Source organism: Corynebacterium lemuris (assembly GCF_024919295.1).
Lineage (GTDB): Bacteria > Actinomycetota > Actinomycetes > Mycobacteriales > Mycobacteriaceae > Corynebacterium > Corynebacterium lemuris.
On the sequence record NZ_JANWTC010000006.1, the window covers coordinates 1 to 109,797 of the forward strand.

Consider the following 109,797-nt stretch of genomic DNA (forward strand, 5'->3'; position numbering starts at 1 on the left):
ATGACGGTTGCATCGTGGTCACCCCCTGTCGAACATCCGTCGCTTCCTTGTTCGATTCTGACGCTAGACCACGACCCTGACATGAGGGTGGGGGATGGGGGTGAACTTTCGATGAAAAGGCAGGTCAGGAAAGTGCTGGAACCCGTGGAACCTGCCGTAGGGCGAGTGCCCAGGCGATGAGCACGGCGATGCCCAGCCACACGAAATCGGAGACGAGGAATTTGTCCACGGCGTTGAAATAGTGGATCTCCACGGAGTCGCCGAACCACCACTTCGGGGGCTGGGTGAGCACGAGGACGGACCACAGGAGAACAAGGGCGGACAGTGTCACGGGGGCGCGGAGCACCGTCAGGCAACGCCAGGCGAGGACCGGCAGCAGCAGAGTCAGCCAGACCCAGTGGTGGGACCAGGAGACGGGGGAGATCAGCAGCATGATGACGGCGTTGACGAGGGCGGCGTCGATAAGCATGTCGCGGCGGAAGAGCGCGATCATCAGCCACCCGCCGAGCACGATCGTCAACAGGGCGAATACCAGCCAGATGATGTTGGTCAGGGTTGAGTTTGCGTCGAGGGCGGCGTCGCTGGTCCACCAGCGCATGAGCATGCCCTTGAGGGAGCTGTTGGACTGGTAGACGGCGCTGACGCCGAACTCGCTGTCGGTGCCCATGCCCAGCAGGACGGTGGAGAAGTAGTCGACGGTCGCGTCCCAGCGGACCAGCGCGGCCAGCCCCGTGACCACGAGGGCGGAGACGCCGGCGGTGATGATGGCGCGGAAATCGCGACGCAGGAGGAAATACAGCAGCATCGCCAGAGGGGTGATCTTGATGGCCGCCGCGATGCCGATGAGACTGCCCTGCGGCAGGAAACGTCGCCTGGGCACGAGATCGAGTACGACCAGCGCCATGATCACCACGTTGACCTGCGCGAAGCCCGCGTTCAGCCAGACGGGTTCGATGAGCAGCACCGCCGGCCAGGTCACAGCGGTCAGCGCCGCCAGGCCGCGCTTATCGACACTCCCGCGCGTCACCGCCCGCAGCACGAACCACAGGCAGATCAGGATCAGGGCAGAGGAGACCATGATGATGATGTCGCCGGCGAGGTCGTGGTGGATGGCGTCGAAGACCGTGAGGGGCACGAGAATGAGGGCACCGAACGGGGGATAGATGAACGGCAGCGCCAGGTCACCGGCGTACATGGGGACCGAGTACATCTCACGGCCCTCGAGGAAGGCTCGCACACCCTCGCGGTAGATGATCATGTCGACGGGGAAGTCGGTGATCATCAGCTGGCGCCCGGTGACGCCGAAGCCCGCGACCAGTCCCAGGGCGGTCACCATCTTGAGGATGGTGTCCAGGGAAAGATTCGCGGGCTTCAGGGATGTATCGGGGGAACTCACCCGGCCGATGTTAGTCGACCTGGCGGACAGCACCCTTATCGGCCGAGGTGGCCATCGCGGCGTACGCACGCAGCGCCTTGGTGACGACACGCTCACGGTCGGGGGTCCAGGGCTTCTCGCTGGCCTCCATCTCCGCGCGGCGGGTCTCGATCTCCTCGTCCGGCAGATCCAGCGACAGACGGCGGGTCTGGACATCGATGGTGATCGGGTCACCGTTGCGCACCAGGCCGATGAGACCACCGTGGGCGGCCTCGGGGGAGATGTGGCCGATGGACAGTCCGGAGGTTCCGCCGGAGAAGCGGCCGTCGGTGATCAACGCGCAGGCCTCACCCAGGCCGGCACCCTTGAGGAAGGAGGTCGGGTGGAGCATCTCCTGCATGCCGGGACCGCCGGCGGGACCCTCGTAGCGGATGACCACGACCTCACCGGGCTGGACCTCGCGCTTGAGGATCGTGGAGACGGCCGCCTCCTGGGAGTCGACGACGCGGGCCGGGCCGGTGAAGCTCCAGAGCTCCTCCTTGACGCCGGCGGTCTTGAGGACGGACCCGTCCGGGGCCAGGTTGCCGCGCAGGACCACCAGGCCACCATCGGCGGAGTGGGCGTGCCCGACGCTGTGGATGCAGCCGCTCTCCGCGTCGGTGTCCAGGGAGCTCCAGCGGTTGTCGGTGGAGAAGGGCTCGGTGGTGCGCACGCCACCCGGGGCGGCGTGGAAGAGGTCGAGGGCCTCGTCGGTGGCCTTGCCGCCACGGATGTCCCAGTCATCGAGCCACTCGCCGAGTGAGTTGTAACTGATGGTGTGCACGTCTTCGCTGAGCAGGTCAGCACGGCGCAACTCACCCAGGATGGCGGGGATACCGCCGGCACGGTGGACATCCTCCACGTGGTAGTCCCCGTTGGGGGCGACCTTGGACAGGCAGGGGACCTGGTGGGAGATCTCCTCGATGTCGCTGAGGTCGAAGTCGATCTCACCCTCCTGCGCGGCGGCCAGGGTGTGCAGGATCGTGTTGGTGGAGCCACCCATGGCCATGTCCAGCGCCATGGCGTTGCGGAAGGCCTCCTTGGTGGCGACATTACGCGGCAGGACGGACTCGTCCTCCTCGCCGTAGTAGCGGCGGCACAGGTCGACGATGGTCTCGCCGGCCTGCTCGAAGAGGCGGCGGCGGGCTGAATGGGTGGCCAGCGTGGTGCCGTTGCCCGGCAGGGACAGGCCCAGTGCCTCGGTGAGGCAGTTCATCGAGTTGGCGGTGAACATGCCGGAGCAGGAACCACAGGTCGGGCAGGCGGACTCCTCGATGGTCGCCAGGTCGGCATCCGAGATGGCCTCGTTCGCGGAGGCGGCGATCGCGGTGATCAGGTCCGTGGGGGCCTGGGCGACACCGTCGACGACGACGGCCTTGCCGGCCTCCATCGGGCCGCCGGAGACGAAGACGGCGGGGATGTTCAGGCGCAGCGCGGCGTTGAGCATGCCCGGGGTGATCTTGTCACAGTTGGAGATGCAGACCATGGCGTCGGCGGTGTGCGCGTTGACCATGTACTCGACGGAGTCGGCGATGATCTCACGGGAAGGCAGCGAATAGAGCATGCCGCCGTGGCCCATGGCGATGCCGTCATCCACGGCGATGGTGTGGAACTCCTTCGGCACGCCGCCCGCGGCGCGGACGGCATCGGCGACGATGTCCCCGACGTTCTTCAGGTGGACGTGACCCGGCACGAACTGGGTGTAGGAGTTGACGATCGCGACGATCGGCTTGCCGAACTCGTGCTCCTGGGTGCCGGTGGCACGCCACAGGGCGCGGGCTCCGGCGGCGTTACGGCCGACGGTGGTGACTCGGGATCGAAGCGGGATCACTTAGTTGCTCCTTGAATTGTTGATGGTGTCGGGGTTGTCGGGGTTCTTCCCGGCAGATTCCTGCCGGGCAGCGTACTCCTCCTTCGAGATGAGGATCTGCTCCCCATCCCGTCGGATGATGGTCACCTTGTCCTCGGCGGCCTCCTCGGCGGAACCCACCACGTCCGGGATCCGGCCGCGGGAGGCCTCCGCGAGCCTCGGCAGGGAGTTGAAGGTCACGGCGGGCAGAGGGTGGGATTTCCCGTCCTTCGTGGTCAGCAGCGCACGCGAACCCTTGAAGGCGATGCCGGCCATGTTCTCCCACTTGATGAAGCGGGAGCCGCGGAAGGCGTACCGGATGTCCACACCCTTCTCGCCCACCGTCGTGCGGGCCCGCAGAACCCAGACGATGAAGAGGACGGGGACGATGAGTACCCAGAAAAGGTACTGCGGGGCGGAACCGATGACCAGCAGCGCGATGGCGCTCATCAGTACGGCAGCGAGGATGTGGGTGCGTTCCGGCCTGAACTGCACGGACTCTGCGTGCACAGCGTCTGAACTCATGGGATCAATGCTAGTTCAGGGTGGTCGGGGCGCCGGTCTCCGGGGTGACCTGCGGCTGGGTGGCGGTCGGCTGCTGGGTGGCGGTGGGAGTGGCCGCCGGCTCCTGCTCCGGTTCCTCCTCGACGCCGAAGGGGGCGGGGGTCGGTTCCGGGGTGGCGGTGGGGGCGGTGGGGGTGGTGGGGAGGAAGGTCCCGGTGGGCGGGGTCTGTTCCGGCACGAAGGTCTGCTGCGGTTCCGGTTCCGGCGTCGGGGTGGGCTCGGTGGTGACGGGGGCGGGATTCACCGGACGCGGGGCGAGGATGCCGGAGGGGCCGCCTTCGCCGGCCTCGACGGTCAGGCTCTTGAGAATGAGCAGGGTGAACAGCACCCCGAAGAGGTAGGTGGTGGAGGGGCGGACCCGTCCGCCGACAGAGGCGAACCGTTTCCACCCTGAGACGGGCTCATCGTTGCGGAACACGCCCCCGGCGGGGGTCTCCTCCTCGACGGTGTCCTCCGGTTCGTCGCCCTGGACACCGCGGTCGACGACGGCCGGGTCCCGGCCCTCCTCGTCGGCGAAACCCTCCGGGACGGTGGCCTCCTCGTCGTTGGCGGAGTCCCTGGTGCCGGGCATCGGGGCGTCGATGAGCGGGGAGCGGGTCATGGCCGCGGTGGTGACCGTGTCCACGCGGTCCTTGACCTCACCGGTGACGGTGGTGGCGGAGCCGTACTCGTTCCAGAACTCGTCGAGGATCTCGGTGCGGATGGCACGTTCGACGAGCCACTGGGAGCCGGCCTGGACCTGGATCATGAAACGCATGTCCACGGTCCAGGGCATGCCGACGGTTGCGGGCGGGTTGACGTCAACAGCCGGGTGGACGTCGAGCTCGCCGATGAGCTCGGCGGCGACATCGGGGCGTCTTAAAGCGCGGCGGGTGGCCGCCTCGGAGCGGTTGATGGCGTCCTCCGCGTCATCGGAACCCAGCAGTGGTACCGGCATGACCACGACGGCTCGGGACCAGTAGTTGGAGGAGTTGATGGCCACCCGGGCGGTGGAGTTGGGGATGATCACCGTCTCCTGTTTGAGGGTGCGGATGCGGGTGGCGCGCATGGTGACCTGGATGACAGTGCCCTCGACGACGATGCCGTTACCCTCGAAACGGACCCAGTCGCCGACACCGAACTGCTTCTCCGTGAGGATGAACAGCCCGGCGAGGAAGTCGGCGATGATCGACTGGGCGCCGAAACCGATGGCCGCCGAGACGACGGTCGCGGGGATGGCGGCGCCGGCCAGTGAGAAACCGACGGCCTGCAACAGGAATATGAGCAGCAGGAAGAAGGCAATGATCTGGGCGATGTAGATGGCGACGCCGGTGAGGGCCAGACGGGTCTTGGATTCGTCGACGTCGGTGGATTCCTCGATGCCGCGGGACAGCCAACGTTGCGCGAAGCGGCCGATCCGGGGGACGAGGAGTGCCATGACGAGCAGGATCGCCAGGGTCAGACCCACGTCGGCGATCCAGTGCCAGGCACGGTTCAGTAGATAGGTGACGAACTCAAGCATGGCGCCCACGATACGACTATCCGCAAATCGGTGTGTATGATCGTCGTCATGATCAGTATTCGACTTCGGGTAGTAGCTGCGCGGCGCCTGCCGTAACGACTTCCCGCCCGGTCGTATCGACAAGCGCCCTCGACAGCACCCACCATCAGTGTCTGTTCGGGGGCTTTGTCATTAGTGTTCATCAATGGTCACAGACAACTTTTGTCGCCGCCTGCGATCCGGTGCACCCACTCCACACCACAGGGGTGGTTGCCGGGTAGCGTATCCAACTGCATTGTCCTTGTGAATTAGGAGCTAGATAACGTGGCAGCTTCGCAATCGCCCACCCCGGCCACGGTCGCCAAGAAGGCGCCCGGTGCCGCTGACGCCCCGGAGCGGATGACCGGCGCCCAGGCGATCGTCCGTTCCCTGGAGGAGCTCGGCACCGACATCGTCTTCGGCCTGCCCGGTGGAGCCATCCTCCCGCTGTATGACCCGCTGTTCTCGTCCACCAAGCTGCGCCACGTGCTGGTGCGTCATGAGCAGGGCTCCGGCCACGCAGCCACCGGTTACGCACAGGTCACCGGCAAGGTCGGCGTGTGCATCGCCACCTCCGGTCCGGGTGCCACCAACCTGGTCACCCCGCTGGCCGACGCCAACCTTGATTCGGTCCCGATGGTCGCCATCACCGGCCAGGTCGGCCGCAGCCTGCTGGGCACCGACGCCTTCCAGGAGGCGGACATCCGTGGGGTCACCATGCCGATCACGAAGCACAACTTCATGGTCACCGACCCCCACGACATCGCCCGCACCCTGGCCGAGGCATTCCACCTCGCGCTGACGGGCCGTCCGGGACCGGTCCTGGTGGACATCCCGAAGGACATCCAGAACGCGGAGTTCGACTTCGTCTGGCCGCCCAAGATCGACCTGCCGGGCTACAAGCCGGTGACCACGCCGCACTCGCGCCAGATCACCCAGGCCGTCCAGCTCATCGCAGAGTCCGAGCGGCCCTGCCTCTACATCGGCGGCGGCGTCATCAAGGCCGACGCGCACAAGGAGCTGCTGGACTTCGCCGAGTACACCGGCATCCCGGTCGTGACCACTCTCATGGCCCTCGGTGCGTTCCCGGAGTCCCACCCGCAGAACATGGGCATGCCCGGCATGCACGGTGCCGTCCCGGCCGTCGGCGCCATGCAGCGCGCTGACCTGCTCATCGCCATCGGCGCGCGTTTCGACGACCGCGTCACCGGCAACCTCGACGATTTCGCCCCCGACGCCCAGGTCATCCACGCTGACATCGACCCGGCCGAGATCGGCAAGATCCGCGAGGTCACCGTCCCGATCGTCGGCGACGCCCGCGAGGTCCTCTCCGCCCTGGCACGCACCTACAAGTCCGCCAAGAACATCAACCCGCCGGCCATCGGCCCGTGGGTCGGGTACCTCAACGGGCTCAAGGAGCGTTTCCCGCGCGGCTACGAGAAGCAGTCCGACGGGATGCTCTCCCCGCAGTTCGTCATCGAGACCCTGTCGAAGGAGGTCGGACCGGAGGCCATCTACGTCGCCGGTGTCGGCCAGCACCAGATGTGGGCCGCGCAGTTCATCGACTTCGAGAACCCGCGCACCTGGCTCAACTCCGGTGGCCTGGGCACCATGGGTTACGCCGTGCCCGCCGCCATGGGGGCGAAGGCCGGTCAGCCCGAGAAGGAGGTCTGGGCGATCGACGGTGACGGTTGTTTCCAGATGACCAACCAGGAGCTGACCACCGCTGCCGTCGAGGGGTTCCCGATCAAGGTCGCCCTGATCAACAACGGCAACCTGGGCATGGTCCGCCAGTGGCAGACCCTGTTCTATGACGGCCGTTACTCCAACACCAAGCTGGGCTTCGGTGACACCTACATCCCGGACTTCGTCCAGCTCTCCGAGGCGCTGGGCTGCGCCGCGATCCGGGTGACGAAGGAGGAGGAGGTCATCCCGGCCATCCAGAAGGCGCGCGAGATCAATGACCGTCCCGTTGTCGTCGAGTTCATCGTCGGTGAGGACGCCCAGGTCTGGCCGATGGTCTCGGCCGGTTCCTCCAACTCCGACATCGAGTACGCGCGCGGTCTGCGCCCGTTCTTCGAAGGTGACGAGTCCGCCGCGGAGACCCCCGCCGCCATCGATGAGGTCATCGACGAGGCTGCAGAGCAGAAGGAGAACTAGGAAGATGGCTCCCACTGATATCGTCCGCAACACCCTCAGCGTCCTGGTCCAGGACGTCGACGGCATCATCTCGCGGGTGGCCGGCATGTTCACCCGCCGCGGCTACAACCTCGTGTCGCTGGTCTCCGCGAACACGGAGACCGAAGGCATCAACCGCATCACCATCGTGGTTGACGCCAACGAGCTGATCATCGAGCAGGTGACCAAGCAGCTGAACAAGATCATCCCCGTGCTCAAGGTCGTCCGCCTCGAGGAGGAGTCCACCATCGCCCGCGGCATCATGCTGGTGAAGGTCAATGCGGACAACACCAACCGTCCGCAGGTTGTCGACGCCGCGAACATCTTCCGCGCGCGCGTCGTCGACGTCGCCCAGGAGTCCGTGGTCATCGAGGCCACCGGCACCCCGGGTAAGCTGCGCGCCCTGCTGGAGGTCCTTGAGCCCTTCGGCGTGCGCGAGCTCGTCCAGTCCGGTCAGATCGCGCTCAACCGCGGTCCGAAGACAATGGCACCCTCGAAATAACACCCCGAAATCCCATCTGGTGAGACAGTCTGTATATTAGGCCCGCCAGAATGGGTAACTCTGTCTCATGATGTGGTACAAACGACATCAGCATCTGCATAAGACGAAAGGCGAGAAACTCTCCCATGGCTATTGAACTGTTCTACGACGCCGACGCCGACCTCTCCCTGATCCAGGGCCGCAAGGTCGCCGTGGTCGGCTACGGCTCCCAGGGCCACGCCCATGCCCAGAACCTGCGTGACTCCGGTGTCGATGTCGTCATCGGCCTGCGCGAGGGCTCCAAGTCCGCGGAGAAGGCCAAGGAGGCCGGCTTCGAGGTCAAGAGCAACGCCGATGCCGCCGCCTGGGCTGACGTCATCATGCTGCTCGTCCCGGACACCTCCCAGAAGGCCGTCTACGAGAACGACATCGAGCCGCACCTCAACGACGGTGACGCCCTGCTGTTCGGCCACGGCCTGAACATCCACTTCGACCTGATCAAGCCGGCCGACAACGTCGTCGTCGGCATGGTCGCCCCGAAGGGTCCGGGCCACCTCGTCCGCCGCCAGTTCGTCGACGGCAAGGGTGTTCCCTGCCTCATCGCCATCGACCAGGACCCGAAGGGCAACGGCCAGGCCCTCGCCCTGTCCTACGCCTCCGCCATCGGCGGTGGCCGCGCGGGCGTCATCCCGACCACCTTCGAGGCCGAGACCGTCACCGACCTCTTCGGTGAGCAGGCTGTCCTCTGCGGTGGCACCGAGGAGCTCGTCAAGGTCGGCTTCGAGGTCCTGACCGAGGCCGGCTACGAGCCGGAGATGGCCTACTTCGAGGTCCTGCACGAGCTCAAGCTCATCGTTGACCTGATGTTCGAGGGCGGCATCGCCAACATGAACTACTCGGTCTCCGACACCGCCGAGTTCGGTGGCTACGTCTCCGGCCCGCGCGTCATCGACGCCGACACCAAGTCCCGCATGAAGGACATCCTGACCGACATCCAGGACGGCACCTTCACCAAGCGCCTGATCGCCAACGTCGAGAACGGCAACAAGGAGCTCGAGGGCCTGCGCGCCGAGTACGCCGCACACCCGATCGAGGAGACCGGCGCAAAGCTGCGTGACCTCATGAGCTGGGTCAAGAACCCGCTCACCGCAACCGCCTAGTCTGACCAGCGCGGGAGTGGATTAGGGCACCGCCTTCAGGTGCCTGGATCCCGCAGAAATCCCGCAGCCGATGGCGCTGGCGATTGCATCCCGCATTCCAGCGCCATCCCGGTCGAGGATGTGGGTGTAGACATCGAGCGTCATCGACGCCGACGAATGCCCCATGACGGCGCTGACTTCATGGATCGGCCTGCCGGCCGTGATCAACGCGGACGCGAAGAAATGCCGCAGGGAGTGGAAGTGAACTCTCTCCACTCCCGCATGCTTCGCCGCCCGGGCCACGTACACCGACACCCGGGATGACCGCAGCGCCTGGCCCTGAGCCCCACAGAACACCCAGTCTGTGGGGCTCTTGCCTTTCCTCTGCCGCCGGAGAATATCGGCCAGCTGCGGGGCGATCGGGATGTCGCGGCGTGCGGCCCTCGTCTTGAGTGGCCCCCGCTTGCGGGTCCGCACGTCCAGCTGGCGGGTCACCCGGATGACGCCGGCCTTGAGGTCGATGTCGTCGAGGATCAGGCCACACAGTTCGTTGATGCGCATCCCGGTGAGCATGGCCGTGGTCATCATGTCGGCAATCACCGGGTTCGGCTGCGTCTTGTACGTCCGGGGCTGCTGGCCTTTCTGTTTAACCTCGGTGTACTCGGCGCCGCCTTCACGGACGAGGTTGATGACCGTGATGACTTCCTCGATGGTGGGGATGTCTTCACGGCGCACGGATTCATCGTCGTCGAGTTTCGGGATGACGACGGGGGAGCGGATAACGATGCCCTGGTCGATGGCCCACCGGTAGGCCGACCGTAGGCGCCGCAGCTGATCGCGGGCGGTGCCGGGGGCCAGGCCGGTGTCCTCCTTCGAGATCCACTCCCGACAGGTGGTCAGCTGCACGTACCAGTTGGACACGTCTTTCGTTGTCAGTTTCACCGCGGGGTGGTCAGCGATCGGGGGGAGCTGGAGGCGCAGGGTGTTGTCGTAGAGGTCCATCGTGGCTTGCCGGCGTGGGGTGTCGTGCATCCACCCCTCGAAAACCTCACCGACGGTGACCTTCTCATTCGCGGGATCCTGCCACGTTCCCCTGGCGAGCGCCTGGGCTTGCTCGGCGTCGTACTTCTTCGCGGCCTTCTCGGTGGCGAAACTCCGGGAGCGCTCCTTACCGGCAGGATCCCGGTAGCGGACCACCCACGTAGGTTTCTGCCCCTTGTCCTGCGGTGAGCCCTTCTTCGGACGTCGTTGAACGGCCATAGATACACTTGTCCTTGTCTGATCGCGCCGGGCGGCGTGGATTGGATGTCTGGCCCCCTTCACCCCTTGCCCGGGTGGAGGGGGCCTTTTTTCGTGTCTAGATGTAGACGGTGTAGACCTGCATAGCGTTGCCGCCATTCTTGATGGCCACGCCGGCTGCCTCGCGGCTGAATCGACGGTGATCCAGGTTCATGTCTGCGGTTCTCTCGACTGCATCACGGGTGGGGTAGATGTCCATCATGACCACCCCGCCGGCCTGGTTGATGTCATGGCCGAGCTGGGCCCGGTCTGCCCCGCCGGCCGCCGCGTACTCCTCGGCGAGCTTGTCCGCCTCGCGAGTGAGCTGGTAACCCTGCAGGGCGAGCACTCCCGAGTAGTTGCTTTTGACCTGCTCTTCGATGGTGAACGCAGGGGAGGGGGCGCTGGAGCCGGCCGGCATAGAGCTGGCCGCGGTCGCTGCGGGGGTCGCCGCGAGGGTGAGGGCCAGGGCACCGGTGGTGAGGATGGAAATGGTCTTCTTCATGGGGTGAGGGTGCTTTCAGTGAGGAGGATTAGAGGCCGAGGGCCTTGGCCTTCGCGGCCGTGAATTCGTCATCGGTGAGGACGCCGGCGGCGTGCAGCTCGGCGAGCTTCGCCAGCTGGTCCAGGCCGCTCGGCTCGGTGTCTGCTGCCGGGGCTGCCTCGGCGGTGGGGTTGTCGAGCGCATGTCGCACAGCTGACACGAACGCATCGACCTCGTCACCAACGACCTTCTCGACCTTGATCTCCTCGTTCGACGTGGTGATCTCGATCGCTCCGAACACCATCCCCTTCGAAGCGGTGATCGATGAGATCTTGTCGAGAGCGATAGTTCGGCTGCCAGAGCTGAACCCGAAGGTGCCCTTCTCGAGAAGCATGATGCGCTTCTGGGTGGCGACGACGATGCATGTTTTCTTCAGCTCAAGGCCCTGCGTTGCGGCCACGACCCGCTCGTCGGCGTGGAGGACAGTGAGGACTTGGTCTCTGATGCTCCGGTTTTTCACGCTTGTGGTGTTGAGCTTCTCGATGGCTGCGCTCCACCCCTGGTCGTCGAGGAGATGGTCGATCTCGTTGATGATCTTGACGGCGCGGCCATCGGCCTCGGCGTTGTTGCCCATTGCCTCGAGGACGGTGCCCTTCACAGTGAAGGTGGTCGTTTGCGTCTGCCAGAGGACTTTCGTTTCAACGGTCACGGTAGAACCGGAACGGGTCACGGTGGCTTTACGGAATTTCGCTTTCGCGGCCCCTTCGACCGCTGTGAGGATGTCGTCGACAGGCGCGTCAGCGCGCCGGGTGAAGGTGGTCATGGGGATTGTGTCCTTTCGTGGAGGTCTTGCCACACCTCGACGAGATGGGGAGTGACTTCTAGCTCGTGGGCGATGGCTCCTACAGAGTGATGCAGGGCTTCTGCTGCCGCGTAGTCCTCAGGGGTGATGAGGATGCGCGCAGCGAATTCGTCTGCGCGGCGCTCGATCCGGGGGTCTCCCGGTATTTGGTCGCCGTGGTAAGCATGCCCCAGCTCGTGCGCGAGGGCACACCGTCGGGTGTAGGGGTCGAGGTCGTAGCGCAACAGAATGATCCGCCTGTGGTGCAGGTAGACGGCGTTGACGTCGGGCCGCAGTCTCGGGGTGTCCATGATGGTCACCCCGAGGGTTGCGGCGAGGTTTTCGAGGGCAAGCACCCCTCCTCCTAGGGGGCGTCGGGTTCCGTGAGTTCGTCGGTGCGCTCCTGGGCTACGGCTAGGCCGTCATTGGCTTCTTGAAGGGCTGCTTCGACATCGTCGTCGGAAGGGACGGCGTGCAGGGTGGGGTTTGCCGAGCGATCGACGACGTCGTCGAAGGTTCCTTCCCAGTGGGCTGGTTCATTGTCGATGCGGTGCGCGAGCTCCCGGACGAGTTCCTGGTCAGAGGCAAAGCGGAGTGCATCGCCGAGAGAGGTTCCGTCGACCTCGGCCATGGTGATGAATCCGGTGGAGACGAGCGCAGTGACGGGGGAGTGGTGGTAGGCGCGGGCGATGGCGATGACGAACTCGGCGGTGAGTTCGCCTTTGGACAGCTGTCGGTTGAGGGTGGCCGGGGGGATGTCTGCGAGTTCGGCGGCTGCGCGTCCGGAGGAGTTCCCGGTGGTTTCGATGAACCATTGTTTGTGGTTGCTCATGTGAACCATTATGCGCCATACGTGCTCGTGGCGCAAATTGGTTCAGCCGCCATGAGCTGCGAAAAGGTGGGTGGTGTTCAGTAAAGGTTGACAACTTTTGTTCAGTGGCGCATACTGAGTTGGCAGCCAACAATGAGCCACTAAGTGAAAGCGAGGTGCAACATGAGTGGTCACTACGGACTCCGCCCCGAAGTTATTGACCGGGCCCGCGAGCGTCTGGGTGTCACTTCCGACGAGAAGCTGGCCGCAAAGCTCAAGGTCACGGCAGGAACGATCTCCCGGATCCGCCGCGGAGAAAGCCCGAGCTTCGCCACCGCAATCCGACTCCTCGAAGCGGCAGGCGCGCCGGTCAGCGGGATCATCCACTACGAGCAGCCAGCCGCCTAAACCCTTCACCCCCTCACCTCACACGAAGGATTTCCCTCATGAAGATCGCCGACATTCGTTTCGTTGAAACGAAGAATTACCTCGACAGCGACATGGACGTCTACGAGGTCGTGCATAACCGACGGAGCTACCGGGTGAACCACCACCGCAGCCACTCCGGCGAGCAGTGGATGGAGAAGCTGAACCACCCGTCTGGCCGGCCAGTCCGACGCGGCTCCCAGGTCTCCCAGGCGCTGATCGCCAAGGTGAAAAAGTTCAGGGAAACCCGTGATTGACCTAGATCGGCGACACCTTCCCACCCATCCATCCCCTCGAGGCCATCACGCCTCAACCCTCCCCGGTGTTCGATCAGCTGGGGTGTCACACGCACAAGGAGTTTTTGTCGTGCAGATCCATGAGATCTATTCGGCCATTTCCGCCTGGTGTTCAGAGCACGGTGTACCGCTGTCTCTGAAGAAGCGGAAGATCATGGCATCGACCATCCAGTCTCGCGTTGAGGCTGAGCATCGTCGCCTTCATGAAGTGTGGGCCGCCACCCCGGACTCGTACACGGTGCTCACGCACTCTGATCCGACTGGTGAGCAGGCTGTACGCAACGTTCTGTCGGATCTCGTGACCGTGTGGCACCCCAGCTGATGGACGTCTTCAATCCTGAAAGGAAAACCATGGCCATGCACTTCGACGGCACCACGTGTCCGTACCCCAGCATCCATGAAGCATGCGACAGCCCAGCGTGCTGCACCTTGCTCGACACCATCCCCGATTACGAGGACTGACCCTCAGCGGCGCCCCGCTCCATGCGGACACTCGACGTCAAGGTCGAGACGGGGCACTGCGCACCGATCCGAGTGCGCTCATCCCAACCTGAAAGGTTCATCCACCATGCTGGATTCCATCCACGACTTCGTCACCGCTACTTCCTCCAACACCGAGATCTTCGGCGACGGCGTCTGGGCCTTCATCAAGAACATCCTCGGCGCCTTCGGTGACCTGGTCCTGGGTTCCTCCGCCCCGGATGTCACCCCGGAGCCCGAGCCGACCACCACCATCCCGGCGACCCCGCTGGAGCCGGCCACCCCGATCGTCCCGGAGCCGGAGGTTGACCCGGAGGTCTAGCAAGACGGCCCGAGCAGGTGCGTCCCCGCCGCCAGTCGGGGATCGAGGTTCGACACCTCGTCGGGCACTCAGGGGTGTGTGGTTCACACCGAGGTCATGAGAGTCGGTGAAGCTCTCCCCACGACCGGCACCCTTCGCCGATGAGGGTTGTAGCGCGTCGCATCGACGTCGCACGCTGCCCCACACCCCTACCAAACCACCCGAACAGAAACAGCCCCGACGCGAGTACCAGTCGCGCCGGGGCTTAGTCATGGAAGGAGTCCATTTGACCACGCCATCAATCGTAGGTAACCACCCCTACGCAGACGAGTTCCCGATGGCCTCGGAAGAGGAACTCGCCGAACTCACCGAGTCCATCGGCACCGTCGGCCTGATTCACCCGATCGTTCTCACCCCGGACGGCCTGGTCCTCGACGGTCGGAACCGCCTCGAGGCATGCCGCCGCGCCGGGGTCGACCCGATCTTCGAGACCCGCGAGGGTGACGATGACGATTTCAAGGAGTTCGTCATCGGGGTGAACACGACAGGTCGCCGTGAGTCGATGACGGTGCAGATCGCGGCAGCGTCGGTCGCGTTAATTCTCGGGTATGAGAAGCGCATCAATGGACAATGGAAACGGAATTCTGTGCCAGTTAATACGGAATCCCGTACTAACACTTGGAAGGACGCAATTAGGCAAGCCGGAACAGTCCTTGATGCTTTGGGCCCGCCTCACCTCCGAGCCGTCCGCGATGGGGAAACCACTCTCAACGCTGTCTACGAGGAAGCGCGCCGGGAGAAGGAGCGTATCGAGAACGCGGAGCGTCTCAAGGTGGAGCAGGCCCGGCAGGAGGAAGATCGCGAGCAGTACGCGACCGAGTACTTCGATCAGCATGCAGCTGCTGCTGAGTGGCTGTCCTCGAAGCCAGACGGGGTGTTCGAGACGAGGCGCGCCGCGTTCGCTGCTTACCAGGAATACAACCGTGAAGCGCGTGCGGCGGAGGAAGTCCGCCGGCAGGAAGAGGAACGCCGCCAGCAGGAACACCGCGACGCCATCCAGCGCGACGCGAACCGCCTCAAGGGTTTCCTCGTCGGTTACGGCCAGGCCTGGGGCATGCGCGACCACCCCCACCGGGGCGAGGTCCTGGACCTTCTCGACCCCGCCGAGCGGAAACGATTCATCACCATCGAAGGAGAAATCACGTGGCCCGAAATAAAGAACTGATGACCAACGACTTCCTTGAGCACGTCGACGATCAACTTGACCGGCACCGAGCCAAGATCCAGCGCTACTCACCCGGCGCCCCGTGGCTGAATGATGTAGTCGACGACATCGACTCCAGTCACATCTCGGACGACGAACTGCGCCGCTTGTACGTCTCCGAAATCGTCCGCCGACGTGAGGGCGAGGCCACCCGCGGTGTCACGAACATGGCCCGGAAAATGGCCAAGACAGGACAGATGCCGATCGACTGGTTCGAGTACGCCGACCGCCCCATCGCCTACACCGTCGAAGTCCCCGACGAGGAAGGCAAGATGCGGAAGCAGGAAATCCGCGTCACCCTCCGCGCAGCCACCGGCGAGGACTTCCTCGCCTGGGCCCGATGGCGAGAGAAGAAGGCCAACGAAACCCGCGACGTCGAGATGCAAACTGTCAACGTCTTCCGCGGATGGGCCCACGAGATGGAACTCGGAGGCTTCCGGTACTTCCCCGACTACGCCACGGCCATCACCCAGGCCGACGAGGACCACCCGGCCGTCGTCCACGTGCACTGAGCGCGCCGGGCTTTGGCCCATCAACAAAGAATTTAGGCCCGTACCTGCTGGAACAGGTACGGGCCTTCGTCATCCCCGAAAGGAATCAACAATGACGACCCTACCCGAACCCAAGACGTACTCAGTACCCGAAGTGGCCGCCCTACTCGGCTACTCAAAATCCACCTTGTACCAGCACATCCGCGAGGGAAAAGCCAGCGACCTACGGCCAATCCGCACCGGCAACGTCACGAAATTCTCCAAAGCCCACATCGACCGACTGCTTGAAGAAGGTGCAGCATGACTGAGCTTGAGCTCATCGCCCGGGCCGTCGACGTACTGACCAACCCGGAATCTCCGGAAGGCGTGGGCACCACGATCCACTACCTGCTCGGTGCGCTGCTCGGCCTGACCATGCCCCTCACCGAGATCTTCGCCCTCCTACGTGAAGGGGGCTGGCTGTGACCCACGGACACCCCGCCCAGTACGACGCCGACATCACCCGGCTGGGCTATCCCTACACCCGCTCAGCCACGGCACTGCCGAAGGACACCCGGAAGATCGCCGTCATCACCCTCGAGAAGGAAATGCTCGAGTGGCGGGCGAAATACGGCGATCACTTCCCCGACATCCAAGAAACCCTCCTCAAACTCGAGGACCAGATCAACCAAGAAAGAGACCTGCTGTGACAGACCAAGAACGCCACGTCCACGCCCAGGTGACGCATGCCGGCACTCACTCCCGCGACGCCATGCTCCGGGTTGCCGCGGGCAAGAAGGTGAACAAGCAGACCATCGCGTCGCTGGAGAACCGCGGGTGGATCACCCACGACGACTACACGTCGATCCAACTGACAGAAGACGGTGTAGTTGCCCTCCGGATCATCCAGGAGGAGTACCGATGACCGCGGCCGTGGTTCCGGATGCCCAGTGGGTGAGTGTCGCCGACGCTGCGGTGTCCGCCGGATTGAGCGAGACGACGATCCACCGCATGTGTGAAGACGACGAACTGCGCTGGCGCTGGGGTTCGCTCAACAATCAGCGGGCCCGGCTGGTGGACCTCGCGACGTTGAAGGCCAGGCCCCAGGTGTCGCCGGCCAGTGACGTCGAGTGGATCACCGCCGCCGAGGCCGCCGCCCGCCTGGGGGTGACCGCGATGACGATCCACCGGCACGCCATGCGCCACGAAATGCGCTGGGCGTGGGGTGTGATCAACGGCCGCCGAGCGCGGCTTATCGACGCCTCCACCCTGGGCGGGGACTACCGGCCCCGGCATCTTGCCGCGGTCGTCGAGGAGTACGACTTCTTCCGTTCATACGGCAAGTCACACCAGGCGTGCATCGTCCGGCTCGCCGAGTCATTTAAAGTCCAGCCGCGCACGATTGAGCGCTGGCTGGTGGAAAGGAAAACTGCATGACCCCAGATCAGAACAAGTTCCACGACCCCCGGCGCAGGAAATGGCTCGGGGGTCTTCTCATTGCTGTCCTCGGTCTCGGTACCGCCCTGTGGGTCATTCTCCTCGCTGGCCTCGGCGCCCTGGCGTGGAAGACGGTGATCGGATGAGCCTCGACATCATCATCGGCGTCGTCTGGGTCCCGATGATCCTCCTCGCTCTCTACGGGGTGTGGCACGTGGTCGTCGAGAACCGGGAACTGGCCGCCCGGCTCGATGGGCTCGACGAATCATTCGGGAAGATGCTGGACATCATCGACGAGATGAATCACGTCCTCAGCTGCGCCCATAGCCGTTCCCACGTCGCCGTCGACGCTCTGCAGGCTCACCTCAACGGTGAGGACGTCGAGATCCAGGTGCACAAGATGCCGCTGCGCACCACCGACCGTGAGGAGTGATGAGGGTGAGCAGTGAATCCGACTCATTCTTCAACGGGAAGGTCATCCTCGGCGATGTGCCGCTGACCCCGGAAGAGATCGAGAAACGCATCCGGGAGGTTGTCGAACGGCTTGAGAAAGCCCCGCTGATCATCAAGAGGCGTCACGAGGCAGCGCGGGAAGCTGAGCGGAATTTGCGCAGCGAGTACGCCCGCGCCTTCTTCGAGCACCGCAGTAAGGGTATGAGCTTGAAGGAGTGCGAATTGCAGGCAAGGTTGGACACTGATCCAGCCCGGGAGGAGCGGGACATCGCGGAGGTCTCGCTGACCTATGCCCGCGACATCGCCCGCCAGCTTGAGCAGCATCTGCGGGCCCTGCAGACTCAGTCCGCGTCACTGCGGGCCGCGTTCCCGATGGCCGGCAGGGGGTTTTCGTGAAGCGGACACCCCTGCAGCGGAAGACGCCGATGAAACGCACCCCGATGAAACGCACCCCCACGAAGAAGGGGAAGCGGTCGGTCAGCAAGAAGATCCCGAAGGAGTCCTACAACGAAGTCTTCCGCCGGGCAGGCCAACAATGCGAAGTCATGGCCGACCCCCTGTGCACCACCAGGGCAGAGGAGTGGCACCACCGGAAACTCAGATCTCAGGGTGGGGAACACACCGTGGAAAACGGTCTCGCTGTCTGCGCTGCCTGCCACCGACATATCCACATGAACCCAGCCGACTCCTACACAGCCGGCTGGCTCGTGAAATCAACCCATGACCCCGTCGACGTCCCCGTGACGCGCCGGGGTCTTGTCGTCCTGCTCACCAGGCAGGGCAACTTCATAGGAAAGGAGGGCCCATGAGCACCCGCGATGTCATCGACCGCAGTAGCCGGTTCTTCATCCAGGTGCCGAATGACCTTGTCCGGGAGATCAAGAATGCGAACGCTTTCCTGGTCTACTCGATCTTGAAGACCTACACCAACGGCTCATCGAACACTGTGTTCCCCGGTCGGGAGACGATTGCCGCGACGATGGGGGCGAAGACGACGAAGCCGGTCGACACCGCTCTGAAAGAGTTGCGGCGTCTCGGCCTGGTCGCCACGTTCCCTCGGTGGCTGGGTGATGATGGATCGATTTCCCGGGTGAAGGATGAGGCCCATTCTCGGCAGACATCGAATGGATACATCCTCTACGACACGATCAATCTGAGTCCGCCGGAGGGGTGGGACGACCCCAACACCCAACCGCCAAAAAGGGGTGGGGTGGGTAGCCAAAAGGGAACCCCCCCGGGTGGCCAAACGGACACCCCCCGGGTAGCCGAAAAGGTACACGAAGTATATCCACCTGAAGTACATCCATCTGAAGTAGAAAAACCCCCTGTAGTCCCCCAAGGGGGACCCGCCGGAAAGTCGGAGGAGAGCGGGTCATCGAAGACTTCGACCCGGGGCACCCGGATCCCGGAGAACTTCTTTCCCTCAGAACAAGCCATCCGGACCGTCCGACGGACGTTCCCCGGTATGCAGCCGGCGTTCATGGACTACGAGCATCAGAAGTTCGTCGACCACTTCACTGCCGCCTCCGGTCCCCGCGGGGTGAAGAAGGACTGGGACGCGACATGGCGGAACTGGATGCGCACCGCCGTGGACCGCCTGCCGACTTCCCAGAAGTCCGCGATGTTCGGCCAGGGCCCCACACCGCAGCCGACCGTCCAGCATCCGTCGAAGGCTGACCAATACCGCGATCTCGGAGCTGAGATCGCCCACGAATTCGCCTCAGGAGGTGACCAGTGAACCACCCCATCCCCGCCTACGGGGCACACCCCCCGGTGCAGCAGCAGCCCCCGCAGGTCGATCCGAACAACCCGGCCAGCGTCGCCGCTGACATCCTCGCCCGGGTCTCGGCCCATGACTCCACCGCCCCACGACCGGACCGGGATCTTCTCCGCCGCTGGGCCGAGGTCATCCGAGCCTCAAAAGTCGATTACGAGTGGCTCTGCGAGGGCGTCACCCGCCTGTACTCGACCGCGTCTGAACCGCCGAAGATGAAACTCGCCGCCGTCATCGACGCCGCCAAGACGGCGCGCCGGGAGGCGAGGAAGGGTGAGGAGATCAGGGAGCTGACGCCGGCGCCGTCGTTCGACGAGGACTCGCCGGGTGATACCGGCTACGCGATCACTGCCGCCCACAGGCAGTGGGGTGCGATTGATCTTCCGTGTGCGGACGTGGCCACGGAGACCGGCATGAACAGGGGCTGTGGGGCGATCGTCGGTGACCCGTGCACGAGGGGCAACCAGTTGAAGCGGATCCCGTGCAACGCCCGTCTCGTCACGGCTGGTCGGTTGAACAACCCGAAGCACCGCGAGATGTACGCCGCCCGGCAGGCCCACCTGGCAGAACACCGCAGGACGTTCAAACCGTCCTGGAGAAATGATTGATGAAAGGAAATTTCATGGTGAAGAAGTTATTTGGCCGCATTCGAGGGATGTGGCTGGAAGCCCTGGTCCTCGCCCAACAGATGACCGTTGCCTACACGGAGGTCCGGTGGCCATATCCAGTTCATGATCGTGTGGTGCAGCGTGTGAAAGATCGGGAATCTGCGAAGCTTTGTCGGCTCCGGTCAGAACTTTCTCAGGCGGAGGAGGGGGCGACATGGCGATAGGCGACACCTCGATCACCGTGGTCGGCAATGTCGTGGCTGATCCGGAGCTCAGGTTCACACCGCAGGGCTTGGCCGTCGCGAACTTCCGTGTGGCGAGCACCCCGCGGGTGCGGGACAAGAATTCAAACGGCTGGGTTGATGGTGAGGCGCTTTTCCTGACGTGCAGGATCTGGCGCGACGCTGCTGAGAACGTCGCCGAGAGCTTGTCGAAAGGCATGAGGGTCATCGTCAACGGCTATCTCAAGCAGCGGTCCTATCAGACGAAGGACGGCGAACAGCGCACCGTTTACGAGGTCGAGGTCGAGGAGGTGGGCCCGTCGTTGAAGTTTGCGCAGGCTCACGTGACGAGGAATGTTCGCCAGAACGGCCCAGGAGGGGGCCAGGCCGCCCCGCAGAACCATTCTGGTGGTTTCGGTCAAGCACAGCCTTCAACGCCGCGGAACGACCCGTGGAACTCCGCACCACCCGCCCAAGGGCCCGCCGATGACGAACAACCTCCGTTCTGACCGGTGCGGGGTGTGCGGTGGGCCGCCGGCCGACTGCCCATGCCCTGAGTACTGGGCGTCGGTGGAGGTGTGGTGGCTGGGGAAGTTCGTGGGCCGGAAGATCTGGACCAGACCGAACCGTGGCCCCAGCAACACCATCCCCCGCTGGGTGACCCTCCTCGACATCTGGCAGGAGAAGGATTCCTACGGCTACGCATGGATCGTCGCCCACATTGACTGGCGCGGCCAGACCGAGCGCGCCGTGTTCCTCAACACCAACGTGGTGATCCTCGAGCTCACCGCCGAAGAGTCCCCACACATCCAGGTCCACGACCTCGGCCAGGGCTATCGCTCCACCAGCTACGACCCGTGGGACGGCACACCAGCCCCAATTCTCGAGCAGCGCGACCCACCACCCCGCGACACGCCGACGATCCCGGCGCCTGAGGACCCGACGACCGTCGAAACCACCGTGGACCCCCAGTTCGCCCTCTTCGACCTCTAACCCACCCCACCAGCCCGGCCCCACCACATCAGGCGCGCCGGGTTGATCGATCTTCATGAAAGGAATGCCCCCGATGACTGAGTGCAAGAAGTGCGGTTCCGCCTTCAAATGGGCGCTGACCGTCCAGAGCCGAACGGACCGTTGGGTACCCGTTGAGCCGGAGCCCTCCGAGGAGGGCAGCTACCTCTATGTCGCCAGCCGGTCGGTGAAACGACTGTCCGGCGTTGAGTTGGAAACCGCCCGAGTGAAGAAGTGGCGCCTGTACCGCCCGCATGTCGAGCTGTGCTCGTCGGCTGGTGGGGCATGACCACCCGGCCAGGTGAGAAGAAACTGCGGCTGAGGTGCGTCCACGGCAAGTGCGACCGTCCCGGGCATCGACATCACTGGGGCCACGGCTTCACGTTCTGCGACCACCATATGGATCTCCTCGAGGAGATGGTCCGCAATCGCCCGTCAATAAACCCCACAAGCAGGAAGGGAACATCACCGTGGAAATCATTCTGACCATCGCCCTGATCGGCATGGCTTTCGCTCTCCACTACTCGCATCAGGAAAACCGGCGCCTCGAGGGGCTGCTGATCAAGTCCTCGAAAAGTCGGCACCCCGCTTACCGAAAACGCATGGAGGAAACCCTGTGATTGTCCTGTACCCGCAAACTGAGCCACGTGTCGAGATTGAAGACCCAGACGTGGAGGCCATCAAGAAGGCGAAAGCGAAGGAGCCCACCGCGAATGATCTGATCCGCCGGATGCCTAACGGGGTCCGCCGATTCATGGTGACCGGACGCCCGCCGGCCGAGGCTCCGGCCGCGATCATCGCGTACATGGCTGAGCGGGGCATGACGAAGGTCGATGGCCGTCTCGGTCGTGTCGGCCCCCTGGTCTACACGACGCTGGGCAAGCAGGTCATCACCCAGCTGCAGCGACGCATGAAAGGACACGACTGATGAGCAACAGCAACGACGAGACCATCACGAAGAATCAACTGCGCGAGTTCATCAAGGACTGGCGTGAAGGCCTCGCCAAGTTCCCCGGTGAGAACTACGCCGGCGAGATCCTGGACGACCTCGAACATGACTTCCTTACCCCCACGATGGCTGACATCGAGTGGATCGATGCTCAGCACGCTGGGCTCTGCGCGCATGCCAGCGGGAGTGATGAAGTGGTCCGCATGATCTACCTCGCTGAGGATGCCGAAGACTCGGGGATGATCCTGTGTATGGCTGGTGACGGGGTGCTTTTCTGGACGCCTCGTGCAAATCTCACGCCGCTGACCGGAACTCAGCTCGATCTGCGTCCTGCCTATGGTCCCAAAGAAAAGGACGAGTCGACGCGGCAGCAGATGTCCTCCTGGTGCACGATCGCCCGACACCCGTTTTTCGCAGGGTGCTACGAGCAGAGTGGCTCACTGCTCGATGCCATGATCGCCAAGCTCGATGATCTGATGTCCACCAGCGAGGGGGAGTCGTGAGTCTTTTCCCGCATGCGATTTTCATGCCGACATGCTCGAAGGACGGCGATCTGCTCACTTTCGTGAGGGAGCACCGTGTCTGGTTCTGCTCGGCGTGCAAAGCCGAGTGGAACACCCATCTCCCGGCCGACGGTGCCGAGGCTGACCGCAGGAGGTACATCCCATGACCAATGAGAAGAACCACGTCAAGGTCGCGCAGCGCCGGCTGATGAACTACCGCATCAAGCTGACCGACGGCACGATGGTGGATTTCCCCACGGAAGAGGATCTCGAAGGGGCCTTCCTGCATGCGAAACGCACCGGTGGGAACCTGTCCATCGGCATGTCCGACGGTGGGGAGTTCATCATGAACCCCGACCACATCGTGAGTATCCACGCACAGAAGCCAGTGGTGAAGGCCACGAAGGAGGAGGGTGAGACGCAGTGAAGAGCGCACGAGAGTGGGAGGAACTGCTGTGCAGAATCCCGAACGAGGACGCCCCACCGTGGTTCGAGATCGGACCCCAGGAGCACGGGCAGAGTGACGTAGGGACCCTGAACAGTCGGTTCGGACCGTTGGATCGGGAGACCGCCGAGTTCATCGCCTCCGCGCCGCATGCTGTCGCCGACCTGATCCGCCTGATGCGGGGTGTCTCCGGCGTCATCGAGTTGATCAACGACCGAGAGGAGTTGCTGCGTCTGGCTGGCCACGGGACGGCCGCCGAACTGGTTGCTGACCTTGGAGTGCATCTGCAGCTCATCCTCACTGGAAAGGATCCTCGATGAGGCCTGATATCACGATCATCTGCACCGGCAACGGCAGTCACCCCGAGCGAAAACTCGGGGCTTTCTCGTATCTGGGGGACAGGTGGAAGCTGCGCGCCAGTGTGTGGTCGGCCCGCCGGGAACCGCACCAGCATGCCCGGCAGTCGAAGTACCGGTTCACGTGCGAGTGCGGCCGCCGGTACGCACACAACGCCGGCAGGTTCACCACCCAGCTCGACCAGGTCGCACGGACACCCTTGAGGGCCCTCGACCTGTCGAGAACTCCTCAGGAATACCCGAACCCTCATCGGAAGGACACCCCATGACCCCCGCTCTGCTCGGTTTCGACTGTGAGACCACCGGTCTTGACCCCCACGGCGCCCCGCCGGCTGGCCTTCTCGAGGTGGGCATGGTGGCATTCACGGAGGACCTGACCCCGATCTGTCAGTGGTCGAGCCTGGTGATGTCGCCCGCGGCCCTGGGCCACCTCGCCGCCGGACCAATTGACCAGGTTGTCGAGAAGATGCACGCCGAGAACGGCCTATTCGACGAAATCTTCGAACTGATCCCATACGCGCCAGCTGAACTGTTCGCGCCGGGTGCGGTGGCCCAGAAGGCTCTGGCGTGGATGGCTGAGAACGACATTCCCCGGGGTCTTCCCATGTTGGGGTCGTCGGTGACGTTGGATCGGACGTTCCTGGCGAAGGAGATGCCGGCGCTTCTTGATGCTTTCCACTACCGGTCGGTTGACGCGTCGTCGGTGCGGCTGGCAGCGGAGCTCGCCGCCGGCGTGACGGTGGACGTTCCGGAGGGCCTGCCGGCGCATCGGGTCATCGCGGACATCCACGCGTCTGCTCGACTGGTTCGGTCCAGCTTGGACGCAATCCGGGGTGCGGCATGAGCGTGATGTCGAATCAGATCCGGTTCCTGATTGCGATGGTGATCGCCCTGTCTGCGATGGAGCACGGCGCGTTCACCACGGTTTTGCTGGCCGTCGTCATCGTGATCACCCTCCTGGTGCTCGATCTGATCGGGGATTACCTGTCGGGCAGGCGTCGACGGTGAGCTTAAACGTCGCGGCAGGCGCGTGGCTGGTGTGGGATCACCTGCTGTAGATCAGTGCCGGGGCACTCGTCCTGGCCTCGCGCATCGACTACCGGGTGGGCTGCAGCCGGAGTGTGTGGACGGACGCCCTCGTATGGGTGTCGTTGGTGGCGATCGTGTTCGCCGCCGGGGCAACAACCTGAATTAGTCATTGAAGAAAGGAATTCCATGAGCAGGACTACGAGCAGGGGAACCACCTTCACGGTGGAGGAACGTCGCGGTGATCGGGTGGTGATGATGTCGAATCCGGCCCGGCCTGGCGAGGTGGAGGCCGGTCGGATTGTGGATGTCGACGGGGTGAAGGGTTTCAGGCCATCGGCGATCATGCCGGGTGCGCTGTCTGCGGACGGACTGCGGGTCATCGCGGACCTGGTCGAGGAGGGTGCGTGAGTGACGTCAAGGCCATCTGGAAGTTCACGATTCCCGTCACCGACGTCGTGGAGGTGGAGATGCCGCGGAATGCTCGGGTCCTGCCGTTCGTCCAACCCGCTAGGCCGGAGTCGCTCGTGATGCGGTCGATGCACTTGTGGGCCGAGGTCTACCCGGACGCCCCGAAGATCATCCGCCGGTTCCTCGTCGTCGGGACGGGCAACCCGATCCCGGATGCCTACCCGAGTCACTGGCTGGCGTCAGTCGTGGATCCGCCGTTCGTGTGGCATGTCTACGAGGCCAGCGACCCGATCACCGGAGTTGGGGGCGAGGTCCATGGCTGAGCTGACCGAAGTCGTCGGCTACGTCGGCGAACGCAGGATGACGGAGATCCACGAGAAGGAGTTCCCGACGCTCCCGGGATTGACGGCGAACATTGTCGGTCAGGCCCGGGATCACCGCGGGGATCTGGTCATCGCGGTGCAGTGCTCCGCCTGTCTGGTGGTGGTCACGGATCGGATGATCCTGGCGCTGGATCAGGTGAATCATGCCCTGGGCGACAACGTCTGGGGACCAGCTGGAACGAAAAAATACAAGCGGTGTCGCGAGTGTCGTGTCAACGGCCGACACCCGGAAGGAGAAGACGATGAGTGAAAACATGAGCGGGCCGGAGAAGTGCATCAAGCTGTCCCCGGTGGAGGCGATCCGCTGGGACGGGAACAACCTCGATGAGGTGGCTGCCTTCGCGCCGGGATCTTGGGCGCCTTATGGGGATGTGCTGGTGCTGTCCTCCTCGGCATCGTTGACTCCGGGCAACTGGGTTGTCAAGGGTGCGGATGGCCGGGTGTGGCCGGTGTCAGCGGCCGATTTCGCCCGTGACTACCGGCCTCAAGCTCAAGGGGTGGTGGTGAACGTTTCCGTCGCGGAGGAGAGCTACACCGCGGACGAATTGCAGGCCATTGTCCAGAAGCTCAACTTGGAGAACAGGGTCCGGATGCGCCCTCGGCTGGGCAACTTCGCTGGGATGCTCCCCACGATGGGCGATAAGGAGAAGATCGGCGAACTCCGAGCCTCTAACGATCAGCGCGGTGAGCAGCTGGACAATCTCGAAGATCAGATAGCCCGCCTGGTCGAAGGTCTGCGCACCGTCGAGAAGTGGACCGGAAATGATCTGCTGATCGCTGGCCTGGTCCATGACGGGATCATTCGGCAGGAGGACCTGGAGTGACTGTGCAGATGAGGGTGATCACACCGACCGGCGACACCTTGGTCCTGCGGCTGGAAAAGCAGCAGGCACAGCGGGCTACCCGTCCGGGGTTCCACCCGCCCGAAACTCGGTGGGTATCCGACTGGAAGCTGGAAGGAGAGCCTCACCATGATCGATATTGACCCACCTGAGATTTATCGTCTGCGTCTGAGACGTGAGCGGGCGAAACGCAACGTGATCCTCGCCGTCACCGCCATCATCACGATGGTGGGGGCGGCGATTGTCATTCCGATGATTGTTCTGGGGCTCGTTGGACCCGGCCCCGCAGGTCCCGTAGCGGGCATCCTTGCGGCTCTAGCCGTCGTCGGCACGATCGTTGCCGTCTTCGTGATTTTCGACCAGTCTAGCGACTTCCAGCGCTACGACATCGACCTCAAGTACGAACTCCACAAGACCGCGTGGAAGGAACATCAGGCGCTCCGGTCTGAGCTGGATCAGATCATTCGGGAGGAGCTGCAGAGCGAAGGCCGCGGCCTTTTTGATGAAGTGCTGGATCGGGAGCGGAATGTGATCAAGGAGTGGCAGGAAGCCGTGAAGCGTCTCGGAAGGGGTGGGCCGCTGTGACTGTCCCTCGTAAGCGGTCTCGCAGGTCGGCAAAACAGGCCGGCACCTCATTCGAACGGTCCATAGCCAACCACATGCAGGCCGAGCTCGGAAACCCGGCGATCGACCGCATGCCGAAACACGGGGCTCTCGACCGGGGCGATATCGCCAACGTGAGGGACTCCCATGGCCGCCTGCTCGCCGTGGAGTGCAAAAACACCTCGAAGATCGCCCTGTCCGGCTGGATGCGTGAAGCCCACACCGCGGCCGCCAACTACGGCGCCCACACCGGCGTCATCGTCCACAAGCGTCACGGGACCGCCGCGCCGGGCTCTCAGTGGGTCACCCTCACCGTCGATGATCTGATCCACCTCCTGAAAGGAACCCCTTGAGCCCGTCCCTGAACACCATCACCCTGCACCTTGATGATGCCGGCGACCTCGCCAGAATCGACACCCTCGCCAGCGACCCGGTGGTCATGTCCGCCGCAGTATCCGTCATCGCCCTCATCCTCGGATCTGCCGCGGGCAACAACCCCACCGGGGCCGAGGATGCCCGGGATTACGTCATCAGAGAAATCGACCGCCGGCGGGTCATCATCACCCAGTCACTGAAGGAGAAGAAGGACGAGTGACCGACCGGAACCACCCGATCTTCACCGACAAGCAACTCACCACCCTGCAGGAAGCCCTCCAGGAATTCGGGCGCGTCGTCCGCGAGTGGGCCGACACCTACCGGGAAGCCATCACCGCCTTCCACGACCAACTCCACGACACCCGCCAGCGTGCCGGGAACCGGCAACGGTCGATGAAGTATCAACCACCGCCGCGCACCTTGACCCACAACATCAATCCCACGGGCCACCCAGTACATCGGGTGGCCCGTTCGTATTTCCCTAGGAGGCATACCGGTGGCAGATGAACAGGAGCTCCGCGAACTCGCAGATACTCTCCATGGCCTCTATGAGGCTCTCGATGCTGCGAAGTTCGCGCAGGCGCCGCAGACGGAACGGGTCATGCGTCCCCGACCCGGGCCGCGCACCCCGGGGAACTGGCTCATGATCTCGCTGGACGCCCACCACACCGGCATGCTCTTTGAGATGTGTCGCGATGCGGCGAACTACGTCGCCCCGCAGACCATCCTCCACCACCAGGGCCGGAAGCTGTGTGAGTGGATCAAGTGGCACTCCCACTACATCGCCACTGACTTCCCCGCCGCGGATGACCTCGCGGACCTCATGCGCGATCAGGTTCGCACCCTCGACCGTCGGCTGGCACCAAAGGACGCCGGCCAGGTCGCCAACGAAGACCCCTACCTCACCGCGGACTCCATCCAGCGGAACCTCACGGCGAAGGGGTTGGAGTGTCCGGAGGCCACGATCCGGTCATGGGCGGCCCGGGGTCATGTGTCAACGAAGACTCGTCGGGATGGTCATCGGGCTTATCGGCTGGGGGACATTATTCGTCGACTCGTGGGGGAGGACCCCTACGACCAGGACAAGGAGAACCCTGATGACTGACCATATTGACCCTGACAAGCTGCGCCAGTTCACCACCGCTGAGCTTGAAGCCATGCTCGCCGAGTGGGAGGGCGTCGCCCTCACTCCCGGCGTGGAGACTTCCCCCGCCTTTGACGATGACCCTGACCAGCGTGACGTGTCCTTCCCCGTGATCCGTGTGGAAGGCGTCGAAGGGTGGTCATCCGTCAACGTCCCGGCGCGGCTGGTCGGCCTGTCGGTGGCGCCTGCCCTGGCCGCCGAACTCCTGCGCATTCAACGAGAACTTGAAGTGCTGCGCGACCACAACACCTACGAGGCCGACCTGCACGACGATGACGACCAGTTCCCGGAAGTCGTCACGCTGGGGAAGCACAACGGCTCCCAGCTCGCCCGCATCTTGAACGGAGAACCCGATGGCAATTCATGAAGTGACCTACTACCAGGCCAAGTGCGACGGCTGTGGACGTATCGAAGATGACTACGGGGAATACACCGCCTTCGGAACTCCCGGATGCGTAGTCGACATGATGTGGGATAGCGACTGGTCCGTAACCGACGACAAGATGTTTTGCGAGGACTGCCGGCCGCCGGTCGACGAAGAGGACGACTACGACGTGCACGGTGATGTCGATGAGTAGCGAAATGAGCAGGGAAGAGGCCCGCGTCATCGTCGAGCAGGCATGGGCGAAGGCAGAAGCGAGAGTCATGTCCTGGTGGCCCTGGCGCACGAAGTTCATGCGCCGTCTGCTTGAGAAGGAGGTGGGAAACGATGAGTGACTAGGAATGTGACGTGATCGTCCCCCTCGATTCCCTGTAATCCTGCGTAGTACGAAGATCTGATAGTGGTCGGGAATCGAGCCGGGGGCGTCACCTGAATGCCTGCTGTCGCATACTAAGTAGATGGACTTCGTTTATGAGGATTACCCACTAGAACCCTTCGGGCATCTCTGCATCGAACTCGCCAATAGCGTAAACGAACTAGCTCGCACCCCGCGGTCCCTTCCTGACGCTACCCAAGCAGCTATCAATGAGCAGCTAGGGGCAACAGAACCGAACACAGCTCGGCACGAAATTGCCAAACTCCCCGATGACCTAACTACCCTGACTGCTCAATCAGCTGGTGGCGCCCTACATGCCATCGGCCAGATACTGACAGCGGGGGTGATGGCACCTTTATCCCCAGCAATTCTAGCTAGAACCGTAGTGGAAACCTCCGCGGTAGTAGCCTATCTATGCGAGCCGGAAGACCCTCTCGGGCGTGTAACCCGCGCCGTTAACCTGATGGAAAAATCCTTGCGAGATGACAAGGCAGCAAAACCTGAACACCCTCAAGCCCCCCTCCTTCAAGAGATGATCAAACTCAAACAAGTCCTTGGCCAAAAGGGATACACAAAAGAACACAAGATCCCGGGAAGTTATGAAAACCTAGCCGCCACCTACCTTGACCCAGTTGACGGCGGATCTTTCTATTCACAGCTCAATGACTACGTTCACTCGAACCTGATGACTCAGATGCAAATAGCAGTCCTAGCGGATCATCGGCCCTGGGAAAACCATCTGCGGACCTATGAATTTTCCCTAGCAGCTACCGTCATCGTCATCTACGCCGCCGCCTCGCTTGAGCCCCATCGCGCCGGGGACCCCAGACGTTTCCGCAATGCTGCACAACGAGTGGTCGACTGTCACTACGCTTTTACTTCCGATCCCCGACTGAAATTCGGGTCGTCTCAGAGCTAAGGGCTGGAGAATGTGAAACAGGGTTCTCGAGCTTCCGACACCCACCCCTGGCACTACTCAGTCTCAGGAATTTCGTTACCCTCCGCTTCGGCCTGGTTCCGCTCCTCACGGATCTGCATCTCGATCTCCACGATTGCGAAAATGAACATCACAATCGAAAGGGTGACCTGCGAAGCAATGGAAACAGGGTGCCCCGCCGTGAAACTCGTGACCGCCGTCTGTGCCAACATATTCACGGCTTCCTTATACAAGGTTAACCGCTGAGTCTTCGACAGCTCGCTAACCTTCACCTGGCCTTTACCAGTCACGCGGATGGCCAGTTCATCAACGTTCTCGGCGTTTTCCTCAACGAAAGACTCGGCAACTTCCCGGACCTTGGGGGATGTCATCGCCAGTTGCAGGGCCATGGGGTAGTCGTGCGGCTGGAATAGACCCCACCGCCGTTTGAATGTCTCCATCACCGGGTCAGGAATAGTGAGGTTCTGCTGGATGATCTTATTGAGTTCGTCGATCTTCCAGCTAGCGGCGATCTGCTGGTGGCTGGGGGCCACGACGTCCATAATCGCGGCCCGGAGGGGTGTTTGAGCCGCGATGTCCGCGAACATATTGCTGGGCAACGTCGCGGCGATGGACGGCCACATGTCGGCGAGGTGCCGGGACATGCTGGTTCCACCCATGTCTTTGAGTTGGTCGATGAGGGGGGACATGGGATTTTTCCATCGTTGGAGGTCGCTGGGGTTCAGGCCGCCTTCCCATGATCGATAGTTCTGGGTGAGGGTGGCCGCGAGGTCGGCGAACATGGGGGATTTGTAGAGGTCGCGGTTGGGCCTCAGGATGTCGTCCCAGTTGAAGGCGTCCACCAGGGGCTCACGCTTCCAGATCGGGTTGTCATCATCGTCGTCGTGGGGGAAGGCGAGTGGCACGGGGGGATCCTATCGGGGTGTCTGAGGGGCCGTTGTTGTTAGCGCCCCCTGCACGTCTCTTAGAGTTATCTCTCCCGGAGGGCGAGGACGCCAGCATCAACATTAATGACGCCGAGGGGAGCAGATAGGCTCCCACACGCCTGAGACCTGTGCTAGCCGTTTCCATCGAAGACTAACTTGAGCACTCGCTCGGTCCTCGTGCCTCTTTGGTCTCGGGGCCTTTGAGTAACTGGTATCTTCCCAGCCACCCGCCGAAATGGTCAGGTATTAGTGTCTCAAGGTCCTGCCGTCCGCGATCTTCTCGACCCATTCGCCGAGGATCTTGGGGTTGTCGTTGCGCCACCCGTGGGCTGCTGCCCATTCGATAGCTGCCCCGGGCTCCGGAAGCGCGCCCTGGTCTCGCAGTCGCATGAGAGCTTCTACTGTCACTTTCTTCTCGTAGCGGGAAGACAGGTGATTGTTCGTGTTGTTCCGACTTGTCACTCGCTCGAGCTCCTCCCGAGCGGCATCACTGATCGGGGCCACCGAGCTGGGAAACTCAGAGTTCTGCTTGCGGAAAAGAACCTCAGCTCCGAGCTCTTCACCCCACACGTTCAGTGTGTGCATTGAGGTGACCACGCTCAGAGCTGTCATGCCCTGCACGTTGTTGAACCTGCTCAGGTCCTCACGGTGGACGTAGAAGGCAAGCACTGGCCCGGAAGCTCGAAGTGAATTCCCGCCTCGTCCTGTGGTCACGCTCACGATCGACTGCGATTCAAGATAAGACAAGATGCGGTTGTTGTTGATGGTGCTCTTCAACGGAACCCACATGGTCAGCCGGTCTCCCTGCTTCGCTCGATCCAAAGCCCAGGCCGCCGCGAGAGCTTCGCCCTCCTGCTTCGAGCTTCCAAGCTCATCAGCGATCGCCACCGGGCAGTCGATCTTAGATTCGAACATCAAACAAACACTCCTGACATGTGAAAACAGCTCTGATACCGACAAAATTGACCCTATCCCTGCGCCCAAAAACACACCCCCGGCATTTACACCCATGCCAGCTCATCCCGAGAGGCAACGGCCCGCCTCATAGACTCAATCCCCATGAATCCAAACGAAGCAGACTGGGCCTCCGTCGTCTCCCAGGGGCTTCCCGCCCTAGCAGCCATCCTTGCTTCCGCTATAGCCGGCCTGATTCAACTCTGGAGCAAGGCTGGTGACCGGAGGCATGAGCGGATTCTCAAGGCTGAAGAAAGCCACCGGGAAGACGTACGCCTCGACGAGCAGCGAGCGCGAGAGCACATTGAGGGCCAGAGGGCAGCCGTCAAGAATTTTCTCCACGCTGTGCGAGAACAACAAAGTATTGCCCTCCAAAATCAGGCACCATTCCTTGAGGATCTCAGAGATGCAAAAGAAAAAAATATCGATGCCTTCGAAGACCGATCCTGGGAGCTCGAAGACCACCTTTGGGAGCGCACCGGAAACTTGGCTCAAGTTGGACGCCGGAAGATGCTCGAAGCCTGGGAAGTCATGGACTCAAGCGTTGTAGACGAAGGTCTTCGTTCGGTGAGCAATGAAATCAGGCAAGCGCTCCAGGACGCCACCACTTACGGCGACAAACACCTCTTCCCAGGATTACGCGGCCTCTTTTCCAGCGAGAGCCAGGACTTGGAGCCCCTCCTGCACCGACTGAGAGAGGCATCCGCAGACCTCCTCAACCAACACCCAGGACATCCCCAACCCGCGAACAGAAGCCAGGGAAAGTAACTACCGCCTGAACACCACCAACCCCACCTGACCGAACACCAGCGCGCCGGGTGTTCCGAGGAGGTGACCGGCGCGAATGGGCGACTGCAACAAAGTTGGGTATACTCGACGACGACGGCACACCCCTCCTCATCACATGATGGGTCGAGGGGTTTCGTCATCTCTGTGCGTCGTGCCCTTCCACTTCATGGGGATCCGGGGCCAAGCGGGCAGGAGTCGGGCTGTGAGGGCCTGACGATAGTTACTCGACGCTGCGCACAACCCCCTTGCCGGCCCGCCACGTGCTGGGCCGTACTCCACGCGCCTTGATCTGTGAGGGATCGGGGCGCGTTGTCGTCTGCTGCTGGAATGACGTGAAACTTCCGGCCATTGGTCATTAGCTCAATCGGCAGAGCACCCAGCTGTTAACCGGGATGGTGGAGGTTCGAGGCCTCCATGACCAGCGAAGGCGTAGGGGGATCGGCAGACTGCCCCCGCAAGCAACCCACCTGATGGGCTGTGACTCCTGACCACGGCCCGGCGCGCTGCGCCTCACACACTCTTGCCGCCCGCCCGCGAGGTGGGCGTCGACAACTGAATAGCAGGGAAGGGGAGTGGGTCATGGAAGATCGCACGTACCGTATCGGGATCCTTGAGGATGACATCGTCCTCCCGGCCAGCCTCCTCGTCGGCTTCCATGCTGACCCGCTCGCCGCGATGCGCGCCGACGGGCATGAGTGCCCCGATGATGCGTATGCCGGCAGCTTCACCTACGACCAGGACGCTGAGGACGACGGGGCGATCTACTTCCCCCACGACCCCAGCCTGACCGTCATCGTCCACGAAGCAGCGCACGCCATCATCGGTATCTTCCATCGCCGTGGTCTGCCGGTGCCCACCCGGGACAGTGACGCCGATGACGAAGAGGTGTTCGTCCACACCCTCGGCCTGCTGGTCCAGGAGATCGTCAACGCCCTACACGATGAGGAGGCCGCCGATGAGTGAGGTCATGATCCTCGCCCCCAACGTGTACGAGGGGGAAGCCTATGCCCGGGAGCACGGGCTCGACTGGCGTGATGTGGTCACTCCGCGGCACCCTTACCGGACTCGCGGCCGACGGTACAACGACTTCGTGATCGTCGGCGATGTGCGCCTGGACGAGGGGCAATGGGCAGCGCTCGCGCTCACACTGTTGGGGGCGGGGGAGAAGGTGCTTGAACGCTTCTTCTACGCGGCGCAGGGGAAGCTACCGCCGCCGATTGAGCTGGACACGGAGAACGTGCCGAGGTTCTAACGGGGAGGTGAGGATGTGGCACTGCACATCGTCACGGGCCCGCCCGCGGGCGGGAAGACCTCCTTCGTTGCTGAGCATGCCCGCCCTGGTGACATCCGGGTGGACCTGGATCACCTGGCGAACCTCCTGGCCGGCCAACCTGTCGGCAACCATGAGCACGCCGGTCATGTCCTCGGCGTGGCGCGTACCGCCCGCAACGCCGCAATCGACGCGGCCCTGAAGCATTCAGCTGAGCATGACGTGTGGATCATCGACTCGAAACCCACGGAGAAGAACCTACAGCGCTACCAGCAGCACGGCGCTCGCATTCACGTCATCGACCCGGGCAAGTCGGTGGTCATGGCCCGCTGCAAAGCCGAACGTCCCGCCGACCTCCTCAAGGTCGCTGCCCTCTGGTACGAGACACCCACCCTGAAGGTCAGGTCCTTCGCCTGGGGCAAGACACGGACCCGAGGCCTGGTCCTCGACGCCCGCCACCTGCCCAACCCCTACGACGTCCCGGCCCTTCGGGTGCCGGATGGCACGTCCCGGCGCGTGCGTGAGTGGTTCGGCAAGCAGCCGGCCATGGGGGAGTTCATCGCGGAGGCGGTCGAGCGCATCGAGCGCGAGCGACCATCGTCGGTGTGGGTCGGCTGCAGCGCGGGGAAGCACCGGTCGGTGTACGTCGCCGACGAGATCGCCGCCCACTTCGGCGTGGCCGCCGAGCACACCGGACTGAAGGCGAAGGGCGCCCGGAGGCCGACGACGACTGAGCGTGGCTACGGGTGGGACTACCAGCAGCGCCGTGAGCAGTTGATCCGACGCAACCGGGACGGCGCCCCGTGCTGGTGGTGCGGCCTCCCGATGTACCGAGATCCGCGGAAGAATTGGGACGGCAACCGACTATCTGCCGACCATGATCCGCCGATCCGCGACGCCGGCACGAAGATCCTCCCCAACCGACTTGTTCACGAATCGTGCAATAAGCAGCGCGGAGCAGGGGACAACGACCACCGACGCCCAGCCATCACCGGCGCGCACCCATCGGAGCCGCTATCCGCCGAGCCCACGACACCCGGCGCGTCAACCGCTGCCGGCTCGACGTCATCCGGCGTGGGATTCGACTTCTCCGACCTCGATCTCGACTGAGCGGCGCTCGCTGTCCGCTGCCCGGCGCGCACCGCCGACTGATAGGCCCCGCCGATAATCCTGGCCGGGTTGGGGCCCTGTCTGCTACACGGTCTCCCAACTCAGGCCCTCTCTCTCCCCGACCTCAGACGTCTCTCTGCCCGCACAGGAAAGCCGCCACGCGCCGGGCAGGCGCCGGGGCAAGGCTGATGTCGTTCAGGGCGTTCTCGTCGCCTTATTCGGGCGCTGATCCAGTAGCAGGAAGCGGCTTCTGAGCTGCAGGAACCGGGAAGGAGGCGAGGGCATGCCCAACACCGGCGCCGACCACACTGGCCTCACCGCCGCGCTCCTGGCCCTGGCCCCGAACTACGGCTTCACCTTCACCGACGCGCAGAAGAAGCATCTCGCCGACCTCTTCGCCGGCATCGCGACCATCAAGCCGGCCGCCGTCCTGCCGCGGAAGGGAAAATCGCAGGCCAGATTCTCCCGGGCCGGCATCGCTGCCCAGTCCATCGCCGGTCTCGACCAGGACACCTACGTCTCGGGCCTGACCTATGGCCAGTTCTCCCTCCTCGACCTCATCCAAGCCGCCCTCGATGTCACCGGGCCCGCCGACGTCACCGTCGCGACCTGGTCATCGGGCAACTACGACATCGAGGCGTTGAAGAACTTCCGCGACGCCGGCCTCATCCGCCGCATCCGGTTCATCATGGACTCCGGACGGCAGATGAAAGGCCAGGCCGCGGCCGATGACATCGCCAAGATCTTCGGCCGCGACGCGATCATCACGGTCCGCACCCACACCAAGTTCGTCCTCATCTGCAACGACGACTGGGACCTGGTCATCACCTCCTCGATGAACCTGAACAAGAACATCCGCCTCGAGCACTTCGAGATGACCAGCGACCCCGCGAAGGTCGCCATGTTCACCGACGTCGTCGGCGCCTTGTTCTCCGAGGCCCCCGCCTCCGGTTCCTACGGCCGGATCATGCCCACCCTGCGCACGATCGACCCCGACCACGAGGTCATCGCCATGCCCGCCGTCCACCGCAACCGGAACATGATCACCATGGGCAAGCTCAACCGCCCTGAAGGGAGGTGATGGATGTGCACTTCGATGACCAATCCACCCGTCTCGAGAAGGAAATCCACCGCCTGGCCGACGGTCGGCAGCTCAACCCCTTCGACCTCGAGGCCATGGCCATCGTCGCCGGCCTGACCCTCCGCGCCAAAGATGCCCGCGAACAGATCGAACGCGAAGGCCTGATCATCGACGACGGCAAAGGCATGCCCGTCGAGCATCCCGCCCTCCTCATCGAGAAACGCGCCTCCGCGGAACTCCGTGGCTGGGTCAAAGACCGCCCCGACCTGTTCGGCGCGAAAAAAGCCGACGCGAAACCACGACGTGAGAAGTTCGGGGGCTTCAAAGCAGTGACCTGACCAGAACGGGAGGTGATCAGCGATGACGCTCCTCGGAGTGCAGGAGCCACGCCTGTCCCTCATCCCTGACGGCGACCGGGCTCGCGGCGACAAGGCCGTCGAATTCGCCCGATGGTGCGGACTGACCCTCTACCCCTGGCAGGAAGAGGCCCTGCGCTGCCTGTGCATCACCGACGAGAAAAACCTGTGGGCCGCCCGCGAAGCACTCTTCGTCGTCGCCCGACAGAACGGCAAGGGTGAAGTCCTCGTCGCCCGCGAACTCGCCGGCATCTACCTATTCGGCGAAAAGGAAATCTTCCACTCCGCCCACTTCATGGACACCGCCGTCGACGCCCAGAAACGACTCTGGGAAGTCATCGAGGACAACGACGACCTCATGTACTGGTGGGAAGACGACGAGAAAACCCCCGGTGTGCCCCACATGGGCAAGACCAACGGCAAGGAGAACATCACCTTCCCGAACGGGGCGATCGTCTACTTCCGCACCCGGACGAAGAAGACCGGCCGAGGCCTGTCCGTCGAGCTGCTCATCCTCGACGAGTGCTTCGACCTTCCGAAGGAAACCTACGCCTCCCTGTCCAAGCTCACCCGAGCCCAGGAAAACGCCCAGACCATCTACATCTCCTCCCCGGTCAACATGGAAGAACACGCCCACGGTGCCGTGTTCTCCGCGAAACGGTGGGCCGCCATCGACAAAGCCCCCCGCATGCTGTTCATGGAGTGGTCACCCGACGAGGACGATGACCCCTTCGCCCAATCCACCTGGGCAAAGTGCAACCCCTCCATGGTGTCCTCCGGCCCAGGAGCCCAGCTTGTCGACATCGAAGCCGACGCCCGAGCCGCCCAGAACTCCGAAGCCCTCCTCGAAGCCTTCCTCGTCGAAACCCTCGCCCAGGGCAACTGGTACCCCCGCGACGGCGCCGAGGAAGAGTTCATCCGCGTCCTCGACGTCGACCAGGTCGAGACCATGGTCATCGACAAGATGCGCATCCGCGACCTCGTCGGCCTGACCGTCGTCATCGACGCCGACCCCGGCCGCGCCATGTGCTCCGTTTCCCTGGCCGGCCGCAACAAGAACACCGGCGACACCGAAGGCATGGTCGGCTACCACGGCGCCCTGGTCACCGCCGACGTCGTCGGAGCCATCCTGCAGTTGTGCGACAAAGTCGACCCCGAGCAGATCATCGTTGACCCCCGCAACCCCGCGAAAGCCATCGGCGATGCCCTCGACCGCCAAGGAATCGTCATCACCTGGATGTCCTTCGGCGACGTCAAGGCCGCCACCGGTGAATTCCTCCAAGGCGAGAAGGACGGAACCGTCAAATTCGTCGACACCGACGGCCTCATCGACGAAGCCTTCGAACACGCCGAACTCAAGGCCGACGCGGAAGGAGGTGTCCGGTGGGTCAAACAGCACGGCATCATCTGCCAGCTCACCTCCCTCACCTACGCCCTGTGGGGCGCTCGCGGCGTCGAAGAAACCATCGCCACCCCCCACCGTCCGCCACCCACCGCGCCCGTCTCGATCCCGAATCCCCGGGCCGCTGTCCGGCAGATGCAGTTCTAGGAGGTGTCCATGGCTCGTGAAAAGGGCTACGCCCGCCCAGCCGGTGAACGGGTCTATTCCCCGGCCCGGGAAGACAACTGGGACTTGCGCTGGCCGCAGTCCATCCGCATCTACTCCAAGATGGCCCGCGAGGACTCCCAGACCAAGTCGGTTCTCCTGGCTGTCACCCAGCCGATCACCCGCACCCCCTGGCGGCTCGAGGCCAACGGGGCCGACCCTGAGGTGGTCCGCAAGATCGCCGAAGACCTCAACCTCCCGGTGAAGGGGGAGGAGCTCTCCGCCCCGATCGCGAAGAACCCCCGCAAGGTGTCCTGGTCGCACCACCTCAAGCGCGCCCTCCGGTGGCAGTTGATCTACGGCCACGCCTACTTCGAACTGGTCTGGGACGACGCCTCAGAGACCGAAGACGGGCTGACCCACCTGCGAAAGATCGCCCCCCGCCACCCCGACACGATCATGAAGATCGACGTCGCCGAAGATGGCGGACTCGAGGCGATCACCCAGAAGCACATCGGCGGCCGGCAGAAGCCGGCGAAGATCCCCGTGCAGGACCTGCTGGTCTACCGGGCTGATGACGATCACGATGACTGGATCGGCGAGTCCATGCTGCGCGCCGCCTACAAACACTGGCGCCTCAAGGACGAGTTCCTCCGTCTCGAGCAGATCGTCCTCGACCGCAACGGCATGGGCGTGGCGGTGATGAAAACCCGCTCCGAGCCCAGCTCCCAGGAACGCTCCGACGCCGAGCGCGTTGTCTCGGAGGTCCGCACCGGTGACAGCGGTGGCGTCGTCATCGACATGGACGAGTCCTTCTCCATCGAGGGGGTCAAGGGGCAGCTGGCATCCCCACGGCAGGCCATCGCCTACCACGACGCCCAGATCGCCCGCACCGCCCTGGCACACGCCCTCAACTTGGACGGTGGGGGAGGGTCCTACGCACTGGCCGAGGTGCAGATGGACCTGTTCTTCCAGGCCCTTAACGACCGGGCCCAGGAGATCGCCGACACGGCGAACCAGTACCTCGTCCGCAAGATGGTCTACAACCTCACCGGCGACGAGCACGGACCTTTCCCGGTGATCGCCTTCGACCGCATCGAGGCCCGCCGCTCCCTGAGCGCGAACGACCTGGCGACCCTCAAGAACGCCGGCCTGATCTTCGCGGACCCGGCCACCGACTCCCACATCCGCCGCATCTACGAACTGCCGCCGGCACTGCCACCCGAGAAGTGGGAGGAAGCCCGCTCGCAGGCGAGCGTGACCCCCGCCGTCCTGACGGACGTCATCCGCCGACTACAGGCCGCCGACGCCACACCTGAGCTGTCCCGCCAGATCATCCACGCGCTCCTGCCCACGTTGCAGGGCACCGGCCCACGGGGCCACCCACAGAGAGGAGGGGCCAATGAAGAACCGGAAGTTCTCGGTCAAGTCGCTGGCTGACCGAAAAGGCGAGGTCCGCATCTACGACGAGATTGGCCCCAGCTTCTGGGGCGACAGCGTCGATGCGAAGTCGTTCGCTGACGAGATCGAGAATCTCGACGTCGAAGAGCTCCACCTGAGGGTGAATTCCCCAGGTGGCGACGTTTTCGACGGCATCACCATCATGAACGCCCTCAAGCGGCACCCCGCGAAGGTCATCGCCTACGTCGACGGTCTCGCCGCATCCGCCGCTTCGGTGATCATCGCCGGCGGCGCCGACGAGGTCGTCATGTGCGAGGGCTCCCAGCAGATGATTCACGACGCATGGAGCTGGGGCGCCGGCAGCGCCGAAGACATGGCCAAGCTTGCCGCCGACCTCGACCGCACCTCTGACTCCCTCGCAAAGATCTACGCCCGACGAGCCGGAACACCGGCTGAGGAGTGGCGGAAGGCGATGCAGGACGAGTCCTGGTTCACCGCCGAGGAAGCGGTGGCCGTCGGACTGGCCCACCGCCTCGACACCGACGACGTCGACGAGACCGCAGACGAGGCAATCAGTGCCTTCAGCCGCGGGCTTGTCATGGCCACGTTCAAACACCGCGGCCGAGCAGCAGCACCCACCCCCGCGATCGCCACGAAGGCAAGGAAGGAACCCGACATGGGCCTGACCAAGGAGCTCGCCCGCATGCTCGGCATGACGGACGACAACCCCACCGACGACCAGATCAAGGCCGCCCTCAAGGAAGTCCTCGAGGAGCAGGACGAGAAGACCCCGGAGGGCACCACCCCGCCGGCGGAGAAGAGCGTCGAGGAGGCAGAAGCCGACCTCGCGGCCGCCCGCGCCGCCGAAGCCGGTGACCAGGAGAAGAACGAGGACGGTGACGACTCCGAGGAGACCACCCCGCCGGCCTCCGAAGACGACGGCACCGTCCTCATCGACAAGGCCGTCTACGAAGACCTTCTCGAGCGCGCAGGCCGCGGCGACAAGGCCGCCGAGGAAGACAAGCACGAGCGCGCCGCCACCCTCATCGAAAACGAGGGCATCAAGGCCGGCCGACTCCTCGGCTGGCAGCGCGACGCATGGGTGGAGAAGGCCACAGAGGACTTCGCCGCCACGAAGGCCTCGCTGCTCAAACTCGCCTCCGGATCCATCCCACTGCAGCCCAAGGGCCGGGGCGGATCCGACGAGCACCGCGAGAAGCACAAGGACCCCGTTGCAGCGAAGCAGGAAACGCACGCACTGCTCGACGCCCACGAAATTTTCACCGACAAGTACTAGGAGGCACTGATGTCCACCCCTTCCTTCAAGACCGGCCCCATCACCTACGACGTCGCCGAAGACGTGTCCAAGTTCCGTCTCGTCGAGGTCACCGCTGAGGGCGTCAAGCACGCCACCGCCGCTGGCCCCGTCCACGGCGCCATCGCCGAGAACGGCTACGCAGACCCCGAGGACCACCCCGGCATCGACACCGTCAAGGCTGCCCGCGTCGCCGTACGCATGAGCCCGGAGACCACCCCGGTCGAGGTGTCCGGCGACGCCACCGCCATCGAGCAGGGCGCCCCGCTCTACGCCGCCGCCGACGGCAAGGTCTCCGCGACCGGCACCGTCCTCGTCGGCTTCGCCACCCGACCCGGCTACCGCGGACGAGTGTCCGTCACCCTCCTGACCCCGGTTTTCCCGGCCTGACCTGAAACGAGGAACAGCAATGACCGTAATTACTTCGGCGTATGACGAGCTCGCTCCCGCGCCGACCCTCGACGAGATGATGAAGGACCCGACCCTCATCCCGTCCCGCCTCAAGCAGCAGATCGAGAACCTCGACCACGAGGGACTCTTCTTCCGTCAGGGCCCCCCGAACCAGGGCGTTGTCGCCTTCCAGGAAGCCCAGGCTGAGGACTACGGGGACGACAACATCGAGGAGATCGCCGAGTTCGGCGAGATCCCGGTGGACGCCCCGGATATCGATGAGGAAGCCCGCCGCGTGGCCTACTCCATCAAGACCGGCCGCGGCTTCCGCGTGTCCTGGGAGCAGCGCAACGAAAACCGCATCGACGCGGTTAACCGCTCCATGCAGGACCTTGTCCGCAAGATCCGCCTCCACAGCGTCAACACCATCCGCACCGCCTTCACCCGGGCGAACGTCCCGGAGCTGCAGGCTGACACCCCGTGGGCTGAGGGTGGCAACGTCATCCAGGACATCATCGACGCCATCAACACCGTCCAGGGCGCCACCGATGACACCGACCCGAACCTGCGCTACGACTACGACCCGGACACCATCCTGATGCATCCGCTGACGATGACCCAGATGCTGCTGTCCGAGCAGATCCAGAAGTTCTACATCGGCAACATGGCCTCCGAAAACCCCGTGTTCAAGGGCCTGACCACCACCCAGATCGCCGGCCAGCTGCAGGTCGCCAAGTCGAAGCTCATCCTCCCCGGCGAGGTCTACGTCTTCGAGCGCGGCACCACCGGCTTCATCTCCGAGCAGCTGCCGCTGACCGTCACCGACCTCCTCCCCGAGGCCGGCGGTGACCCGACCATCGGTGGCCGCACCATGTCGTGGCGCTCCGACATCGTCCGCAAGCGTGCCATCGCCATCGACAACCCGAAGGCGATCGTCAAGCTGACGGGGGTGGCCTAATGCCCAAGATCGCACTCAAGCGCTTCTGGCGCCAGAGCCCCCGGAAGATGCACCGGGCCGGTGACGTCGTCGATGTCGACGAGCAGACCGCCGAGCGTCTCATCCGTCTGGGCGCCGCCGCCCCGGTCGACAAGACCGCCCCCAAGGTGGACGACGCGGATGAGCAGGACAGTGGCGCTGATGAGGACTCCGCCGACGCCACCCCGACCCCCGAGGTGACCGACGCGGATGAGCAGGACGCGAAGGCCACCGACGTGGACGAGGCTGACGAGGGCGACGCCCCGAAGAAGCCCCGCAAGGTCGACAACCTCGCCACCTGGCAGGCCTACCACCGCGCCATGGGCAAGGACCCCAAGAACATGAAGCTCGACGAGCTCAAGGCCTACTGGGCCTAACGGAAAGGGGGTGGCGCCATGCTGGTTGAAGTCAAAGACGTGACAGACCGGCTACCGGAATCAGTCCTGCCGCTGTCCACCCACGACAACAACCGGGTCCGCCTCTTCCTCGGCGACGCGGAGGAGCTGATCCGGGACGAATTCGACGAGGAAGACCGTGACCTCGACGCCGAGATCGCGGACATCCCGCGCCTGGGCAGAACCGTCATCCGTGTCGTACGGGAGATGGTCGCCACATCCGTCATCGTTGGCGACAACATCAACGTCAGGTCAGCTTCATCCACCACCGGTCCGCAGTCCGACTCGGTGACCTTCGCTGATGTCGGCCTGGTGGATTTCGCCGGGCCGCGGCTGACGGAGGGCATGCGCCGGAAGCTCGGTCTCGGCCGGTCCCGGGCGACGTTCCCCCCGCCGCCGCGCTGGCCGGAACGGAGGTTGCGATGAGCGAAACCATCAACGTCCTCGGCCGTGAGTCGAAAGACCGCGACGGACACCTCGTCTTCACCCCGGATCACCGGGAGATCCCGGGCTGTGTCGTCGACATTGACGGGCAGTCCAAGGTCCAGGGCGAAGACGTTCCCGACGGCAACACCGACCGTCTGCGGGTGCTTGCCCCGGCCGGCACTGTCCTGCAGGTCGGCGACATCGTCCGCGTCCGCGGGGAGGAGTACACGGTGCAGTACGCGCCCTTCGACTACTCCGTCGGCCGCCGCCCGGTCTTGCGCCGGCACCGGCCGAAAACCCTGTTCATCGTCGAACGAAGGGAGGCATAGGAGTGGCCGAGAAACCGAAGATCGTCCTCGACCCGAAGGTCGTGATGCCTCTCCTGCAGGCGCACGTCGCCGATGACATCGAGCGGGCCGGTGAGGAAGTGGCCGCCAACCTCCGCGCCAAACTCCCCGACGATGTCCCCGTCAAGGTCACCAGCTTCATCAACGAGTCCGGACGTCCCGTGACCATGGTGACCATCACCCACCCCTCCGGTCTGGCACGGCAGGCCAAGGACGGCGTGGTCACCCGGGCAGCCTCCGAAGCAGGCCTCGACATCCGCCGCTACGAAATCGAGTGATGCGGATGCTGTGGCTGCAGAAAGACGCACCCCAGCTGGTGCGAGACCGACTCCGAAAAGCACTCCCCGGCCACGGCGACATGATCGCGGCCGAACTGCCCGATGGATGGAACCGGCGGAAAACCCCCATCGTCGTTGTCGCCCCGGACGGGCCCCAACGGTCCGTCCCCGGCAACGACACCGAACTGGTCCGGGTCACCGCCCGGGCGCCGGATCTACCACGGGCCCGCCGGATGATGACCCACATCGACGGCTATCTCACCACCCCAGGACAAGGCTTCCTGGGGTTTTCCATTTCCCCCGCTACACGCCTCACCGCCGGACCGGACTCCCTGGTCGGCGGCTCCTTCGCGTCCTGCGTCTACCGCGTCGCGACTCACAGAAAGGTGAAATCACATGGCACTGAAGCGTAATCCTGAATGGGTCTCGGCACTCGAGGACTCGGAGGTCTTCGTCAGCTTCGAGGACGAGCCCAAGATCGGCCTCATGGGCCTGATGGGCGCCGAGTGGCACACCCTCGGCATCCAGACCGACGACGGCACCGTCGGCCTGACCCGCGCCCTCGACGAGTCCACCGTCAACGGCATGGGCTTCGGCGTCGTCGCCCGCAGCTTCACCCCGGGCGCCGTTTCCTCCACCGTCGACATCCTCGAAGAGAACGCCGTCACCCGTCACCTCGCGTGGCCCGACAACGTCGTCGTCAACGGTGTTGTCATCAAGCGCCACACCCCGCGGGCCGCCCGCGCCCACGTCGCCGTGGTCCGCAAGCGCGAGAACGGCGTCGTCTCCATCGAAGTGTCCCGATACAAGGCACACATCACCATCCCGGAGCAGGGACGAGGCCGTGAGGCCGCCGGCCGCACCGTGAACATCGGCTACGAGATCGGCCCCGACAAGGACGTTCTCGAAGAGCGTTTCTTCAAGGTCGAGGGAGGTGACGTTGTGGAACTTGATCCCAAGATCTTCGTCGAGGACGCCACCATCACCGGTGACGTCGCCGCTGGCACCGCCATCCAGCTTGGTGGTGCTGAGGGCGAGGAGATCGCCGCAGAAGACACCATCCTGACCCCGAGCTCCACCGAGCCGGGCGCCTAACAACCCGCCGGCGGGTGCAGGGACTTTTCCGATGTCCTTCCTCCCTGTACCCGCCCCCGCACTCTTGCGGAAGAGAAGGACATCCACACTTTTCGGCGCCCACCACCCGGTGAGCGCCTTTTCTGATGAAAGGACATCATCATGGCCAAGGACGAAGTCAAAGTGCTCACCGGCGACGAGCGCCCCCCAATCGAGGCGGAAGTCGAAGGCATCGAGACCGTCGAATTCAAGGTCACGGTCCGGGGCAAGGAATTCAAGCTCGAGGCCCCGGCCGACCTCATGGACGCCTCCGCAGAGGTGATGGAGCACTACCAGAACGAGAAGATCCTGCCGGCACTGCGCGCCCTGCTGGGTGAGGTGCAGTACCGCAAGCTCATCGCCGCGGGCATGACCTCCCGTGACGCTCTCGAGAAGGTCATGCCGGCCTACAACGAGGCGATCGGGGTGGGGGAAGACTAAGCCTTCTCCCGCTCATCCGCCGCCACGAAGACCTGGTCGAGGCGGACTTCCGCGCTCTCGGGCTGGACTACCGGGACTTCTACCGACCCGGGTACGGGCCATCGCAGATGACGCTGCGCGTCGTCCTGCAGATCGTCGACCTCAACCTCGACCGCACGAGCTCCCGTTTCTGGTCCGCCGTCCTCGACCGGGACCCCATCACCACCGACCAGATCCTCCTGTCCGACATCTTCTCGGCGTGGTCGGGGCAGGTCCATCCGATCCGAACGAGGCGGGAAGACGCCCGCAAGCGGCGGGAGGCCGCGGCGAAGAGGGCACGCATCGCAGCACGCGAAAAGAAGTGGCGTCGCCACCGCAACAACTTTAGATAGTCCCCACCGACAAGTCAGCCCCCGGTTGTGATCCACCACTTCCGGGGGCCTGACCAGAAACTCATAATCCTTGGAAGGGATGAGCTCATGGCTACGGCCAACTCTACATGTTCCATCAACGGATGCCCTTACGCAGCGCATTGCCGTGGGTGGTGCAGACGACACTACGCACGAGTCAAAAACACGGGCAGCCCCTACCGCCCCTGCGAAAAATGCGGCACTGACCTGCCGTTCGGACATCCAAGTAAGAGACGGATGTGCAATACCTGCTGGACCTGCAAAGTGACTGGCTGCACCGAGCCAATGCGCCGGAACGGCCTCTGCAACTCGCACGCCAGCCGCAAAAACCGCACCGGAACGACAGACGTGTTCTGCCGCAACTGCGGTGGGGTGGTTCCCTTCACTGGGTTCAAAGATGACCAGGGGTCGATTGCCCACTACTGCAGCGACGAATGCAGGCCCATCTGCTCCCTGCCCGAATGCGGTTCCGCAGCGGTGGCTCGCGGCTACTGCAAGTCGCACTGGAAGCGGTTCAAGGCCACAGGTAGCCCACACCGGACCTGCCGAGGCTGCGGGCAGAACCTGCCAGCGTATCTGGACGGACGCGTCGTCTACTGCGGAAACCAATGCAAACCCGCCTGCGACGCGCCGGGATGCCCCGAAATAGCTGACGATAAGGGCTTCTGCAGTCGACACGTTTCCCGGGTGCGCTACCACGGATCGCTGCCTGAAATTGATTTCAAGTGCGCTTTCTGTGGATCGCTGGTGGAACGGTCGTATGCCGACCGCTACCAGAGGTCGAACAAGAAAGTGTGCGGCGAATGCCGCGTGAAGAAAGTCCGCGACCACGACTGGTTCCGGGACGAGATATTAGCGCGAGGCGAGGCCACCTGCGGCATCTGTCAAGAGCCCATTGACCTCTCTTTGAAGTATCCCGATCCTCGCGCACTGAGCATCGACCACATCATTCCCCTCGTCTGGGGAGGAACCAATAACCGGCACAACCTGCAACCGAGTTGCCTCATCTGCAATTTCCGAAAGCGCGACAGGATTGCCCCTCCGATTGCGGGGGCCCTGACGTTGTTCTAGCCCTGGCGGTCGGTGATCGCCTTTTCCTATGAAAAGGGTGATCATTATAACAATCCTAGGATTTGCGGCGATGCCCGTGGTGCCATCGCTCAGAAACTTCAAGCAGCTGCTTGACAAGCAGATGCTGGCCCCCATGGAGCAGGCCTCGAAGCAGGCCGGTGCGGCCATGGAGAAGTCCCTGACGGAGTCCTCGAAGAAGGCCACCGACACCCTGATCTCCGACATCGGGCGCCGGTCGAAGGCAGAGGCCGAGGCCGCGAAGACGGTCGCCGCAGCGGACAAGACCGTCGAGGCGCAGAAGCTGCGCAACGAGGCCGCCACGAAGGCCGTCACCATCGCTGAAAAGGCCCACGAGCGGGCAGTTCTCGACGCTGCATCGAAGCAGCGCGCAGCGCAGGACGCCCTCCTCAAGCTCAAGGAGTCCGGGAAGGCCACCACCGAGCAGCTCGCTGCTGCGGAGGAGAAGGTCACCACCTCCCGGTTGCAGGGCTCGGAGACCGTCGAGCGGCGTGAGATGGCCATCGCGAAGGCGAAGGCCGCTTCCATCAAGGCCGCCGGCGATCTCGAGGACGCCGAGCGAAAGGCGAAGAAGGCCCGCGACGAGCACGCCGACGCATCCGACAACCTCGTCGCCGCAGAAAAGCGCTTCGAGAAGGCCCAGGACGGCACGAACGACTCGGTCAAAAAGGCCGAGGACCTCATGCGCGATTTCCGGTCCGAACTCGACAAGACCAGCACCTCGATGCATGAGACAGCAGAGAAGTCCGGTGGTCTCGGAAGCAAGATCCTCGACGGGCTGGGCACCATCGGCAAGGGCGCCCTCCTGGGCGTCGGCGCGCAGATCGGTTCCACCGTCACCGAGGGCATCGGCACCGCCTTCTCCAAGGGATTCGGCCGCCTGCAGTCCATTGAGCAGGCCGAGACCATGCTGTCCGGCCTCGGACACTCGGCTGAGGGCGTCGCCGGGATCATGGACGACGCCATGGCTTCGGTGACCGGCACCGCTTTCGGCTTCGGTGAGGCTGCCTCCATGGCGGCCACCTTCGCCGGCGCCGGTATTGAGCAGGGCGAGGACCTGCAGCGGATCCTGACCCTGGTCGGCGATACCGCGGCGATCACCGGATCTGACTTCAACGAAATGGGATCCATCTGGACCAAGGTCGCCACCGGCCAGAAGCTGCAGACCACCGAGATGAACCAGCTCATGGACCGGGGAATCGGCCTGCTCCCTGAGCTGCAGAAACACTACGGTGTCACAGCTGAGGAAGCCCGGAAGATGGTGACCGAGGGCAAGGTCGGTTTCGAGGACTTCTCCGAGGTCATGGAGGGCATGGTTGGCGGGTCTGCCCAGCTCATGGGTGAGACCTTCTCCGGCTCAGCGGCCAACATGCAGGCCGCTCTCGGGCGTCTCGGTGCCCAGCTCATGTCTCCGATCTACGAGAACTCCCCGGCCATCTTCGCGGCCATCGGGGGTGCCGTCGATAAGCTCGGCGAGCACCTCGGGCCGCTCATCGAGCAGTGGTCGGAGAAACTCGGCCCGTACCTCGAGGATTTCGCCGCGAATCTCGGTCCCTGGCTTGAGTCCTCGATCGACGATATCGCCGGAAAGATTGGCGAGCTGGTCAAGAATGGACGCGAGCTCGTCGCGTGGGGCAAGGAGAACCGGGACTGGATCGAGCCCCTGGCGGTGAGCATCGGTGTGGCAGCGTCCGCGTGGATGCTGTGGACGGCCGCGATCAAGGGCTGGCAGACAGCCACGAAAATCGCCACCGGTATCCAGGCTGCGTTCAACGCAGTCATGGCAGTCAACCCGATCATGCTTGGTGTGATAGCCATCACCGCCCTCACCGCAGGATTGGTCTATTTCTTCACGAAAACCGAGACCGGGCAGAAGTTGTGGGAGTCCTTCACCACCAAGATCGGTGAGGGTATCGACTGGGTGTCCGAGAAGTGGTCTGCCTTCACCGGTTGGTTTTCCACCGCCTGGGAAGGCATTACCGCCCTCGCCCAGGGTGATTTCACCGCCCAGTTCCGCGAGGCTTTCGGCCTCGAGGAGGATAACCCGCTCATTGCCGGGTTCCTCAAGTTTCGCGACATCCTGACCAGCATTCCGGAGACGATCCAGGGCATCATCGACATCCTCTTCCGGGGTGATTACACCTCCGCGCCGTTTGGTCTGGGCGAGGACTCGAAGCTGGTCGACTGGCTGTTCACCATCCGCGAGGGCTTCATCAAGGCCGGTGAGGTCATTTCGACGGTCTGGAACGGCATCATCACCGTCGGTCAGTACGCCATCGCCATCATCGGCACCGTCGTCTTAACTCCGCTGATGCTGCTGTGGCATGCTCTGTCCGAGTCCGTCAGGATCGGCTGGGAGAAGGTCATCAAGCCGGTGTGGGACATCATGTCGGTCGCCGCGCTGGCCATGTACGAGAATTACATCCGGCCCGCCCTCGAGGCCATCTCTCATCAGTGGGATGTTCTGCAGCTGCTCATCGCGACGGCGGTCTTCGGGATCCGGATGAAGATTGCCGAGTTCCAGGAAGCCGTCATGGCTCTCTGGCTCGAATATGTCCAGCCCGTGCTGGACTGGATCTCCGAGAAGTGGGAACTCCTCTCGCTCGCCATGACCGCCGCCTGGGAGATCATCCGGACCTCGGTGTTCGACGCCTGGGAATGGTACACCGAGCGGGTCCGGGCGAACTGGGAGATGGCCACCGGCGCCATGGTCTCAGCCTGGGAGTGGACGAGGGACACCTTCGTCGCCGTCTGGGAATGGATCAAGGCCGGCGTGTTCGACGCCTGGTCCGCCGTGCTGGAGGCCCTGCAGCCCGCTTTTGAGGCCGCAATATCGTTCCTCTCCGACCGGTGGTCGGCGCTCAGCGCTGCCCTCCACCGGGTGTGGACCTGGATCGACCAGAACGTCTTCGCACCCCTCGGCGTCGGGCTCGACACCGTCCAGGGCTGGTTCCAGGCCGCGGTCGACGGAATCGGCCGAATCTGGGACGGACTGCGGGCAGCCGCAGCCAAACCCGCACGCTTCGTACTGGAAACCGTGTGGAACCATGGCATCCTCGCCGCCTGGAACAAGATCGCCGAGTTCCTGCCAGGGATCGACACGAAGGACCCGGTCTCACTCGGTGAACTCGGCAAGTACGCCCAGGGTGGCGTCCTGCCGGGATGGTCCCCGGGGGCGGATATCCACACCTTCGTCTCGCCGACGGGTGGCCGAATCCACCTGTCGGGCGGTGAGGCGATCATGCGTCCGGAGTGGACCCAGGCTGTCGGTGGTCCGGCCGCCGTCGACCGCATGAACCGGGCGGCTATGACCGGCCAGCTCGATCCGGATCAGATGCGCGTCGGCCATTCCCATGCCTTCGCCAACGGTGGGGTATGGGATCTGGGCAGGTTCGCCCTCGGTGGTGTTTTGATCACCACCGCGGTGCAGCACGCCATGCGGGACATCGTCAAGGCGAAGTACCCGAACATCTCCCTGACGTCCGCCACCCGCCCGGGACATTCCGGATACCACGGCACCGGGCATGCCACGGACTGGTCCAACGGCTTCGGCAACACTCCGATGCAGCTGGCCCTGGCCCACGACATCGCCCAGACCTACCCCGGAAGCGCGCAGCTGATTTACGCGGCTCCCGGGTGGGCGAGCAACATCTACGAGGGTGGCCCGGCCGGAGCGATGGATTCCGGCATCTACAAGACCGCCCAGGCCGGCCGCCACGACAACCACGTCCACTGGGCCATGACACAAGCCCCGACCATGCAGTTCGGTGGTGGCGTCTTCGAAGGTGGCAACAACGGTGGTGGCCTCGGTGCTGCGGTGTTCAACTGGATCGCCGACCGGGCCCGTGGGATCTGGGAGACGATGGTCTCTCCGGTCTCCGGCCTGATCAACGGGAAGATGGGGGAGTGGGGAGATTCCTCATTCGCCGAGATCCCGGAAAAGATCTTCGATCACCTGCGGGACACCGCCTGGGGCTACCTCGCTGGCCTGTTCGGCCGGGGTGGGGGCTCTGATTCTGGGTCCGTCGATGTTTCCGACATCACCGGCCCCGTGGTTGATCAGGTCGAGCAGGTCTTCGCACGGCACGGTTTTACCGGTGCCGATTGGGACGCCGCGAAGTGGATCGTCCAGCGCGAGTCCACCTGGAACCCGACGGCCGTCAACCCGTCCTCGGGGGCGTTCGGCCTGTTCCAGTTCAACCCCATGGGTGGCAACACGTTGGGTGCGTACCTGCCGGACCGTAACCCGGATCCGGCGGTGCAGGCTGATGCCGGCGCCCGATACATGAAGGACCGCTATGGCTCCCCGAGCGCGGCGAAGGCGTTCTGGGAGCAGAACGGCTGGTACGCCCAGGGTGGCGTCCTGCCATCCAAGCTGGGTCTCTACGACACCGGTGGCTGGCTGCCTCATGGTGGCCTAGCGTTCAACGCCTCCGGATCCCCGGAACCGGTTTTCAACGCTGAGCAGTGGAGCGACATCCGGTCCCTGATCAACGCCGTCGCAGACCTCCACCCGGAACTGCGACGCATGGTCGACGAGCTCACCCCGCAGCTCGAGGCCATGGTCGTCCAGCTCGGCAAGATCTCCGACCACGCCACTGTGGAAGGGATCACCGCCCGGGCCGTGGCCAATCGTGTCCTCGACATGGATGTGCTGGCCTACTCCGACTCCATGAAGACCATCATGGCTGCCGAGGCGCAGATCATCGAGGCTCGGGCGTCGCACGCCGACCGGCTGCAGGGCATCGTCGACCGCGAGCATGCCCTGGCCGATGCGCAGAAGGAACTCGAGGAGATCATGAACTCCTCGGGCGATATGTCCGTGCAGAATGCCCGGAAGCTCGCAGACGCGGAGAAGGCTGTCCAGGAGGCGAAGACTAAGGCTGCGGAGGCAGAAGGCGATAAGCAGGCTGCCGCCGCGGAGAAGGTCGCCGATGCGGAAGAGAAGCTGCGTCGGGTTCGTGAGGACGTCGCCGCCGACGCTGACAAGGACGCCGCGAAGCGTGACGAGGAGATCGCGAAGGCCACCGACAAGGTGACGAAGGCTGAGACTGATCTGCTGACTGCCCGACAGGAGTCGGTCAAGGCACTGGATCACATCATCCTGCCGGACACCGTCGGTGGTCTGATTCCTCAGATTGGGCAGGCTGCCACCGCCATTGGTGGGGCTGTGCCTGAGGTGTCCGCCGCCCTCGCGGGCTTGGCGGCCACCGCGCTGCCGGCCGGTATCTCGCTGGGGGTGGCGCTCACGGCGCTGCAGTCCGCGCTGGATGTCGCCCGGGAGATTTGGGGCATCCTCGAGGACCTGCAGAACTGGGTCAGCGGGATGCGGACCGCGCAGGCGAAACTCTGGCACGAGACGCTCTCGTCGATCGCCGCGTGGAACCAGATGGTCGACGACCAGCGGCAAACTGTCGGTGCGCTGCAGCAGCAGCTGATTAACGACCAGATTTCCCTCATGCACGCCACCTGGAACCTGCGGACCGCGCAGGCCGACCAGGTGCGCGCTCAGCTTGAGGGTGTCCGGTCGGTGGCTGAGGCTGAGGCAGCGCTGCAGGCCGAGCGTGACCGTGTGAACCGGGCGGCGATGTGGGACTTCGAGGACCTGTCGCTGGCCTACGACCGCTATCGGTGGATGCAGAAGATCGGCATCGAGGAACTGGTGCGTGACGTCGCCACGATCACCCCGGAGATCCTGGCGCTGCAGCACGAGGTCAACGCGGCGAAGCTGCTGGCAGAGATGAACCAGCGTCAGGCGGCCCTGGCGACTCTCACGGCGACGTGGGAGCAGCATAAGGCCAGTATTGCGCTGATGCGGACCCAGGAGAACCTGGCCGCGCAGTCCGAGAAGCTGGCACGCATGTCGGGAACCCAGTTCGGCATGAACACCGGTGAGGCGATGACCTTCCAGGAGATCGCCCGCCTGTCAGCCGAAACTGCCCGCCTGCAGGGTGAGAAGGACAGCCTCGGTTCCCGTGGGCGTGGATTCCTGGGCGGCCTGTTCGACTGGGATGGGGACGGGAAGATCTTCGGGATCTTCGATAATCCCTGGTCTCAGGAGCAGCAGGGCTATGACGCCGCGATCGCCGCGAACCAGCGGCAGATCGACCAGCTCCTGCAGTCCCAGTACGCGAACCTCAGCCAAGCTGAGATCGCTGACATGGAACGCATCATCAACATGGCCGCCGCTCAGTACGCCGCCGGCCGGGAAGCCGCCGGTGACGCCATCATCGCCGGATCCTGGCTCGGTGACGCGCAGCGAGCCCAGGAGATGTTTGAGTTCGAGGACTCGGTCTCCTCGTGGGAAAACGCGATGAAGGAACTGCAGAACTCCATCGACGACACGAGGGCCTCCCTCGAGTACGAGACGGAGCTGCAGGCACTGCGGGAGCAGATCGCCGCACTGCAGGCCGCCGCTGATTCGGAGCAGTACCGGGCTGACGCGTGGCGTGAGGAGAACGCCGAGGTCCGGGCAGCTCTTGAGGCCCTGGCGGATTTCTCCGCCGACAATGCCCGGGCCATTTCCCGTGGCAAGCCGGTGACGATCAACATCACCGGCGAGGGGCTGACCGCTGAGCAGGTCGCTGAGCTCATCGAGCAACTCAACGACGAATATGACGACCTTGATCTGCGTGTCCAGCGGGTCGAGGAGTCCGGCCAGCCCACGGCCCTTGAGGTCATGGCTGCCCTACGATAGGAAGGAGACAGCCCGTGTACGAGCTGACGTATCAGGGCCCGTCGGGTCGGGTGTGGCCGCTGATGAGTCGTGACGCCATTGGCCTTTTCGTCGAGGAGGGGTCGATGGAGGACGGTTTCACCGGTGGACCAGGCCAGCAGGTGACGGGCACTCTTCGGTGCACGATCCGGGATCATGCCGGTGTTCCCGCCGATAAACGGTGGCGGGAGTTCCGGCGTGACTGGTCTCGGCATGCGGAGGGTGTGCTGCACCTGAAGCGGAACAACGTCGCTCTGCGTCTGCCGTGCCGGGCGTCTGCCGTGCCGCCCGGGCCTCGCATGAATCCGGGTGAGGTGCCGGTGATGCGAGCCCATGTTCCGGTGTCCAGTCGGGAAGGCGTGGAGGCGTGGCTTGAGGCCCGGTCCCAGGCCGGATCTTCAGTCCCAGTGACCAATTCGGGCGACACCTTCGTATGGCCGAAAATCTGGTGGCAGGGCGCCGGAGGGAACGTCACCCTGCCTTCCGGTGCCATCTTCACTCTCCCGCCCACCGATGAGCCGCGGATCATCATGCTCAACCCTGACGAGTCCGCGGCCGTGGTCGATGAGCGCGATCGGCTCGACGATCCCCTCTGGCGCCTCATCCGCGGTGCTGTCTTCGGTGAAGGCGTGCCGGTAGGGGAGGAGCGCACCTACGGACTCCCTGATGGTGCTGAACTCGCCTGGGATCTCGGACATTACGACCCGTGGAGGTGATCCTGTGACTGACTGGACTTCGTGGCAGGCCCACGTCGAGCAGACCATCGCCGACCGTGGTCAGTGGGTCGGCCTGTGTGACGGGCACGGTCGGCCGCTCATCGACATGCCGACCGCGCAGTCCATGACCGCTGGCCAGGCCCGCCTCGCTGAAGCTTCTCTGAGCATGGAGATGAAGGTGACGGGTGGAAAGTGGGCCCCAGTTCACCCCGTCGTAGATCTGATGATCGCCGACGGTCTCGGTGTTTTCGACGAGGAGGGCCGCCTGGTCGTCAAGAACAACATCGTCGACATGGTCGTCGTCGCTAAACCCGGCCGCCGTCATGCCTACGTCACCAGCTTCCCCACCGCCGTCGGCGACGCTACTTCACCGAACACTCTTCGAGTGCAGGGCACTGATCTCATCGGGAATCTCGTCACCTGGCCGTGTCCGTCGGTACCGCAAACATGGATCCCCAACGTCACCCTTTTCGAGGGCGATGCATCAGGGGCGTACGAGACTCCTCGCCTGCTGTCCGCGATGGAGATGTCCCTGGTGGCCGACGGGTACACCATGTCCGGACCGGCGGAGGAGACGATCCGCACTCTCGTGCAAGACAGCTTCGACGCCGTCAACTACCAGTGCGGATGGGAGGACACCCCGCACATGGTCGTCGACATGGCGCCGACGGGCCGCGAGTCACCGCTGGCGCACATCCGCGTGACCGACGGCATGGTCTGGGAGACCATCGCCCCACCCGCCCAGCTCGCCGGGGTGAACATCACCATCGACCTGTGGTGGCCCGGTGACGACCCGGTCCTCACCCGACTGCCGGACAAATCCGGCACCGCGCTGACGACATGGACCCACCCCATCGGGGTCGTTCGGATCGAGCAGGGAGGTCAATGATGAGCCTGCCAGCACTGGTCGCCGACGGCGGTGAGATGACGGTCCTACGGCACGTCGCCAGCCACGTCTACGGTGCGTGGGATGTCCGCTGGCCGGAGGGCTTCACCCCGCCGGAACTCGACCCCGATCATGAGCTCGGCTACGTCCACCAGCTGCGCGATGAGGAAGTCCCGCCTTTTGGCCGCAGGTTCGTCCGTGCTGATGTCCAGATCGACGCAGAGGTCGGCACCTCCACCGTCGAGCAAACCATTGACGAGGTTTCCGCCCGTGTCGCCGGTGAAACACTTTTCCAGCGGGACATCACCGACAAGGGCCTCGGCCGCCTCAAGCCCGGGGTCGACTTCGAGATCGGTGACGTCGTCCCCGTTCGACTTTGGGGCCGACTCCTGGACCTGCCCGTCACCGCCATCGACGACATGTCCAACCTGGGGGTCATCACCCACCGGGTGCACGTCGGTGGGCAGCTCATCCGCGACGAGGCCGGCCGCCTGCAGTCCAACCGCAGTATTGAGCGTGATATCGCCGCTGAACGCCGCGAGCGCCGACAGCAGGTGGGTGCGGTGCAGGCCACGGCGACGCATGCACAGGGAACCGCGGAAGACGCGATCCGCCTGGCCGACCCACCACCGAACCTCGTGCCCGTTGACGGCGAGGGGCGCCCCTACTGGACAGGTGGAGCAACCCGAGATGACACCGATCTACCGCAGTCGGGAACCGCGACGTGGTCTGGCACCACGTGGACCGGCTACACATTAAGCGGGTCAGCGAACATCCCTGACGCCTACCTCACACTGTCGGATGCGCTCGACTGGAAAATTGGAGTGTGGGCCAAACAGCCCGGAATCGCTCACATACGCCTGGTCGATGAGAAAGGTGAGGACGTCATCGCAGAGTGGCGCCAGCACCGACCCCTCGAAAACCTGTGGTTTCCACAAAGCACGGTCTTGCTCGAGCCAGTGAACTCGCAGTGGGAAAGATACGAGTTCATCATCCGAGTGAAACCGGGCACGCGGGAGGCCCGCGTCGTTGTCGATTCCCCCGGTCTGACTACACCGCTCAACATGCTTGACATGACGGTGCATAGCCGCACCCAAGAAGACATCGACGCTTTCCAGAGCGCCCAGATCGCGGAAAACCGCGCCCTCCATGACGCACTGGAGCTGCAGGTCCAGAAGCATGACCGGCTCATGCAAATCGTCATCGGCACGACGCACAGAAACATCGAGCACGTCATCCCGAACCAAGCTGTCAGCTCGGTGAACTACACCTGGATTTACGAATTCACAACCGCCGTCGACATCACCTGGGACCTCTACTGGCGGATTGGGTGGGACCAGGCCGACCGAGGCAGCGCCTACGAAATGCTGGTCTCCGTCAACGGCATCGACCGCTACGAATTCACCTCCACCAACCTGGGCCCACTGACGCTTTTCGGTGAGTCCTACGCTCGCCAGTCCATGACCCGATCCAACGTCCACCTCAACGAGGGCGACACCATCACATTCTGGGTCTGGTCCAACGCCTCGTCTGGCCCACGCCGACGCATCCGAGACGGCGTCATCAACCTGACAGAAGTCCTCTAGAAAGCGAGGTCACAGCCATGACGATCCTTACTGGAAAACTCACCTCCATCGGAGGCCAACCCTGGGGCGGACCAGGACACTTCGTGGTCATCTTCTCCCGACTCACCCGACCCGGCCCCAACAGCACGGTCATCCTCGAACTCCGCGACCGAATCCCCATGCCCACCACCCAAAACGGCGAATTCAACTCACCCGACATGGACCCCGGTCCCATCCGAGTCGAGCTCGAAGGTGGAGAACTCCACGGACAAGCATGGGACCTCATCCTCCCCGAACCGCCCCCCGAAGAAGAACCGGCCGAACTCGCCACCCTCATCAACACCCAATTCGAATGGACACCCGGATTCGTCTCCCGCACAGAATCAGCAGCGCGCCGGGCTGAAGAGGCGCGTGGTGAGGCTGAGGGTTTTCGGGATGAGTCCGCGGGGCACGCTGCCACCACTGGTGCTGATGCTCTGGCGGCGCATTTGGCGGCGATGTCGGCTGAGCAGGATGCTGAGCAGACCGGCGATGATCGTCAGGCGGTAGCCGATGATCGAGTATGGGTGGCTGGTGCCCGGTCGGATGTGTCCGAGATGTCAGCGGCGACGATCGCTGCGGCGCATTTCGTGGTGGACCAGACGGAGAACATGGAGCGCGCCGAGGCCGCCGCGGAAACCGCTGAGCAGGCGCGGGACGACGTCGTCACCGCCACGGAGTCCACCGCGTGGGACGGGGACCGCCTCACGATCCTCGGCAAACAGTCCGCACCGCTCACGGGCCCACCAGGTGATGAGGGGCCGGTGGCCACCGTCGAGGCGCAGGAAGTCCAGCCGGACCGGTCGATCCAGCTCACCATGTCAGACGGCACCGTCGTGGTCATCCCACCCGCCCAGGACGGCATCACCCCGGCCCTGACGGCTGGCACAGCGACGACACTGCCGGCGGGGTCTGCTCCCACCGTGGAGGTCACTGGCCCGGCGGAGGCCCCGGTGATCAGCCTGGGGGTGCCGCTCCCCACCCGCACCTCCCGCATCCTGATCCATTCGGGCACGGGTGATCCCACCCTGGCTAATTTCCCTGACGCTCAGGTCGGGGACCTGATCGAGCGACTGTCCGACGGGCAGCGCTGGAAAGTCGAGGCATCATGAAACTGACGAAGATCTTCGGGGTGGCAAGAGGCCAGTGGCAGCATAATCTCACCGAGGCAGACTTAATGAATGGGTGGAAATCCAATCGAACAATGACGCTAATTCGCACTGACGATGTGGTGTCTCTGCATGTCCCGGATATTGCGTTGGATGGAACAGCGAAAACTGGCGATCCCTTTCTGAACATTCCGCTCGGCTTCCGTCCTACCCTGATCGGGAACTATGGCCGCTTGGGTTATTTTGATCAGGATGGTGTGCCGAAACGAGTCACACGGAATTTCAATCAGCTGGCGTGCTCTGGCAGTGGTTTTTTGGGTGGGCATCTGCTGTGGAGGACGCAGGAAGCCCCCCCCGCTTCTTTAGCAAAATTCTTGAGGCGGTTCGCCGTCTGGCGGGGTGGGTGCAATGAAACTCATCAGGATCGAGACCATCCCGGAGAACACGGGGTTACGGGCCCTGACTCTGTGGAACGAGAAGGGGGAGGTGACCTTCGGAGAGCTGCCGAGCGGGATCGCCCCCTCACTGACCGAGATCGGCGGGATCTACATCCGGAGGATTCGCGAGCGGATCACGATGACGATCCGCGGGGCGATAACCACCTCGGGGACTCCGCAGATTCTGATTCCCAATGGTTTTCGGGTGGGGGGAGCCCCGTATCCGATCGTAGGGATCACCCTGCCGAGATCCCCTTATGCCGCCTCAGCTCGAATCGGATCCTCCACCATCTATATCTCTGGGATCCCAACGGGATTCGATCTGTCGGGGCCTTCCCTCAGCTACGGTGTGACGATCCCGTGGGAAACGACCTCACCGATGCCTCACCCCGATACCTACCCCGGCTTACCTGCCTAACCGTTGGGGGTGGGTTGTGAAGCTCACCCCGATCAGCAAGCCTCTGACGCTCTTTGGTGAGGGATTCCCCACTGGAGTGGTGGCTGCCCCCGTAGGCAGTATCTACACCGATGTCTTCGCCACCAACGGTGCGATCCGCTGGATCAAGACCGCCGGCACTGGGACCGGCGGGTGGAGTGTTATGTCAGGCACAACCGGCTGGCGCAGGCTACACAGTCCGACTGTCCCTACGGAGTGGGGAGAGATCCTCTTTCAGATTGACGCGATCCGGGAAGAAAACAATGTGACGATGAATTTCACCGCGTATCGGCCCGGGGGCGATAACGGCACGCGGCGGGTGTTGACCGTGCCGTCCGGCTTCCGGACTGACAAAGCGCTGTTCAGTGTTCCCCTGCTCGACCGAGATAACCGGCCAGCGGTCAACTATTTCGACATCTCCGTCACCGGTGAGATGACTATGCAGCATCTCCCGACCAGTACTGGTCGGCACTACGGGTCGATCAGCTGGCGGTGTTCATCCGCGTGGCCCATTGTTCTCCCCGGTACCCCTGTATAGAAAGGAACATCCCAATGTCCAATCCCGATCTGACTGCCCTGTCCGATGAGGATCTCCGGAGCCGCTACCGAGCGATCTCTGATGAGCTCAGCCGTCGGCATGAGCTGGAAGCTGGCCCGCAGCGTGTGCGGGAGATCTGCGAGCGTCGCTGCGAGCTCGGTGGTGACCCCCAGGTCCTCGCTGATGAGATCCACACTGTCGCCCACGAGCATGAGGCGGCGCAGGCTGACGACGCCTGACCCTCGACCAACAGCCCCCGCACCACACCTGGTCCGGGGGTTCACTCATGCCCCTGACCGCACAACGCGCCATGTCAGGCTCAATCCATCTGAGGAGGACGATATGACACACCCACTGACAACCGAACTTTGGGAACTGACCGAGGAGCGTCTCGTGAAGCCCCTGGGGGAGATGCGCGAGCTGGCCCAGGAGGTGCGCGACATTCGGGATTCGGGTGCCGTGCCGAATGATGCCGTGGGACTGCCCCAGCTGGCACCGGCTGTGCGGGACACCGTGGAGGGAATGCCCGCAGCCCTCGCAGGGAAAGCCGACACCGGGCACACGCATGGCACCAGCGGTCTGGAGGATGAGGCGGTCACCCAGCAGAAGATCGCCCCTGGAGCCGTGACCTACAGCCGTCTTTCCGAGGCGGCGGTGACCACGTCCCGGATCGCTGACGGCAACGTCACGAGGGGGAAGCTCTCCCCGGATGTCACCGCTGAGCTGGATGGGAAAGCCGACCTGGTGAACGGGGAAGTCCCCACCAGCCAGATTCCCGCCATCGCGCTCACGAAACCGATGTCGGTGACGAGTCGGGCCGAGATGCTGGCACTCACCGCGCAGGAGGGTGATGTCGCGATCATCACCACCGGCGACGACAAAGGCTCCTACATGCTCGGCGACGGCCCCGCGTCCACGTTCGAGTCGTGGGTGGAGCTCGCCACGTCCCCCGACATCCCCGTCCAATCCGTCAACGGCCAAACCGGCACCATCGTCCTCGGACCCGGTGATGTCGGCGCAGCACCCACCAACCACAACCACACCCCGCAGGACATCGGCGCAGCCCCCGCGCATGTGGAGGTCACCGGGGACTGGCCCACGTCGGGCACCCCGGGTGTTATCTACTGGCGGGCGGAATAATGCCGGTCCAGATTGACGGGAAAACGTGGGGCGACATGCGGGTAGCCCGAGACGACGGTGCCCTCACCCCGGTGGGGGAAGCCCGCGTATGGGACAACGGGGCGTGGCGCACCATCTTCAACGCGGACCCCATCAAGGCCCTGGGGCCGGTGCGCTACTACCGACTTCAGGGCACACTCGCCTCCGAATATACCGAGCACTCCCTGGCCCTCGGCAGCACTGCACGACTCCTCCCCGGCCACGTCGAATTCGGCTACTCCGCCACCGGCACGACCACCCACATGACACCGGGGGCCTACGACGATTTCACCCTCTCCATGTGGGCCAAGCTCTCCCACGCCGACGGCGGCAGCGTCTGGGAATGGGGATCATCCCACAGCTCAGGCGTCTACTACGCGTGGGCGGACCGTGATGGGATGACCATGGCGACCTACTCCAACGGGGCCGGTGGGCACTATCACAAGCCCTACACATCCATCTCCACGGGCATGTGGGAGCACTGGGTGTTCCGCTTCCGCCGACGATCATCCTCACAAGTCTGGGCACAAATGTGGCGCAACGGCACCACCACCGGAGAGGTCAGCCTAGGCTACAACCCCGGCACCAAGGGAGGGTCGAACCTCGTCCTCGGGTCAGACATCCTCGGCGAAGACACCTTCGACGGCGGCCTGTCCAACGTTGCCTTCTTCGGGCGTGCCCTCACCCCGGCTGAGATCACCAAGATCTACGAAGTCGGACGCACCTGACCGCGATGGCAGACGCGCTTAACTCACGTAATATCGCCTGACCTGGTAAGATGGGGAAAATAAGACGGCCCGATGGGGTGCTGGTAACACCGGCATCGGGCCTACCCCCTAGGTGAGTAGGAGGCTGCCATGCAGTCTACCCCGATCAAGATGAACCCCTGTGCCTGCGGCTGTGGAGGATTCACTAAGTCCACTTTCAAGACCGGTCACCACCGGAAAGTAAAAGGCGCAAAACCTCCGGTGCCCGCCAAGCCTGTTGGGCAGAGGATCAAGGAATCCACCATTGTCACGGAAACAGGTTGCTGGGAATGGCAGCTGGGACGGGACAAAGACGGCTACGGGACTATGAAGGTAGCTCGCAAAACGGTTCGCGCAGGACGCGCCAGTTATGAAGCGTTTAATGGGAAAATTCCTGAGGGGTACGTTATCAACCCCACATGCAAGAATCGGCCTTGCGTGAACCCCGCCCATCTGGAAGCGGTGACCCCCGCTGAAAGCGTAGCCAGGGGAGACTCTGATCCTCTCAAGAACTTTGCCGACTATTACGCCCGCCGGAGAGCTGCTACGCATTGCCCGAAAGGACACCCGTGGGATCAGGAAAACACCCGGGAGACGCCGATTCAGCGAGTCTGCCGTGCTTGTCTCCGGGAAGGACAGCGCGAGAGGCGGTCGAATCCCGACTTCGTGGCCCGTGAACGCGAACGAAACCGGGAACTCTACAAGATCAACCAGGATGAAATCCGGGAACATAAACGCCAGTACAACCGGGCTCAGTATGCCCGAGCGAAGGATGAGGGAAGGTGCGTTTTCGGTGGGGGCCTGGGATGTGCCGAACCTGCCGTCGATGGGAAAGTGCAGTGCCTACATCACCTAGCACTTACCGCTGCCCGGACATGGGGCATCAAGAAACACCCCCTCGACACGATCTACAAGGAGAGGGGAATCCAGAACTGCTGGATATGCGGATGCGACTTCGATGAAGAAACCAGGATGAACAACGACCACCTGATCCCCCGATCCCTGGGAGGGCCAGATGAGCCCTGGAACCTTGCCCCAGTCTGCCAGTCCTGCAACTCGCGCCGAAGTAATCTCCCACTTAATCAAACGATGGAGCTGGCTGTCCACGCCGACGTTGCTGTCTCCGACTTCCCCGAAGAATATTCGCATTACCTGAGCTGATAGCTCACCGAAAAGATACCCCTGACCGCCAGCCGGTCTGGGGTTTTCTTATTGCCAGAAGGAGGATATATGTCACGACAATGGCCCCTGAAAAAGGGGACCTACACCCTCACATCCGGCTTCGGCCCGCGGTGGGGGGTTCACCACAGCGGCCTGGACTTCGGTGCGCCAGATGGCACACCGTTCTACGCCTGTGCGGGTGGCACCGTCACCCACATCGGCCCTGCCTCCGGCTACGGGCAGTGGATCGTCATCGACCACCCCGCATCCGAAGGGGGCGGCTGCACTGAATATGGACACATGTGGAACGCCTACGCCACCGGCCTGAAAGTTGGGGACTGGGTGAACGCGGGTCAGCTCATCGGCTACGTCGGTAGTAATGGGCAGTCCACCGGACCACACCTCCACCTGACCGTGTGGGAGTACGGCTACGGCGGGAAACGGATTGATCCCGAGGTGTGGCTTCAAGGCAGGCCCCACCCCGGTGAAACCGCCCCCCCATCTCCGAGCGTGAAATCGGAAACGTCGCAGGCCACGACCCTGTTCGGGGTTGATTTGTCTAACCACCAGAACGGAATTTCCTGCAAGCGGATCGCCGACGAGGGTTTCCGCTTCTGCCTCATCAAGGCTACCGAGGGCACGTGGAAAGACCCGATTTTCCGGTCCCACCTCAAGGACGCGCAGGGCACGGACATGCACGTTGCAGCCTATGTCTACGTGCGGCATGAGAAGAACGGTCGGGAGCACGCCCAGGCGCTCCACGATCAGCTGCAGGGTGACACCAGCGTCCCAGTGGCCCTGGACATCGAGAACAACTCCGGTTCCAGCGTGGCGCACTGGAAGCAAATTCGGGACGAGATCGAAAAGCTCGGTTACAAGGTCATCTTGACCTACATCCCGAAGTGGTACTGGAAAGATCACGCCGGCCGCCCCAACCTGGTGGGCCTGCCGCCGCTGTGGACCAGCAACTACGGTGCCGCCACCGAGGGGTACGCCAGCGTCATCTACTCCCGTCGTGACCGTGCCGGTTGGCAGGGCTACGGCGGGCTGGACGTGGCGGTTTTCCAGTTCACCGAGAAGGCACAGGTCGCCGGTTGGAAGATCGACGCCAACGCTTTCGAGGGCACCGAACAGGACCTTGCACGACTCTTCAACTCCACTACGAAAGACGAGGACCCATTCATGGCACTTACTGATGATGAGCAGCGTGAACTGCTCGACAAGACCCGCAGGGTGCACCACGAACTCACCCACGAATTCCAGTCCCTGGTCCGCGACGAGAACGGTGTCCAGTCGGAGTGGCGGGGCACCCTCGTCGGCATGGTCTTGCAGTTGGACCGCAAGGTGGAGAACATGCACCGGGACATCATGCCGTGGATTGTCACGACCCTGGCGGGCACCGCCGACAAGATTAGAGCCACCCTGACCCGGAAGGACACCCCGAATGACGACTAAGCCCCTGCATTGGCAGGACATTACCCAAGACCCGCTCGTCGTCCGCATTAAGGATGCTGGGGCGGAGGCTATCGCAAAGACCGACACGTGGAAGAAGCGTTACAACTCGTACACTTCCGCGGCGCAGGTTATCCTCCAACTGGCGAACCTGCTGGTGTTTGTGAACTTCGACATTCCCTGGTGGGCTTCCGTGATCCTCGCCCTGGTCATCGGTGCAGCGGAGGTTGTCATGCAGGCCCGGACCAAGACTCCGGTGACCCCGCATGTCGTGGCCCAGTTGACGGAGGTGGCGGAGCGGAAGGTCATGCAGGAACGGTTCGCGGAGGCACCCGCCCCCACGCCGGCCACCCCGAGGCCGGTAGTTCCCGGCCTGTCGTCTGGCCTCCCTTATTTCGACAGGGAGTAGGCCCATGCCCATCGAGCGCCTGCCGGCCCGCCTGCGCCCGCCCTTGGAGAGGCTGCGGTGCATCTTGATGACGGACGCGGGGGTGATGTGGATTCTGGGGGTGGCGATGATCGTGCGGGGTGTGTCTTATTTCGACCTCGGCTCGGTGGTCCTCTTTCACCCTGTGGATCGCTTCTTCCCGATCTGGGTGGACGCCGCCATGTGGATCGGGGTGGGGAGCACCCTCCTGGTCGCTTCTCGGTGGCACGCCACCCGTTTCGGCAGGATGACGCTTGCCGCGAGCACCGGTCTGATCGCCATGTGGGGCCTGTTGTTCTTGTTTAGTCCCCCAGCTCAGTTCGCGCAGAGAGGCGTTATGTATCTGGCGATCGCGGCCATCGTCATTTGGTCAATCTGGCGCGGGAAGCGAGGCGAAATACGCGTTCGGGAGGGAGCTGCCGATGGAGCCACCAGCTGACATCACCGACGCCTGGGGCGTCCTCGCCGTCGCGGTCACCACCGCCGGCACCGTCCTCGTCGCGTGGCTGACCGCCAGGGCGAAGAAAGGCTCCGACCATCAAGACAAGGAAGCGGAGCCGGTCATCCGAGAGGTCGAGCACAAGGCGAACCTGCAGCCCGTCGTGGACGGCCTCGCGAGGCGGCTTGCTGAGCTGCAGATCATCGCCCAGGAGAAATACCCCGATGCTCTGTCCTTCATCCGCCTGGTCGGGCACCTGCACCCGGACCTGAAAGAGAAGATCCCAGGCCGAGTGCGCGACGACCTCTGACTCCCTCACCCCTATTACATGGGCACGCCCCCTGACTTCCCCCTTTCGGGAGGTCAGGGGGCGCTTTCTTCGTTTCCGGGCCGGGTCTTTGCTGGCTGAGGGCTCTGGTGAAGTGCCCCCGGTTAGCGTGGCCGTCGCCAGGGGACGGGTCGCCGTGAATTCACTTCTGATACACGAGAAAAAGACTTCACCCAGGAGCTCATCGTCGGACTGATGTAGCCCAGGAGCTGGTATGCATCGTTGGCCCGTGCATGAACATTCATTTCGAGAAGCTGTTCCATATGAGAAGCTCGGTTCCTCAATACAACTAAACGCTGAAGACGCTGATAGACAAGTTGCTCGGCCGGTGTATCCAGAACTCTATTTACGCTGGCGCCTGCCGCGTAGGGGAAAGCGTGCACCAAGGCGTGATTCCACAGCAATTGCTTTTTTCGGCTACCCGGCTGGCTACTCGGCAGCAGCCGAGGCCACGTGCCGAAAGAAAGCTGGGCGAGAATGTCGTCATGGTTGATGGGGTCATCCTTACGGGGGTGATCCTCAGGACGAAGATCCCTTGACCTGACGGCTTGGTCGTATGCCTTCTTTCGAGTATTGCCTAACACGCTAAGTTGAGAAGCTGAGTCGGTAATCCATTCTTCAGAATGAAAACTGCCGCCAACTTTCGGCCGTGTAGCGTTCCAAGCCCGCAACTGTGTGTCGATGGCGTTGCGGACGGCCACCTCAGTGGGGCCAAGAATTTCCAGGAATGCGGTGGATATCTCGAGGTTCCATCGGTATAGATCTAGTGCCAGCGCCCGGTTGTTAGAGGCATCCGCTAGATAAGGGGTGAGCCGAGGGACACTGAGACTAGCTTCCAGTCTTGGCCATTGGGCAGCTGGCATCTGGGTACTTCCGTCATACGTGAAACTGGGGACTTTTGAATCATACGGTAGTGCACCGAAGGGCGAGAGTTTTGCTATGATAAATCATGAAAGGTACGGGCAGGACCCGTAGCTGTTATCCGAAGAGGTCAGGAGCCTGAAGCTCCTGACCTCTTCTCTATTCTTCGGTGATGATGATGTCGGTGGGGATGCAGCCGAGGCAGCCGGCGGCGATGTAGGTCAGTGCTTCGTTGTCGGGCTGGTGGGGGAGTCGGGCGAGGAGGGCGTCGAGGAGTTCGCGGCGGTCTTTGGCCACGATCCAATTTCCGCGGGAGTCGTCGAGGAAGATCATGCCCTATTAGACTGCGCGGCCGGTCGAAAGGTTCCCGAGGCGAATCTTACAGACTCCGAATAGTCCGCTAGGCTGTCAGTTCAGGGGGAGGGGTGTAACGAAGATGACACAGCTGGGGGTGGGATCATGGAAAAACAGGGCAGCCCGGGTATCGTGGCTCCCGATCACTGAAACGCTTAGGAACTTCACGGAAGGAGACATCATGGCGCCCGTCGTTCACAATGCCCTCCAAATCGCTCATTGGTTTGTTGCTTGGGCCGAGGAGCTGGATGCAGATCTCTCCAACCTGAAGCTCCAGAAATTGCTCTATTACGCCCAGGGAGAGCACATTGGTGCCACCGGGCGGAAGCTGTTTTTCGAGCCAATCCAGGCGTGGCAGCATGGCCCTGTGGTGGCAGAGGTCTATCACGAGGCTAAGAAGTGGGGTCGGAACCCGATAGATCCCGACGAGTTCGTTCCCGAGAACTTCGACTGGGATGACTACTCCGATGTCCAGGACGAGCTCGTGAAGGTCTGGCGGGAGTACGGTGTCTACTCGGCATGGGCGCTTCGAGAGAAGACTCATGGCGAAGCTCCCTGGGTTGATGCCTTCCACCCGGGACGCAACGTCGAGATTACGGACGCAGCCCTCAAAGCGTTCTTCGGGACCCACTGACACGGGAAATGGGAAAAAAGAAGCGTCGGGGAACTCCGCCTGCAGATAAGCCGGATATCAAGCCGAGTGGGTCCCCTGAAGATCCCGGCTGTGTACGGCTCGGTTTCCGACTCCTTGAAAAGGGTTGGGGAGTGTCCGAGCTTACCCACGACAAGGCCCATGCCTTCCTTGAGAAGTGGGCAAAGCGTGGCTGTATGACTTGGGACGAGGTTAGAACGGCCGGAAAGCACAATTTGGGCTCCGAGTCTCTCCCCGCGAAAAGTATTCTTCCGCAACTGCCTCATTGGATGGAGGCTGATCAAAAGTTGATCGTCCTTCGACATTTCGATCGGCTTGCCCAGGTGGGCATTAGGATCGGTGACACTTTCGAGGTGGTCTGGATCGAACCCGATTACAACAGGCTCTACTCTCATGATGGGAAGAATCGGCGTTAGTCCACTCTTCTAGCTGGCTCCCTCCACGGGCGCAATATTGTCTTACTTTCTTCCCTGCCTCTCCAGAGAGCTCTTCGACTGTGGGTAGATGCGCTGGTCATTCAGGACGGGACTGGCTGGGGTCAATTTTCCCGCCGATCGTAGAAGAAGATGACGGGCACAGGGGGCAGGGGAAATCCCGCAGAAATCCCGCAACAGCCCCCATTCCCGCCATTTTAAGCGTTCTGGCCATTCCTGCCGCACAGCCCTGACCTGCAAGAGCGTGAACCCGCAGGCCAGGATTCCCACCCCACCTCATGAGCTGGGTCAAGAACCCGCTGACCGCCACCGCCTAAGTCCCGCGGACGGTGAGAACCGCCCGGCCCTTCCAAGATGGAGGGTCCGGGCGGTTTTGTCGTGTCAGGAGGAGAGGGCGAAGCGCAGGAGGACGCTGGCGGCGGACAGTGCGATGGTGGCGGGCAGTGCCCACTCGCGGGGGATGCCGGTGATATCAGCCAGCATGTTGGCGCGGTCGCTGCTGAGGTCCTCGATGATGGTCATGGGGTCCATGGTGGGTCCTTTCAGGGAGCGGTGTCAGTTCCGTGGTTGTGCGGGAGCGAGGCACTGATTCCTGGATTGTGACTCAGCCCACTAAAAAGGACGGTATCAGCACGGGGTGGTGTTGTCGCCGGAATCCATCGTATTCCCCGGGATCAGGGGTGTCATCGGGCACGAAACTTGGTGAGCTTGTGGGTACCGTCGCACAGGGGTTTGATACCGGAGGCACCACAGCGACACAGGGCGATGACCTGGCGGTCGGGGCGCTGGGGTTGTTCCCCGGGTGCCGCGGCGATGGCGACATCCCCGCGCACCAGCAGGGGCCCGTCCGGGCAGACGGTGATGGTGACGGGTGCGTTGTTCTCGGGCATGGTTCAGGCTCCTGTTTCGTTCCGGGATGTCAGGGTGCGTAGGGAATTGGCGGCGGTCAGCAGTCGGGCATTGTGGTAGCGGACCCCGCCACGGGCCCGTTCCAGCAGGGCCAGCCAGATGCACAGCCCGCGCTCCAGCACCCACACCGGGGCCCAGAAAGCGGCGGTACGAGGAAAGACGTCGTGCCCACCCCTGCGACGCCGACCGGTTTCAGCGACCAGGACCGTCCCGACCAGCCCGTACAGCAACCACACAGGGCGCCGCAGCAGAAGAACGAGGACGGTGGGCAGGACCACGAGTTCGGCGGTCAGGCGGGCGGGTTGGGCGAAGCTGTCATAGGCCTGCCGGACGCGCTGGCGGAAAAAGGCTGCTGTGGTGGGCGGACGACGGGCCACGAACAGTTCATCGGCGGTCAACTCCCGGCCCCCTCGGGCGCGGACGGTGCGGATCAGCTCGAGGTTCTCAAAGAGCAGGTCACCGTCGTAACCACCAGCCAGGTACTCCAGCCGGACCCCGAGGGTGCCCGGGTAGTCGGAGCCGAAGGCACGGTTGATCAGGCTGCGGGCGGTGTCCCACCGGGCGTGCCAGGGCAGTGGGGACCCATCGGCGGTGACGAAATAGTTCTGGGGGCGGACAATATCGACATCATCGAGCGCCGCGCAGATCCGCGCCAGGGTGTCCCTGGTGTGGCGCACATCATCATCGGCGATGATGACCTTCGGTTGTTCCAGGGTCGGCAGGGCGGTCAGGATGCCGGCGACCTTGCCGTTGAGCGCCAGGGCCGGATTCGCGGCGATGACGGTGACCTCCTCGGCGAATGCGGCCTGGTGACGGGCCCGGGCCGCGGGGGAAGAACCGTCCACGACGGTGACGCGGGCATACCGCACGATTTCTCCCAGATAGTCCGCGAGCTCCGCCAGGCCCTTGCCATCCGCCCACTTCAGGGGGAGGACATAGTCCAGCGCCAGGGTCACGGTGTCTCCCGTAGCGCGGAGCGGCCACTGGTCCAGGCCGCCTTGAGGTGGGCGCCGACGAGCTCATCCAGGTGCAGGCTGGCACAGGCGCCGAAGATGATGTCGCCGGCCAGCTCCGGTTCGTCCTCGGCCAGCGAGCCGGCGAGATCCCGGGCGGCGATCTGCTCGTGCACCGCATCCGCCTCGACGTGTTCGTCGTAGTACCAGGTGACCTCCGGTCCGTGGCCGAGGCGTCGGAAAGCATTCCCGTAGTGCTTGTTCGGCAGGGAGGAGGTCATCTCGAAGGCGGCCAGATGGCCCACCACCGCCCCCCGTAACCGGCGGTGCAGCCCGAAGAAGCTCATGGTGTTCACCGCCGTCAGGGTGATCGCCGGAACCAGATCAAGGTAGGCGTCGGGCGTGTCACTTAAGCCCATGGCCCGCAGGGTGCGGGCGAAGATCTCCGCGTGCACACGCTCCGGGCGCCCGCCCCCGTATTCGTCGGCCTGGATCTCCACCAGGGCGGCTTTTGCGCGGCCACGCAACCGGGGGATGGCCCAGGAGTGGGGGTCTGCCTCCCGCAGGGTGTAGATGCTGCGCAGGATGAGAAATTCCTGCAGCTGCACCTGCGTGGCGTGGCGTCCGGCCCACATCGCCAACTCGGGTTTGGCTACTTCGTCGGTCAAGGCGAACAATGTCTCGGTGACCTCCGCGCCGGTGGTCGGCATGACCTCAGGGAGGCAGACGGCTGCCCGCAGCGCGTTCTCGAACTCCGCCTCGATCCGGGCACGGACCGCCAGCAACCCCGGATGCCATTCCCAGTCACCGACCACGAAGGGCGTGGGGCCGTAGTGCAGCAGATAGAGCAGGAACAGGGTCAGCTGCAGATCATCATCCTGGAGGACATCCCCGCACTCCGCCAGCATCTGGTCGACGGCTGCCGCGACACGGTTAACATCGGCATCCACGGAGTCCGGTTCGTGCGCCACAAGCTCGAGCAGAGCTTGGCTGGCCACGCCCCGCGCAGTCGGGGTAGTGGTGGAGAGGGTGTCGATGGTGGTCATCTTCTGTGGTCGTTTCTCTGAAAAAGGGGTGTGGATACGGGTGTCCGGGGCACCGGAACCACGTAGTCCCGGTGCCCCGGTGAGGGGAGTGGGGTTACTCCTTGTTGAACTTCTCCTGGACCTTGCCTGCGATCTTCTCCACCATGTTGGGCTGCTCGGTGGTGCCGTAGAAGCGGGCATCGGGGTGGGTCGGCGGGGCCATGGGCACACCCTCGGGTGGGGTGTCCACGTAGGTGAACTTGCCCAGTCCGTCCGGTGCCTTCCCGGAGGCCCAGGAACCATCCGCCATGTGCGTGCCATCAGAGAAGTTGATGGCCTGGTAGGAAAACTCCTCGTGCTCCTTGCCCTGGGGGAAGTTGCTCGGCACGGGGATGTTCTCGTTGCCTTCGGCCTGCAGCTCGCGGGCGGCGGCCAGCCACTGGTTCTGGTGCATGGTGTCGCGTGCCAGCAGGAAGCCCAGCAGGTCCTTGACGCCCCGGTCGTCGGTCATGTGGTAGAGCCGGGCCACCTGAAGGCGGCCCTGCATCTCGGCGTTGATGTTGGAGGTCATATCAGCGAGCAGATTCCCGCTGGCGGTGATGTAGGCACCGGTCCACGGGTTACCCATGCTGTCGACGGGGCGGGCGCCGGCGCCTGAGACGATCGCCTGCTGAAGATCGGTGCCACCGATGATGGCGGCGACCGCCGGGTCGTCCTGGATGGCCTTCTCGGTGATGCCCAGGGGTGCTTTCTCCAGCAGCTGGGCCACCATGGTGGCCAGCATCTCGATGTGGCCGAACTCCTCGGCGGCGGTGGAGAACAGCAGGTCGCGGTATTTGCCGGGGATGTGGGCGTTCCACGCCTGGAAGCTGTACTGCATGGCCACGGTGATCTCGCCGTACTGGCCGCCGATGACCTCCTGCAGTTTGCGGGCGTAGACTGCGTCGGGTTTCTCGGGCTTGGACGGGTACTGCAGTTTCTGGGTGTGCACGAACATGGTTTTTCTCCTCGGATAATCTCCGGAGTAGCCAGCTCGCCCGGGTGGACGAGTATTCAGCCACCTTTTACCATTGCCGCGGTGCGTCGCGGTGAAACCATGCTACAGAGATTATGGATCCGTACTAAGGGTGCAGCAGTCCCAGCAGCTCACGGCGCAGCGCGGGGTCGGGGTCGACGTTGCTACGGGGGCGGGGGAGATCCACGGCGATGTCCGCGATGACCGTGGCGTCGGGGGACGGGGACATCACGAGGATGCGGTCGGAGAGCAGGATCGCCTCGTCAACGTCGTGGGTGACCATGACGACGGTGCGGCGGTCCGCCTCCCACAGTTGGAGCAGCTGCAGCTGCAGCTCCCGGCGGGTGAGGGCGTCGAGGGCCCCGAACGGTTCGTCGAGAAGCAGGATCTCAGGCTCGACGGCGAAGGCCCGGGCGATGCCGACGCGCTGCTGCATGCCTCCGGAGAGGCGGGCGGGGCGGCGGTCGGCGGCGTGGCCCAGCCCCACCAGATCCAGGTGGCGGTCGGCGATGGTGCGGCGCTCCAGCGGGGTCAGGGAGGGGCGGACGGAACGCAGGCCGAACTCGATGTTGCCCCGGGCACTGAGCCACGGCAGCAGGGCGTGGTCCTGGAAGACGACGGCGCTGCGGCCGTTGACGGTGACCTCGCCGGTGGACGGGTGGTCGAGGCCGGCGATCATCGACAGGATCGTTGACTTGCCGCAACCGGAGGGGCCGAGCAGGGAGACAAACTGGCCGGGGGCGATGCCGATGGAGGTCGGGGCGATGATACGGGTCGGGCCGTAGGAACGGGTGATCTCCCCGAGGGCGATGGTGCTAGTCATAACGGACCGTCTTCTGCAGTGCTGCGACGAGGTGGTCAAGGATGAGGCCGGTCAGGCCGATGAGGACGATGGCGACGACGATGGCGTCGATGTCGAGGCGGTTCCACATGTTCCACACGAAGAAACCGATGCCCTGGCCACCGACGAGCATCTCCGCGGCGATGATGACCAGCCAGGAGGTCGACAGCGACAGGCGCAGGCCGGTGATGATCCCGGGCAGCGTCGCGGGCAGCCACACGCGGGTGACGGCCAGCCACAACGGGGTGCCCAGGGTCTGTGTGAGTTTGAGGTATGTCGGGTGGATGTGCATGACCGCGTCGATGGTGTTGATCAGGATCGGCCACAGGGCGGAGAGCACGATGACGAAGACGGCGGTGCGCTCGGCGTCGTGGAGCAGGGCCAGGCCGATGGGTAGCCAGGCCAGCGGGGAGACCGGGCGCAGGATCTGCACCAGGGGGTCCACGGCCCAGCGCAGGATCTGCACCCGCCCCAGCAGGAAGCCCAGCGGAATGGCGATCAGTGCGGCCAGCAGGAAACCGATGAGCACACGTTGGAGGCTGGTCATCAGATGCCAGAAGATGCCGACGCTGCCCGGGCCGTCGCGGTAGAAGGGGTCGGAGAGGATCTCCACGCCGCGCTGCCAGACCCCTGCCGGGGTGGGGGCGAGACTGGAGAGGGTGCCGGAGACGACCGCCAGCTGCCAGGCGCCGACGCTGAGGACGAACAGGGCCAGGCCGAGTGCGCCCGCACGCACGCGGGGACTCATGCAAGCTCCCAACGGGTCAGCTGCTCACGCATCCAGGCGGTGGCGGCGGGGTCGGTCGCATCGCCGAAGTGGATGCGCTCGGGGTCGACGATGTCCTCACCGGCCCAGTTGCGGTAGGCGCCCTCGAAGACCGGCTCGATGAGTTCCGCCGGCTGGTTGAGGTAGCGCTCGTGCGAGAGGATGCTGGCTGCCTCGGCGTGGTTGCCGGGGGCGTTGAGGAAGGCGGAGGCCTCGGCCAGGGCGTCGGTGATGGCGCTGGCCTGTGCCGGGTGCGCGTCCTGCCAGTCCTCGCCGATGGCGAGGGCACAGCAGGGGTGGCGGTCCCAGAACTCCTTGGTCATGTGCAGGACGCGGCCGGAGCCGGTGGCCAGTGCGCGCTGGTTGAAGGGCTCGGGGCCGATGAATCCGTCAATGCCGCCGACCTCGAGCTGGGCGACCATGTCAGCCGGGCGCAGCAGGCGCAGCTCCAGGTCGGCCACGGGGTCGACACCGTGGGCGACGAGGGCGTCGCGGAGCAGGAGCGAGTGGATGGAGTACTCGAAGGGGATGCCGATGACGCGGCCGCGCAGATCCTGCAGGCCGGAGACCTCACTGTGGAGTCGGGAGGCGACGGTGATCGCCTGACCGTTGGTGTTCATCGTGTAGGCGAGATTGGTCGGCCGCGCCATGGGGGTGACGGTCATGGGGGAGAGCATGTGCGTGACGTGCAGCTGGCCGGTCAGGTAGGCGGACCACAGGTCGGCCCAGCCGGCGAAACGGCGGAGCGTGATGTCGAGTCCACGGCGTCGGAAAGCGTCCATCGCGTCCGCGGCGAGCAGCGGGGAGGAACACGCGATCGGCACGTAGCCGATGGTGATGCTGTCGGACGGTGCGGGACCCATGCCGGCGGAAGCGGCCCGTCCACCGAGAACCCCCAGCGTGCCCAGGGCGGCGGCGCCGAGGAATGTGCGCCGGTTCAACATCGCCACGTATAACCTCCGGTTCGATGTAGGTAGACAGTGTGGTCTTGTTCAGGATCAGGCTACTGTACCGCTCGGTATGTGAACGTGTCGACTCGCCCGCCAGCGGTGCCCCACGCCCGGGGATAGACTCGACGCCATGGGTTTCACCACGCCGAGCTACGACCTGCCTGACCTGTTTGCCCGCATCGACCGCGGCGAGCTGCAGCTGCCTGATTTCCAGCGCGCCTACGCGTGGGATGTCGACCGGATCCGCTCGCTCATTGTCACCGTCCTGCGCGGCTACCCGGTCGGTTCGCTGCTCTCGCTGGACACCCGCAACGCGCCCATGCGCTTCCGGCCGCGGCCGATCTCCGGCGCCCCCGCCGCCACCTCCGCGCCCGGCCTGCTGCTTCTTGACGGCCAGCAGCGCCTGACCACCCTCTACCACTGCCTGCGCGGGGACGGTTCGGTGGACACCGTCGACTTCCGCTCCAAACGCATCCGCCGCACCTTCTACGTGGACGTCTCCCGGGCGGTCGAGGCTCAGGTCATGCCCGATGACGCGGTCTTCTCGGTGGATGAGGACGGCCAGGTCAGATCCCATTTCGGCCCCGACATCCCGGGTGGCATCACCAGCCGTGAGGCAGCCGTCGAGCACGGCTGCATCCCCGTGTCGTCGTTGCTGTGGGAGGCCGGCACCGATCTGCTCTTCGATGTCGCCGCCCGGGACACCGGGTCCCGGGAGGACGTCAAGCGTTTCTATGACCGCATCGTCAAGCCCCTGGCGGCCTACGACATCCCCATGATCCGGCTGGCCCGGGAGACCGCCCAGACCGGCATCGGGTCCATCTTCGCGCAGGCCAATTCCGCCGGCCTGCAGATGGACGTGTTCGAGCTGCTCACCGCGGTCTTCGCCACGCAGGAACCGGAGTTCTCCATGGCGGAGGACTGGGAGGAGACCCGCCGTGTCCTGCGCCGTTATCCGGCCCTGGACCAGATCGGGCGTACTGATTTCCTCACGGCCGTCTCCCTGCTGGTGACCTCCAGGCAGGGGCACGCGGCGGGCCACCGTGAGGACATCCTCGACCTCACCCTCGAGGATTACCTGGCCGCCCGGGCGGAACTGCGCGTCACCTTCCGGGAGACCGCCGAATTCCTCGCCCAGCGCTGCATGCTCACCATTGAGCAGGTGCCCTACACCGCCCAGCTCATCCCGTTGGCCGTCATCTTCGCCCGGTTGGCGGAGACACCCAGAGCGCTGGCCTCGGCGAAGGCGTGGGACCGGCTCAACCAGTGGTTCTGGTGCGGCATCCTCGGCGAGCTCTACGGATCGGCGGCGGTGATCAACCGCTCCGCCCGTGACGTCGACCAGGTCACCGCCTGGGTCCGCGACCCCTCCGCCGAGGTGCCCAAGACCATCCGCGACGCTTCCTTCTCCGAGTCGCGCTTCTTCTCGGTGCGGGAGAATTCCGGCGTCTACCAGGGGATCTACGCACTGCTCATGGGCAGGGGAGCCCGCGACTGGCGTTCCGCCCAGCCCTTCGACCGCTGGACCTTCCCCGACCTGCACCCCGGTTTCCACCGTGTGTTCCCGGCGGAATGGTGCCGGGAGAACGGCATCGAGGACGTGGTGGCCGACAGCGTGCTCAACCGCACTCCCATGGGTAAGCGCACCGAGGTGGTCATCGACGGCTACTCGCCGACGCAGTACCTCACCCGGGTGCAGACGAAGTCGCTTCTCGACGACGCCGACTTCGACACCGTCCTGGCCACCCATGAGCTCAACCCGGATCTGCTGCACCAGTCTGATTTCCACGGCTTCCTGCGGGATCGGCGCGCCCGTTTCCTGGGGATGGTGGAGTACGCCATGGGTAAACCCGCGGTCAGGGACGTCAACGACCTGGATTACAGCGGCGGGGACGAGGGTCCCAATGCTTTCAGCGGGTGGGTGGGGGTGCGTTCTTGAAGTGGCCTGTCTCATATACGGGCAGGTCGTGGCCCGGGGTCAAAGTCAACCGACTAAAGTGTTCTACGTTCCATGCCCTCATTAACGAAGCAGGAGTAAACACCCGTGAGCAAGCCCGTCGTCCTTATCGCCGACAAACTGGCACCGTCCACCGTAGACGCGCTCGGAGACGCTGTGGAGGTGCGCTGGGTCGACGGCCCGAACACCCCGGAGCTGCTCGCCGCCGTCCCGGAGGCTGACGCTCTGCTGGTGCGTTCCGCCACCACCGTCACCCGCGAGGTCCTCGAGGCCGCCCCGAACCTGAAGATCGTCGGCCGTGCCGGCGTCGGACTGGACAACGTCGACATCGATGCCGCCACCGAGCGCGGTGTCATGGTCGTCAACGCCCCGACCTCGAACATCCACTCCGCCTGCGAGCACGCCGTGGCCCTGCTCATGGCCACCGTCCGTCAGATCCCCGCCGCCGACGCCACCCTGCGTGAGGGCGAGTGGAAGCGCTCCCAGTTCAAGGGTGTGGAGATCTTCGGCAAGACCATCGGTGTCGTCGGTTTCGGCCACATCGGCCAGCTCTTCGCCCAGCGTCTGTCGGCCTTCGAGACCGAGATCATCGCCTACGACCCCTACGCGAACCCGACCCGGGCGGCCCAGCTGGGTGTCGAACTCGTCGAGCTGGATGAGCTGGTCGCCCGCGCCGACATCATCACCATCCACCTGCCCAAGACCAAGGAGACGGCCGGCATGTTCAATGCCGAGCTGCTGGCCAAGTCCAAGAAGGGCCAGATCATCATCAACGCTGCCCGCGGCGGCCTGGTCGATGAGCAGGCACTGGCTGACGCCATCAAGTCGGGCCACATCTGGGGTGCCGGCTTCGATGTCTTCTCCACCGAGCCGTGCACCGACTCCCCGCTCTTCGAGCTGCCGCAGGTCGTCGTCACCCCGCACCTGGGCGCCTCCACCGCCGAGGCCCAGGACCGCGCCGGCACCGATGTCGCCGCCTCCGTGCTCAAGGCCCTGGCCGGCGAGTTCGTCCCGGATGCCGTCAACGTCTCCGGCGGCCGCGTCGGCGAGGAGGTCGCCCTGTGGCTGGACCTGACCCGCAAGCTGGGTCTGCTGGCCGGCCAGCTCCTCGACTCCGCACCGGTTGACGTGGAGGTCACCGCCCGCGGTGAGCTGTCCACCGAGGACGACGTCTCCGTGCTGGGCCTGTCGGCTGTCCGTGGCCTGTTCTCCGCCACCACCGACGAGCCGGTCACCTTCGTCAACGCCCCGACCATCGCTCAGGCCCGTGACCTGGACTACAAGGTCGAGACCGCCACCGAGTCCGCCACCCACCGTTCCGCGGTCGATGTCAAGGTCATCGGCGCCGACGGCTCCTCCCGTACCGTGGTCGGCGCCCTCACCGGCCTGGACCGCGTGGAGAAGATCGTCCGCATCGACAACCGTGGCCTGGACATGCGTGCCGAGGGCCGCAACCTCTTCCTCGAGTACACCGATGCCCCGGGCGCCCTGGGCAAGGTCGGCTCCCAGCTGGGTGAGGCCGGCATCAACATCGAGGCCGCCGCGCTGACCCAGGCGGCCAAGGGTGACGGCGCGATCCTCGTGCTGCGTGTCGACGCCGAGGTCCCCACCGCCCTGGAGAAGAAGATCGCCGAGTCTCTCGGCGCCTCCTCCGCCGTCCAGCTCGACCTGGACAACTAGAACGACCGTTCTGTCGACCCCTGCCGCAATCTGCGGTGGGGGTCCTTTTTTATTCATTAATTTATTCATGATCGGAGCAGCTCACCAGGGGAGGTGGGCCATCCGGGCCCTCCAAGTAGACCACACGGTATGGTTAATCTGAACCGTGTGGATTAATATTCCCAACGGTCCCAGAAGCTATTTCTCGAAGGAGACAGCCATGTCCAGCCTCACCCCGAACCACCAGCCGGGTCATCCGCTTGAGCCGATCGACGCCGGGAAGCTCGCCGAGCTCGCGCAGAAGAACATCGACAACCCCGAGGGTGGACACAAGAAGATCCGTACCCACACGGAGGCTGACGGCAAGTTCCGCAACTACACCCAGGTCCGCAACCTGGAGCCGGTCCTGGTCTCCGAGCCGCCGGCCCTGCTGGGTGATGACACCGCCCCGAACCCGACCGAGATCGCCCAGGCCGGCCTCGCTGCCTGCATCTCCGTCGGCATCCAGGCCATCGCCACCCACCGCGGTGTCACTCTGACCAAGATCGACATCGACATCGAGTCCGACATCGACGTCTCCCCGACCTGGGGTGTGGGGGATCTGGCCGAGGACAAGCGTCCGGGCGTCTCCGATGTCCGCGTCAGGGTCGAGATCGAGGGTGACGCCGACCGCGAGACCCTGCAGAAGATCCATGACGACGCCATCAAGTGGTCCCCGGTGGTCAACACCTACACCCGTCCGGCCAACCTCACCTCCGAGCTGGTCTGATCTGCATGGGTTCAGCAATCCTGGAGAAGATCGCGGAGAACGCCAAGGCCGTCGACAAGAACGAGATCCCGGCCCGTTACGGCCTGGAGCTGCTGGGTGGGCAGCAGCTGTTCATCCGCGACAGCCTGCGTGACACCGCCCGCCAGCTGCGCCGGATCGCGGCCGAGGACCTCTCGGTGGCTTTCAGTATCTGGGCGCACACCATGGTGATCACCTACCTGCGCACCGCGGACACCGGTTATGCCCATGACCTCCTCCCGGTCCTCGAGACCGGCCGGCGCCCGGGTGTGACCGGTATGGCCCCCGCCTTCAAGGAGGCCGCCGGTGCCGGCACCATCGATCTTGCCGCCACCCCGGTCGAGGGCGGTTTCCGTCTCAACGGCCGTCTGGCCTGGGCCTCCAACCTGGCTGACGACGCCCTGATCGTCACCGCCGCCCGCACCCCGGAAGGCGAGCGCCTCCTGCTCGCCTTCGACGGTGATGCGGAGGGCGTGACCCTGGGTTCACCGTTCGCCCTGCTGGGCCTCAATGCGACGGCCTCTGCGTGGATCTCGCTGGAGGATGTCTTCGTACCGGAGGCGCAGATCCTCTCGCGCAGCTTCGAGGAGTTCATCGGCGCGGTGCGCCCGACCTTCATGATTCTCCAGACCTCCGAGTGCCTCGGTGTGGCCGACGCCGCGATCAGCGCCGCCGCCACCCGCCTGGCCGGCATCAACGAGGTGCTCACCGGGGATGTGTCGCAGGTCCGCGACCGGATCAGTGAGCTGATCGCCGAGCAGGAGGCCATCTCATCGGCGCTCGACAACGGTGAGGAGGTGGAGCGCGTGCAGCTGCTCGAGTTGCGTCTCGCCGCGGCGGAAGCGGCCGTCGATGCCACCGCCCTGGAGGTCCGTGTCGCCGGCGGTGCCGGTTATGCGCAGTCCTCCCCGGCCTCACGCCGTTTCCGTGAGGCCGCCTTCATCCCGGTACAGTCCCCGTCGGAGACCCAGCTCAGGTGGGAGCTGGGCCGCGCCCGGGCCCAGGAGGAGAACTAGAAGATGACGTTGGCAGATCTCACCGTGTCAGGAGACCAGTTGCGCGCCGCTGTGGGTACCTTCCCTTCCGGGGTCACCATCGTGACCACCCGCTCCGGGGGTGAGGACGTCGGCCTGACCGTCAGTGCCTTCTCCTCGTTATCGCTGGAGCCCGCGATGGTCGTCCTCAGCGTCGACAACGGCTCCACGTCGCTGCCGTATCTCACGGTCGGGGCGCCGGTGGGTATCTCGGTGCTCGCGGAGGGGCAGGGCGGTCTCGCCCGGCAGTTCTCCACCCGCGGCATCGACCGCTTCGCCGGGGTGGACATCGTCCGCCGTAACCGGGAGGTGGCGCTCATTGAAGGTGCCGCGGCCTGGTTCGCCGGTGAGATCGTCAACGCCTTCCCCGGTGGGGACCACACCATCCTCACCGTCTCGGTGGCCGACTGCGGCACCGAGGACGATGCCCGTCCGCTGCTGTACCAGCGGGGCCGCATCCATGACTGGGTCGCCGACGAATCGTAGGTTCTGCCTGGTAGGATTCCCCTGTAGTTCTAGCAGGTGAGAAAGGAATCCCACAGAATGAAACTTGCAGTCATCGGCGGCGACGGTATCGGCCCGGAGGTCACGGACGAGGCCCTCAAGGTCCTCCGCGTCATCCGCGACGACATCGAGACCACAGACTACGACCTGGGCGCCCGCCGTTACCTGCGTAACGGCGAACTGCTCACCGACGCGGACCTGGCCTCGCTGCGCGGGCACGACGCCATCCTCCTGGGTGCCATCGGCGCCCCCGGTGACGTCCCGCCCGGGGTCCTCGAGCGTGGCCTGCTGCTGAAGATGCGCTTCGCACTCGACCACCACGTCAACCTGCGCCCCTCCAAGCTCTACGAGGGCGTGGAGTCCCCGCTGCGCAACCCGGGCAACATTGACTTCGTCGTCGTCCGGGAAGGCACCGAGGGCGCCTACACCGGCAACGGTGGCGCCATCCGCGTGGGCACCCCGCACGAGGTGGCCAACGAGACCTCCGTGAACACCCGCTATGGCGCCGAGCGGGTCATCCGCTACGCCTTCGAGCTGGCCCAGTCACGCCGTAAGCACCTCACCCTGGTTCACAAGACCAACGTGCTCGTGCACGGCGGCGGGCTGTGGCAGCGCACCGTCGACGAGGTCGCCACCGAGTACCCGGAGGTCACCGTCGACTACAACCACATCGACGCCGCCACCATCTACCTGGTCACCGATCCCTCACGTTTCGATGTCATCGTCACCGACAACCTCTTCGGCGACATCATCACCGATGAGGCGGGTGCGGTCTCCGGCGGCATCGGCCTGGCCGCTTCCGGCAACATCGACGCCACCGGCACCAACCCCTCCATGTTCGAGCCGGTCCACGGCTCCGCACCGGACATCGCCGGCCAGGGCATCGCGGACCCGACCGCCGCGATCCTGTCCGCCGCCATGCTGCTGCGCCACCTCGGGGACGAGGAGAACGCCGCGCGGATTGAGGCGGCGGTGGCCGAGGACGTCGCCAAGCGCGAGGGTCCGGTACGCACCACGGATGTCGGAGACCGCATCGCCGCCGCCCTGAAGTAGGGTGAACGCGACCATCTGAGACCACGACCACCTTGAGGGGCAGAAGAATGAGGCGACTGGCGGCTGCGCTGGCCATGACCACCACTATGGCGATGGCAGCGGGGTGCACCACCGCAACGGAGGGCAACTCCACAGCCGACCACTCACCCCGGCTTCCGCTGGACTCCTCGGAGGTGGTCGCGGACGCGGACACCGCGGACCGCATCTTCGACACCGCCGACGTCGTCGTCCTCGCGGGCCCCGCACCCGCCGAGCAGCGCCGCGCGGTGGAGATCGCCGTCGCCACGGGCGCACCGCTGCTTGCCGACGCCGCCGGCCTTGACCGTCTCGAACCCACCCGCGTCATCGCGGTGGGGGAGACCGGCCCGATTCCGGAGGGCCCCGAGGTCATCGCCGCGCCTGCCGGAGAGAATGCGGAGCCGGTCACCGTCGCGGAGATCGCCGCCCTCGACCCCGCGCAGCTGCAGGGTGTCGAAGGCGTCGACACCGTGGAACCCGAATACGTCATGCCCCCGGTACTGGTGAGCCCGGAGACCTCGGTGGCCGCCGCGGCCACAGCACGGGCCGCCGGGGCGGAGCTGACCGTCCTCGACCACCCCGACCCCCGTCTGACCAGTGAGTCCATGGCCCTGGTCACCGAGCAGGACGTCCTGGCCCTGGGCGAGCAGTTCGGCAGCCAGGAACGTTTCGACCGCGCCGTCGACCTCGCCGCCAACGGTGAACTGCCCGGCGGCGGCGGACTCGTCTTCCCGGGCCGGCGCATGATCGCCTTCTACGGCCACCCCTGGGGCGGCGACCTCGGAGTGATGGGCGAACAACCCCCGGCCGAGGCCGTGGCACGGGTGCAGGACCACATCCAGCACTACCAGGCGCTTGAGGAGCAGCCGGTCGTCCCGGCCTTCGAGATCATCGTCACCGTCGCCTCCGCTTCCCCGGGCGCGGACGGCAAGTACACCAACGTCGGCGACCCGGCCGAATTCACCGGCTACATCGACGCCATCACCGAGGCCGGCGGCTACGCCTTCCTCGACCTCCAGCCCGGCCAGGCCAGTTTCCTCGAGCAGGCCAAGGTCTACGAGGAACTGCTCAAGCGGCCCAACGTCGGCCTGGCGCTCGACCCGGAGTGGAATCTCCAGCCGGGCGAGCAGCCCCTCCAGCGGGTCGGCCACGCCGAGGCCGCTGAGATCAACGAGGTCGCCGACTGGCTCGCCCAGCTGGTGCGCGAGAACAACCTGCCCCAGAAGGGCCTGATCGTCCACCAGTTCCAGATGCAGATGCTGCGCGACCGCGAGCAGATCAACACCGACCATCCGGAGCTGGCCTTCATCCTCCACGCCGACGGCCACGGGGTGCCGGACGAGAAGTTCGCCACCTGGGACGCCGTCCGCCAGGGCCTGGATGACAACTGGTTCATGGCGTGGAAGAACTTCATCGACGAGGACAACCCCACCTTCACCCCGGAGCAGACCTACGACATTGAGCCGCGCCCCTGGTTCATCTCCTACCAGTAGTTTCCGCCCGCGGAGGGGCCCGGCGTCCTAGGCTTGAGACCATGACGGTCGAACTAGAGGAGGTCCGCGACTTCATCGCGGACATCGAGCCCTTCACACGCCTGCCCGCCGCCGAACTGGATCAGCTCCCCGCGCGCATGACCATGGAGTACGTGCGCCGCGGCCAGCACATCATCCGCTACGGCGCGCCCAACGACCATCTCCACATCATCCGCTCCGGGGCGGTCGATGTGCTGGACGATGAGGGCATCCTCCTCGACCGTCGTGACGCCGGCCGCAGCTTCGGCTATTCCACGCTCGTCGGTGACGAGGGTTCCCGCTACACGATGGTCGCGGTGGAGGACAGCCTCATCCTGCTGCTGCCCAAGGCGGAGTTCCAGGCCCTGGCGGAACGCAACCCCGACATCCTGCGCTTCTACTCCTCCCAGTCCCGCCGGATCCGGGCGGCCGCCGCGGAGCTGCGCGGCGACCAGTCCTCGGATGTGCTGCGCACCCGGCTGGGGGAATTCAAGATCGCCGACCCGGTGTCCATGGTGCCCGCCGCCACCATCCAGCGCGCGGCCCAGCTGATGGAGCACCACCGGGTCTCCTCCGTGCTGATCACGGACAACGGCTCCCTGGTGGGCATCCTCACTGACCGGGACCTGCGGGGCAGGGTGGTGGCCCAGGGGCTGGACATCATGCGTCCGGTCTCGGAGATCATGACCCCGAACCCGCGGACCGTCAGTTCCGAGACCCTCGCCTTCGAGGCGATGATCATCATGGCGGAGATGCGCATCCACCACATCCCGATCGTGGACGAGGGGAAGCTCACCGGCATCGTCACCACCGCCGACGTCATGCGCCTGCTGCGCCACGACCCGATCTACCTCACCGCCGACCTCTCCCGCCGGAACTCGCCCGAGGAACTGCGCAACGCCTACTCCCAGTCCTCGGAGGTGGCGGTCCGCTTCATCGAACGCGGCGCCTCCGCCGAGGAGACCTCCGGCATCATGACCATCGCCGCCGATGCCCTGGCCCGCCGGCTGCTCAAACTGGGGGAGGAACGCCTCGGCCCGCCGCCGGTGCCCTACACCTTCGTGGTCCTCGGTTCCCAGGGGCGCCGGGAGATGGGCCTGGCCTCCGACCAGGACAACGCGATGGTGCTCTCCGATGACTACGATGAGGCCGCACACGGCGAGTACTTCGCCGAGCTCAGCGAATACGTCTGCCAGGGCCTGGACACCGCGGGCCAGGTGCTGTGCCCGGGGGACATGATGGCCTCGAACCCGCAGTGGCGGATGACGGTCTCCCAGTGGTCGGACACCTTCCACCTGTGGGTCACCGCCCCGGAACCGGATGCTCTCCTGCACGCCCAGACCTTCTTCGACTTCCGCGGCATCTGGGGGGAGATCGGGCTGGGGGATGAGGTCCACAACCGTGCCGTCAGCCGGGCCCGGGGGGCACGGCGCATGCACGCCCACCTGGCGGCGCTGGCGGCCCGCCGCGAACCACCCCTGGGTTTCTTCCGCGGTCTGGTCGTCGACCGTTCCGGCGAATACGCCAACACCCTCAACGTGAAGAAGGGTGGCACAGCCGGCATCGTCCAGATGGCGCGGTTGTTCGCCCTGTCCAGCGGTGTGACTGCCCTGGGCACGCGCCGCCGGCTCCTCGACTCGGCTGCCGCGGGCGGGGTCTCCGAGCGCGGGGCACAGGATCTTGTCGACGCCTTCGACTACCTCACCGCGATCACCCTGCGGCACCAGGCGATCCAGCTGCGGGAGAAGGCGACCCCGGACTACAACATCGACCCCAACAAACTGGGCAGGATGGACCGGGAGCACCTGCGCGACAGCTTCCAGATCATCAAGGACATGCAGAACGCACTGGCCTCGAAGTACCTCGTGAGGAACATATGATGTGGCCCTTCCGTTCCCCGCGGCCGCAGAAGGCCACCGGCCCGCTCAAGGAATTCTACGCCGTCCCTGCACCCGCCGAGAACACCCCGCTCACCGAACTGCCCCTCCTGGCGGTGGACGTGGAGGCCACCGGCATGGACGCGCGGAAACACCAGCTGGTCTCCATCGGCTGGGTGCCGGTCAACGGCACGCGGATCGACCTGTCGGGGGCCGGTTACGTCATCCTGCGCGGCTCCGAGGGATTCACCGTCGGCCCTTCGGCGACGATCCACCAGCTCACCGACGATGAGATTGCGGCGGGCATCGATCCCGCCGAGGCTCTCGGGCAGCTGCTGGCAGCGCTGCAGGGGCGGGCGATGCTGGGCCACTTCGTGCCGATGGAGGAGGGTTTCCTCTCCGTGGCCTGCCAACGGTTGTTCCATGCGACGCTGCAGGTGCCGATGGTGGACACCTTCGCCATCGAACGCCGCCACATGGAGAGGATGGGCACCTATCCCCGGGGGGAGGACCTCCGGCTGGCCCGGGTCCGGGCACGCTACGGGCTCCCGGCCTACCGCAACCACAACGCCCTGACCGATGCGCTGGCATGCGCGGAGCAGTACCTGGCACACCAAGCACAGCTACCTGTATCAACTCTGAAGGACGTGATGGTCTGAGCGTGGGCCCGGACACGGTAGAGTAACCGCCATGCGCTTTGGAAGAATTGCCCACCCTGAGGGTTTCAGTTTTGTTGTCGTCGATGGTGAAGGCGAGGAGAATCTCGTCGCCAAGGAGATCAAGGACACTCCCTACACCGAGCCGGAGTACACCGGCCGGGAGTGGCCGCTGACGGATGTGAGACTGCTCGCCCCGACGCTGCCGAGCAAGGTCGTCGCCATCGGCCGCAACTACGCCGACCACGTCGCCGAGGTCTTCAAGGAGTCCGCCGAGCACCTGCCGCCGACCCTGTTCCTCAAGCCCCCGACCTCCGTCGTCGGCCCGGATGCCCCCATCCGGATCCCGGAGTTCGCCACCAAGGTCGAGTTCGAGGGTGAACTCGCCGTGGTCATCGGCCAGGTGGCCAAGAAGGTCAAGGCTGCAGACTGGAAGTCTGTTGTCCGGGGTTTCACCATCGTCAACGACGTCTCCTCCCGTGACCTGCAGTTCGCGGACGGCCAGTGGGCCCGTGCCAAGGGCATCGACACCTTCTGTCCGCTGGGCCCCTGGATCGAGACCGACATCGACTCCTTCGACCTGGACAACCTGTCGATCCGCGCCCACCTGACCCAGGACGGCGTCACCGCGACCAAGCAGGACTCCAACTCCAACCAGATGATCATGAAGATGGGTGAGATCATCGAATTCATCACCGCCTCCATGACCCTGCTGCCGGGCGACGTCATCTGCACCGGCTCCCCGGCCGGTACCGAGGCCATGAACCCGGGTGATGTCATCGAGGTTGAGATCGAGGGCCTGGGATCCCTCCGCAACCCGGTGGAGCGCGCTTAAGACTGCACCACCACGACGGCCACCACGCGGATTTCGACGAGTTTTAAGCGGGTGGCCGTCAGTGGTCCGGCAACCCGAACGCAGCCCTGCTCCGGGAGGTCACCGGGCCGTGGAACGGGCGCGGGAGCTGGCGGGGCAGCGGGGCGTCGACAGGCAGATTGAATTTGTGTCCGCTCTCCTGACTGATTTCCTGCCTACGGCGGAGGAGGGGACCTTCGATCTGGGCTGCGCCTGCTATTTCCCGGCACCGGTGAGCACGGCTGAGACCACCCTGCTGCGGGTCGACCATGACTGGGCCGGGAAGCGTCCCGGACGGATGTCACCCGCGGGGCGGGTGCACTAGAGCCCGAGCGAACGCAGGATGGTGCGCAGCTTCGCGGTGGTCTCCTCGAGCTCCTCCCCGGGGTCGGAATCCGCGACGATGCCCCCGCCGGCCCAGGCGCGGGCGGTGGTGCCGTCACCGGAGACCTCGGCGCAGCGGATGGCCACCATGTATTCGCCGTCACCGGAGGCGTCGCACCAGCCGACGGCCCCGGAGTAGAAACGACGGTCGGTCTCGGCCGTCTCGATGAGGGCCTCGGCGGCGTCGGTGGGGGTGCCGCAGATCGCCGGGGTGGGGTGCGTGTGCACGGCCAGCTCCAGGGCGTTGACAGCCGGGTCGCGCAGGGTGCCCACGATCGGGGTCGCCAGGTGCCACATCTCGTTGGTCCGGGCCAGTTCCGGGCGGGCGGGGATGTCCAGCCGGGAGCAGAAGGGGCCGAGCTTCTCCCGCAGGTGCTCGACGACGTACTGGTGCTCCTCGAGGTCCTTGGCGGACTGCGCCAGCCGCTTGCCGACGGCCGCGTCAGCCGCCGCATCAGCCTGGCGCGGCGCCGAGCCCGCCAGGGGGTAGGCCGTCACAGTCGAGCCCTGACGCTGGACCAGCACCTCGGGGGAGGAGCCGACGATCATGTCGCCCGGACGCCCCGCGGGGCTGAGGTCAGCGATGAAGCCGTCGCGGTTGTAGGAGTTGTCGATGAGCCGGGCTGCGACCAGCAGCGGGTCCACCGGCGGGTCGAAGGCGATGTCGACGGCGCGCGCCAGCACCACCTTCTTCAGCTTGGAGGCGCGGATGGTGCTCACGGCCGCCTCCACCCGGCGCAGGTGCTCCTCGGGCTCGGGGTCCACCCCGCAGATCCGGGCATGGAGCACCGACCCCTCGCCCTGGCGGTAGTAGGCGTGGGGTTCCAGCGGCCCGTCCTCCCGGATCACGTGTTCCGGGACGGTGAGGGCGGCGGGGGCAGAACGGTCGAAGGGCAGTGCGCCGACGACGATGGGCACCCGCCCGGAACGCAGTGCCTCAATCGCGGCCCAGGGGTCGGTGAACGTCTCCACCGACCCCTGGGTGCGTACCGAGCCGTGCGCCCTGGACAGGAGGAAGTCCGGCGCGGTGACAGGTCGGTGGGCACACATGTCGAGCCAGTCTAGTGCGTGGCCGGGGTACCGTCATCCACCACCCTGGCTTGAGTCTCGGTCGGATAAAAGCCCCGGATGATGGGGACGAATGTTGTTATTGTTGGTTTCTGTGAGCCAGACCAAGACCATCCGCCGTGTCCTCGGGGCGATGCTCGCCCTCATCCTCTCCCTGGGGGCCCTCGCCCCCGTCCCGGCGGCGGCGCAGTCCTCCCTGCCCGGGGGGTTCGCGCTGTCGGGGGGCTCCTCCGGCAGGGACGCGACCTTCCCCCTGGCGGTGGGCGGCCGGGACGTGCTCGTCTCGCTTCCACCCAACTACAACCCGGCCATCGCCCACCCGGTCCTGCTCGTCTTCGGCGGTCTGGGGGCCAGCGCGGAGGAGGTCTCCCGGACCCTCGGGCTGCGTGCCAACTCGGGCGCGATCATCGCTTACGCCCGCGGTGTGGGCAACGCCTGGGCAGGTGCCCCCTACTCGCAGACAACCATGGACGCCGACGTCTCCTATGCCCGCGGCATCGTCGACGCCATCGCCGCCCAGCACCCGGTCAACCGGGGCCGGATCTACGCCATCGGCCACTCCAACGGCGGGGCCTTCGCCCTCAACCTGGCGTGCCGTGCCCCGGAGCTGCTCGCCGGCGCGGTGAGCGTGTCGGGCATGTTCTACACGGCTGCCGACCAGGGCTGCGGGGGCGGCAACGTCCCTGTCATGCTCATCCACTCGACCAACGATGATGTCGCGGTCTACGGCGGGGGAGTGCGCCACGGCGCGCCCTTCCTCTCCGTGGACGAGATGTTCCAGCGCTGGGGCACCCGCAACGGCTGCCAGCTGACCCCGATCCACCTGCCGGGTGCCGGTGGCCGCACCCACCGGTCGTGGACCAACTGCCGGGCGCAGACTGAACTGGTGGTCTCCCCGTCCGCAGGCCACCCCTGGCCCGGGCATGCCCCGGCCGTGGCACGGGACTTCCTCGCACGCCAGAATCGCTGAGCAGTAACATGACGGACATGACTGACGTTCGTGTTCGATTCTGCCCCTCGCCCACCGGCACCCCGCACGTGGGCCTGGTGCGCACCGCACTGTTCAACTGGGCCTATGCCCGCCGCCACCAGGGCACCATGGTGTTCCGTATCGAGGACACCGATGCCGCCCGCGATTCCGAGGACTCCTACTCGGCGCTCCTCGACGCCATGAACTGGCTCGGCCTGGACTGGGACGAGGGTGTGGAGAAGGGCGGCCCGCACGAGCCGTACCGCCAGTCGCAGCGCATGGACATCTACGCGGACATCCTGCGCAGGCTCATCGACGCCGGTGAGGTCTACCCGGCCTACTCCACCGCCGAGGAGGTCGAGGAGCGCCACAAGGCCGCCGGTCGCGACCCCAAGCTGGGCTATGACAACTACGACCGCACCCTGACGGAGGAGGAGGTCGCCGCCTTCCAGGCTGAGGGACGTCAGCCGGTGTGGCGCCTGCGCATGCCGGAGCAGGACTGGAAGTGGAACGACCTGGTCCGCGGCGAGGTCGAGTTCAAGGCCGCCACCCAGCCTGACTTCGTGGTGGCGCGCTCCAACGGCGCCCCGCTGTACACCCTGGTCAACCCCGTCGATGACGCGCTCATGCGCATCACCCACGTCCTGCGCGGTGAGGACCTGCTCTCCTCCACCCCGCGTCAGCTGGCCCTCTACGAGGCGCTCAAGCGCATCGGCGTCACCGACTTCACCCCGCAGTTCGGCCACCTGCCCTTCGTCATGGGCGAGGGCAACAAGAAGCTGTCCAAGCGTGACCCGCAGTCCAACCTCTTCCACCACCGGGAGAACGGCATCATCCCGGAGGGCATGCTCAACTACCTGGCGCTGCTGGGCTGGTCCCTGTCCGGTGACCGCGACATCTTCTCCGTGGAGGAGATGGTGGCCAACTTCGACATCACCGATGTGCTGGGCAACCCGGCCCGTTTCGACCAGAAGAAGCTCGAGGCCATCAACGCCGACCACATCCGCCTGCTGCCCGCGGGCGAATTCGAGGAGCGTCTGCGCGCGCACCTGAGCGAGTTCACCGACTTCCCGCAGGACTACCCAGCGGACAAGTTCCAGGTGGTGGCAGATCTTACCCAGACCCGGATCAAGACCCTCTCCGAGGCCTACGGTCTGCTGAAGTTCCTGGTCACCGCCGATGAGGACCTGGAGCTGAACGAGCGGGCGGCGAAGCGCAACCTCAAGGAGGCCGCGATCGAGCCGTTGGATGCCGGCATCGCCGCTCTGGAGGCCGTGGACGAGTGGACCACTCCGGACATCGAAGGGGCCCTGACCAAGGCGCTCATCGAGGATCTGGAGCTCAAGCCGCGCACCGCCTACGGCGCGCTGCGCGTGGCGATCTCCGGTGAGCAGGTCTCCCCGCCGTTGTTCGAGTCGATGGAGCTGCTGGGCCGCGAATCGACGCTCGCGCGTCTGCGTGCCGCCCGCGCAGTCACCCCCTTCGAGGCCGCCCCGACGGCCTAGGCAGGGGAGTCGGGGGACCCGGGGGAGTAGCGCAGGAGATCTCCGGGCTGGCAGTCGAGCACTTCGCACAGTGCTGCCAGCGTGGTGAAACGGACGGCCCGGGCGCGTCCGTTCTTGAGCACCGAGAGGTTGGCGGGGGTGATGCCGACCTTCTCGGCGAGCTCACCCACGCCCATCTTCCGGCGGGCGAGCATGACGTCGATGTCGACGATGATGGACATCAGATGACCGCCTCAAGCTCAGCGGAGAAGCCTGTAGCCTGCACCAGCAGCATCCGTTGGACGTAGACGACCAGTCCCACGCCCGCAATCAGCAGGGCGAGGACACCCGTCACGAGAATGAGTCCGGGGGCGTCGTCGACCTCGGCAACGACGTAACCGGCGAGCAGGACGAAGACCGACGCTGTGATGATGGCAACGATGACGGTGTCGACCCAGCGGAAGGAAGCGGGGGAGAAAACGGTGTTCTGTCTGACCAGTGAGACGAGCCGCCAGACGGCGACTATGGCGACCTGGATGCAGACCAGACCCAGCACCACGGCGATGCTCAGGGTGATCTTGGCGGGCACGGGGGCGGTGGCATCACCCAGGAAGAGTCCGGTGGGGATGAAGATCTGCGCAGCGAGGCAGGTCAGCAGCCCGAGGATGAGGATCCCGCGCAGCAGGACGGTGATTTTTGTGGACACAGGGACGAGCCTTTCGATCGAGTTTCGATAGAAGTCTATCGCAACTCGATAGACAGGTCTGGGCCAGTGAGAAATCGTGGTCGATATGCCCGGTACGGGAGGGGGTGGGGGCTCCTGGCCCATATGGATGGCCATAAACCATGTTTAAGCTGGCGATTTGTCACTGTCGCACGCTTCTGGTTATAGTTATCCACGTTGCACAGAGCGGCACGGGGTGGAAAGCTCCATCAGGTCTGCGGTGTAACAGGAGATCCCTCCGAATTGGCCTATGGTGTAATTGGCAACACAACGGTTTCTGGTACCGTCATTCTAGGTTCGAGTCCTGGTAGGCCAGCTGCAGTTCATGCTGCAAGCGTAAGGAATATGTCGCTAAGCCCCGTTCGTCTAGCGGCCTAGGACGCCGCCCTCTCACGGCGGTAACACGGGTTCAAATCCCGTACGGGGTACAACAGGACTCCCGGACTCATTCGAGTTCGGGAGTCTTTTTTATTTTTTGCATTTCACCCCCGCACTTACCGATGGTGCGTGGATCACACCTCGGCAAATAATGTGTCGGGGGTAACTTTCGCCAACGGAAAAGCGCATAGGCTTTCAACTCATGAACCCCCTGGCATATGCTGCAGTTAAGCGGAGAGGATCACACCTCAGACCCCCGGTACCAGGCAGAAGGTAACGAGAATCTCCGGATGGAACTACCGGAAGGAGAGCATATGGCAGTAAGTGGAACTAACCATATCTCCGGACGCGGCGCAGGCGTCCTCCCATAAGCGGCATAGCCATAATCCAGAACTTCCAGAGCGCAAGAAATGCGCGAAGTACAGGAGCTAAAGGGAGCGATATGAAGCGTCAGACGTCACCCGAGCCCCACGGCAAGGACAGGCCAACCCCCGACAACTAGTTCCTCAGAACTGCAGCGGACGCGATCATGACGGGATCATCACCCCGGATCGACGAAACCTCCGCACCGACGTCGGAAGTGGTGGAAGTACCACCGTCCACGGTTCGGCAGAAGTAGAAACCCACCACCGAGTGTGGTGGGTTTCCGCATGGTTGGCACCATGTTAAAAAACGTTTTTACCTGCTGATTTGTGCACCAGCACCCGCACCGTTTACAGTGATGGAGTCCGCAAGGGACGCCGCGCTGAAAAGCGAACATGCCCCGTTCGTCTAGCGGCCTAGGACGCCGCCCTCTCACGGCGGTAACACGGGTTCAAATCCCGTACGGGGTACAAGTGCAGAAGAGGCCAGGTCAATGACCTGGCCTCTTCTGTTTCTGCGGTCCCAGACCCAAGTCGAGAGTCTGTTCGATTAAGTGGCGGGTGGCGGACAGCCGTGTCGGAGGCGGGCGTTATCCTTTAGCCCATGAGTGCGGAGCGGACGATTGCCCATGCCCTGATCTTCAGCGACCTTGCAGCCAACGAGCCGGCCTGGGCACTCCTGCGTGCCAAGAATGCCCCGGCTATCCTCACTGTCTTATCCGCCGTGTTCCGGGGTGATAACCGCCAGGTCCCGGGCTCCGACCTCATCGCCGCCACGGCCAGGATTCTGCCGGAGGTACGGGAACAGACCGGGCTTGAGCTCAAACTCAGCATCGAGGCCTATATCGAGGAGTGGGTCCGCAGCGGTTTTCTCACCCGCCGGGCCCCGCAGAACGCTCCGGAAGAACTGTATGAGCTGTCACCCGGAGCCCATCTGGCCCAGGACTTCGTGGAGCAACTCCACACCCCTAAACGTGCCGTCACGCGTTCCCGGCTGAGCAACGTGTTCAACAGTCTGAGCGCGCTGGAGGCCGACACTGACCCCGATGAGGACCGCGCCATCGAGCGCCTGGAGCGGCAACGCGATGAGCTGCAACGGCGCATCGACACCATCCGGGTCGACGGTGTGCGCACTGTGGACACCGGCGAGGCCATCGAACAGGCCCGGGAGGTCATCTCCCTGATCCGGGACCTGCCCACTGACTTCGCCCGGGTGCAGTCGGAGATCGAGCGCGAAGACCTGAAACTCCGCGAGCAGATCCTGACCGATGACCGCCGTGGTGCCGAAGTCCTCGAGGAGATCTTCACCGGCCTAGACCTCATCGACCAGTCCGAGTCCGGTCAGGCCTTCAACGGTTTCTACCGTCTGCTGCTCGACCACCAGGAATCCGCGAGATTTGAGGCGACACACTCCGAGGTGTTGAAGCGTGATTTCATCCTCAGCCTGGACGGGGAGGAGCAGGCTCTGCTGCGCGGACTGATGACCACGCTGCGTTCTTCGGCCGGTGCGGTACAGGAGGCCAAGACCAGGCTGTCCCGCTCCCTGCGTCGCTTCGTGCAGTCCCGGGAGAACGAGGCGCACAAGGGTCTGCTCACTTCCATCAAGGACGCGGAACTGGCCGCGCTGCAGTTCACCAGGAACGGCGGTAAGCCACGCCAGAGCCTGGACATGGAACTCAGGTTGACCCGCGGAAAGTTCAGCACTGTGGCGTCGTGGGCACTGCATGATCCCGCTGACTTCCGCATTGACACCGACGTGCCGGTCCACCAGCCGGGTGATCTTGATCCGCAGGAGCTCCGGGCCCGCCTGCGCGACACGGAAGTGGACTGGGGTGAACTGCACCTGGCCATCAACGACCTCATCGCGGAAGGAAAGCAACCCACCGTCGCGGAGGTACTCGAGGCCCGGCCGGCCACCCAGGGCCTAGCCAGCGTCGTGGGACTGATCCAGCTCGCCCGGGACCGCGGCACCCGCACAGAGGGCACCGAATTCCTGCGGTGGACCTCACCGGAGGGGAAGCTGCTGCAGGCCCGCTACACCGCCTACGAGTTCCGCGAACAGGTCCCGACCACGGCCCAGCTGTGGGATCACCAGCCAACCATGAAAGACAACACCCATGCCTGATTTCTTCGGCTCCTTCGACGACCACGACCTCACGTCCGGCACGGATGTCGCGGACAACACCGGGGAACATGACCGACCTGCCCTCGACGGGACGGACTCCGTCCCCGGGGACCTGGGGGACTTCACCCTCGAACAACGGCTGGCGGTACGGGGACTCCTGCGGGGCCCCTTCATCTCTGGTGCCCAGGACAAGGACAAGTACCTCGAAATAGTGCGGTCAGCGGGCACCCTCAGTGCGTTCCTGGACAACCTGCTGGTCAAGCTCGTCATCGACGAGGTGGGGGAGATCGCCTACCTCCGCGACTGGGATCCGCTGCCGGAGGGCGCACCGTCACTGTTCCGGCGCCGGCCCCTCACCCACATGCAGACCGCGGTGGTGCTGAATCTCCGCAAGAAACTGGCGCACGCCGTCAGCGGGGAGCGCACCATCGTGGACGCCAACCACATCTTCGAGGAGACCCTGCCGTATCAGCCGGACACGGGCACCGACCGGGCGAAACAGCGCACCACTTTCGACAGTGCCTGGAGTGTGTTGACTGACCACGGCGTGTTGAAGAGGACCCCCACACCCGGGCGCTGGGAGGTGTCCCCGGTGCTGGCCAGCATCTTCTCTGCCGAGGAGATAGCGGCGGTACACCACAGCTACACCGAGAGACTGGAACAGATGATGGACGTGGAGACCACCACGGTGGAGGAATCGATGGAGAATGACGATGAGTAGAACAATCCCCGGACAGTTCCGGCTGGCGACCCTGCAGGTGTGCAACTGGGGCACGTTCGACGGCGTCACCCGTTTCGACCTCGCGGAGGACGGCTTCCTGATCTACGGCCCCTCGGGCTCCGGCAAGTCCACGCTCATCGACGCGGTGTCAGCGGTGCTGGTGGAACCCCGGAAGCGCAGATTCAACGCGGCGGCCGACAAGGACAACGCCGGCGGACGAAACCTGGTCTCCTACTGCCGTGGTGCCTGGGCCAATGAGGAGAGCGCGGAATTCAACGAGATCACCCAGTCCTTCCCCCGTACAGGTGCCACCTGGTCGGGTATCTCCCTGACCTACCGGGACGGGCTCGGCCAGACCGTCACCGCGGTCTACCTGATGTTCCTGCGCGCCTCCGCGCACGCTGACGCGGACATCAAAAAACTGTTCATCACCTTGCCCGGAGAAGTCGACATCGAGGATTTCGAGACGCTCGCCAAAAATGGTCTCGACGTCGGCGCGGTCAAGAGGGCGTATACACAGGCCTACTGCGTGGAGCACCGCCAGAAGCAGTTCCTCATCGACTTCAGCAACCGGGTCGGGGTCGCTGACCTGGGTGCCTGGGAGCTGCTGCACCAGGCCCAGTCCACCAAGAATCTGGGTGACCTGAACTCGATGATCCGGGAGTTCATGCTGAGCGAACCCGACACCTTCCGTGCCGCCAAGACCGCGGTGGATAACTTCACCGAGCTGGAGACCGCCTACCAGGCTGTCCTCAACGCGCGCCGCCAGATCGAATGCCTCAGCCCGATCCGTGAGGCGGACAACCGGCGCCGCGAGGTCCGCCGGGACATCGCAGAGGTCCGGGAGGAGACCGATGCGCTGCCCCGGTTCATGTCGGATGCGAAGGAGGAGTACCTCGAGGAGGAGATCGAGGTCCTGGAACAGTCGTTGCGCACGCAGGACCAGAAGAAGAGGGTGCAGCAGGAGACCGTCGACAGGGCCCGCTCCACCGTCACCGGCCTGGAAAGGGCACTGGAGGGCAATGAGAATGACGCCATCCGGACAGCGAAAGCTGATGTGGCGAACCTGAAGGACCGGCTCCGCACGGTGGCGGACAATGCCCGGGACTTCACGGACCGTGCCGCCGTGCTCGGCAGGCAGCTGCCGGCCACAGAACCGGAGTTCCTTGAGCTGCGTTCTGCGCTCGATGAGAAGCTCGGCGAATTCACGGCGTCCCATGAGCTGGCGAATGAACGGTGGATCCAGGTCTCCACCGATCTGAAGGGCACCCGCCTGAAACAGCAGCAGGTGAGCGCGGAACTGCAGGCGGTGAAGAAGAACCGCTCCAGCATGGACCATGACAAACTGCTCGCCAAGGCGAAGATCTGCGAGGCGACCGGCATTCCCGCCCATGAGCTCCCCTTCGTCGCCGACCTGATCGCCGTCCGGGAGGAGGAGAAGCAGCGTTGGCAACCGGCCGCGGAACGCACCCTGTTCAGCTTCGCCCGGGACATGCTGGTACCCGAGGAGCACTACGGGCAGGTGTCCCGGTTCGTGAACAGCGAGCACCTGAAAACCCGACTGCAGTACATCAGGATCGGCAAGGACGAGGAATTCAGCGCCAAGGTACCGGGCACGCCCAATTCCCTGGCAGGCAAGATCGAGGTCAAGGAATCACGCTTCCGGGCGTGGCTGGAGTACCGCCTGGCCTCCCGTTTCGATCACCTGTGCGCCGACATGATGGACCAGTTCCGTGGGGCGCGCCGGGCGGTGACGGCGGAAGGGCAGATCAAGGACGGGGCCACGCACGTCAAGGACGACCGTTTCAACATCAGGGACAGCAGCCGATGGGTGCTGTCCGGGAACGTCGAGTTCAAGATCGAACTCCTGAGCAGGCAGGCCGGTGAACTGCGCGAGGAGCTGACAGCCCTCCAGGCTCACGAAGCCGAGCTGAAGAAGCAGATCGCTGACTACGGGAACGGGCGCACCCTCGCGGAGCGCCTCCTGGAGACCACCGTTTTCACCGACATCGACGTCCCCGGCCGCAACCTGGAGCTCCACCGTGCACAGGACCACCTGGACCAGCTGGAGAGCAAGGACACGCAGCGGGAACAGTTGCGTGCGCAGCTGCGGAACGAAAAGAAGAAGCTGGAGGGGGAGGTGACGGTTCTGGAGAAACTGAGCAGGGACATCTACATCGCTGAGGCCAGGGTCGACGACCTCAATGAGCAGCTGGAGGTCGTGGTCCTGGAGGTGGGGGCGCAACCGGACGTCGATGAGGTGGTGCGTGCCAAGCTGCGGAAGCGGTGTGAGCCGTTTGCGGAGTCGATTACCGCGGACAACGTCGAGGCCGTGCACCGTCAGGTCAGCACCCACCTCATGCAGGAGATCGGCGATCTGCAGAAAACGGAGTCCTCCCTCAACAACGCGATCACCAACGCGATGGGCAGGTACCTCGAGGAATGGCCGCACCGCCGCAGTGACCTGAGGGCGGATGCGGAATGGGCCCGCGATTTCCTGGATGAGCTGGACAATCTGGAGGCCGAGAACCTCCCCAAATATGAGGACAGGTTCCACCAGAAGCTCCACGACGACACCATCCAGCCCCTCTCCCAGCTCTACAGCGACATCCGCAGCGCGACGTCCACCACACGGAACTCCATCGCGGACATCAACCAGACCCTCAATGAGGTGGAGTTCTATCCCGGTGCGCATCTGCAGATTGAGGTGAAGGAGGACCGGCCGAGGGCCGCCTCGGAGTTCATCGACAAGCTCCGGAACACGATCGAGGGTTCGCTGATCCCCGGGGACCTGGCGATGAGCGAGGACCGCTTCCGGCAGATGCGGGAGGTCATCCAGGAGCTGACGATCTCGGACACCAATCCTCCACGACTGCGTGACCTGCGCATCGACACGCGCCAGCATGTGCGTTTCCAGGGGGTGGAAATCAAGCACGACGGGACACGGGGAAACGTGTACGAGTCCTCCCGTGGCCTGTCCGGTGGTCAGGCGCAGAAGCTGTCATCGTTCTGTCTGGCCGCCGCACTGAAGTACCGGCTGTGCGGCATGGGCCTGTCGGAGATCCTGTCGCGCAACTCGGTGATCCGGCACGAGGGCTCCACCTACCCGAAGTTCGGCACCATCATCCTCGACGAGGCCTTCGACCGTGCCGACGCCACCTTCACCCGGGCCGCCCTGGATGCCTTCACCGAATTCGGTTTCCACATGATCATGGCCACGCCGGAGAAACTCCTGCAGACCGTCCAGAGTTATATCGGCGGCGTGCTGCTGGTGGAATGCCCCGACCGGAAATACTCCCTGTACAGCCAGCTGACCATTGAAGAGGCCCGGGAGCACGAGGAACTGTGAAGTACCGGGAGGATGTGCAGGCCCAGGCGGAGACCTTCTACCGGCGCAACCACCGGACGTGGTTGCTGGGTGAGTTCACCCCGCGCACCATCAGTCTGCAGCCGCCGACCGCCAGGGACGTCGCCGCCGACGGTGGCCGGGCAGTGGGCGCGTGGTTGGCGCACTGGGCCGGCCACCCCGGGAAGGTGGCGACCGTCCGCAAGCGCCTCGGCTATCTGGGCACCTACGACGTGCCGGCCAGGGTGGTGCTCGACACCCCGGCTGCTGTTGCGGCGGCCGCCGGATGCGCTGAGGAATGGGCGCGCATGGTTGCGGTGCTGGATCTGCTTGTCGACGCCCTGGGGGATGAGGTTCGAGCCCCGCTCGCCGCGCAGCCGCAGTTATGGGAGCAGTGGAGTGACCGGGAGGTCAGCCAGTACATCGACGTCATCTGCTGGCTGCGGGAGAATGACACTGAGGGCCAATTCCTCCGCCAACTGCCCATCCCTGGGGTAGACACGAAATGGATCGGAGACCACCGCAAGGCGGTCGATGCCGTCCGCCTACTGCAGGGTCTCCGGGAAAAACCCGTCATGGTGGAGATGCGCACCCTGGACCCGGCCCTGCGGGTGGGGGATTTCCTCCATGTGCTGTGCCCGGTGGCGGAGTTGGCCGTCCGTCAGGTGGTGGTGGACAACATCATCATCGTGGAGAATCACCAGACTTTTCTGGCCCTGCCACCGCTCAAGGGAACCTGGGCCATGTTCGGCGGTGGGTACCAGGCGGCTTCGCTGGTGACCGGGCTGGGGTGGCTGGCGGAGAAGAACGTCCACTACTGGGGCGACCTGGACTCCCACGGATTCGACATGGTCAGCAGGACCCGCGCGGTGCTGCCGGCCATGCGGACGGTGCTGATGGATCTGGACACGATCATCCATCATGAGGATCTGGCCGTCGAGGGGGCCATCGCACAGCCGGAGGACACCGCGTATCTCACCCCGGGGGAGAGACGGGCGCTGGACTTCCTTCATGAACGCGCCCGGGAGCGCTGCCTACGGATCGAGCAGGAACGCCTGGACTTCCCGTGGGTGCGCGCGCAACTGGAGTTCCATGTGGGACGGGCCTGAACGTACGTAGGCTGGGGTGTCATGAACCAGCTGCACATCCGACCAGAGACCACCGGGGACGTTGAGGTGGTGCGTGATGTCGTCACGCAGGCCTTCGCCGGCGTGGAGCATTCCGACGGATCGGAGCCGGCCATTGTGGACGCCCTGCGGGATGTCGGGGCACTCACCGTCTCCCTTGTCGCGGAACAGGACGGGGAAGTGACAGGACATGTTGCCGCCTCCCCGGTGAGCATCGGTGGTACAACCGCCGGCTGGTACGGCATCGGGCCGGTGGCGGTGCGCCCCGACCGGCAGGGCAGGGGAATCGGCAGCCTGCTCATGGAACATGTCCTGGACACCTTGCGCGGGGCCGGTGCGGCGGGGGCGGTGCTGCTCGGCGAACCGGAGTTCTACACCCGCTTCGGTTTCCGGCAGGTCACGGGACTGGTTTATCCGGGCGTGCCAGCGGAGTACTTCCTCGCCCTGCCGTTCACGGAGACCCCGCCGCCGACAGGCGAGGTCAGCTACCACACGGCCTTCAGTCAATAGGGTGGAATCATGAACCAGGAATTCCTGACACGAGCAATCGAGCTGTCCCGGGAGGGCATGCGGGCCAACGAGGGCGGCCCCTTCGGGGCGGTGGTGGTGCGCGACGGTGAGATCATCGCCGAGGGCACCAACCGTGTGCTGCTCACCAACGACCCGACCAACCACGCCGAGATGGTGGCCATCCGCCGCGCCACGGAAAAACTCGACCGTTTTGATCTGTCCGACTGTGAGCTCTACGCCAGCTGCGAACCCTGCCCGATGTGTTTCGGCGCGATCTACTGGGCGCGGCTGGGGAAGGTCTGGTTCGCCAACACCCGGGAGGACGCCGCCGACATCGACTTCGATGATTCCCTCATCTACCGGGAGCTGGACAAGCCGATCGGGGAACGTCTCATCCCCTTCGAACACGTCCCGGATGAACGTGCGCGCGAGGTCTTCGGCGAGTGGATGGATAAAGCGGACAAGACCCCGTACTGATGCTCAGCCACCGACTCATGCACGCGATGAACACAGCGGCCCTCAACCACCGCGACCAGGTGCGCAAGGGTTCAGGCATCCCGTACATCGCGCACCTGTACGCGGTGATGCACCTGGTCTCCCAGGTGACTGATGACGAGGACATCCTCATCGCCGCGCTCTTCCACGACACCCTGGAGGACGTGCCGGAGAACTATCCGGAGGCACGCATGCGGGCGGAGTTCGGTGACCGGGTCACCGGCATCGTGCTCGGTCTGACCAAAGATGACACCCTGCCGGACTGGCAGGACCGGGCCGACGCCTACCTGGATCATCTGGAACACCACGCCCCGGTGGAGTCCGTGCTCATCGCGTGCGCCGACAAGCTGCACAACCTACTGTCCATCCTCGATGACCATGCCACCCTGGGGGAGGCACTGTGGGAGCGCTTCAACTCAGGCAGGCAACAGCAGCAGTGGTGGTACGCGCAGATCAACCGGGTTGTGGAGCAGCGGATGCCGGGCCTGGCACTCAACCGGGAACTTGCCCGCCAGGTGGAGCTCTTCCACGGCCTGTGAGAACGATTTCGCGTAATATTTCCCGCATGCATGTCTCGTACGGCGTCACTCTCGCCGATACCATCGGTAATACCCCGCTGGTGCGACTCGACCGGTTCACCGCCGGTCATGACGTCACTGTCTGGGCGAAGCTCGAGAGCTTCAACCCCGGCGGCAGCGCCAAGGACCGGACCGCCCACGCCATGGTCGTCGCCAGCACCCTGCGGCCGGGGGATGTGGTGGTCGAATCCAGTTCCGGGAACCTGGGTGTGGCGCTCGCCCAGGAGGCCGTCCTCGGTGGCTGGACCTTCCACTGCGTCGTGGATCCCCGGACCAACCGCTCCACGATCGCCCATATGCAGGCCCTGGGCGCGGTCGTCCACGAGATCACGGAGCCGGACCCCGCCACGGGGGACTGGCTCACCGCCCGGCGCACCCGGGTGGGGGAGCTGCTCAGGGAGATTGACGGCGCGCAGTGCCTGGACCAGTACTCCAACCCGGAGGCCTTCCGCGCCCATGCCGAGGGCACGATGACGGAGATCCTCCAGCAGCTGGGGCACGCCCCGGACCATCTCGTGGTGGCGGTGAGCACCACCGGCACGGTGGGTGGTTGTCTGCGGCATATCAACGCACAGGGCCTGCACACGCAGGTCACGGCAGTTGACGCGGAAGGTTCGGTGCTCTTTGAGGGCGCTCCCGGCCCGAGGCATCTGCCCGGTTTCGGGGCGGGCATGGTCCCGGAGCTCGCCAACTCGGTGAAACCACACCAGGTGCTGCGCATCAGCGACCGCGATTCGGTGGCCGGCGCCCGCCGGCTGGCGAAGCTGGAGGCCATCCTTCCGGGGGCCTCTGGCGGGGCGGTGGCGGCGGGCGTCGAGAAGCTCCTGCCGGAGTTGGCGCCGGGCAGCGAGGTGGTGCTCATCCTGCATGACAACGGGACGCGCTACCTGGACACGATCTACAACGACGACTGGGTGGAGGCGAACCTGTGATCACGGTTGCGGTCATCGGTGGCGGGCCGCGGGGCCTGTGGGCGGCGGAGGAACTGCTCGGGCTCGCCCGCGAACGGGGCGCAGCGGTGGATCTGCACGTCTTCGATGACGGCCGCTGCCCGGCCTATGATCCAGGGCAGCCGGAGGAATGGCTGATCAATGTGCGTTCCTCGGTGGTCCGCACGCAGCTGGGCAGTTTTGATGACTGGCGGGGGGTGCACGACGACCCCTTCCCGCCGCGGCGCCTGGTGGGGGAGTTCCTGCGGGATTCCTGGGCGGCGCTCGGGGAGCACCTGCCCCCGCGTTGCCGTTTCACCCGGCACGACATCCATGTGGAGCGGATCGAGCCGCAGGGCGAGCGCTGGCTGGTCGCGGGGTTGCTTGCCGACGAAGTCCTGCTGGCCACCGGCCACGCCGCCGACTGGCCGGGTGCACTGTCCCGCGGGCAGCTGCCGGGGGGCGTGCGGCTGATCGAATCGCCCTATCCGGTGGGCAATCTCGCCCGCATCGGACCACAGGACCGGGTGCTGGTCCGCGGGGCCGCCCTGACCTTCATCGACATCATCCGGGCTTGCTCCCCGGAGGTCTTCATCCCCGTCACCCGCACAGGCCAGCTCATGACGGTCAAACCGGAGGTGGATGCGGAGCAGGTCCGCGACATCATCGACGCCGGGCAGGAACACATCCGCCAGGTGGCGGACATGCCCGGGCTGCTGGCGGTCCTCAAGGACACCGCCGCGCAGCTGCTGGCACGCACCGGCAGCACCGACGACGACTGGGCCGCCGGCATCGCCTGGCGCGACCTCTACCCGGCGATCGTGGAACGGGCCTCCTACGCCGGGCGCGACAGCCTCGAAGGTTTCGGTGAACTGGCCCGCCGTATGGAACGCATCGCCTTCGGCCCGCCCCCGGAGAGCGCGGATCATCTGCAGGAGCTCATCGACGCCGGGCGGGTGGACATCTCCCACCTGCACCGCGGGAGCGAACCCCTCGACGGGCTCGCCCGCGAACTGGGCGCGACGGTGGTCATCGACGCCGTCATCCCACCGCCCGGGGTCGTGCCCGGCACGCTGTGCGCCCGGCTGGTGGAGCAGGGGCTGGCGCGTATCCGCCCCGGCACCCGGGGTCTCGACGTCGAACCGGACGGCACCGTGGTGGGACAGCACACCCTCGCCGCCGTGGGGCGGATGACCGAGGACGTGGTGCTCGGCAACGACACCCTCTCGCGCACCCTCCACGACGTCATCCCGCGCTGGGCGCGCCGGGTCATCCCCGGGCCGCAGCAGGCACACGGTATCCCGCCGTTGACCGCGCGGCTGGACCCCTGGGCGCAGGAACTGACCTCCGATCTGCCGGCCTGCCGGGAGCTGCTGGCTGAATTCGGCAGCCCCGTCAATGTTCTGGATCCGGGGCCGATGCCCGGCAACATTCAGGAGCTGGTGGCCGCCGGCGCGGACTGCGGGGTGGACACCCGCATCTTCTTCGCCCGCAAGGCCAACAAGGCGCTGGCCTTCGTCGACGCGGTCCGCGATGCCGGGCACGGCGTGGACGTCGCCAGCGAAAACGAACTCGCCCAGGTGCTGGCCCGCGGGGTGCCGGGGGAGCGCATCATCCTCTCGGCGGCGATCAAACCGGACCGCCTGCTTGAGCTGGCGATCGCCAACCAGGTGACCATCTCCGCCGATTCCCGCGCCGAACTCGAGCGCATCTCGGCGCTCACCGCCGGCCGCCGGGCGCATGTCGCCCCCCGGGTCGCCCCCGATCCCGGGCTGCTGCCGCCGACACGTTTCGGGGAGCGCTCCCGCGACTGGGCTGTGCACCTCGCCGGCCCGGTCGCAGGGGTGGACATCGTCGGCCTCCACGTCCACCTCCACGGTTACTCGGCGACCGACCGCGCCACCGCATTGCGCGAGTGTTTCTCGCTTATCGACACCCTCCGCACCGCCGGGCACGACCCCTCCTTCATCGACCTGGGCGGCGGTGTGCCCATGAGCTACCTGGATGACGGGCAGCAGTGGGAGGACTACCAGCAGGCGCGCCGGGCGGTGCTTGACGGCTACGCCACCCCCTTCACCTGGAAGTCCGATCCGCTGGCCAACGTCTACCCCTTCCACCAGGCACCGGTACGCGGGGCGTGGCTGCGGGAGGTGCTCGCCGAGGGGATCGCGGAGGGGCTGGTTGACCGGGGCCTGCGCCTGCACCTCGAACCGGGGCGCAGCCTGCTCGACGGCTGCGGCCTGATCCTGGCGGAGGTGGCCTTCGTGAAGACCCGCAGCGACGGTGTGCCGCTGGTCGGACTGGCGATGAACCGCACCCAGTGCCGCACCACCTCCGACGACTACCTCGTCGACCCCATCCACCTCACGGAACACACCGGCGGGGAGGAGGTCGAGGCCTATCTCGTCGGTGCCTACTGCATCGAGGACGAGCTCATCCTGCGTCGGCGCATCCGCTTCCCGCAGGGTGTGCGTGCCGGGGACGTCATCGCCATCCCCAACACCGCGGGCTACTTCATGCACATCCTGGAGAGTGCCTCGCACCAGATCCCGCTGGCGAAGAACGTGGTCTGGCCGGCGGGCACCCTCGACGACATCGACATCTAGAGTGTGCCCGAGAGGTGGCGGGCGGCGGCCGCGAGTTCCGCGCCCCACTTCTCACCGGGGTGGGGACGCAGGCGTTCGGCCGGCCCGGAGACGGAGAGCACGGCGATGAACTGGCCGGCGGGCGTGAACACCGGGGCGGAGAGGGAGGCCAAGCCGACCTCGCGCTCGGAGACGGATTCGCTCCAGCCGCGGGCCCGGACCTCGTCGAGGTCGGTGGGGGAGAAGCGGGCGTCGGCAAGCAGGGACTCCCGCAGTTCCTTGGAACCGAAGGTGAGGAAGACCTTGGCTGCCGAACCGGAGGTCAGGGGCAGCTGGGCGCCGACGGGGACGGTGTTCTGCAGGCCGACGGGCGGCTCCTTCGCGGCGACGCAGGTGCGTGAGGTGCCGGTGAGCTGGTAGAGCTGCACGGATTCGCCGGTGGTGTCCACGAGGCGGGTCATCACCGGGGTGGCGGCGGCGATGAGCTGGTCCTTGCCGCCGGTGCCCAGGGTGGTCAGGACGGGCCCGGTCTTCCAGCGGCCGTCCTCCCCGCGGGCGAGAATGCCGTGGATCTCCAGAGCAGTGGCCAGGCGGTGCGCGGTGGCACGTGGCAGGCCGGTGGTCTCGCAGAGCTCGGTGAGTGAGAGCGGATGCGGGGCCACGGCCGTCATGATCGCCACGGAGCGGTCGAGAACCTTGATCCCGGAAACTGCGCTATACTGTCCCATACCGCGATACTAACATCTCATGTTGTGAGATTTCTCTGAGGGAAAGGTGGACATCCATGGCCGAGAAGCTGACGCTGGCCGAGAAGGTGTGGAACGACCACATCGTCGCCAAGGGCGAGAACGGGGAGCCCGATCTTATCTACATCGACCTGCAGCTCCTCCACGAGGTGACCTCCCCGCAGGCCTTTGACGGACTGCGTATGGCCGGCCGGAAGCTCCGCCGCCCCGACCTGCACCTGGCCACCGAGGACCACAACGTACCCACCGAGGGCATCGTCTCCGGCTCCCTGCTGGAGATCAAGGAGGCGACCTCGCGCATCCAGGTGGAGACCCTGCGCAAGAACTGCGCGGAATTCGGCATCCGCCTGCACCCGATGGGTGACATCAACCAGGGCATCGTCCACACCGTCGGCCCGCAGCTGGGCGCCACCCAGCCGGGCATGACCATTGTCTGCGGCGACTCCCACACCTCCACCCACGGCGCCTTCGGTTCCATCGCCATGGGCATCGGCACCTCCGAGGTCGAGCACGTCATGGCCACCCAGACGCTCTCCCTCAAACCCTTCAAGACCATGGCCATCGAGGTCACAGGAACGCTGCAGGAGGGGGTGACCGCCAAGGACCTCATCCTGGCGATCATCGCCAAGATCGGCACCGGCGGCGGCCAGGGACACATCATCGAGTACCGCGGCGAGGCCATCCGCAACCTCTCGATGGAGGCGCGGATGACCATCTGCAACATGTCCATCGAGGCCGGCGCGCGTGCCGGCATGGTCGCTCCGGACGAGAAGACCTTCGAGTACGTCCAGGGCCGCGAGTTCGCGCCGAAGGGTGCCGACTGGGACGCCGCGGTCGAGTACTGGAAGACCCTGCCCACCGACGAGGGTGCCGAATTCGACACCGTCGTCGAGATCGACGGCTCCGCCCTGACCCCGTTCGTCACCTGGGGCACCAACCCCGGCCAGGGCCTGCCCCTGGGCGCGGACGTGCCGGACCCGGAGGACTTCACCAACGAGGCCGACAAGGCCGCCGCGGAGAAGGCCCTGACCTACATGGACCTGACCCCGGGCACCCCCCTGCGTGAGATCACCATCGACACCGTCTTCCTGGGTTCGTGCACCAACGCGCGGATCGAGGACCTGCGCGAGGCCGCTGAGGTGGTCAAGGGCCGCACCATCGCCGCGAACACCCGCATGCTCGTCGTGCCGAGTTCGACGATGGTCAAGCAGCAGGCCGAGGAGGAGGGCCTGGATAAGGTCTTCACGGACTTCGGCGCCGAGTGGCGCACCGCCGGCTGCTCCATGTGCCTGGGCATGAACCCCGACCAGCTCCAGCCGGGCGAACGTTCCGCCTCGACCTCCAACCGCAACTTCGAGGGCCGCCAGGGCCCTGGTGGCCGCACCCACCTGGTTTCCCCGCCGGTGGCCGCCGCCACCGCCGTCCTCGGCCACCTGGCCAGCCCCGCCGACCTCTAAGGAGAAAAACCATGGAGAAGTTCACCACCCACACCGGCGTCGGCGTGCCGCTGACCCGCTCCAACGTCGACACCGACCAGATCATCCCCGCCGTCTACCTCAAGCGTGTCACCCGCACCGGCTTCGAAGACGGCCTGTTCGCCGGCTGGCGCAAGGACGAGGACTTCATCCTCAACCAGGAGCCCTACGACAAGGGTTCCGTGCTCGTCGCCGGCCCCGACTTCGGCACCGGCTCCTCCCGTGAGCACGCCGTCTGGGCGCTCATGGACTACGGCTTCCGCGTCGTGCTCTCCCCGCGCTTCGCCGACATCTTCCGCGGCAACTCCGGCAAGGCCGGCCTGCTCGCCGCCCAGATGGAGGAGGCCGACATCGAGCTGCTGTGGAAGCAGCTGGAGGCCGAGCCGGGCCTGGAGATCACCGTCGACCTGGAGTCCCGCACCGTCACCGCCGGGGAGAACACCTACCAGTTCTCCGTCGACGACTACACCCGCTGGCGCCTCATGGAGGGCCTGGACGACATCGGCCTGACCCTGCGCAAGGAGGCCGACATCACCGCCTACGAGGCGAAGCGCCCGACCTTCAAGCCGACGATCACCGCGGAGGCCTAAACAGCCGACTGACGCTCCCGACCGCTCAACCGGTCGGGGGCGTTTTCCGTGGCTTCATGAGAGGCGGACCTCGGCGGTGGCCTCGACCCCGTGGTTGAGGCTGCGTTTGATGGCGCACAACCGCTCGATGACCCGCTCGGCACGGGTGATGAGCTTCTCCTGCTCCGCCGGGTCCAGCGCCGACATGTCCGGGGAGATGGTGGCCCGCAGTTCAGCGACCCGCCCCTCCTCCTCATCGTCGACCCCCTCGACGGTGGCGGTGGCCTCATAATCCGCACCCAGATGGTGGGCGAGCTGGACATCGGCGGAGAGCACCGAGCAGGCGGCCAGCGCCGCTTGCAGCAACTCACCGGGGGAGAAGGCCCCCTCCTCACCGGGGGCGCCGATGCGCAGCTCCGCGCCGAAGGCGTTGCTCACGGTCCAGGTGCCGACCGTGTCGCGGCGGGCTGTGATCTCAGTATCCTCAGGCATAGCCACCACTCTATTTCGCAGGAAGAGGGCTGGCCAGATAATCCGCCCCCGTCAGCTGGCCCCCGTTGAAGGACAGCACCCACACCGAACCCTTCTTCGCCTCGATCTCATCCAGCGGCAACCGCCCGTTCGCGCTCAGCCAGGCGATCATGTGGGGGACGGACTCGCCCTGGGAGACCACGACGGAGGTGCCACCGGCCTCGATCAGCTCGGTGAAACGCCGCTGGCAGGCCACCTGGTTGGCGGTCCACGCCTCGTCCCCGAACAACGGATCCACGGTGACCTCGACGTTGAGTTCATCAGCCAGGGGGGCCGCCGTCGCCTGGCAGCGGTCCGGCTCGGCGGAATAGACAGCGGTGGGTTTATAGGGCAGGAGCATGGGCACGAGCATCTCCGCCTGGCGCCGGCCCTTCTTGTCCAGGGGGCGCAGGTTGTCATCGCCCTCCCAGTTGCGCCGACTGTGGGCCCGGGCGTGACGCACGTAGAGCACCCGGGAGGTGGCGGGCAGACGGAAACGTTTCTCCGCCTTGTCCAGCACGTGCCGGTCCACCTCGTAGCTGAGCAGCTCCCGGGCCTGGGCCAGCGGCAGCCAGCGCAGCTCGTCGACCTCTGCGTTGGGGGTGAACTCCCCGCTGAGGACCTCACCCGTCCAGTAGTAGACGACCTTCATGCGGTCGAGCACGGGGTAGGTCACCTTGCCCAGGAGTTTGCCCAGGCCGATCTCGAAGCCGGTCTCCTCCAGGATCTCCCGGGCGGCGGTGGTGGGCAGCGATTCTCCCGGGTCGACCTTCCCCTTCGCCAGGGACCAGTCGTCGTAGGCGGGGCGATGGATGACGGCCACCTCCACGGTGTCCAGGTCCGTGATGTCCCCGCGCCACAGCACGGCTCCGGCAGCGAGCATCGCGCGTTTGAACTCCTTCGCCGGATCCGCCGGAATCACCTGGTGTCGACCATTGACCAGCAGTTCCGGCCCCTGGTCCTTGTCCACCTCGTGGGGCAGCGGATTCTTCGCCATGACTCTCCTCGGTCGGTCTCGGATACGGTTCCCACCATTTTCACCCACCTCCGCCCGATTCGCAGGACCAACGCATCCTTTAAGCTGGTTTCCAACGGACGTCTAGAGAATGTAGGGAGCAGCGAGTGGTCAAGGTCGCGATCATGGGGGCAGGTTCATGGGGCACCACCCTGGGCAAGGTCTTCGCCGACGGCGGCAGCACCGTCTCCCTCTGGGCCCGCCGCACGGAACTGGCGGAACAGATCCAGCGTACCCGCGCCAACCCGGACTACCTGCCGGACATCCGGCTGCCCGAAGCTGTGACCGCGACCGATGACGCCGTCCTGGCTCTCGCGGACGCGGACATCGTCATCTTCGCCGTCCCCAGCCAGACGATGCGCGACAACCTCAAGGCCTGGACCCCGCTGCTGCCGGCGGATTCCACGTTGGTGAGCATCTCGAAGGGCATCGAGACCGACACCCATCTGCGGATGAGTCAGGTCATCGCCGAGATCACCGGGGCGGAGACCGACCGCATCGCGGTGCTCTCCGGGCCGAACCTCGCCCGCGAGATCGCCCTGGAGCAGCCCGCCGCCACCGTCATCGCCTGCGCGGATGAGGAACGGGCCAAGCTGGTGCAGACAGCGGTGGCCACCCCCTACCTGCGCCCTTACACCAACACCGATGTCGTCGGCGTGGAACTGGGTGGCGCCTGCAAGAACGTCATCGCCCTGGCCTGCGGTGTGGCCGCCGGCCTGGGTTTCGGCGAGAACACCCTGGCCACCATCGTCACCCGGGGACTTGCCGAGATCTCCCGTCTGGGCGAGGAACTCGGCGCCGATCAGCGCACCTTCGCGGGGTTGGCCGGCCTGGGTGACCTGGTGGCCACCTGCACCTCCCCGCTCTCGCGCAACCGTTCCTTCGGTGTCCGCCTCGGTGAGGGCGGCACGCTGGAGGAGGCGATGAAGGCCACCCACGGTCAGGTCGCCGAGGGCGTGATCTCCTCGAATTCGATCCACCAGCTGGCCGGGGCCAACAAGGTGGAGATGCCCATCACCCAGGCCGTCTACGCCGTGTGTCACCGCGGCCTGGACGTCCGCGACATGATCGCGGCACTGATGGGTCGCTCCAAGAAGGCGGAGTACAACCCGGTAGGCTGATCCGTCATGGAACAACCACAGCGCATCACGGTCGGTGTCATCTACGGCGGCCGCAGCAGCGAGCATTCAGTGTCGTGCGTGTCCGCGGGTGCGGTGATGTCGCACCTCGACCCGTCCAGATACGAGGTCGTGCCGATCGGCATCACCCGTGAGGGGATGTGGACGGTGGGTGAGGCCGATCCCACGGCGCTGATGATCAAGGAGGGGCAGCTGCCCTCCGTGGTGCCCGGTGTGGAGCTCTCGCTCTCCTTCAACCCGGCCGAACGCGGCCTGGTGCGCAACCTCACCGCCGGCACGGAGCACGCCCGCCTCGACGTCGTCTTCCCGGTCCTGCACGGCCCCTTCGGTGAGGACGGCACCATCCAGGGCATGCTCGAGATGGCGTGTGTGCCGTATGTGGGCACGGGTGTGCTGTCCTCGGCCTGCGGCATGGACAAGGAGTTCACGAAGAAGCTCGCCGCGGCAGAGGGCCTGCCCATCACCGCTGAGGTGATCCTGCGCGAGGGACAGGATGATCTGGACGAGAAGCAGCGCCACATGCTGGGCCTGCCCGTCTTCGTCAAACCCGCCCGCGGCGGTTCCTCCATCGGGGTGTCGAAGGTGAGCGACTGGTCGCAGCTGCCGGCGGCCGTGGCGCTGGCGCGGGAATCCGACACCAAGGTCATCATCGAGGCCGAGCTGGTCGGAGCCGAGGTCGAGGTCGGTGTCCTCGAGTACCCGGACGGCACGCTGGTGGCCTCCGTGCCGGCGAAGCTGAACAACACCAACGACTCGGATGAGGGTTTCTACGGCTTCGAGACGAAATACCTCGACGACGTGGTCACCCCGACCATCCCGGCACCTTTCGGCGAGGAGACCAACAACCGGCTCCGGGAGATGGCGATCGAGACCTTCCGGGCGCTGAACTGCCAGGGTCTGGCACGCGTCGACTTCTTCCTCACGGAGGAGGGCCCGGTGCTCAACGAGATCAACACCATGCCGGGTTTCACGCCGATCTCGATGTACCCGCAGATGTTCGCCGCCTCAGGCGTGCCCTACGAGGAGCTTCTCGACGTCCTCGTCACTACTGCGTGTCAGTCTCCGCGGCGATGATCTCGCCCAGCTCCACGACGGCGGCGTTGCCCGTCGCCT

The 109,797-nt window shown here is 64.8% G+C and carries 132 protein-coding genes and 4 tRNA genes (1 of these 136 only partly in view); 109 read left to right on the plus strand and 27 right to left on the minus strand.

Features of this window, described 5'->3' with window-relative positions; translation table 11 throughout:
• Positions 1–124: 124 nt before the first annotated feature.
• Genes NYP18_RS08850 through NYP18_RS08865 form a run of 4 tightly spaced genes read right to left on the minus strand, consistent with a single transcriptional unit; the run spans position 125 to position 5,328 of the window.
• Positions 125–1,396 carry a glycosyltransferase family 87 protein gene (locus NYP18_RS08850; protein WP_259427835.1) on the minus strand — a complete coding sequence of 424 codons (1,272 nt, stop codon included), beginning with the start codon at positions 1,394–1,396 and terminating at the stop codon, positions 125–127.
• 10 nt (positions 1,397–1,406) lie between these two features.
• On the minus strand, positions 1,407–3,245 hold the full coding sequence (gene ilvD / locus NYP18_RS08855; RefSeq protein WP_259427836.1) for a dihydroxy-acid dehydratase: 1,839 nt from the start codon (positions 3,243–3,245) through the stop codon (positions 1,407–1,409).
• Positions 3,246–3,788 carry a PH domain-containing protein gene (locus tag NYP18_RS08860; protein WP_259427837.1) on the minus strand — a complete coding sequence of 181 codons (543 nt, stop codon included), beginning with the start codon at positions 3,786–3,788 and terminating at the stop codon, positions 3,246–3,248.
• A gap of 10 nt (positions 3,789–3,798) precedes the next feature.
• Positions 3,799–5,328, minus strand: coding sequence for a mechanosensitive ion channel family protein (locus NYP18_RS08865; protein ID WP_259427838.1), 1,530 nt, complete (start codon positions 5,326–5,328; stop codon positions 3,799–3,801).
• A gap of 303 nt (positions 5,329–5,631) precedes the next feature.
• On the opposite strand from NYP18_RS08865, the gene NYP18_RS08870 reads away from it, so the two are divergent.
• The 3 genes from NYP18_RS08870 to ilvC all read left to right on the plus strand — a co-directional run bounded on the left by NYP18_RS08870 (position 5,632) and on the right by ilvC (position 9,165).
• Positions 5,632–7,506, plus strand: a complete 1,875-nt coding sequence (locus NYP18_RS08870; RefSeq protein ID WP_259427839.1) for an acetolactate synthase large subunit — start codon at positions 5,632–5,634, stop codon at positions 7,504–7,506.
• Positions 7,507–7,510: 4 nt separating this feature from the next.
• Positions 7,511–8,026: an acetolactate synthase small subunit gene (ilvN, locus tag NYP18_RS08875; RefSeq protein WP_259427840.1), complete on the plus strand. Its 516-nt coding sequence runs from the start codon at positions 7,511–7,513 to the stop codon at positions 8,024–8,026.
• 125 nt (positions 8,027–8,151) lie between these two features.
• Positions 8,152–9,165, plus strand: coding sequence for a ketol-acid reductoisomerase (gene ilvC, locus NYP18_RS08880; protein WP_259427841.1), 1,014 nt, complete (start codon positions 8,152–8,154; stop codon positions 9,163–9,165).
• Between the two features lie 21 nt (positions 9,166–9,186).
• On the opposite strand, the gene NYP18_RS08885 is transcribed toward ilvC, so the two are convergent.
• From NYP18_RS08885 to NYP18_RS08905, 5 genes are all read right to left on the minus strand, one after another.
• Entirely contained in the window at positions 9,187–10,404 is a 1,218-nt protein-coding gene (locus NYP18_RS08885; RefSeq protein WP_259427842.1) for a tyrosine-type recombinase/integrase, read from the minus strand.
• A 97-nt stretch (positions 10,405–10,501) separates the two neighbouring features.
• Complete coding sequence (locus tag NYP18_RS08890; RefSeq protein WP_259427843.1) at positions 10,502–10,927, minus strand: hypothetical protein; 426 nt, start codon at positions 10,925–10,927, stop codon at positions 10,502–10,504.
• Positions 10,928–10,955: 28 nt separating this feature from the next.
• On the minus strand, positions 10,956–11,729 hold the full coding sequence (locus NYP18_RS08895; RefSeq protein WP_259427844.1) for a PH domain-containing protein: 774 nt from the start codon (positions 11,727–11,729) through the stop codon (positions 10,956–10,958).
• Positions 11,726–12,103: an ImmA/IrrE family metallo-endopeptidase gene (locus tag NYP18_RS08900; RefSeq protein WP_259427845.1), complete on the minus strand. Its 378-nt coding sequence runs from the start codon at positions 12,101–12,103 to the stop codon at positions 11,726–11,728. Before NYP18_RS08900 ends, NYP18_RS08895 begins: the two co-directional genes overlap by 4 nt.
• A gap of 8 nt (positions 12,104–12,111) precedes the next feature.
• Positions 12,112–12,579: a hypothetical protein gene (locus NYP18_RS08905; protein ID WP_259427846.1), complete on the minus strand. Its 468-nt coding sequence runs from the start codon at positions 12,577–12,579 to the stop codon at positions 12,112–12,114.
• A 162-nt stretch (positions 12,580–12,741) separates the two neighbouring features.
• Here NYP18_RS08905 and NYP18_RS08910 point away from each other — a divergent pair, with 162 nt between their 5' ends.
• From NYP18_RS08910 to NYP18_RS09105, 40 genes are all read left to right on the plus strand, one after another.
• Positions 12,742–12,966, plus strand: coding sequence for a helix-turn-helix domain-containing protein (locus NYP18_RS08910; RefSeq protein WP_259427847.1), 225 nt, complete (start codon positions 12,742–12,744; stop codon positions 12,964–12,966).
• Positions 12,967–13,004: 38 nt separating this feature from the next.
• Positions 13,005–13,241 (plus strand): hypothetical protein, encoded by a 237-nt coding sequence (locus tag NYP18_RS08915; protein ID WP_259427848.1) that lies wholly within the window; start codon positions 13,005–13,007, stop codon positions 13,239–13,241.
• A 109-nt stretch (positions 13,242–13,350) separates the two neighbouring features.
• On the plus strand, positions 13,351–13,602 hold the full coding sequence (locus NYP18_RS08920; protein ID WP_259427849.1) for a hypothetical protein: 252 nt from the start codon (positions 13,351–13,353) through the stop codon (positions 13,600–13,602).
• Positions 13,603–13,848: 246 nt separating this feature from the next.
• The gene (locus tag NYP18_RS08925; protein ID WP_259427850.1) at positions 13,849–14,082 is read left to right on the plus strand and encodes a hypothetical protein; all 234 of its coding nucleotides are present in this window, start codon (positions 13,849–13,851) and stop codon (positions 14,080–14,082) included.
• Between the two features lie 265 nt (positions 14,083–14,347).
• On the plus strand, positions 14,348–15,286 hold the full coding sequence (locus NYP18_RS08930; protein WP_259427851.1) for a ParB N-terminal domain-containing protein: 939 nt from the start codon (positions 14,348–14,350) through the stop codon (positions 15,284–15,286).
• Positions 15,265–15,837, plus strand: coding sequence for a hypothetical protein (locus tag NYP18_RS08935; RefSeq protein ID WP_259427852.1), 573 nt, complete (start codon positions 15,265–15,267; stop codon positions 15,835–15,837). Before NYP18_RS08930 ends, NYP18_RS08935 begins: the two co-directional genes overlap by 22 nt.
• Before the next feature lie 91 nt (positions 15,838–15,928).
• Positions 15,929–16,120 carry a helix-turn-helix domain-containing protein gene (locus NYP18_RS08940; protein WP_259427853.1) on the plus strand — a complete coding sequence of 64 codons (192 nt, stop codon included), beginning with the start codon at positions 15,929–15,931 and terminating at the stop codon, positions 16,118–16,120.
• Positions 16,117–16,281: a hypothetical protein gene (locus NYP18_RS08945; protein ID WP_259427854.1), complete on the plus strand. Its 165-nt coding sequence runs from the start codon at positions 16,117–16,119 to the stop codon at positions 16,279–16,281. The genes NYP18_RS08940 and NYP18_RS08945 overlap by 4 nt, the downstream gene beginning before the upstream one ends.
• Positions 16,278–16,505: a hypothetical protein gene (locus NYP18_RS08950; protein WP_259427855.1), complete on the plus strand. Its 228-nt coding sequence runs from the start codon at positions 16,278–16,280 to the stop codon at positions 16,503–16,505. The genes NYP18_RS08945 and NYP18_RS08950 overlap by 4 nt, the downstream gene beginning before the upstream one ends.
• Positions 16,502–16,720 (plus strand): helix-turn-helix domain-containing protein, encoded by a 219-nt coding sequence (locus tag NYP18_RS08955; RefSeq protein ID WP_259427856.1) that lies wholly within the window; start codon positions 16,502–16,504, stop codon positions 16,718–16,720. The genes NYP18_RS08950 and NYP18_RS08955 overlap by 4 nt, the downstream gene beginning before the upstream one ends.
• Positions 16,717–17,232: a hypothetical protein gene (locus NYP18_RS08960; protein ID WP_259427857.1), complete on the plus strand. Its 516-nt coding sequence runs from the start codon at positions 16,717–16,719 to the stop codon at positions 17,230–17,232. The genes NYP18_RS08955 and NYP18_RS08960 overlap by 4 nt, the downstream gene beginning before the upstream one ends.
• Positions 17,229–17,378 carry a hypothetical protein gene (locus NYP18_RS08965; protein WP_259427858.1) on the plus strand — a complete coding sequence of 50 codons (150 nt, stop codon included), beginning with the start codon at positions 17,229–17,231 and terminating at the stop codon, positions 17,376–17,378. Before NYP18_RS08960 ends, NYP18_RS08965 begins: the two co-directional genes overlap by 4 nt.
• Entirely contained in the window at positions 17,375–17,665 is a 291-nt protein-coding gene (locus NYP18_RS08970) for a hypothetical protein (RefSeq protein WP_259427859.1), read from the plus strand. Before NYP18_RS08965 ends, NYP18_RS08970 begins: the two co-directional genes overlap by 4 nt.
• A gap of 5 nt (positions 17,666–17,670) precedes the next feature.
• Positions 17,671–18,081, plus strand: coding sequence for a hypothetical protein (locus NYP18_RS08975; protein ID WP_259427860.1), 411 nt, complete (start codon positions 17,671–17,673; stop codon positions 18,079–18,081).
• Positions 18,078–18,494, plus strand: coding sequence for an HNH endonuclease (locus tag NYP18_RS08980; protein WP_259427861.1), 417 nt, complete (start codon positions 18,078–18,080; stop codon positions 18,492–18,494). The genes NYP18_RS08975 and NYP18_RS08980 overlap by 4 nt, the downstream gene beginning before the upstream one ends.
• A complete protein-coding gene (locus tag NYP18_RS08985; RefSeq protein WP_259427862.1) occupies positions 18,491–19,423 on the plus strand; it encodes a helix-turn-helix domain-containing protein in 933 nt (310 codons plus the stop codon). Before NYP18_RS08980 ends, NYP18_RS08985 begins: the two co-directional genes overlap by 4 nt.
• A complete protein-coding gene (locus tag NYP18_RS08990; RefSeq protein ID WP_259427863.1) occupies positions 19,420–20,067 on the plus strand; it encodes a hypothetical protein in 648 nt (215 codons plus the stop codon). The genes NYP18_RS08985 and NYP18_RS08990 overlap by 4 nt, the downstream gene beginning before the upstream one ends.
• Positions 20,068–20,281: 214 nt before the next feature.
• Positions 20,282–20,797 carry a single-stranded DNA-binding protein gene (locus NYP18_RS08995; RefSeq protein ID WP_259427864.1) on the plus strand — a complete coding sequence of 172 codons (516 nt, stop codon included), beginning with the start codon at positions 20,282–20,284 and terminating at the stop codon, positions 20,795–20,797.
• Positions 20,775–21,281 carry a hypothetical protein gene (locus NYP18_RS09000; RefSeq protein ID WP_259427865.1) on the plus strand — a complete coding sequence of 169 codons (507 nt, stop codon included), beginning with the start codon at positions 20,775–20,777 and terminating at the stop codon, positions 21,279–21,281. The genes NYP18_RS08995 and NYP18_RS09000 overlap by 23 nt, the downstream gene beginning before the upstream one ends.
• Before the next feature lie 73 nt (positions 21,282–21,354).
• Entirely contained in the window at positions 21,355–21,588 is a 234-nt protein-coding gene (locus NYP18_RS09005; protein WP_259427866.1) for a hypothetical protein, read from the plus strand.
• A 181-nt stretch (positions 21,589–21,769) separates the two neighbouring features.
• Positions 21,770–21,919: a hypothetical protein gene (locus NYP18_RS09010; protein WP_259427867.1), complete on the plus strand. Its 150-nt coding sequence runs from the start codon at positions 21,770–21,772 to the stop codon at positions 21,917–21,919.
• Between the two features lie 110 nt (positions 21,920–22,029).
• Positions 22,030–22,227, plus strand: a complete 198-nt coding sequence (locus NYP18_RS09015) for a hypothetical protein (RefSeq protein WP_259427868.1) — start codon at positions 22,030–22,032, stop codon at positions 22,225–22,227.
• Positions 22,227–22,751 (plus strand): hypothetical protein, encoded by a 525-nt coding sequence (locus NYP18_RS09020; RefSeq protein ID WP_259427869.1) that lies wholly within the window; start codon positions 22,227–22,229, stop codon positions 22,749–22,751. Before NYP18_RS09015 ends, NYP18_RS09020 begins: the two co-directional genes overlap by 1 nt.
• A gap of 163 nt (positions 22,752–22,914) precedes the next feature.
• Complete coding sequence (locus NYP18_RS09025; RefSeq protein WP_259427870.1) at positions 22,915–23,178, plus strand: hypothetical protein; 264 nt, start codon at positions 22,915–22,917, stop codon at positions 23,176–23,178.
• Positions 23,175–23,516 (plus strand): hypothetical protein, encoded by a 342-nt coding sequence (locus tag NYP18_RS09030; protein ID WP_259427871.1) that lies wholly within the window; start codon positions 23,175–23,177, stop codon positions 23,514–23,516. The genes NYP18_RS09025 and NYP18_RS09030 overlap by 4 nt, the downstream gene beginning before the upstream one ends.
• A 301-nt stretch (positions 23,517–23,817) precedes the next feature.
• Positions 23,818–24,396, plus strand: coding sequence for a 3'-5' exonuclease family protein (locus NYP18_RS09035; RefSeq protein ID WP_259427872.1), 579 nt, complete (start codon positions 23,818–23,820; stop codon positions 24,394–24,396).
• Positions 24,393–24,560 (plus strand): hypothetical protein, encoded by a 168-nt coding sequence (locus NYP18_RS09040; RefSeq protein ID WP_259427873.1) that lies wholly within the window; start codon positions 24,393–24,395, stop codon positions 24,558–24,560. The genes NYP18_RS09035 and NYP18_RS09040 overlap by 4 nt, the downstream gene beginning before the upstream one ends.
• Positions 24,561–24,767: 207 nt before the next feature.
• On the plus strand, positions 24,768–24,989 hold the full coding sequence (locus NYP18_RS09045; protein ID WP_259427874.1) for a hypothetical protein: 222 nt from the start codon (positions 24,768–24,770) through the stop codon (positions 24,987–24,989).
• On the plus strand, positions 24,986–25,312 hold the full coding sequence (locus tag NYP18_RS09050; protein WP_259427875.1) for a DUF7352 domain-containing protein: 327 nt from the start codon (positions 24,986–24,988) through the stop codon (positions 25,310–25,312). The genes NYP18_RS09045 and NYP18_RS09050 overlap by 4 nt, the downstream gene beginning before the upstream one ends.
• Entirely contained in the window at positions 25,305–25,622 is a 318-nt protein-coding gene (locus NYP18_RS09055; protein ID WP_259427876.1) for a hypothetical protein, read from the plus strand. The genes NYP18_RS09050 and NYP18_RS09055 overlap by 8 nt, the downstream gene beginning before the upstream one ends.
• The gene (locus NYP18_RS09060; protein WP_259427877.1) at positions 25,615–26,196 is read left to right on the plus strand and encodes a hypothetical protein; all 582 of its coding nucleotides are present in this window, start codon (positions 25,615–25,617) and stop codon (positions 26,194–26,196) included. Before NYP18_RS09055 ends, NYP18_RS09060 begins: the two co-directional genes overlap by 8 nt.
• Before the next feature lie 147 nt (positions 26,197–26,343).
• Positions 26,344–26,799 carry a DUF4231 domain-containing protein gene (locus tag NYP18_RS09065; RefSeq protein ID WP_259427878.1) on the plus strand — a complete coding sequence of 152 codons (456 nt, stop codon included), beginning with the start codon at positions 26,344–26,346 and terminating at the stop codon, positions 26,797–26,799.
• A gap of 74 nt (positions 26,800–26,873) precedes the next feature.
• A complete protein-coding gene (locus NYP18_RS09070) occupies positions 26,874–27,170 on the plus strand; it encodes a hypothetical protein (protein ID WP_259427879.1) in 297 nt (98 codons plus the stop codon).
• On the plus strand, positions 27,167–27,412 hold the full coding sequence (locus NYP18_RS09075) for a hypothetical protein (protein WP_259427880.1): 246 nt from the start codon (positions 27,167–27,169) through the stop codon (positions 27,410–27,412). The genes NYP18_RS09070 and NYP18_RS09075 overlap by 4 nt, the downstream gene beginning before the upstream one ends.
• The gene (locus tag NYP18_RS09080; RefSeq protein WP_259427881.1) at positions 27,409–27,699 is read left to right on the plus strand and encodes a hypothetical protein; all 291 of its coding nucleotides are present in this window, start codon (positions 27,409–27,411) and stop codon (positions 27,697–27,699) included. Before NYP18_RS09075 ends, NYP18_RS09080 begins: the two co-directional genes overlap by 4 nt.
• The gene (locus tag NYP18_RS09085) at positions 27,689–28,297 is read left to right on the plus strand and encodes a hypothetical protein (RefSeq protein ID WP_259427882.1); all 609 of its coding nucleotides are present in this window, start codon (positions 27,689–27,691) and stop codon (positions 28,295–28,297) included. The genes NYP18_RS09080 and NYP18_RS09085 overlap by 11 nt, the downstream gene beginning before the upstream one ends.
• The gene (locus NYP18_RS09090; RefSeq protein WP_259427883.1) at positions 28,290–28,703 is read left to right on the plus strand and encodes a hypothetical protein; all 414 of its coding nucleotides are present in this window, start codon (positions 28,290–28,292) and stop codon (positions 28,701–28,703) included. Before NYP18_RS09085 ends, NYP18_RS09090 begins: the two co-directional genes overlap by 8 nt.
• Complete coding sequence (locus tag NYP18_RS09095; RefSeq protein ID WP_259427884.1) at positions 28,690–28,914, plus strand: hypothetical protein; 225 nt, start codon at positions 28,690–28,692, stop codon at positions 28,912–28,914. The genes NYP18_RS09090 and NYP18_RS09095 overlap by 14 nt, the downstream gene beginning before the upstream one ends.
• Before the next feature lie 4 nt (positions 28,915–28,918).
• Positions 28,919–29,053 (plus strand): hypothetical protein, encoded by a 135-nt coding sequence (locus tag NYP18_RS09100; protein ID WP_259427885.1) that lies wholly within the window; start codon positions 28,919–28,921, stop codon positions 29,051–29,053.
• A gap of 123 nt (positions 29,054–29,176) precedes the next feature.
• Positions 29,177–30,013, plus strand: coding sequence for a hypothetical protein (locus NYP18_RS09105; RefSeq protein ID WP_259427886.1), 837 nt, complete (start codon positions 29,177–29,179; stop codon positions 30,011–30,013).
• 53 nt (positions 30,014–30,066) lie between these two features.
• Here NYP18_RS09105 and NYP18_RS09110 read toward each other — a convergent pair whose 3' ends face one another.
• Positions 30,067–30,936, minus strand: a complete 870-nt coding sequence (locus NYP18_RS09110) for a hypothetical protein (protein ID WP_259427887.1) — start codon at positions 30,934–30,936, stop codon at positions 30,067–30,069.
• Positions 30,937–31,203: 267 nt separating this feature from the next.
• On the minus strand, positions 31,204–31,872 hold the full coding sequence (locus tag NYP18_RS09115; protein WP_259427888.1) for a DUF1889 family protein: 669 nt from the start codon (positions 31,870–31,872) through the stop codon (positions 31,204–31,206).
• Positions 31,873–32,016: 144 nt separating this feature from the next.
• On the opposite strand from NYP18_RS09115, the gene NYP18_RS09120 reads away from it, so the two are divergent.
• The 36 genes from NYP18_RS09120 to NYP18_RS09295 all read left to right on the plus strand — a co-directional run bounded on the left by NYP18_RS09120 (position 32,017) and on the right by NYP18_RS09295 (position 64,757).
• The gene (locus tag NYP18_RS09120) at positions 32,017–32,679 is read left to right on the plus strand and encodes a hypothetical protein (protein WP_259427889.1); all 663 of its coding nucleotides are present in this window, start codon (positions 32,017–32,019) and stop codon (positions 32,677–32,679) included.
• A gap of 370 nt (positions 32,680–33,049) precedes the next feature.
• Positions 33,050–33,122: transfer RNA gene (locus NYP18_RS09125), tRNA-Asn, on the plus strand.
• Positions 33,123–33,279: 157 nt separating this feature from the next.
• Positions 33,280–33,663 (plus strand): hypothetical protein, encoded by a 384-nt coding sequence (locus NYP18_RS09130; protein ID WP_259427890.1) that lies wholly within the window; start codon positions 33,280–33,282, stop codon positions 33,661–33,663.
• On the plus strand, positions 33,656–33,952 hold the full coding sequence (locus NYP18_RS09135) for a hypothetical protein (RefSeq protein WP_259427891.1): 297 nt from the start codon (positions 33,656–33,658) through the stop codon (positions 33,950–33,952). The genes NYP18_RS09130 and NYP18_RS09135 overlap by 8 nt, the downstream gene beginning before the upstream one ends.
• Positions 33,953–33,967: 15 nt before the next feature.
• The gene (locus tag NYP18_RS09140) at positions 33,968–35,080 is read left to right on the plus strand and encodes a RapZ C-terminal domain-containing protein (RefSeq protein ID WP_259427892.1); all 1,113 of its coding nucleotides are present in this window, start codon (positions 33,968–33,970) and stop codon (positions 35,078–35,080) included.
• A gap of 283 nt (positions 35,081–35,363) precedes the next feature.
• A complete protein-coding gene (locus tag NYP18_RS09145; RefSeq protein ID WP_259427893.1) occupies positions 35,364–36,161 on the plus strand; it encodes a hypothetical protein in 798 nt (265 codons plus the stop codon).
• Positions 36,161–36,499, plus strand: a complete 339-nt coding sequence (locus tag NYP18_RS09150; protein ID WP_259427894.1) for a P27 family phage terminase small subunit — start codon at positions 36,161–36,163, stop codon at positions 36,497–36,499. The genes NYP18_RS09145 and NYP18_RS09150 overlap by 1 nt, the downstream gene beginning before the upstream one ends.
• 22 nt (positions 36,500–36,521) lie before the next feature.
• A complete protein-coding gene (locus NYP18_RS09155; RefSeq protein ID WP_259427895.1) occupies positions 36,522–38,066 on the plus strand; it encodes a terminase large subunit domain-containing protein in 1,545 nt (514 codons plus the stop codon).
• Positions 38,067–38,075: 9 nt separating this feature from the next.
• A complete protein-coding gene (locus tag NYP18_RS09160; protein WP_259427896.1) occupies positions 38,076–39,503 on the plus strand; it encodes a phage portal protein family protein in 1,428 nt (475 codons plus the stop codon).
• Positions 39,466–40,761, plus strand: coding sequence for a head maturation protease, ClpP-related (locus tag NYP18_RS09165; RefSeq protein WP_259427897.1), 1,296 nt, complete (start codon positions 39,466–39,468; stop codon positions 40,759–40,761). Before NYP18_RS09160 ends, NYP18_RS09165 begins: the two co-directional genes overlap by 38 nt.
• Before the next feature lie 9 nt (positions 40,762–40,770).
• On the plus strand, positions 40,771–41,169 hold the full coding sequence (locus NYP18_RS09170) for a hypothetical protein (RefSeq protein ID WP_259427898.1): 399 nt from the start codon (positions 40,771–40,773) through the stop codon (positions 41,167–41,169).
• 19 nt (positions 41,170–41,188) lie between these two features.
• The gene (locus NYP18_RS09175; RefSeq protein WP_259427899.1) at positions 41,189–42,127 is read left to right on the plus strand and encodes a phage major capsid protein; all 939 of its coding nucleotides are present in this window, start codon (positions 41,189–41,191) and stop codon (positions 42,125–42,127) included.
• Positions 42,127–42,522 (plus strand): hypothetical protein, encoded by a 396-nt coding sequence (locus NYP18_RS09180; RefSeq protein WP_259427900.1) that lies wholly within the window; start codon positions 42,127–42,129, stop codon positions 42,520–42,522. Before NYP18_RS09175 ends, NYP18_RS09180 begins: the two co-directional genes overlap by 1 nt.
• A gap of 18 nt (positions 42,523–42,540) precedes the next feature.
• Positions 42,541–42,966 carry a Gp19/Gp15/Gp42 family protein gene (locus tag NYP18_RS09185; protein WP_259427902.1) on the plus strand — a complete coding sequence of 142 codons (426 nt, stop codon included), beginning with the start codon at positions 42,541–42,543 and terminating at the stop codon, positions 42,964–42,966.
• A complete protein-coding gene (locus NYP18_RS09190) occupies positions 42,963–43,295 on the plus strand; it encodes a hypothetical protein (protein ID WP_259427903.1) in 333 nt (110 codons plus the stop codon). The genes NYP18_RS09185 and NYP18_RS09190 overlap by 4 nt, the downstream gene beginning before the upstream one ends.
• 2 nt (positions 43,296–43,297) lie before the next feature.
• Positions 43,298–43,591: a hypothetical protein gene (locus NYP18_RS09195; protein WP_259427904.1), complete on the plus strand. Its 294-nt coding sequence runs from the start codon at positions 43,298–43,300 to the stop codon at positions 43,589–43,591.
• Between the two features lie 38 nt (positions 43,592–43,629).
• Positions 43,630–44,004 carry a hypothetical protein gene (locus NYP18_RS09200; protein ID WP_259427905.1) on the plus strand — a complete coding sequence of 125 codons (375 nt, stop codon included), beginning with the start codon at positions 43,630–43,632 and terminating at the stop codon, positions 44,002–44,004.
• Positions 43,988–44,686: a hypothetical protein gene (locus NYP18_RS09205; protein ID WP_259427906.1), complete on the plus strand. Its 699-nt coding sequence runs from the start codon at positions 43,988–43,990 to the stop codon at positions 44,684–44,686. Before NYP18_RS09200 ends, NYP18_RS09205 begins: the two co-directional genes overlap by 17 nt.
• 141 nt (positions 44,687–44,827) lie before the next feature.
• A complete protein-coding gene (locus NYP18_RS09210; protein ID WP_259427907.1) occupies positions 44,828–45,145 on the plus strand; it encodes a hypothetical protein in 318 nt (105 codons plus the stop codon).
• A gap of 107 nt (positions 45,146–45,252) precedes the next feature.
• The gene (locus NYP18_RS09215) at positions 45,253–45,516 is read left to right on the plus strand and encodes a hypothetical protein (RefSeq protein WP_259427908.1); all 264 of its coding nucleotides are present in this window, start codon (positions 45,253–45,255) and stop codon (positions 45,514–45,516) included.
• Between the two features lie 705 nt (positions 45,517–46,221).
• Positions 46,222–46,605 (plus strand): HNH endonuclease, encoded by a 384-nt coding sequence (locus tag NYP18_RS15545; RefSeq protein WP_259427909.1) that lies wholly within the window; start codon positions 46,222–46,224, stop codon positions 46,603–46,605.
• 70 nt (positions 46,606–46,675) lie between these two features.
• The gene (locus NYP18_RS09225) at positions 46,676–53,320 is read left to right on the plus strand and encodes an aggregation-promoting factor C-terminal-like domain-containing protein (protein WP_259427910.1); all 6,645 of its coding nucleotides are present in this window, start codon (positions 46,676–46,678) and stop codon (positions 53,318–53,320) included.
• A 14-nt stretch (positions 53,321–53,334) separates the two neighbouring features.
• The gene (locus NYP18_RS09230) at positions 53,335–54,054 is read left to right on the plus strand and encodes a hypothetical protein (protein WP_259427911.1); all 720 of its coding nucleotides are present in this window, start codon (positions 53,335–53,337) and stop codon (positions 54,052–54,054) included.
• 4 nt (positions 54,055–54,058) lie between these two features.
• Complete coding sequence (locus tag NYP18_RS09235; protein ID WP_259427912.1) at positions 54,059–54,943, plus strand: hypothetical protein; 885 nt, start codon at positions 54,059–54,061, stop codon at positions 54,941–54,943.
• A complete protein-coding gene (locus NYP18_RS09240) occupies positions 54,943–56,526 on the plus strand; it encodes a hypothetical protein (RefSeq protein ID WP_259427913.1) in 1,584 nt (527 codons plus the stop codon). Before NYP18_RS09235 ends, NYP18_RS09240 begins: the two co-directional genes overlap by 1 nt.
• 17 nt (positions 56,527–56,543) lie before the next feature.
• On the plus strand, positions 56,544–57,656 hold the full coding sequence (locus NYP18_RS09245) for a hypothetical protein (RefSeq protein WP_259427914.1): 1,113 nt from the start codon (positions 56,544–56,546) through the stop codon (positions 57,654–57,656).
• 405 nt (positions 57,657–58,061) lie between these two features.
• Positions 58,062–58,508 (plus strand): hypothetical protein, encoded by a 447-nt coding sequence (locus tag NYP18_RS09250; RefSeq protein WP_259427915.1) that lies wholly within the window; start codon positions 58,062–58,064, stop codon positions 58,506–58,508.
• A 16-nt stretch (positions 58,509–58,524) separates the two neighbouring features.
• Entirely contained in the window at positions 58,525–59,064 is a 540-nt protein-coding gene (locus tag NYP18_RS09255) for a hypothetical protein (protein ID WP_259427916.1), read from the plus strand.
• 14 nt (positions 59,065–59,078) lie between these two features.
• Positions 59,079–59,303 (plus strand): hypothetical protein, encoded by a 225-nt coding sequence (locus NYP18_RS09260; RefSeq protein WP_259427917.1) that lies wholly within the window; start codon positions 59,079–59,081, stop codon positions 59,301–59,303.
• A 103-nt stretch (positions 59,304–59,406) separates the two neighbouring features.
• Complete coding sequence (locus NYP18_RS09265) at positions 59,407–60,204, plus strand: hypothetical protein (protein ID WP_259427918.1); 798 nt, start codon at positions 59,407–59,409, stop codon at positions 60,202–60,204.
• Between the two features lie 35 nt (positions 60,205–60,239).
• A complete protein-coding gene (locus NYP18_RS09270) occupies positions 60,240–60,950 on the plus strand; it encodes a LamG domain-containing protein (protein ID WP_259427919.1) in 711 nt (236 codons plus the stop codon).
• Positions 60,951–61,079: 129 nt separating this feature from the next.
• A complete protein-coding gene (locus NYP18_RS09275) occupies positions 61,080–62,129 on the plus strand; it encodes an HNH endonuclease (RefSeq protein ID WP_259427920.1) in 1,050 nt (349 codons plus the stop codon).
• Positions 62,130–62,198: 69 nt separating this feature from the next.
• Positions 62,199–63,584, plus strand: a complete 1,386-nt coding sequence (locus NYP18_RS09280) for a peptidoglycan DD-metalloendopeptidase family protein (protein WP_259427921.1) — start codon at positions 62,199–62,201, stop codon at positions 63,582–63,584.
• Positions 63,574–63,990 carry a hypothetical protein gene (locus NYP18_RS09285; RefSeq protein WP_259427922.1) on the plus strand — a complete coding sequence of 139 codons (417 nt, stop codon included), beginning with the start codon at positions 63,574–63,576 and terminating at the stop codon, positions 63,988–63,990. The genes NYP18_RS09280 and NYP18_RS09285 overlap by 11 nt, the downstream gene beginning before the upstream one ends.
• A gap of 4 nt (positions 63,991–63,994) precedes the next feature.
• On the plus strand, positions 63,995–64,447 hold the full coding sequence (locus tag NYP18_RS09290) for a hypothetical protein (protein WP_259427923.1): 453 nt from the start codon (positions 63,995–63,997) through the stop codon (positions 64,445–64,447).
• On the plus strand, positions 64,431–64,757 hold the full coding sequence (locus tag NYP18_RS09295; RefSeq protein WP_259427924.1) for a hypothetical protein: 327 nt from the start codon (positions 64,431–64,433) through the stop codon (positions 64,755–64,757). The genes NYP18_RS09290 and NYP18_RS09295 overlap by 17 nt, the downstream gene beginning before the upstream one ends.
• A gap of 1,038 nt (positions 64,758–65,795) precedes the next feature.
• Here NYP18_RS09295 and NYP18_RS09300 read toward each other — a convergent pair.
• Positions 65,796–65,969, minus strand: a complete 174-nt coding sequence (locus NYP18_RS09300; RefSeq protein WP_259427925.1) for a hypothetical protein — start codon at positions 65,967–65,969, stop codon at positions 65,796–65,798.
• A 202-nt stretch (positions 65,970–66,171) separates the two neighbouring features.
• Between NYP18_RS09300 and NYP18_RS09305 the strand changes: the two genes are divergently transcribed.
• Positions 66,172–66,624, plus strand: coding sequence for a Panacea domain-containing protein (locus NYP18_RS09305; protein ID WP_259427926.1), 453 nt, complete (start codon positions 66,172–66,174; stop codon positions 66,622–66,624).
• 833 nt (positions 66,625–67,457) lie between these two features.
• On the opposite strand, the gene NYP18_RS09310 is transcribed toward NYP18_RS09305, so the two are convergent.
• The 8 genes from NYP18_RS09310 to NYP18_RS09345 form a co-directional block, all read right to left on the minus strand.
• Complete coding sequence (locus NYP18_RS09310) at positions 67,458–67,607, minus strand: hypothetical protein (protein ID WP_259427927.1); 150 nt, start codon at positions 67,605–67,607, stop codon at positions 67,458–67,460.
• Between the two features lie 152 nt (positions 67,608–67,759).
• Positions 67,760–67,966, minus strand: a complete 207-nt coding sequence (locus NYP18_RS09315; RefSeq protein ID WP_259427928.1) for a CDGSH iron-sulfur domain-containing protein — start codon at positions 67,964–67,966, stop codon at positions 67,760–67,762.
• 3 nt (positions 67,967–67,969) lie between these two features.
• Positions 67,970–68,941 carry a glycosyltransferase gene (locus NYP18_RS09320; protein WP_259427929.1) on the minus strand — a complete coding sequence of 324 codons (972 nt, stop codon included), beginning with the start codon at positions 68,939–68,941 and terminating at the stop codon, positions 67,970–67,972.
• Positions 68,938–69,984, minus strand: coding sequence for an iron-containing redox enzyme family protein (locus NYP18_RS09325; RefSeq protein WP_259427930.1), 1,047 nt, complete (start codon positions 69,982–69,984; stop codon positions 68,938–68,940). Before NYP18_RS09325 ends, NYP18_RS09320 begins: the two co-directional genes overlap by 4 nt.
• 94 nt (positions 69,985–70,078) lie before the next feature.
• Positions 70,079–70,960 carry a manganese catalase gene (locus NYP18_RS09330; RefSeq protein WP_259427931.1) on the minus strand — a complete coding sequence of 294 codons (882 nt, stop codon included), beginning with the start codon at positions 70,958–70,960 and terminating at the stop codon, positions 70,079–70,081.
• A gap of 124 nt (positions 70,961–71,084) precedes the next feature.
• The gene (locus tag NYP18_RS09335; protein ID WP_259427932.1) at positions 71,085–71,801 is read right to left on the minus strand and encodes an ABC transporter ATP-binding protein; all 717 of its coding nucleotides are present in this window, start codon (positions 71,799–71,801) and stop codon (positions 71,085–71,087) included.
• A complete protein-coding gene (locus tag NYP18_RS09340) occupies positions 71,794–72,567 on the minus strand; it encodes an ABC transporter permease (RefSeq protein ID WP_259427933.1) in 774 nt (257 codons plus the stop codon). The genes NYP18_RS09335 and NYP18_RS09340 overlap by 8 nt, the downstream gene beginning before the upstream one ends.
• Positions 72,564–73,529 (minus strand): ABC transporter substrate-binding protein, encoded by a 966-nt coding sequence (locus tag NYP18_RS09345; RefSeq protein WP_259427934.1) that lies wholly within the window; start codon positions 73,527–73,529, stop codon positions 72,564–72,566. Before NYP18_RS09345 ends, NYP18_RS09340 begins: the two co-directional genes overlap by 4 nt.
• A gap of 136 nt (positions 73,530–73,665) precedes the next feature.
• On the opposite strand from NYP18_RS09345, the gene NYP18_RS09350 reads away from it, so the two are divergent.
• From NYP18_RS09350 to NYP18_RS09400, 11 genes are all read left to right on the plus strand, one after another.
• On the plus strand, positions 73,666–75,474 hold the full coding sequence (locus NYP18_RS09350) for a GmrSD restriction endonuclease domain-containing protein (protein ID WP_259427935.1): 1,809 nt from the start codon (positions 73,666–73,668) through the stop codon (positions 75,472–75,474).
• 105 nt (positions 75,475–75,579) lie between these two features.
• Positions 75,580–77,172 (plus strand): phosphoglycerate dehydrogenase, encoded by a 1,593-nt coding sequence (serA, locus tag NYP18_RS09355; protein WP_259427936.1) that lies wholly within the window; start codon positions 75,580–75,582, stop codon positions 77,170–77,172.
• Positions 77,173–77,371: 199 nt separating this feature from the next.
• On the plus strand, positions 77,372–77,920 hold the full coding sequence (locus NYP18_RS09360) for an OsmC family protein (protein WP_259427937.1): 549 nt from the start codon (positions 77,372–77,374) through the stop codon (positions 77,918–77,920).
• Between the two features lie 5 nt (positions 77,921–77,925).
• The gene (locus NYP18_RS09365) at positions 77,926–78,954 is read left to right on the plus strand and encodes an acyl-CoA dehydrogenase family protein (RefSeq protein ID WP_259427938.1); all 1,029 of its coding nucleotides are present in this window, start codon (positions 77,926–77,928) and stop codon (positions 78,952–78,954) included.
• Positions 78,955–78,957: 3 nt separating this feature from the next.
• Entirely contained in the window at positions 78,958–79,458 is a 501-nt protein-coding gene (locus tag NYP18_RS09370) for a flavin reductase family protein (protein WP_259427939.1), read from the plus strand.
• Between the two features lie 57 nt (positions 79,459–79,515).
• Entirely contained in the window at positions 79,516–80,529 is a 1,014-nt protein-coding gene (locus NYP18_RS09375; RefSeq protein WP_259427940.1) for a 3-isopropylmalate dehydrogenase, read from the plus strand.
• Positions 80,530–80,576: 47 nt separating this feature from the next.
• A complete protein-coding gene (locus NYP18_RS09380; RefSeq protein ID WP_259427941.1) occupies positions 80,577–82,040 on the plus strand; it encodes a cell wall-binding repeat-containing protein in 1,464 nt (487 codons plus the stop codon).
• 41 nt (positions 82,041–82,081) lie between these two features.
• A complete protein-coding gene (locus NYP18_RS09385) occupies positions 82,082–83,938 on the plus strand; it encodes a DUF294 nucleotidyltransferase-like domain-containing protein (RefSeq protein WP_259427942.1) in 1,857 nt (618 codons plus the stop codon).
• Positions 83,938–84,594 carry an exonuclease domain-containing protein gene (locus NYP18_RS09390; protein WP_259428029.1) on the plus strand — a complete coding sequence of 219 codons (657 nt, stop codon included), beginning with the start codon at positions 83,938–83,940 and terminating at the stop codon, positions 84,592–84,594. The genes NYP18_RS09385 and NYP18_RS09390 overlap by 1 nt, the downstream gene beginning before the upstream one ends.
• A gap of 31 nt (positions 84,595–84,625) precedes the next feature.
• Positions 84,626–85,426, plus strand: coding sequence for a fumarylacetoacetate hydrolase family protein (locus NYP18_RS09395; RefSeq protein ID WP_259427943.1), 801 nt, complete (start codon positions 84,626–84,628; stop codon positions 85,424–85,426).
• Between the two features lie 166 nt (positions 85,427–85,592).
• The gene (locus NYP18_RS09400; protein ID WP_259427944.1) at positions 85,593–85,769 is read left to right on the plus strand and encodes a hypothetical protein; all 177 of its coding nucleotides are present in this window, start codon (positions 85,593–85,595) and stop codon (positions 85,767–85,769) included.
• On the opposite strand, the gene NYP18_RS09405 is transcribed toward NYP18_RS09400, so the two are convergent.
• Positions 85,766–86,878, minus strand: coding sequence for an isochorismate synthase (locus NYP18_RS09405; RefSeq protein ID WP_259427945.1), 1,113 nt, complete (start codon positions 86,876–86,878; stop codon positions 85,766–85,768). The two genes, NYP18_RS09400 and NYP18_RS09405, sit on opposite strands and share 4 nt — an antisense overlap.
• 112 nt (positions 86,879–86,990) lie before the next feature.
• On the opposite strand from NYP18_RS09405, the gene NYP18_RS09410 reads away from it, so the two are divergent.
• Together NYP18_RS09410 and gltX are read left to right on the plus strand one after the other, a co-directional pair.
• Entirely contained in the window at positions 86,991–87,866 is an 876-nt protein-coding gene (locus NYP18_RS09410; RefSeq protein WP_259427946.1) for a CE1 family esterase, read from the plus strand.
• 8 nt (positions 87,867–87,874) lie between these two features.
• On the plus strand, positions 87,875–89,371 hold the full coding sequence (gene gltX / locus NYP18_RS09415) for a glutamate--tRNA ligase (RefSeq protein ID WP_259427947.1): 1,497 nt from the start codon (positions 87,875–87,877) through the stop codon (positions 89,369–89,371).
• Here the strand turns inward: gltX and NYP18_RS09420 are convergent.
• Both NYP18_RS09420 and NYP18_RS09425 read right to left on the minus strand, forming a co-directional pair.
• Positions 89,368–89,592, minus strand: coding sequence for a helix-turn-helix domain-containing protein (locus tag NYP18_RS09420; protein ID WP_259427948.1), 225 nt, complete (start codon positions 89,590–89,592; stop codon positions 89,368–89,370). The genes gltX and NYP18_RS09420 overlap by 4 nt on opposite strands.
• Positions 89,592–90,056, minus strand: a complete 465-nt coding sequence (locus NYP18_RS09425) for a DUF2975 domain-containing protein (RefSeq protein WP_259427950.1) — start codon at positions 90,054–90,056, stop codon at positions 89,592–89,594. Before NYP18_RS09425 ends, NYP18_RS09420 begins: the two co-directional genes overlap by 1 nt.
• 262 nt (positions 90,057–90,318) lie before the next feature.
• Between NYP18_RS09425 and NYP18_RS09430 the strand changes: the two genes are divergently transcribed.
• The 12 genes from NYP18_RS09430 to NYP18_RS09485 all read left to right on the plus strand — a co-directional run bounded on the left by NYP18_RS09430 (position 90,319) and on the right by NYP18_RS09485 (position 103,251).
• Positions 90,319–90,390 (plus strand) — tRNA-Gln (locus NYP18_RS09430).
• A 39-nt stretch (positions 90,391–90,429) separates the two neighbouring features.
• Positions 90,430–90,502 (plus strand) — tRNA-Glu (locus NYP18_RS09435).
• Between the two features lie 710 nt (positions 90,503–91,212).
• A tRNA-Glu gene (locus tag NYP18_RS09440) sits at positions 91,213–91,285 on the plus strand.
• Between the two features lie 133 nt (positions 91,286–91,418).
• Positions 91,419–92,939 (plus strand): DUF3375 domain-containing protein, encoded by a 1,521-nt coding sequence (locus NYP18_RS09445; RefSeq protein WP_259427951.1) that lies wholly within the window; start codon positions 91,419–91,421, stop codon positions 92,937–92,939.
• Positions 92,932–93,660: a DUF4194 domain-containing protein gene (locus tag NYP18_RS09450; protein ID WP_259427952.1), complete on the plus strand. Its 729-nt coding sequence runs from the start codon at positions 92,932–92,934 to the stop codon at positions 93,658–93,660. Before NYP18_RS09445 ends, NYP18_RS09450 begins: the two co-directional genes overlap by 8 nt.
• On the plus strand, positions 93,653–97,009 hold the full coding sequence (locus NYP18_RS09455; protein WP_259427953.1) for an ATP-binding protein: 3,357 nt from the start codon (positions 93,653–93,655) through the stop codon (positions 97,007–97,009). Before NYP18_RS09450 ends, NYP18_RS09455 begins: the two co-directional genes overlap by 8 nt.
• The gene (locus NYP18_RS15550; protein WP_259427954.1) at positions 97,006–98,115 is read left to right on the plus strand and encodes a Wadjet anti-phage system protein JetD domain-containing protein; all 1,110 of its coding nucleotides are present in this window, start codon (positions 97,006–97,008) and stop codon (positions 98,113–98,115) included. Before NYP18_RS09455 ends, NYP18_RS15550 begins: the two co-directional genes overlap by 4 nt.
• Positions 98,116–98,136: 21 nt before the next feature.
• The gene (locus NYP18_RS09465; protein ID WP_259427955.1) at positions 98,137–98,643 is read left to right on the plus strand and encodes a GNAT family N-acetyltransferase; all 507 of its coding nucleotides are present in this window, start codon (positions 98,137–98,139) and stop codon (positions 98,641–98,643) included.
• Positions 98,644–98,652: 9 nt separating this feature from the next.
• Entirely contained in the window at positions 98,653–99,120 is a 468-nt protein-coding gene (locus tag NYP18_RS09470; RefSeq protein WP_304503754.1) for a nucleoside deaminase, read from the plus strand.
• Positions 99,120–99,677, plus strand: coding sequence for an HD domain-containing protein (locus NYP18_RS09475; RefSeq protein ID WP_259427956.1), 558 nt, complete (start codon positions 99,120–99,122; stop codon positions 99,675–99,677). The genes NYP18_RS09470 and NYP18_RS09475 overlap by 1 nt, the downstream gene beginning before the upstream one ends.
• A gap of 26 nt (positions 99,678–99,703) precedes the next feature.
• Positions 99,704–100,648, plus strand: coding sequence for a pyridoxal-phosphate dependent enzyme (locus tag NYP18_RS09480; protein ID WP_259427957.1), 945 nt, complete (start codon positions 99,704–99,706; stop codon positions 100,646–100,648).
• Complete coding sequence (locus tag NYP18_RS09485; RefSeq protein WP_259427958.1) at positions 100,645–103,251, plus strand: FAD/NAD(P)-binding protein; 2,607 nt, start codon at positions 100,645–100,647, stop codon at positions 103,249–103,251. Before NYP18_RS09480 ends, NYP18_RS09485 begins: the two co-directional genes overlap by 4 nt.
• Here the strand turns inward: NYP18_RS09485 and NYP18_RS09490 are convergent.
• The gene (locus tag NYP18_RS09490; protein WP_259427959.1) at positions 103,248–103,958 is read right to left on the minus strand and encodes an IclR family transcriptional regulator; all 711 of its coding nucleotides are present in this window, start codon (positions 103,956–103,958) and stop codon (positions 103,248–103,250) included. The genes NYP18_RS09485 and NYP18_RS09490 overlap by 4 nt on opposite strands.
• A 56-nt stretch (positions 103,959–104,014) precedes the next feature.
• Between NYP18_RS09490 and leuC the strand changes: the two genes are divergently transcribed.
• Together leuC and leuD are read left to right on the plus strand one after the other, a co-directional pair.
• Positions 104,015–105,433 carry a 3-isopropylmalate dehydratase large subunit gene (gene leuC / locus NYP18_RS09495; RefSeq protein ID WP_259427960.1) on the plus strand — a complete coding sequence of 473 codons (1,419 nt, stop codon included), beginning with the start codon at positions 104,015–104,017 and terminating at the stop codon, positions 105,431–105,433.
• Positions 105,434–105,444: 11 nt separating this feature from the next.
• Positions 105,445–106,041 carry a 3-isopropylmalate dehydratase small subunit gene (gene leuD, locus NYP18_RS09500; protein WP_259427961.1) on the plus strand — a complete coding sequence of 199 codons (597 nt, stop codon included), beginning with the start codon at positions 105,445–105,447 and terminating at the stop codon, positions 106,039–106,041.
• 54 nt (positions 106,042–106,095) lie between these two features.
• On the opposite strand, the gene NYP18_RS09505 is transcribed toward leuD, so the two are convergent.
• Together NYP18_RS09505 and NYP18_RS09510 are read right to left on the minus strand one after the other, a co-directional pair.
• A complete protein-coding gene (locus tag NYP18_RS09505; protein ID WP_259427962.1) occupies positions 106,096–106,512 on the minus strand; it encodes an OsmC family protein in 417 nt (138 codons plus the stop codon).
• A 10-nt stretch (positions 106,513–106,522) separates the two neighbouring features.
• Positions 106,523–107,527: an NUDIX hydrolase gene (locus NYP18_RS09510; protein ID WP_259427963.1), complete on the minus strand. Its 1,005-nt coding sequence runs from the start codon at positions 107,525–107,527 to the stop codon at positions 106,523–106,525.
• Between the two features lie 125 nt (positions 107,528–107,652).
• Here NYP18_RS09510 and NYP18_RS09515 point away from each other — a divergent pair, with 125 nt between their 5' ends.
• Entirely contained in the window at positions 107,653–108,666 is a 1,014-nt protein-coding gene (locus NYP18_RS09515; protein ID WP_259427964.1) for an NAD(P)H-dependent glycerol-3-phosphate dehydrogenase, read from the plus strand.
• 6 nt (positions 108,667–108,672) lie between these two features.
• On the plus strand, positions 108,673–109,758 hold the full coding sequence (locus NYP18_RS09520) for a D-alanine--D-alanine ligase family protein (protein WP_259427965.1): 1,086 nt from the start codon (positions 108,673–108,675) through the stop codon (positions 109,756–109,758).
• Here the strand turns inward: NYP18_RS09520 and NYP18_RS09525 are convergent.
• Positions 109,730–109,797 carry the end of a DUF3515 domain-containing protein gene (locus tag NYP18_RS09525; RefSeq protein ID WP_259427966.1) on the minus strand. Its footprint extends 877 nt past the window's final position, so only the last 68 of its 945 coding nucleotides appear in the window; the start codon falls outside the window, past its right edge; the stop codon is at positions 109,730–109,732. The genes NYP18_RS09520 and NYP18_RS09525 overlap by 29 nt on opposite strands.

What these genes read in the sequence shown, in the direction of transcription:
- NYP18_RS08860 (WP_259427837.1), bottom strand. Translation starts at nt 3,788, where the DNA reads ATGAGTTCAGACGCTGTGCACGCAGAGTCCGTGCAGTTCAGGCCGGAA.
- NYP18_RS08865 (WP_259427838.1), bottom strand. Translation starts at nt 5,328, where the DNA reads ATGCTTGAGTTCGTCACCTATCTACTGAACCGTGCCTGGCACTGGATC.
- ilvN (WP_259427840.1), top strand. Translation starts at nt 7,511, where the DNA reads ATGGCTCCCACTGATATCGTCCGCAACACCCTCAGCGTCCTGGTCCAG.
- ilvC (WP_259427841.1), top strand. Translation starts at nt 8,152, where the DNA reads ATGGCTATTGAACTGTTCTACGACGCCGACGCCGACCTCTCCCTGATC.
- NYP18_RS08885 (WP_259427842.1), bottom strand. Translation starts at nt 10,404, where the DNA reads ATGGCCGTTCAACGACGTCCGAAGAAGGGCTCACCGCAGGACAAGGGG.
- NYP18_RS08890 (WP_259427843.1), bottom strand. Translation starts at nt 10,927, where the DNA reads ATGAAGAAGACCATTTCCATCCTCACCACCGGTGCCCTGGCCCTCACC.
- NYP18_RS08895 (WP_259427844.1), bottom strand. Translation starts at nt 11,729, where the DNA reads ATGACCACCTTCACCCGGCGCGCTGACGCGCCTGTCGACGACATCCTC.
- NYP18_RS08905 (WP_259427846.1), bottom strand. Translation starts at nt 12,579, where the DNA reads ATGAGCAACCACAAACAATGGTTCATCGAAACCACCGGGAACTCCTCC.
- NYP18_RS08910 (WP_259427847.1), top strand. Translation starts at nt 12,742, where the DNA reads ATGAGTGGTCACTACGGACTCCGCCCCGAAGTTATTGACCGGGCCCGC.
- NYP18_RS08915 (WP_259427848.1), top strand. Translation starts at nt 13,005, where the DNA reads ATGAAGATCGCCGACATTCGTTTCGTTGAAACGAAGAATTACCTCGAC.
- NYP18_RS08925 (WP_259427850.1), top strand. Translation starts at nt 13,849, where the DNA reads ATGCTGGATTCCATCCACGACTTCGTCACCGCTACTTCCTCCAACACC.
- NYP18_RS08940 (WP_259427853.1), top strand. Translation starts at nt 15,929, where the DNA reads ATGACGACCCTACCCGAACCCAAGACGTACTCAGTACCCGAAGTGGCC.
- NYP18_RS08945 (WP_259427854.1), top strand. Translation starts at nt 16,117, where the DNA reads ATGACTGAGCTTGAGCTCATCGCCCGGGCCGTCGACGTACTGACCAAC.
- NYP18_RS08960 (WP_259427857.1), top strand. Translation starts at nt 16,717, where the DNA reads ATGACCGCGGCCGTGGTTCCGGATGCCCAGTGGGTGAGTGTCGCCGAC.
- NYP18_RS08965 (WP_259427858.1), top strand. Translation starts at nt 17,229, where the DNA reads ATGACCCCAGATCAGAACAAGTTCCACGACCCCCGGCGCAGGAAATGG.
- NYP18_RS08970 (WP_259427859.1), top strand. Translation starts at nt 17,375, where the DNA reads ATGAGCCTCGACATCATCATCGGCGTCGTCTGGGTCCCGATGATCCTC.
- NYP18_RS08985 (WP_259427862.1), top strand. Translation starts at nt 18,491, where the DNA reads ATGAGCACCCGCGATGTCATCGACCGCAGTAGCCGGTTCTTCATCCAG.
- NYP18_RS08995 (WP_259427864.1), top strand. Translation starts at nt 20,282, where the DNA reads ATGGCGATAGGCGACACCTCGATCACCGTGGTCGGCAATGTCGTGGCT.
- NYP18_RS09000 (WP_259427865.1), top strand. Translation starts at nt 20,775, where the DNA reads ATGACGAACAACCTCCGTTCTGACCGGTGCGGGGTGTGCGGTGGGCCG.
- NYP18_RS09005 (WP_259427866.1), top strand. Translation starts at nt 21,355, where the DNA reads ATGACTGAGTGCAAGAAGTGCGGTTCCGCCTTCAAATGGGCGCTGACC.
- NYP18_RS09015 (WP_259427868.1), top strand. Translation starts at nt 22,030, where the DNA reads ATGCCTAACGGGGTCCGCCGATTCATGGTGACCGGACGCCCGCCGGCC.
- NYP18_RS09020 (WP_259427869.1), top strand. Translation starts at nt 22,227, where the DNA reads ATGAGCAACAGCAACGACGAGACCATCACGAAGAATCAACTGCGCGAG.
- NYP18_RS09025 (WP_259427870.1), top strand. Translation starts at nt 22,915, where the DNA reads ATGACCAATGAGAAGAACCACGTCAAGGTCGCGCAGCGCCGGCTGATG.
- NYP18_RS09035 (WP_259427872.1), top strand. Translation starts at nt 23,818, where the DNA reads ATGACCCCCGCTCTGCTCGGTTTCGACTGTGAGACCACCGGTCTTGAC.
- NYP18_RS09040 (WP_259427873.1), top strand. Translation starts at nt 24,393, where the DNA reads ATGAGCGTGATGTCGAATCAGATCCGGTTCCTGATTGCGATGGTGATC.
- NYP18_RS09045 (WP_259427874.1), top strand. Translation starts at nt 24,768, where the DNA reads ATGAGCAGGACTACGAGCAGGGGAACCACCTTCACGGTGGAGGAACGT.
- NYP18_RS09055 (WP_259427876.1), top strand. Translation starts at nt 25,305, where the DNA reads ATGGCTGAGCTGACCGAAGTCGTCGGCTACGTCGGCGAACGCAGGATG.
- NYP18_RS09060 (WP_259427877.1), top strand. Translation starts at nt 25,615, where the DNA reads ATGAGTGAAAACATGAGCGGGCCGGAGAAGTGCATCAAGCTGTCCCCG.
- NYP18_RS09065 (WP_259427878.1), top strand. Translation starts at nt 26,344, where the DNA reads ATGATCGATATTGACCCACCTGAGATTTATCGTCTGCGTCTGAGACGT.
- NYP18_RS09070 (WP_259427879.1), top strand. Translation starts at nt 26,874, where the DNA reads ATGCAGGCCGAGCTCGGAAACCCGGCGATCGACCGCATGCCGAAACAC.
- NYP18_RS09090 (WP_259427883.1), top strand. Translation starts at nt 28,290, where the DNA reads ATGACTGACCATATTGACCCTGACAAGCTGCGCCAGTTCACCACCGCT.
- NYP18_RS09095 (WP_259427884.1), top strand. Translation starts at nt 28,690, where the DNA reads ATGGCAATTCATGAAGTGACCTACTACCAGGCCAAGTGCGACGGCTGT.
- NYP18_RS09100 (WP_259427885.1), top strand. Translation starts at nt 28,919, where the DNA reads ATGAGCAGGGAAGAGGCCCGCGTCATCGTCGAGCAGGCATGGGCGAAG.
- NYP18_RS09105 (WP_259427886.1), top strand. Translation starts at nt 29,177, where the DNA reads ATGGACTTCGTTTATGAGGATTACCCACTAGAACCCTTCGGGCATCTC.
- NYP18_RS09115 (WP_259427888.1), bottom strand. Translation starts at nt 31,872, where the DNA reads ATGTTCGAATCTAAGATCGACTGCCCGGTGGCGATCGCTGATGAGCTT.
- NYP18_RS09120 (WP_259427889.1), top strand. Translation starts at nt 32,017, where the DNA reads ATGAATCCAAACGAAGCAGACTGGGCCTCCGTCGTCTCCCAGGGGCTT.
- NYP18_RS09130 (WP_259427890.1), top strand. Translation starts at nt 33,280, where the DNA reads ATGGAAGATCGCACGTACCGTATCGGGATCCTTGAGGATGACATCGTC.
- NYP18_RS09135 (WP_259427891.1), top strand. Translation starts at nt 33,656, where the DNA reads ATGAGTGAGGTCATGATCCTCGCCCCCAACGTGTACGAGGGGGAAGCC.
- NYP18_RS09145 (WP_259427893.1), top strand. Translation starts at nt 35,364, where the DNA reads ATGCCCAACACCGGCGCCGACCACACTGGCCTCACCGCCGCGCTCCTG.
- NYP18_RS09150 (WP_259427894.1), top strand. Translation starts at nt 36,161, where the DNA reads ATGGATGTGCACTTCGATGACCAATCCACCCGTCTCGAGAAGGAAATC.
- NYP18_RS09155 (WP_259427895.1), top strand. Translation starts at nt 36,522, where the DNA reads ATGACGCTCCTCGGAGTGCAGGAGCCACGCCTGTCCCTCATCCCTGAC.
- NYP18_RS09160 (WP_259427896.1), top strand. Translation starts at nt 38,076, where the DNA reads ATGGCTCGTGAAAAGGGCTACGCCCGCCCAGCCGGTGAACGGGTCTAT.
- NYP18_RS09165 (WP_259427897.1), top strand. Translation starts at nt 39,466, where the DNA reads ATGAAGAACCGGAAGTTCTCGGTCAAGTCGCTGGCTGACCGAAAAGGC.
- NYP18_RS09170 (WP_259427898.1), top strand. Translation starts at nt 40,771, where the DNA reads ATGTCCACCCCTTCCTTCAAGACCGGCCCCATCACCTACGACGTCGCC.
- NYP18_RS09175 (WP_259427899.1), top strand. Translation starts at nt 41,189, where the DNA reads ATGACCGTAATTACTTCGGCGTATGACGAGCTCGCTCCCGCGCCGACC.
- NYP18_RS09180 (WP_259427900.1), top strand. Translation starts at nt 42,127, where the DNA reads ATGCCCAAGATCGCACTCAAGCGCTTCTGGCGCCAGAGCCCCCGGAAG.
- NYP18_RS09185 (WP_259427902.1), top strand. Translation starts at nt 42,541, where the DNA reads ATGCTGGTTGAAGTCAAAGACGTGACAGACCGGCTACCGGAATCAGTC.
- NYP18_RS09190 (WP_259427903.1), top strand. Translation starts at nt 42,963, where the DNA reads ATGAGCGAAACCATCAACGTCCTCGGCCGTGAGTCGAAAGACCGCGAC.
- NYP18_RS09205 (WP_259427906.1), top strand. Translation starts at nt 43,988, where the DNA reads ATGGCACTGAAGCGTAATCCTGAATGGGTCTCGGCACTCGAGGACTCG.
- NYP18_RS09210 (WP_259427907.1), top strand. Translation starts at nt 44,828, where the DNA reads ATGGCCAAGGACGAAGTCAAAGTGCTCACCGGCGACGAGCGCCCCCCA.
- NYP18_RS09215 (WP_259427908.1), top strand. Translation starts at nt 45,253, where the DNA reads ATGACGCTGCGCGTCGTCCTGCAGATCGTCGACCTCAACCTCGACCGC.
- NYP18_RS09225 (WP_259427910.1), top strand. Translation starts at nt 46,676, where the DNA reads ATGCCCGTGGTGCCATCGCTCAGAAACTTCAAGCAGCTGCTTGACAAG.
- NYP18_RS09240 (WP_259427913.1), top strand. Translation starts at nt 54,943, where the DNA reads ATGAGCCTGCCAGCACTGGTCGCCGACGGCGGTGAGATGACGGTCCTA.
- NYP18_RS09245 (WP_259427914.1), top strand. Translation starts at nt 56,544, where the DNA reads ATGACGATCCTTACTGGAAAACTCACCTCCATCGGAGGCCAACCCTGG.
- NYP18_RS09250 (WP_259427915.1), top strand. Translation starts at nt 58,062, where the DNA reads ATGAAACTCATCAGGATCGAGACCATCCCGGAGAACACGGGGTTACGG.
- NYP18_RS09260 (WP_259427917.1), top strand. Translation starts at nt 59,079, where the DNA reads ATGTCCAATCCCGATCTGACTGCCCTGTCCGATGAGGATCTCCGGAGC.
- NYP18_RS09265 (WP_259427918.1), top strand. Translation starts at nt 59,407, where the DNA reads ATGACACACCCACTGACAACCGAACTTTGGGAACTGACCGAGGAGCGT.
- NYP18_RS09270 (WP_259427919.1), top strand. Translation starts at nt 60,240, where the DNA reads ATGCGGGTAGCCCGAGACGACGGTGCCCTCACCCCGGTGGGGGAAGCC.
- NYP18_RS09275 (WP_259427920.1), top strand. Translation starts at nt 61,080, where the DNA reads ATGCAGTCTACCCCGATCAAGATGAACCCCTGTGCCTGCGGCTGTGGA.
- NYP18_RS09280 (WP_259427921.1), top strand. Translation starts at nt 62,199, where the DNA reads ATGTCACGACAATGGCCCCTGAAAAAGGGGACCTACACCCTCACATCC.
- NYP18_RS09285 (WP_259427922.1), top strand. Translation starts at nt 63,574, where the DNA reads ATGACGACTAAGCCCCTGCATTGGCAGGACATTACCCAAGACCCGCTC.
- NYP18_RS09290 (WP_259427923.1), top strand. Translation starts at nt 63,995, where the DNA reads ATGCCCATCGAGCGCCTGCCGGCCCGCCTGCGCCCGCCCTTGGAGAGG.
- NYP18_RS09295 (WP_259427924.1), top strand. Translation starts at nt 64,431, where the DNA reads ATGGAGCCACCAGCTGACATCACCGACGCCTGGGGCGTCCTCGCCGTC.
- NYP18_RS09300 (WP_259427925.1), bottom strand. Translation starts at nt 65,969, where the DNA reads ATGATCTTCCTCGACGACTCCCGCGGAAATTGGATCGTGGCCAAAGAC.
- NYP18_RS09305 (WP_259427926.1), top strand. Translation starts at nt 66,172, where the DNA reads ATGGCGCCCGTCGTTCACAATGCCCTCCAAATCGCTCATTGGTTTGTT.
- NYP18_RS09310 (WP_259427927.1), bottom strand. Translation starts at nt 67,607, where the DNA reads ATGGACCCCATGACCATCATCGAGGACCTCAGCAGCGACCGCGCCAAC.
- NYP18_RS09315 (WP_259427928.1), bottom strand. Translation starts at nt 67,966, where the DNA reads ATGCCCGAGAACAACGCACCCGTCACCATCACCGTCTGCCCGGACGGG.
- NYP18_RS09325 (WP_259427930.1), bottom strand. Translation starts at nt 69,984, where the DNA reads ATGACCACCATCGACACCCTCTCCACCACTACCCCGACTGCGCGGGGC.
- NYP18_RS09330 (WP_259427931.1), bottom strand. Translation starts at nt 70,960, where the DNA reads ATGTTCGTGCACACCCAGAAACTGCAGTACCCGTCCAAGCCCGAGAAA.
- NYP18_RS09335 (WP_259427932.1), bottom strand. Translation starts at nt 71,801, where the DNA reads ATGACTAGCACCATCGCCCTCGGGGAGATCACCCGTTCCTACGGCCCG.
- NYP18_RS09340 (WP_259427933.1), bottom strand. Translation starts at nt 72,567, where the DNA reads ATGAGTCCCCGCGTGCGTGCGGGCGCACTCGGCCTGGCCCTGTTCGTC.
- NYP18_RS09345 (WP_259427934.1), bottom strand. Translation starts at nt 73,529, where the DNA reads ATGTTGAACCGGCGCACATTCCTCGGCGCCGCCGCCCTGGGCACGCTG.
- NYP18_RS09350 (WP_259427935.1), top strand. Translation starts at nt 73,666, where the DNA reads ATGGGTTTCACCACGCCGAGCTACGACCTGCCTGACCTGTTTGCCCGC.
- NYP18_RS09360 (WP_259427937.1), top strand. Translation starts at nt 77,372, where the DNA reads ATGTCCAGCCTCACCCCGAACCACCAGCCGGGTCATCCGCTTGAGCCG.
- NYP18_RS09365 (WP_259427938.1), top strand. Translation starts at nt 77,926, where the DNA reads ATGGGTTCAGCAATCCTGGAGAAGATCGCGGAGAACGCCAAGGCCGTC.
- NYP18_RS09370 (WP_259427939.1), top strand. Translation starts at nt 78,958, where the DNA reads ATGACGTTGGCAGATCTCACCGTGTCAGGAGACCAGTTGCGCGCCGCT.
- NYP18_RS09375 (WP_259427940.1), top strand. Translation starts at nt 79,516, where the DNA reads ATGAAACTTGCAGTCATCGGCGGCGACGGTATCGGCCCGGAGGTCACG.
- NYP18_RS09380 (WP_259427941.1), top strand. Translation starts at nt 80,577, where the DNA reads ATGAGGCGACTGGCGGCTGCGCTGGCCATGACCACCACTATGGCGATG.
- NYP18_RS09385 (WP_259427942.1), top strand. Translation starts at nt 82,082, where the DNA reads ATGACGGTCGAACTAGAGGAGGTCCGCGACTTCATCGCGGACATCGAG.
- NYP18_RS09390 (WP_259428029.1), top strand. Translation starts at nt 83,938, where the DNA reads ATGTGGCCCTTCCGTTCCCCGCGGCCGCAGAAGGCCACCGGCCCGCTC.
- NYP18_RS09395 (WP_259427943.1), top strand. Translation starts at nt 84,626, where the DNA reads ATGCGCTTTGGAAGAATTGCCCACCCTGAGGGTTTCAGTTTTGTTGTC.
- NYP18_RS09405 (WP_259427945.1), bottom strand. Translation starts at nt 86,878, where the DNA reads ATGTGTGCCCACCGACCTGTCACCGCGCCGGACTTCCTCCTGTCCAGG.
- gltX (WP_259427947.1), top strand. Translation starts at nt 87,875, where the DNA reads ATGACGGACATGACTGACGTTCGTGTTCGATTCTGCCCCTCGCCCACC.
- NYP18_RS09420 (WP_259427948.1), bottom strand. Translation starts at nt 89,592, where the DNA reads ATGTCCATCATCGTCGACATCGACGTCATGCTCGCCCGCCGGAAGATG.
- NYP18_RS09445 (WP_259427951.1), top strand. Translation starts at nt 91,419, where the DNA reads ATGAGTGCGGAGCGGACGATTGCCCATGCCCTGATCTTCAGCGACCTT.
- NYP18_RS09450 (WP_259427952.1), top strand. Translation starts at nt 92,932, where the DNA reads ATGCCTGATTTCTTCGGCTCCTTCGACGACCACGACCTCACGTCCGGC.
- NYP18_RS09455 (WP_259427953.1), top strand. Translation starts at nt 93,653, where the DNA reads ATGAGTAGAACAATCCCCGGACAGTTCCGGCTGGCGACCCTGCAGGTG.
- NYP18_RS09465 (WP_259427955.1), top strand. Translation starts at nt 98,137, where the DNA reads ATGAACCAGCTGCACATCCGACCAGAGACCACCGGGGACGTTGAGGTG.
- NYP18_RS09470 (WP_304503754.1), top strand. Translation starts at nt 98,653, where the DNA reads ATGAACCAGGAATTCCTGACACGAGCAATCGAGCTGTCCCGGGAGGGC.
- NYP18_RS09475 (WP_259427956.1), top strand. Translation starts at nt 99,120, where the DNA reads ATGCTCAGCCACCGACTCATGCACGCGATGAACACAGCGGCCCTCAAC.
- NYP18_RS09480 (WP_259427957.1), top strand. Translation starts at nt 99,704, where the DNA reads ATGCATGTCTCGTACGGCGTCACTCTCGCCGATACCATCGGTAATACC.
- NYP18_RS09490 (WP_259427959.1), bottom strand. Translation starts at nt 103,958, where the DNA reads ATGGGACAGTATAGCGCAGTTTCCGGGATCAAGGTTCTCGACCGCTCC.
- leuC (WP_259427960.1), top strand. Translation starts at nt 104,015, where the DNA reads ATGGCCGAGAAGCTGACGCTGGCCGAGAAGGTGTGGAACGACCACATC.
- leuD (WP_259427961.1), top strand. Translation starts at nt 105,445, where the DNA reads ATGGAGAAGTTCACCACCCACACCGGCGTCGGCGTGCCGCTGACCCGC.
- NYP18_RS09505 (WP_259427962.1), bottom strand. Translation starts at nt 106,512, where the DNA reads ATGCCTGAGGATACTGAGATCACAGCCCGCCGCGACACGGTCGGCACC.
- NYP18_RS09510 (WP_259427963.1), bottom strand. Translation starts at nt 107,527, where the DNA reads ATGGCGAAGAATCCGCTGCCCCACGAGGTGGACAAGGACCAGGGGCCG.
- NYP18_RS09520 (WP_259427965.1), top strand. Translation starts at nt 108,673, where the DNA reads ATGGAACAACCACAGCGCATCACGGTCGGTGTCATCTACGGCGGCCGC.